Source organism: Pseudomonas sp. NPDC098740 (assembly GCF_044760065.1).
In the GTDB taxonomy this organism is placed as follows: domain Bacteria; phylum Pseudomonadota; class Gammaproteobacteria; order Pseudomonadales; family Pseudomonadaceae; genus Aquipseudomonas; species Aquipseudomonas rossensis.
In genome coordinates, this window is sequence record NZ_JBIWAM010000024.1 from 1 (window position 1) to 83,459 (window position 83,459).

Genomic DNA, 83,459 nt, shown 5'->3' on the forward strand with positions numbered 1-83,459 from the left:
GAGAACAGACTGAATAACAAAATCATCATAGCACTCGAAGCAGAGCAGATGACCAAAGAGATCCCTACCTTTGCCCCGGGCGACACCATTGTCGTTCAGGTGAAAGTGAAGGAAGGCGACCGTTCGCGTCTGCAAGCGTTCGAAGGTGTTGTTATCGCCAAGCGTAACCGCGGCGTAAACAGTGCTTTCACCGTTCGTAAAATCTCCAACGGTGTTGGCGTAGAGCGTACTTTCCAGACCTACAGCCCGCAAATCGACAGCATGGCCGTTAAACGTCGCGGTGACGTACGTAAAGCCAAGCTGTACTACCTGCGTGACCTGTCCGGTAAAGCAGCTCGCATCAAGGAAAAACTGGCTTAAGTCCAGCTTCCGATGCAGAAAAAAGCAGCCTACGGGCTGCTTTTTTGTTGCCTGCGATTTATCTTCCCTGACCGTACTGTCGGTCTTGCCTGAGCCTTTATGCCCGCCATCGATCATCCTTTGATAGACCAGTTTCTCGACGCTCTGTGGCTGGAGAAAGGTCTTTCCGATAACACCCGCGATGCCTATCGCAGCGACCTGGCCCTGTTCAACGGCTGGCTGCAGGAGAAGGGGCTGGATTTGATCAACGCCGGCCGCGAATTGATCCTCGATCACTTGGCCTGGCGTCTGGAGCAAAACTACAAACCCCGCTCGACGGCGCGATTTCTCTCCGGCGTGCGTGGCTTCTATCGCTATTTGCTGCGGGAAAAGCTGATTGCAGTCGATCCGACCTTGCGTGTCGATATGCCGCAGCTGGGTCGACCACTGCCTAAATCCTTGTCGGAAGCGGATGTGGAGGCCTTGTTAAAAGCACCTGACCTGAGCGAAGCCATCGGCCAACGTGACCGCGCCATGCTCGAAGTGCTTTATGCCTGCGGCTTGCGTGTGACGGAACTGATCAGCCTGACGCTGGAGCAGGTCAATCTGCGCCAAGGCGTGCTGCGAGTGATGGGCAAGGGCAGCAAGGAGCGGCTGGTGCCGATGGGCGAGGAGGCGATTGTCTGGGTCGAGCGTTACATGCGCGATGGCCGCCAGGAGCTGCTTGGCGGGCGTCCCAGTGATGTCATGTTCCCCAGCCAGCGCGGCGAGCAGATGACTCGGCAGACCTTCTGGCATCGCATCAAGCACCAGGCCAAGGTTGCCGGGATCGGCAAGTCGCTGTCGCCGCATACCCTGCGTCATGCCTTTGCCACCCACTTGCTCAACCACGGCGCCGACCTGCGGGTAGTGCAAATGCTGCTCGGCCACAGCGATCTGTCGACCACGCAGATCTACACCCATGTCGCCCGCGCACGTTTGCAGGACCTGCATGCCAAACACCATCCACGCGGCTGAACACAACCTTGTAGCAGCTGGCGAAGCCTGCGTTCGGCTGCGCAGCAGTCGTGAGATCAGGCACTGCGGTGTTTCAGTTAAACCGCGAGCTCAGAATTTACGACTGCTGCGCAGCCGAACGCAGGCTTCGCCAGCTGCTACACAGGTTCTGTGGCGTCTGGTCCTGCGTCACCCGCATTCGGCCACAGGGGCCTTATGTGGTAGGCTTTGCCGGTTTGCACGATGGGCGTTTATGACCCGGTGTTTCGGCACGGGCGTTCTGATCGTCCCATTTGTCCGCCTTCAGGAGTTCTCATGCGTCTGACCCAGATTTTCGCCGCCGCAGCCATTGCGTTGGTCAGCACCTTTGCCGTCGCCGATGACGCGGCCGACAAAGCCATTCGTAAAAGCCTGGAAAACCTCCAGCTCGAGGTGCCGGTAGAAAGCATCACCGCCAGCCCGCTGCCAGGTCTGTACGAAGTCAAACTCAAGGGCAGCCGCGTACTCTACGCCAGCGCCGACGGCCAGTACGTCGTTCAGGGTTACATGTTCCAGCTCAAGGACGGCAAACCGGTCAACCTGACCGAGAAGACCGAACGCCTGGGCGTTTCCAAACTGGTCAACGCAATCCCGGTCGCGGAAACTGTGGTTTACCCGGCGATCGGCGAAACCAAATCGCACATCACCGTGTTCACCGACACCACCTGCCCGTACTGCCACAAACTGCACGCCGAAGTGCCTGAGCTGAACAAGCGCGGCATCGAAGTGCGTTACGTCGCCTTCCCGCGCCAGGGCCTGGGCTCGCCGGGTGATGAACAGCTGCAAGCGGTCTGGTGCTCGAAAGACAAGAAAGCCGCCATGGACAAAATGGTCGACGGCAAGGAAATCAAGGCCGCCAAGTGCGATAACCCGGTTTCCAAGCAGTTCGCCCTCGGTCAGTCGATCGGCGTGAACGGTACACCGGCCATCGTTTTGGCCGACGGCCAGGTCATTCCGGGCTACCAGCCTGCGCCACAAGTCGCCAAACTGGCGCTGGACGCGAAATAAATTCACATCGTCACGGTCAGCCATTGACGATCATGGTTCGGCGGCAGCGTTCGCCGAGCCATTAATAGAGAACCGCGAGTATGCGGTTGTTTTCACGGCCGGCCTTGAGTCGGCCGTTTTATGGGGAGTTCACAGTGAAACCGGTCAAAGTAGGCATCTGTGGGTTAGGGACCGTCGGTGGCGGTACCTTCAACGTACTTCAGCGTAACGCCGAGGAAATTGCTCGTCGTGCCGGGCGTGGAATCGAAGTGGCACAAATTGCCACACGCACGCCAAAGCCTCAGTTCCAAACGACCGGTATTGCGATTACCGACGATGTCTTCGAAGTGGCCACGAACCCTGAGATTGACATCGTAATAGAGCTGGTGGGCGGCTACACCGTTGCCCGAGAGCTGGTACTCAAGGCCATCGAGAATGGCAAGCATGTGGTCACCGCGAACAAGGCACTGATTGCCGTTCACGGTAATGAAATTTTCGCCAAGGCCCGGGAGAAGGGCGTGATTGTGGCGTTCGAAGCCGCCGTGGCCGGTGGCATTCCGGTGATCAAGGCGATCCGTGAAGGCTTGTCGGCCAATCGCATCAACTGGGTCGCCGGCATCATCAACGGCACCGGCAACTTCATCCTCACCGAAATGCGTGAGAAGGGCCGCACCTTCGAAGACGTACTCGCCGAGGCGCAAGCCCTGGGTTACGCCGAAGCCGATCCGACCTTCGACGTTGAAGGCATCGACGCGGCCCACAAGCTGACGATCCTGGCGTCCATCGCGTTCGGTATTCCGCTGCAGTTCGACAAGGCCTACACCGAAGGCATCACCAAGCTGACCACCGCTGACGTGAACTACGCCGAAGCGCTGGGCTATCGCATCAAGCACCTGGGCGTGGCGCGCAGCACCGCGGCCGGCATCGAACTGCGCGTGCACCCGACGCTGATCCCGGCCGATCGCCTGATCGCCAACGTCAACGGCGTGATGAACGCGGTGATGGTCAACGGTGATGCCGCCGGTTCGACCCTGTTCTACGGCGCTGGTGCCGGCATGGAGCCGACCGCTTCGTCGGTGATCGCCGACCTGGTGGACGTGGTTCGCGCCATGACTTCCGACCCGGAAAACCGCGTACCGCACCTGGCGTTCCAGCCGGATTCGCTGTCGGCCCACCCGATCCTGCCGATCGAGGCCTGCGAAAGCTCCTACTACCTGCGCATCCAGGCCAAGGACCATCCGGGCGTGTTGGCGCAGGTGGCGAGCATCCTGTCGGAGCGTGGCATCAACATCGAATCGATCATGCAGAAGGAAGTCGAAGAACACGACGGCCTGGTGCCGATGATCCTGCTGACTCACCGCGTGCTGGAACAGCACATGAACGACGCGATCGCCGCCCTGGAAGCCTTGGCGGGCGTCGTCGGTCCGGTCGTACGGATCCGCGTCGAGCACCTGAACTAAGCCGTTATCGTTCACCGGGCTCGCCTGCGAGCCCGGGTTTGCGAACACTGTCTATTGGAGCCAGTCATGCGTTATATCAGTACCCGCGGCCAGGCACCGGCCCTGAATTTCGAAGACGTCCTGCTGGCCGGTCTGGCCACGGACGGTGGTCTGTACGTCCCGGAAAACCTGCCACGTTTCACCCAGGAAGAAATCGCTTCCTGGGCCGGCCTGCCGTATCACGAGTTGGCCTTCCGGGTGATGCGCCCGTTCGTCACTGGCAGCATTCCCGATGCCGATTTCAAAAAGATTCTTGAAGAAACGTATGGCGTGTTCTCGCACAACGCCGTGGCACCACTGCGTCAGCTGAACGGTAACGAATGGGTGCTGGAGCTGTTCCACGGCCCGACCCTCGCGTTCAAAGACTTCGCCTTGCAGCTGCTTGGTCGTCTGCTCGACTACGTGCTGGAAAAACGTGGTGAGCGCGTAGTGATTGTCGGCGCCACCTCCGGCGACACCGGTTCGGCCGCCATCGAAGGCTGCAAGCACTGCGAAAACGTCGACATCTTCATCCTGCACCCGCACAACCGCGTGTCCGAAGTGCAGCGTCGGCAGATGACCACCATTTTCGGCGAGAACATTCACAACATCGCCATCGAAGGCAACTTCGATGACTGCCAGGAAATGGTCAAGGCCAGCTTCGCCGACCAGAGCTTCCTCAAAGGCACGCGTCTGGTCGCCGTGAACTCGATCAACTGGGCGCGAATCATGGCCCAGATCGTTTACTACTTCCATGCAGCCCTGCAGTTGGGCGGCCCGGCACGTTCGGTATCGTTCTCGGTGCCGACCGGCAACTTTGGCGACATTTTCGCCGGTTACCTGGCGCGCAACATGGGCCTGCCGATCAACCAGTTGATCGTCGCCACCAACCGCAACGACATCCTGCACCGCTTCATGAGCGGCAATCAGTACGTCAAGGACACCCTGCACGCCACGCTGTCGCCGTCGATGGACATCATGGTGTCGTCGAACTTCGAACGCCTGCTGTTCGACCTGCACGGTCGCAACGGCGCAGCGATTGCCGGTCTGATGGACACCTTCAAGCAGGGTGGCGGTTTCAGCGTCGAAGAGGAGCGCTGGACCGAAGCCCGCAAACTGTTCGATTCGCTGGCCGTGGATGACGCTCAAACCTGCGAAACCATCGCCGAAGTCTTCGAGCAAACCGGCGAGCTGCTTGATCCGCACACCGCCATCGGCGTGAAGGCTGCGCGCGAGTGCCGTCGCAGCCTGGATATCCCGATGGTGATCCTCGGTACGGCGCATCCGGTCAAATTCCCGGACGCCGTGGAAAAAGCAGGCGTAGGAAAAGCGCTCGAACTGCCTGCACATCTTTCTGATTTGTTTGAAAGAGATGAGCGCTGCACCGTGCTGCCAAATGACCTGAAAGCCGTCCAGGCCTTTGTCAGCAAGCATGGCAACCGCGGCAAGCCTCTGTAACCAATTAAAACTGTCACATTTTGAAGCCCGTCTCCTGACGGGCTTTCTCATTTCTGCATGCCACACTTGTCGGGTTTCGTAAATGAAGAGCCGCCCATGAAGGGCGGGCGAGACGATTACCAAGGAAGTGGCAATGCTGTTTTTCAGAGGGTTAAAACCAGCTGCGTGCTGGATGTTTTTTTTAGTCGGCACCCTGGGCTTTGCTCAATGGGGGAGCGCGTCGCAATTGGCTGCGCCCGATTCCAAAGGATCGGTTGCTGGCCTAATGATCGAGCTGGATGCTCAGGAGTTGAAATGGATTGCCGAGCATTCAAAAGTCATCGTCGCCTCGGTGCAATATCCGTTGTACCTGTTCAAGGATGAGCACGGCCAATGGAGCGGCTTGAACAATGATCTGCTCAACCGCATCAGCGCGATGACGGGATTGCAGTTTGTTCACGAAGAATCGTTTTCCACCGATCAGTTGCTCGGGCGACTGGAAAGTGGCGCAGCGGACATGAGCACGACGCTGGCGATGAATGACGAACGCAAGACGTTTCTGGATTTCAGTCATGCGTTCGGTGGCGCTGGCTGGGTGTTCGTCGGGCGGGCCGGGGCGCCAGAGGTGCAATCCCTGGAGCAACTGTCGGGAAGGGTTCTGGTGTTGCCGACCCGGCATGCGCTGGAGGCCACGATTCACCGCGACTATCCGGACATCGAGCTGCGCTCGGTTAAAACCTACGCGGAGGCCCGGGCGCTGGTCGAGAGCGGTGAGGCCTACGCCACCATCGAGAACGAAACCGGAGCACAACTCTATCCGTCCGGGCAGCTCAAGGTCGGGTATACGGTGGAGGGCAAATGGGAGGCGGACCACTTGGCCGTACGCAAGGGTCAGCCTCAGCTGTCGAGCATCCTCAACAAGGCGCTTGAGGCGCTTGATCCTGCCGAATTGCGCGCCATTCGCCTGAAATGGCTCAATGGGATTGCCCCCATTAAGGTGCCCGGCGCCTGGCACCGACTCGCCGAGTGGGGCTGCTGGGGAATGTTTATCGTCAGTCTGTTCGGCCTGATGTCCCTGCTCTGGAACCGACGGCTCACGGTATTGATCCAGCAGCGCCTGGATGCCGAGAAGAGTCTGAGTGATCAGCTTGCCTTCCAGCATGCGTTGATGGACGCCATGCCCGATCCGATGTTTGTTCGTGATCTGGAAGGGCGTTTGATCATGTGCAACAAAAGTTATGAGGAGGGCTTGTCGACCCGTTTTGACCAGGTTCAGGGACGACAGCTGATTGAACTGGACGTGTTGCCCAAAGAGACTGCCGAACTGCTGCATGCAGAGTTCATGGCCCAGCTCGGTACGCGCAAGACGCGCTTCAGTGAGCGTCAATTGATGTTCAACAACGGCATCAGGCATGTCTATCAGTGGACGGTGCCTTTTTACGGTGCCGACGGACAATTGCGGGGCCTGCTGGGAGGATGGACCGATATTGGCAAGCGTAAGCAGCAGGCGTGAGGCGGCTGTTTTTTCTCTGTCATCTTGGCCGTGCATGCTCTATTGACCCGCGGCGCAGTTTCACCAGCAGTCGGTATCCAGAACTTTCTTCTCGAGCCAGTGGTCATTTACTGTAGGCACGCCCCAGGCACTTTGTTTTCGGACTATTGAGTGGTGATCGAGATGGAAAGTATCAGTCTATTGCTCGGTGAAGCTCTGAGCCCGTATCAGGTAACGTTGACCCCGTCGGGGACCCATGGCGAATGCCTGGTGACACTTAAGAATGCGACCGGTGCGATCGTGGTCGAGCGGGCGTTCAATCAGGCCCAGTTGACCAGCAAACGTCTGTTGACGGATGTCGTCGACGGTTTGCATCGCGACGTGCTGATCGCCGAAGGTCGGCTGGAGCCCTGCGTTATCGCGGCGTTGCGTAATGCTGCTCAGGACAAGATCCTGGCCAACCGAAATTGAATTGTTTTTTGTGGGAACCTTCCTGCGCTTAGGTCAGTCAGACCTTGTAACAGCAGGATCAAGCATTGTGCTCCGGTGCTTGTAGCCTGCTGTTACTGGTCTTTATGTAGACCACGTTTAACCCCGAGTCGTCTCCCCACTTCTCGGGGTTTCTTTTTGCCTGCGATTTGTCATTGCTCGGCCTGCTGTATGAAAAATGCCCGGCTGGCTTCCAGGTAGTCACTGCGACTTTCGGGGTCCAGCCAGGCGGCGTATGCCTCGCTCAAGTGATCGTGGGGCAGGGTGCGCAGCAGTTGGTTGATCTCGATGATCGCCTGCCGGCCCTGGGGGGTGTCGGTACAGCCGATGTAACCGGACAGGTATTTGCCCGTGCTGCGAATCGGGTAGAACTGCAATTCATCTTCCGCTATCCCTTGCTGCTGGGCCTGGTAGCGGATCTCCGAGCGGTACCCCAACAGCATCCGCAAGCGCCCCAGGCGTTGCATTTGCAACAGGCTGCCCAAGGCATCGTTACCGTAGTGGAGGGTCAGTGAGTTGGCTGGCGCTTGTTTGAGCAGCGCGTCGAGATATTCGCCGTAGTTGCGCTCGGCAATAATGCCCAGTTTCTCGCGGCCACTGGCCAGCAGGGCCGCCAGGTCCACTTCGCCGTCCTTGATAAAGGGCGCCAGCACCTCCCGATCAACGCGGCGCACTGCCAGGCCATTACTCATGGCCCGAAAGACCGGAATGGAAAACGCGATCCAGCCATCGCGCTCCTTGCTCCAGTTCAGCGCTGCATCGCACGTGAGGAATGGTTCGTGAAGCATTTGCAAGCCGCGGGCGCGATTGACTCGCATCAGGGTGTGTTCGTATTGCGGCATGCGGGCGATCAGCAGTGGCAACAGTTGATCGATGACTCCCTGGCCCTTTTTTGATCCTTCGAAAATCATCAGCGGTGGAAGGTCGCGCAACAGCCAGACCAGGGTTTCCTTCGGTTGCGCCAACGTTGACTGAGCCTGGCCGGCGAGCAACAGGAAAAACGCGAACGCGCACAATGCTCGACCGCCTCGCGTCAGGCAGTGGTTGATGGGCCGCGCAAGCAGGCGCCTCAGCTTAGATGGCCCCGTCTTCACGCAGCTTTGCGATCTGTTCCTTGTCGTAACCAAGATCGTTGAGTACCTGCGCATTGTGTTCGCCCAACTGCGGCCCGACCCATTCCGAAGTGCCGGGTGTCTCAGAGAGTTTCGGCACGATTCCCGGCATCTTGAAATCTTTGCCGTCCGGCAACTTGGCTTTCAGGAACATTTCCCGGGCCAGGTACTGTGGATCACTGAACATATCTGCCGCACTGAAGATCCGGCTGGCCGGTACATCGGCCTGATTCAACTGCTCGATGATGGTGTCCAGCGGCAGCGAGTTGACCCAGCGATCAATCACCCCATAAATCTCGTCGCGACGGCTATCGCGTCCGTCGTTGCTCGCCAGCGCAGGGTCATTGGCCAGGTCCTCGCGACCAATGATCAGCATGAAGCGTTTGAAGATCGCATCGCCATTGGCGCCGATCTGCACATGTTTGCCGTCGGCACTGGTGTGGATCGAGGAGGGCGTGATGCCCGGCATGATGTTGCCGGTGCGCTCGCGGATGAAGCCGAACACGTCGAACTCCGGGACCATGCTTTCCATCATGGCGAAGATCGCTTCATACAGCGCCACATCCACCACTTGGCCAAGGCCACCGTTGACCTCGCGATGACGCAGGGCCATCAATGCGCCGATCACGCCCCAGAGCGCGGCAATAGAGTCGCCGATGGAAATCCCGGTGCGCACCGGTGGACGGTCTTCGAACCCGGTGATGTAGCGCAAGCCGCCCATGGACTCACCGACGGCGCCAAAGCCTGGCTGATCCTTCATCGGCCCGGTCTGACCGAAACCCGAGAGACGCACCATCACCAGTTTCGGGTTCAGTGCGTGCAAGACTTCCCAGCTCAGGCCGAGCTTTTCCAGCACGCCAGGGCGAAAGTTCTCGATCAGGATGTCCGCCTCACTGAGCAGTTTTTTCAGGATCGCCAGGCCGTCGGGGTGTTTGAGGTTCAGGGTCAGGGATTTCTTGTTGCGCGCCTGGACGAACCACCACAGCGAGGTGCCTTCATACAGTTTTCGCCATTTGCGCAACGGATCGCCGCCATCGGGGGACTCGATTTTGATCACCTCGGCACCGAACTCGCCGCAAATGCGCGAGGCAAACGGCCCGGCGATCAGCGTACCCAATTCAATGACTTTCAGACCTGAGAGCGGTTTTCCGGTGAGCGGCATGCTGGATCCTGTAGGACAAAGGTTGAGCGAATACAGGGTTTTAACATAGCCGAACGTCAGACGACCAAGGTTGATCGCCTTCAATTCGTGGATTGCCTACCGCATCGGTTAGACTTGCCGCCTTTCCCCGTATCAAGAAGCCCGTTCATGGCCCAGCCGTCCACGACCTACAAGTTTGAACTGAACCTTACCGACCTCGATCGCAGCGTGTACGAGAGCGTGAAGCAGACCATCGCCCGTCACCCTTCGGAAACCGAAGAGCGCATGACCGTGCGGCTGCTGGCCTACGCCTTTTGGTACAACGAGCAGTTGTCGTTCGGTCGCGGTCTGTCAGACGTGGACGAACCTGCCCTGTGGGAAAAGAGCCTGGACGACCGCGTTCTGCACTGGATCGAAGTCGGCCAGCCAGACGCCGATCGCCTGACCTGGTGCTCGCGTCGCACCGAGCGCACCAGCCTGCTGGCTTACGGCAGCCTGCGCGTCTGGGAGACCAAAGTGATCCCGGCGATCAAGAACCTGAAAAACGTGCACATCGCTGCTGTTCCGCAGGAAGTGCTGGAAACCCTGGCCAAAGACATGCCCCGGGTTATCAAGTGGGACGTGATGATCAGCGAAGGGACGATTTTCGTCACCGACGACCGTGGTCAACATGAAGTTCAGTTGCAGTGGCTGAGCGGCGAACGCGGCTGATTATTCGCAGCTGATCCGCGTCATCCGGTTTTATCCTACGTATCCAAGAGAAGCACCTGTCACCCCATGCGCATCGAACCTCGCCTGTTGCCCGACACCCTGCCATTCCTCGGTGATCTGCCGCCGCTGCTGACCCGTCTGTACGCGGCGCGGGGCGTGCTGTCCGAGGCTGAACTGGACAAGAGCCTGGCGCGGTTGATCCCGTTCCAGCAACTCAAAGGCATCGATGCGGCGGTGGACTTGCTGGTGACGGCGCTCGAGCAGCGTCAGCGGATTCTGATCGTCGGTGACTTCGACGCCGATGGCGCGACGGCAAGTACCGTGGGCATGTTGGGCTTGCGCCTGCTGGGCGCTGCGCACGTCGACTATTTGGTGCCGAACCGATTCGAGTATGGCTATGGCCTGACGCCGGAAATCGTCGAAGTGGCGCTGACCCGTACACCACAGTTGCTGATCACTGTGGACAACGGTATCTCCAGCGTTGAAGGCGTGGCAGCGGCGAAAAAGGCCGGGCTCCAGGTGCTGGTCACCGACCACCACTTGCCCGGTGACGAGTTGCCGTTGGCCGATGCCATCGTCAATCCGAACCAGCCGGGTTGCGAGTTTCCGAGCAAGGCGCTGGCCGGCGTCGGGGTGATTTTCTATGTGCTGATGGCCCTGCGTGCGCGTTTGCGCAGCCTCGGTTGGTACGAGAGCAAGCCGCAGCCGAACATCGGCGAGTTGCTGGACCTTGTGGCCCTGGGCAGCGTCGCCGACGTGGTACCGCTGGATGCCAACAACCGGATTCTGGTGCACCAAGGCCTGGAACGGATTCGCGCCGGGCGTGCTCGGCCGGGCATCAAGGCGATCCTCGAAGTCGCCAAGCGTGACCACACGCGCATTACCTCTACCGACCTGGGTTTCATTGTTGGCCCGCGTCTGAACGCGGCGGGGCGTCTGGATGACATGAGCCTGGGCATCGAATGCCTGCTCACCGAAGACGCTGGTCTGGCGCGTGAAATGGCCGCTCAACTCGACGGCATGAACCAGGACCGTAAATCCATTGAACAGGGCATGCAGCGTGAAGCGCTGGCTCAACTGAAGGATTTGCCGGTCGAGTCGATGCCGTTCGGCTTGTGCCTGTTCGATCCCGAGTGGCACCAGGGTGTCATCGGAATCCTCGCATCGCGTATGAAAGAACGCTATTTCCGTCCGACCATTGCCTTTGCCGATGCTGGAGATGGCCTGCTCAAGGGCTCGGGGCGTTCGGTTCAGGGTTTTCATATTCGCGACGCGTTGAGCGTGGTGGCGGCGCAGCATCCGAACCTGATCAGCAAATACGGCGGCCATGCGATGGCCGCCGGCCTGACGCTGCCGGAAGCGAATTTTCCGTTATTCGCCGAAGCCTTTGACGCTGAAGTGCGTAGGCAATTGCGCGAAGAAGACCTGACCGGACGATTGCTGTCGGACGGCACGCTGGCGGTCGAGGAATTCCACCTGGAACTGGCCCGCGCCCTGCGCCATGCCGGTCCTTGGGGGCAACATTTCCCGGAGCCGTTGTTCCACGGCGTGTTCCAGTTGGTCGAGCAGCGAGTGGTCGGCGAGCGGCACCTCAAAGTGGTGCTGAAAAGCGAATGCGGCTCGGTGAAGCTGGATGGCATTGCCTTCGGAATCGACCGCGACATCTGGCCGAATCCGACCATCAAGTGGGTGGAATTGGCCTACAAACTCGACCTCAACGAGTTTCGTGGCAACGAGACGGTGCAGTTGATGATTGCCCACATCGAACCGCGTTGACCCCATCGCGAGCAAGCTCGCTCCCACATTGGTTTTGTGAACAACGCAGATCCACTGTGGGAGCGAGCTTGCTCGCGATCTCCCAGGCGCCAAATCTCCCCGGAACCCTCCACCTTCCCCCGTTGTCGACTAGGCTCTAAGCACTGCTTGATTATCCTTGTGACGTCTTGTCGATTTTTTTGCCCGCGGGGGCGGGTGCTGCACCTTTTTCCTGTCACTCGTCGACTTTTCAAACAGAACCCTGGAGCCTGCCCACTGATTCGAGAGGTGCCCCATGAGTCTGCTGCTTGAACCCTATACCCTTCGCCAATTGACCCTGCTCAACCGCATTGCGGTGTCGCCGATGTGCCAGTACTCCAGCGTTGATGGAATGGCCAATGACTGGCACCTGGTCCACCTCGGCAGCCGCGCTGTCGGTGGGGCCGGCCTGGTGTTTACCGAAGCCACGGCGGTGACCGCCGACGGACGCATCACCGCCGAGGACCTCGGCCTGTGGAACGATGAACAGATCGAACCGTTGCAACGCATCACGCGCTTCATTGCGGCTCAAGGCGCTGTGGCCGGCATTCAGTTAGCTCACGCCGGGCGTAAGGCCAGCACCCATCGGCCGTGGATCGGTAAACATGGCAGCGTCAAACCCGAAGACGGAGGCTGGATCCCGGTGGGCCCATCGCCGATTGCTTTCGACCCGCAGCACACACACCCCAAGCAGCTCGATGATGGCGAGATCGCTGAAGTCATTCAGGCCTTTGTCGCTTCGGCCAAGCGAGCACTGACCGCCGGTTTCAAAGTGGTGGAAATACACGCCGCCCACGGTTACCTGTTGCATCAGTTTCTTTCGCCCCTGAGCAATCAGCGGCGCGATCAATATGGTGGTTCGTTCGAGAATCGCATCCGGCTGGTGCTGCAAGTCACCGAAGCAGTGCGTGCGGTGTGGCCTGAAGAGCTACCGCTGTTCGTGCGGGTGTCGGCCACCGATTGGGTGGAAGACGGCTGGAACCCGGATGAAACCGTGGAGCTGGCGCGACGCCTCCACGCGTTGGGCGTAGACCTGATTGACGTCTCGTCCGGCGGTACGGCGGCGAATGCCGAGATTCCTACAGGTCCCGGTTATCAGACCCGCTTTGCTGAACGTGTGCGCAAAGAGTCAGGTATTGCCACCGGCACGGTAGGAATGATCACCGAACCGGCACAGGCCGAGCACATTCTGCGCACCTGCCAGGCTGACATCATCTTCCTTGCCCGTGAGCTGTTGCGTGATCCGTACTGGCCGCTGCATGCCGATGATGACCTGGGGGGACGCAAGGCCATCTGGCCGGCGCAGTATCAGCGGGCCACCCATCGTGAACAGCCGATTCATGAGTCGGATTTGCGCGACTGATTGATGCTGTAAAACCAAAAAGCCCCGATCAATAGATCGGGGCTTTTTAACATCAAACGATCGCAGCCTTTGGCAGCTCCTACAAAGGAATGCAATCCCATGTAGGAGCTGGCGCAGCCTGCGATCTTTTGATCTTGTCTTCAGGTGTACTTGCGCTTCTCAGGCGCAGGCGGGAAGTACTGGTACAACCAGGTTTCACTCAACGTGCGGTCATGGGTGCGAATGAACAACCGCAGTTCAACCGGCGCCACACTGTCATTGGTTGGGTACCAGTCAAAGGTAATGCGGTAACCCTTAATGTCATCCAGCACCAGCACGTTGAAATCCTTGACCTGCCCATTCGAGCACGTGACCACCGGCTCGATCCCCGCGCCTTCAGGCAAGCGGTCCAGACCGCCGCCCGTGAAGTCCACGGCAAACCGTCGAGCCCAGACTTCCGGATAATGTTCGCCAGGCGCCCAGCCTTCGATGAAGCCGCCCATGCCCGAACGAGTGGCGTTGACCCGCGCCAACGGCGTGCTGACCGGTGGCAGTGCGCTCCAGTACAGCTTGTAGCCGTAGTTCAGGGAGTCGCCGGCCGCGACCGGTTTTTTCGGTGTCCAGAATGCGACGATGTTATCCAGGGTTTCGCCAGTCGTAGGAATTTCCAACAGATCGATAGAGCCTTCGCCCCACGCGGTCGTAGGTTCTACCCACAGGCTCGGACGCTTGCTGTACCAGTCGACGGTGTCTTGATAGCTGTCGAACTCATGATCGGTCTGCACCAGGCCGAAACCTTTCGGGTCGGTGTCGGCGAAGGCATTGAATTGCAGGGTGGCCGGGTTGTTCAGCGGGCGGCAGATCCACTCGCCGTTGCCGCGCCACATGGCCAGGCGATCAGAGTCGTGGATTTGCGGGTGAATCGTGTCGCACATGCGCCGTTCATGGGTGCCGCAGCTGAACATGCTGGTCATTGGCGCAATGCCCAGTTGTTCGATGGCGGTGCGCGCGTTGATGTGGGCATCGATGCCCATGACGACCTGGCTGGCCTGACAGTCGATGTCGAAACGGTAAGCGCCGGTAGCGCTCGGCGAGTCCAGCAGGGCGTAGACCACGAAGCGGGTGCTGTCCTTGTCCGGAGTCTCGAACCAGAACTTGGTGAAGTCCGGGAACTCTTCACGCTTCTTGGCATACGTATCAATCGCCAGACCGCGAGCCGACAGACCGTACTGGCCTGAGGCATCTACCGCACGGAAATAGCTGGCGCCGAGGAAGGACAGCACGTCGTGCTGGTCCAGCTCCGGCGCCTTGAACAGCTTGAACCCGGAAAACCCCAGGTCGCCCGTGAGCTGTTTGGTGTCGACCGTGGTTTTTTCATAGTTGAACAGGGACGGGCGGAAATGCACCTCTCGCGCCTGACGCGTCTTGGGATCGACGCTGTACATGCGCACCGGTTGTTTGAAACCCATGCCGACGTGGAAAAACTGCACATCCAGCTGACCGTTCAAGTCATTCCACAGCGAATGGTTGCCGTCGTAGCGGATCGCATTGAAGTTTTGCGGCGTCATGGTCGCCAGGGTCGGCGGCAGCACCTGCTTGGTGTCCTGATAGCGATTGCCAGCGAGCTGCTTGGCCTGGATCTTCAGTGCTTCGAAGTCGAACGCCTGAGCCTCGCCATCTGCTGCGCTGGTACCGGCCCAGGCCCGGGCAGCCAGCAGGCCGGTGGCTGATAATCCGGTATAGGCAGCGATGGCCATGGATGCTTTGAGCAAATTCCTGCGGTGCATAAGTTCAACCTGTCGTGAACAATCCCGCGCCGTTCCTGGCACGTGCTGGATCAAAAATAAAGGTTCGGACATGCCTTCGGCCAAACGCAACGGACATTAAACAGATAACAAATAGCTTAAACCGTTCGGTTGTGTAGAAAAAATGATTGGTAGCACTTTGGCTTCGTGGCAATGAAACAAGAAATGTCGGTTAAGTTTTCTGACAGTACTTTCTGATTTATAGGGCATTTCTGCTTTTTTTGACTAATTACTCTAAAAATCGCTTTTCACCGCCACGATAGTTCCTATTCTGTGTTCATGACCGACCTCTGCCCTTCAGGCCGGCGACTACAAAAAGGAGAGGGCGATGCGGTTTTTGAAGTTTTCTCGGGCTTATAGAAGGACATCGTCCATGACGAAAGTACAAGGCATCACCCAGTTGCTGGGAATCTTTCCTTGCCTGACCACAGTGCGCCGAAGGCGTCGGGTCAGTTCGGATGAGATGAAGTTGTTGGAGCGCTATCGGGAGCTGTCGGAAAGCGACCAGATTGCGATGCGGTATCTGGTGGAGGCGATGAGGAGTGTTTCGCGGTTTTGACCGAGGATGGTTACCGTGAAAGCCATTTGGCTTTTACGGTGGCCAGGCAGGTCAGCTTGCCAGCATCGGCGTCGATGATGCCTTCGTGGATTGCTTGGCGGCGAGCCGCGATATTTTTTAGCTCGATGGTTTGTTGCAGATACTTTTCTGAAAAGGCGATATCACTTGGAATCACTTCAGTGACGCTTTGGCTGGTGATGCGCGGCTTGCTCATGGCTGCGGATTGCTCTTGCGAGAGATTGAACAGGCGTATTCAAACCAAAGGGGCGGACTGTGAAGTCTGCCCCTTTTTCATTTTTTCACTCTACCTTCAACTGCAAGTGCCCACTATCGTGAACGGACGTTGTGCCTGCATCAGATCAGGCATGTCCCGCCACTTGATCCACGCTTGATGCTGCCAATGCAACAGCGGCACCGAGATGCCTGCCCACTGCAATGAACTCAGGCTTTGAATGTTATCCACAGATGTCGCTTTCGACTCACGCAGCGAAGGTATGACTTCGTTGCTCAGCCATTGGCGCAGGTTTCGGTTTTCCGGGACAAAATGGTGAATCAATAGGGCGTACATCCCTGATTCGCTGACCATCAGCGATTCGACCGTTTTGCCGTTCTTGAGCAGCCAGACGTATCGACGCTGGTCCGGATCGAGTTTCAGGGTGAGGCGTTGGTCCATCGGGCGGCCCATCAAGCGACCGAGATCCTGGGCGCAGAACCAGGCTTGATTGTCCTGCATGAAAGCGTGGAGGAAACGGTTGTGGCGGGTGAAGACGGTTGGGGTGAAATGAGGATGGGTTTCAGACGGATTTAGCGTGTGCTCAAGCATTTTTCGACTCCAAGTTGAAAAGGGAGCCGCCACTCAGAGGAGCGCGGTTGCGCCATATTGATTGTGTTCCGGATTCGACCCCGGGTCGCTGATTTGGCAGCGACGAGGTAAAGCCTATCGTTCAGGCACTCGCGGCGCCAAGTCTGCTCTGGCGACGCTTGTCGTAGGAATGGAAGTCTTTGCTAGAAGGCATGGTCTGTAGGATTTTCCTGTTTTTGCACCGCATGCAGGAAACCGGCACCGGAGACGCAGTTTTTCCTTTATTTATTCAAATCCATGGAATCAGCGGCATAGGCTTCACGGTTTGACGAGGATTGGATTTGGTCATGGTCGCTGTGCCACGTCCATTTAGTCTGCGCACAAGGAACAGATCTATGACTGACGGTAGCAACGCGAAACCTGAGGCTTATGTCCAAGATCGCTTCGAAGCGGTACGTGGGAAAGCTGATATCAAAGGGCGTACGGATGAATTGATGGCTGAGCTGAGGGAGGACGACAGGTGCTGTTTGACGGGCAGGACTTGCCCCGGGAACTCACTGGATCCCGGGGCAATCAGCCTTATCGACCAACCTTCCAAGCATCCCCCGCAGGCGCCGTCCCATGGTCATACGGCTTGGCAAGCCACATGTAAATCAGCCCCAACCCAATCACGATCGCAGTACTCAACACCATCGCGTAGTTGATGTACCACGCCGCGTCCGGCGTGCGTGGCCAGGCCATGTTGATGATGGCGCCGACGCCATACACCAGCGCGCCAATGTTCACTGCCCAACCCCAGGCACCGAGGGTGAATTTGCCGCTCGGTTTCCAGCCCTTCATGCGCGCATACAACGCGGCGAGCACGATCATCTGGAATGCCAGGTAGATACCGATGGCCGCGAAGCTGACGATGGTTGCCACGGCATCCTGCAGGAAGAAGCCCAGCACAATGATCAGCGCCGGCAGGACACCGGACACGAACAGCGCCGCAACCGGAACCTGAGTCGTTGGGGAAATCTTCTTCAGCAGTGAGCTGCCGATGACCATTTGATCCCGAGCGTAGGAATACAGCAGACGGCTCGCCGCGGCTTGCAGGCTGATGACGCAGGAGATGAAGGAAATCATCACCACGCCCATCACCACTTTCGAGCCGACCGGGCCGAAGGCGTTGTTGAGGATGGTGGTGACCGGGTCCTTGTCGGTGCCGTTGATCACCGCTTGCATGTCTGGCACGGCGAGGATCAGCGCCAGGCAGGCGAACATCGCTGCGATGCCGCCGATGTAGATGGTCATGCGCATGGCCACCGGGATCTGCTTGCTCGGGTTCGGGGTTTCTTCGGCCACGTCGCCGCAGGCCTCGAAACCGTAGTACAGGAACATCCCCGCCAGCGAGGCGGTGAGGAACGCTGGCAGGTAGGAGCCATCAACGCTGATATCGAAGGTGTTGAACAACACACTGATCGATTGATGACGCTCAAAGATCAGCAGGTATAGGCCGACGATCACCGCACCGACCAGTTCACAGAGGAAGCCGAACATGGCGATCCGCGCCAGCACTTTGGTGCCGCTGAGGTTGACCAGGGTAGCGAACAACGTCAGGAACAGTGCGATGACGATGTTGGTGTTGTTGCTTGGTTCAAAGCCCATCATGGCGGCCAGGTACGGACCGGCACCCACCGCAACGGCGGCGATGGTGACGCACAAGGCGATGGAGTAGATCCAGCCGACCATCCACGCCCAGCGCTTGCCCACCAAGCGGCGAGCCCACGGGTACACGCCACCGGAAATCGGGAACTGCGAGACCACTTCACCGAAGATCAGGCACACCAGCAACTGGCCGCATCCGACCAGTAAATAAGCCCAGAACATCGGTGGGCCACCGGCTGCGAGGCACAGGCCGAACAGGGTATAAACCCCTACGACCGGAGAGAGATAAGTGAAGCCCAGGGCGAAGTTTTCCCACAGGCTCATGCTGCGATTGAAGTTCGAGGTGTAACCCAGCTTGCGCAGTTGCTCGGCATCGCTGTCGGCAACGGCTGCAGAGAGTTCGGGTGATGCACTCATGGTGTGTTAGCTCCGGAAAATCGCCAGATTTCGGATGTCCGAAACCGTGACAGGGCCATGACGGCGCTGCCCGGATCGGTAGTTATTGTTTTGTATTGCGGTGAGGCCATCGCGAGCAAGCTCGCTCCCACAGGTTCAGTGCAATCCATGTGAGAGCGAGCCTGCTCGCGAAGCTTTTAGTGCTTAAACATCACATGCCGAACGACGGTGTAGTCCTCCAGCCCGTACATGGACATGTCCTTGCCATAACCAGACAGTTTCTGACCGCCGTGCGGCATTTCGCTGACCAGCATGAAGTGTGTATTCACCCAGGTGCAGCCGTACTGCAAGCGTGCGGACAATCGATGCGCACGACCGACGTCCGAGGTCCAGACCGACGACGCCAGGCCGTAGTTCGAATCGTTGGCCCAGCCCAGCACCTGTGTTTCATCGGTGAACTTGGTCACCGACACCACCGGCCCGAACACTTCACGACGGACGATTTCGTCGTCCTGTTGCGCGTCGGCCAATACCGTTGGTTCGAAGAAGAAGCCATTGCCTTCAACCGCTTTGCCGCCAGTGATCAATCGGATATGCGGTTGCGCCACAGCACGCTCGACAAACCCGGCCACGCGGTCGCGATGTTGCGCAGTGATCAACGGGCCCAGTTCGGTCGACGGATCATCCTGCACACCGTACTTGATGCTGCTGACCGCTTCGCCGAGCTTCTCGACGAACTGGTCGTAGATGCCTTCCTGCGCGTAGATGCGGCAGGCAGCGGTGCAGTCCTGACCGGCGTTATAGAAACCGAAGGTGCGGATGCCTTCCACAGCGGCGTCGATGTCGGCGTCGTCGAAGATGATCACCGGGGCCTTGCCGCCCAGTTCCATGTGCATGCGTTTGACGCTGTCGGCGGTGCTGGAAATGATGTTCGAGCCGGTGGCGATCGAACCGGTCAACGAGACCATGCGCACTTTTGGGTGTGTGACCAGTGGACTGCCAACTGTAGAACCACGACCGAACACCAGGTTAAGCACGCCGGCCGGGAAAATCTCCGACGCCAGTTCCGCCAGACGCAGCGCGGTCAGCGGGGTTTGCTCCGACGGCTTGAGCACCACGGTATTACCGGCGGCCAGGGCCGGAGCGATTTTCCAGGCGACCATCATCAGCGGGTAGTTCCACGGTGCGATGGAGGCAATCACCCCCACCGGATCGCGGCGGATCATCGAGGTGTGGCCGTGCAGGTATTCACCGCCCGCCGAACCGCTCATGCAACGGCTGGCGCCGGCGAAGAAACGGAACACGTCGGCAATCGCCGGGATCTCGTCGTTCAGCGCGGCGTTGTAAGGCTTGCCGCAGTTGTCCGACTCCAGTTTGGCCAGCTCTTCACCGTGCGCTTCGATGGCGTCGGCGAGTTTGAGCAGCAGCAGCGAACGTTCTTTCGGCGTGGTTTGCGACCAGCCTTCAAAGGCGCTGTCGGCAGCACGCACGGCGGCATCGACCTGGGCTTCACTGGCTTCGTTGATTTCGACCAACACACGACCGAGGGCCGGGTTGAACACCGGTTGGGCGGGGCCTTCGCCGTCGATCAGTTGGCCATTGATCAAGAGTTTGGTTTGCATGGCTTTGTCCTCTTCAAAACTATTGTTGTTCTTCTGTGGAAACCGTCCCCTGTGGGAGCGGGCTTGCCCGCGATGAGGCCATCAAATCCGACATTGATGTTGGATGACACACCGCTATCGCGGGCAAGCCCGCTCCCACAGGATCCGGTTCACATTGGGATATGAGTTGTCAGTTATTTCCCGCCACTGCCCGCAACGCTTTCTCCGCCCCGGGTCAGGTAATAAGCGCCGAGGATCGGCAGCATGGTCACCATCATCACCAGCATCGCGACGACGTTTGTCACCGGCACGTCCCGTGGGCGGCTGAGCTGGTTGAGCAGCCACAGCGGCAGGGTGCGTTCATGGCCGGCGGTGAAGGTGGTGACGATGATTTCGTCGAACGACAGGGCAAACGCCAACATGCCGCCGGCCAGCAACGCCGAGCCGAGGTTCGGCAGGACGATGTAGCGGAAGGTCTGCCAGCCGTCGGCGCCGAGGTCCATCGAAGCCTCGATCAAACTGTGAGAAGTGCGACGCAAGCGGGCGATGACGTTGTTGTAGACGATCACCACACAGAAGGTCGCGTGGCCGACGATGATGGTGAACATCCCCGGTTCGATCCCCAGCGTCTTGAATGTCGCCAGCAACGCGATGCCGGTGATGATCCCCGGCAAGGCAATCGGCAGGATCAGCATCAGCGAAATGCCTTGCTTGCCGAAGAAATCCCGGCGGTACAACGCCGCCGATGCCAGCGTGCCGAGGACCAGCGCAATCAACGTTGCGACGGAGGCGATTTGCAGCGACAGCTTGATCGCTTCCAGCACGTCGGGACGCGAGAACGCCACGCCGATCCACTTCAGGGTGAAGCCCTTGGGCGGAAAGCTGAACGCCGCGTCTTCGGTGTTGAAGGCGTACAGGAAGATGATCAGGATCGGGAAGTGCAAAAACACCAACCCGCCCCAGGCTGCGATGCGCAGGCCGAGCGAAGCTTTCTCCCCGTGCGTTTCTGGCCTTTGTTTTTTTGCATCAGAGCGCATCGAAGGCCCCCAGTCGTTTCACGATAGTCAGGTAAATGGCGATCAACACAATCGGCACCAACGTGAAGGCCGCGGCCATCGGCATGTTGCCGATCGCGCCTTGCTGGGCGTACACCATGCTGCCGACGAAGTAGCCCGGCGGGCCTACCAGTTGCGGCACGATGAAGTCGCCCAGGGTCAGCGAAAAGGTGAAGATCGAACCGGCCGCGATGCCCGGAATCGAAAGCGGCAGCGTCACTTGCATAAAGGTCTGGCGTGGCTTGGCACCGAGGTCGGCCGAGGCTTGCAGCAAGGACGGCGGCAGACGCTCCAGCGAGGCCTGGATCGGCAGGATCATGAACGGCAGCCAGATGTAGACGAACACCATGAAGCGCCCCAGGTGCGAGGTCGACAAGGTGCTGCCGCCCACCCCCGGAATGCCCAAAACGAACTGCAAAACCGGCTCAAGCCCCAGGTGTTGAACGAACCATTGCGCCACGCCGCCCTTGGCTAGCAGCAACGTCCAGGCATACGCCTTGACGATGTAGCTGGCCCACATCGGCATCATCACGGCGATGTAGAAAAACGCCTTGGTTTTGCCGGTGGTGTAGCGCGCCATGTAGTAGGCAATCGGGAACGCGACCACGGCGCTGGCGATCGACACGACGACGGCCATGCTCAGGGTGCGCAGGATGATGTCGAAGTTCGACGGCTGGAACAGGGCAGCGAAGTTCGCCAGAGTCAGGTCAGGCGTGACCGCCATGGTGAAGTCATCGAAGGTGTAGAAACCTTGCCACAGCAGGACCAGCAGCGAGCCGAGGTAGATCGCGCCAAACCACAGCAGCGGCGGCACCAGCAGCAGCGACAGGTAAAAATTCGGCCGGCGATACAGCAGGTTGGAAAACCTGCGCAACGGCGAGCCGCCGGTCGGGGTTTGAGGGATAGCCACGCTGTTCATCTCACACCCCGCCGACAACGTTGTCGTGCAGAGGGATCATCGCTTCCCGTGCCCAGCGTGCGCTGATGCGTTGTCCGGTCTGATGTTGCGCGCTGACGTCCAGCCACTGGACGTTGGCCTGGCTGATGTTCAGGGTCTGGCCGTTTTCCAGTTTCAATTCATAGCGCGTGGCGCTGCCCTGGTACTGAATGTCATGGAGCAAACCGCTGACTTCGATTTCATGGCTGGCCAGCGGACCTTCGGCGAAACGCACGTGTTCCGGGCGAATCGAAAACGGCTGTGGATTGCCGCTCAATTGTTTCGCCAGATCGCCGCGAATCACGTTGGAGGTGCCGACGAATTCGGCGACAAAGGTTGTAGCCGGTTTCATGTACAGATTGCGCGGGGTGTCGACCTGCTCGATGCGCCCCTTGTTGAACACAGCCACACGATCCGACATCGACAGCGCTTCGGTCTGGTCGTGGGTGACGAAGATGAAGGTTATGCCGAGCTGGCGTTGCAGCTTCTTCAGTTCACCCTGCATTTGCTCGCGCAGCTTCAAATCGAGGGCGCCCAACGGTTCATCGAGCAGCAGCACGCGCGGGCGATTGACCAGGGCGCGGGCCAGGGCGACACGCTGGCGCTGACCGCCGGAAAGCTGCACCGGTTTACGCTCGCCGTAGCCGCCGAGGGCGACCATGTCGAGGGCTTCTTCGGCGCGTTTCTGGCGTTCGGACTTGCCGACGCCTTTGACTTTCAAACCGTAGGCGACGTTGTCGAGTACGTTCATGTGCGGGAACAGCGCGTAATCCTGGAACACGGTGTTCACGTCACGCTGATACGGCGGCAGCCCGGCGGCTTCTTCGCCGTGAATACGGATAGAGCCTGCACTCGGTTGTTCGAAACCGGCGATCAGGCGCAGGCAGGTAGTTTTGCCCGAGCCGGAAGGGCCCAGCATGGAAAAGAACTCGCCGTCCTGGATGTCGATGGAAACCCGGTCAACGGCCTTCACTTCGCCGAACTGACGGGAAACGTTGGTGAACTGGACTGCAAGCGTCATGGTGCGCAACTCCAAAAATCTGAATCTTTAAAAGCATCGCGAGCAAGCTCGCTCCCACAGGTTTTGCGGTGCTCTTGTGGGAGCGATCTGTAGCAGCTGCCGAGGGCGGTCCTGCGGACACGCAACGCAGCCTCGTTCCTCGGCAGCTGCTACAGGGGTGTTAGCGACCGCCCATGATCGCGATGTAGTCCTGGGTCCAGCGGCTGTACGGCACGAACTTGCCGCCTTCAGCCTGCGGGGTTTTCCAGAAGGCGATTTTCTCGAACTGGTCGAAGCCGTTGGTTTTGCAGCCCTCGGCGCCTAGCAACTCGCTCTCCTTGCATCCCGCCGGAACCGCCGGCAACGAACCGAACCATGCCGCCAGGTCACCCTGGACTTTCGGTTGCAGCGACCAGTCCATCCACTTGTAGGCGCAGTTCGGGTGCTTGGCTTCGGCGTGCAACATGGTGGTGTCGGCCCAACCCGTTGCACCTTCTTTTGGAATGACCGAGGCAACCGGCTGCTTGTCCGCCACCAGGCCGTTGACCATGTAGCCCCAACTGCTGGACGCCGCCACGCCTTCGTTTTTGACGTCACTCATCTGGACCGTTGCGTCATGCCAGTAGCGGTGGATCAAGGGCTGTTGCTTGCGAAGCAGGTCCAGCGCCGCTTTGTATTGCGCTTCGTTGAGCTGGTACGGGTCCTTGATGCCCAGCTCCGGCTGTTTCGATTTGAGATAAAGCGCCGCATCGGCGATATAGATCGGGCCGTCGTAGGCCTGGACCCGACCCTTGTTGGACTTGCCGTCCGGCAGGGTTTGCTCTTCGAACACCACACTCCAGCTGTCTGGTGCCGTTTTGAAGATATTGGTGTTGTACATCATCACGTTCGGGCCCCATTGGTACGGGGTGCCGTAGGTTTGCTGATTGACGACATACCAAGGGCCGTCCTTGAGGCGAGGGTCAATGTTCTTCCAGTTCGGGATCAACGCCGTGTTGATCGGCTGCACACGCTGGCCGGCGATCAACCGCAGGGAGGCGTCGCCGGATGCAGTCACCAGGTCGTAACCACCCTTGGCCATCAGGCTGACCATCTCATCGGAAGTGGCGGCTGTCTTGACGTTGACCTTGCAGCCGGTTTCCTTTTCGAAACCGGTGACCCAGTCGTAGGCCTTGTCGCTTTCGCCACGTTCGATGTAGCCAGGCCAGGCCACAATATCCAGCTGACCTTCGCCGGCACCGACGGCTTTCAGCGGTTCGGCGGCCTGGATACTGGCACTGGCCAGCAGCGCGGTGGTGATTGCACTGATCAGTGCGGTCTTGTGCACGAACATGGGGTTTCCCTCTTCTTTAATTATGGTCGGGGCAGTTTTGAACGTGGTGAAGCCGATGCCTTTACGGCTAATTGTTAGCGTAGTGCGCTTTTACAAATGCTGTCCGTGACGGGCCATGATGTGCCGCACCACGCTGTAGTCCTGAAGCGAATCGCTGGATAAGTCTTTGCCGTAGCCCGAACGCTTGAGGCCGCCGTGGGGCATTTCGCTGACCAGCATGAAATGGCTGTTGATCCAGGTGCAGCCGTACTGCAAGCGCGCCGCGACCTGCATTGCCTTGTCCAGGTTCTGGGTCCAGACCGAGGAGGCGAGGCCGTATTCCGAGTCGTTGGCCCAGTCCACGGCTTGTTCGAGCTGATCGAAACGGGTCACGGTGACCACCGGCCCGAAGACTTCGCGCTGGACGATTTCATCGCTCTGCTTGCAACCGGCCAGCAGGGTCGGCTGGTAATAGAAGCCGGCACCGGAATGCACCGCCGCGCCAGTCACTCGTTCGATGTGCGGCTGGCCGAGGGCGCGCTCGACGAAACTGGCCACGCGGTCGCGTTGGCGGGTGCTGATCAGCGGGCCGATCTCGTTGTCGGCGTCGCGCTTGCCGGCGAAGCGCAGGCTGCTGACCGCCGCGCCAAGTTCGGCCACCAAGCGGTCATGAATCCCGGCCTGTGCATAAATTCGGCACGCTGCGGTGCAGTCCTGGCCGGCGTTGTAATAGCCATAAGTGCGCACGCCTTCGACCACGGCTTGAATGTCCGCATCGTTGCAGACGATCACCGGGGCCTTGCCGCCGAGTTCGAGGTGAGTGCGCTTCAGGGTTTTCGCCGCGGCTTGGAGGATTTTTTGCCCCGTGACGATATCGCCGGTCAGTGACACCATGCGCACTTTAGGATGACTGACCAAGTGGCTGCCGACGCCTTCACCGCCACCGCAAATGATGTTGATCACACCGCGCGGCAGGATCTCGGCCAGCGCGGGCGCCAGGGCCAGAATCGACAGTGGCGTGTGTTCGGAGGGCTTGAATACCAGCGTGTTGCCAGCGGCCAGGGCCGGGGCGATTTTCCACGCGGCCATCATGATCGGGTAGTTCCACGGCGCAATCGAGGCGACCACGCCAATCGGATCGCGACGGACCATGCTGGTGTAGCCCGGCAGGTATTCGCCGCTGAGCTGACCCGTCTGACAGCGCACGGCGCCGGCGAAAAAACGGAACACATCGACCGTGGCGCTCAAGTCATCCTGACGGGCCAGGTGCAAGGGCTTGCCACAGTTAAGGGATTCGAGGCGGGCGAGGAGGTCGGCTTGTTTTTCGATGGCGTTGGCGATGTCCAGCAGCAGGTTCGAGCGTTGTTGCGGTGTAGTCCGCGACCAGCCGGCAAAGGCGCGGTGGGCGGCGAGAATGGCGGCTTCGACTTGCTCGGTACTGGCTTCGGCGATGTGCGTCAGTACTTCCCCGGTGGCCGGGTTGAGGATCGGTTCGACAAAGCCTTGGCCCGCGACTAGTTCGCCATCGATCAACAACGCGGTGAACAACGGGGTCTGCGCGCCAGCCATTTTTCGGGTTCTCTTTTCTTGTGTGGCCATGCTGCTCCCTGTGACTGGGGCCCGGCCGTCTTATAGATGTAGCAAGACTAGTGCTCAGGCCCGAGGTCGACAAATTCTAAATACTGAAGGTGGCGTTCGATTAAATAGATGGCTTGCGCCCGCCGTGGGGCTGCTCGCGGGCGACGGTCAGGAATGGGTCCACCAGCGCTGGGCGCGCGGTGCCACGACGCCAGGCCAGGCCGACGTCGAGGGTCTGGCTCAGGTCGGCAATCGGTCGCGCTTCGATGATGTCGCCCTCCAGTGACCACGGGCGGTAAGTCATGTCGGGCTGGATCGACACGCCCAAACCCGCTGCCACCAGGCTTCGGACCGCTTCGGTCGACGCCGTTCTTAAGGTGATGCGCGGTTGTAGCGAAGCCGCCGCCCACATGCGTTGCGCATTGCGGTCCATTTCATCGACGTTCAGTTGAATCAGCGGTTCGCGGGCCACGTCGGCGAGGTTGATGCTGTCGTGTTCCAGCAGCGGATGCTGGGCCGGCAGCCATAACCGATGGGGTGAGTGGGTCAGCACTTCCGTCTGCAAGGCGTGGCGGTCTTCGAGGTTGGAGAGGATCAGCACGCCGACATCGATCTCGCCACTGACCAGCAAATGCTCGATGTATGGCCGCTCATCCTCCATCACCCGGATCTCGACGTTGGGGTAGGCGCGCTGGAAACGGGTGAGTAGATCCGCAAGGTAGTAACCGGCCACCAGGCTGGTCACGCCGATGATCAACTGCCCGGCGACCTGATCGGTGCTCTGTTGCAGGCTGCGTTTGGCGTTGTCCACCGTCGCCAGAATCAGGTGCGCCTGACGTAGGAATTGGTGGCCCTGGTGAGTCAGCGTCATGCCCTTGGCGTGACGATTGAACAGGCCGACGCCGATTTCCTGCTCCAGTTGCTGGATCGCCAGGGTCAGGGTGGACTGGGAAATGAATGCGGTTTGCGCGGCGGCGGAGATTGAACCGGTCTCAGCCACGGCGATGAAATGGCGGATCTGACGCAGGGTCATCATGGGGAAGTACCCGGTGGGCGGTTTTATCGATTTTTCTGAGTGTATATCTTTTTTTCTGAATGGCAGCGGTCAGCTAAAGAGCGCTGCGCAACATCTCGAAGCACTCTCGCTTCCGGACACCGGGCACTTTCGATCTAGGCTGGTGGCCTTAAAGATCTGGTTAACCCGAATGCGTGGAGGCAGCAAATGAACACCCGTGGATTGCTCGATCAGCTACTCAAGTCCGGTCAGGACATGTTGCAGAACAAGGCCGGCGGCTCACAAAACAAGACCTCCGGCGGTGGTTTGGGCGGATTGCTTGGCGGCAGCGGCGGTTCGGGCGGCCTCGGCAGTTTGCTTTCGGGCGCAGGCGGCGGGGCGTTGGCGGCGGGTGCCATGGGCTTGCTGCTGGGCAGCAAGAAAGGGCGCAGTGTCGGCGGCAAGGTCCTGACTTACGGCGGCCTGGCTGCGTTGGGCGTGATTGCCTACAAGGCGTATGGCAACTGGCAGGCCCAGCAGGGCACCGCGCCGAAGACTGAACCGCAAACCATCGACCGCTTACCGGCGGCGCAAGTTGAACAGCATAGCCAGGCGATTCTCCAAGCGTTAGTGGCTGCGGCTAAAGCTGATGGCCATGTCGATGAGCGTGAGCGTGCGCTGATCGAGGGCGAATTCACCAAGCTCGATAACGATCAGGAGTTGCAGCACTGGCTGCACGCCGAACTCAACAAGCCGCTGGACCCGGCCGACGTTGCCCGCGCTGCCAGTACGCCGGAAATGGCCGCTGAGATGTACATCGCCAGCGTGATGCTGGTGGATGAGGAGAGCTTCATGGAGAAGTCCTACCTCGATGAACTGGCGCGGCAACTGAAGCTTGAGCCGGGGTTGAAGGCTGAGTTGGAGAAGCAGGTGCGTCAGGCTTCTATCTAAGCGTTGTCCTAAAAAAATCGCAGGTTTCGCCAATGCCTACATCGACCGTAGGCACTGGCGGAGCCTGCGATTTTTTTTGCATCACAACAGCGCGTTCCGAAACGACACAAGCCCCTCGCCACACAGGTTTTTCAGCGATTTGCACCGAGATGAGACGTGGTGCGCACCCGTCTTACAAATGAAACACCGCCCTCAGCTATACTCCGCAACATTTCAACTGCACCCCGAGGACTGACTGTGAAGAACTGGACGTTGCGCCAACGCATTTTGGCGAGCTTTGCGGTGATTATCGCCATCATGTTGCTAATGGTCGTCGTCTCGTATTCGCGGCTGTTGAAGATCGAGGTCAGCGAAGACAGCGTCCGTGAAGACGCGCTTCCCGGGGTCTATTACAGTTCGATGATTCGTGGCGCTTGGGTCGACAGCTTCCTCCACATTGAGGAGATGCTGGGTCTGAAGGAAGGGCAGGGTATCAGTGCCGAAGATCTCGCCGACCTCAAGAACTATGAAGCGCAAGTGCAGGAAGCGATCAACAACTATCGCGGCACTGTGACTACCGAAGAAGACAGAGCTGAGTTCGCGGTTTTCCAAAAAATCCATCAGGATTACGGCAAGATGCTGGCCGCGGTGTTCGACTTGCATCAGCGCAACCAGCGAGCCGACGCCATCAAGTTGTTCAACGAACAGCTGACCCCGACGTGGACCGCGGGGCGTCTGAAACTAAATGACATTCTTGAGTACAACAAAGCCAGGGCAGATCAGGCCATGGCGGACATCCATGACGCCGTGCTCACCGCTGAAGTCATCATGGGCATTTCCCTGCTGGTGGCGGTTTTGGCCGCTGGTCTCTGCGGCCTGTTGCTGATGCGCGCGATCATGGCGCCCATGAACCGTATCGTGCAGATCCTCGAAATCATGCGCACGGGTGATTTGAGCGGCCGCTTGAACCTTGCGCGCAAGGACGAATTTGGCGCGGTGGAAACCGGCTTCAACGACATGATGGCCGAGCTCACCTCGCTGGTGTCCCAGGCCCAACGCTCCTCGGTGCAGGTCACCACGTCGGTGACCGAGATCGCCGCCACCTCCAAGCAACAGCAGGCGACCGCCACCGAAACCGCCGCCACCACCACCGAAATCGGCGCAACGTCCCGTGAGATTGCCGCCACTTCCCGTGATCTGGTGCGCACCATGACCGAAGTCTCCACCGCCGCCGATCAGGCCTCGGTGCTCGCCGGCTCCGGGCAGCAAGGCCTGGCGCGGATGGAAGAGACCATGCACTCGGTGATGGGCGCGGCTGATCTGGTCAACGCCAAACTGGCGATCCTCAATGAGAAGGCCGGCAACATCAATCAAGTGGTGGTGACCATCGTCAAGGTCGCCGACCAGACCAATCTCCTGTCGCTCAACGCTGCCATCGAGGCCGAAAAAGCCGGTGAATACGGCCGCGGTTTTGCCGTGGTCGCCACCGAAGTGCGGCGTCTGGCGGACCAGACCGCCGTCGCCACGTACGACATCGAGCAGATGGTGCGCGAGATCCAGTCGGCGGTGTCGGCCGGGGTCATGGGCATGGACAAGTTCTCCGAAGAGGTGCGCCGCGGCATGTCTGAGGTGCAGCAGGTCGGCGAGCAGTTGTCGCAGATCATTCATCAGGTTCAGGCGCTGGCGCCACGGGTGTTGATGGTCAACGAAGGCGTGCAGGCCCAGGCCACGGGCGCTGAACAGATCAACCATGCGTTGGTGCAGTTGGGCGATGCCAGCAGCCAGACCGTCGAGTCCCTGCGCCAGGCCAGTTTCGCTATCGATGAACTGAGCCAGGTAGCTGTAGGGCTACGTAGCGGCGTTTCGCGATTCAAAGTCTGATGAGCGAACTCACGGCCAAACGCATCGCCGTGAAGCCGGCGCTGCAATCATTGTTTCTGGTGTTCCGCATCGGCAACGAGCGCTTTGCCTTGCAGGCCATTGAGGTGGCGGAAGTGCTGCCGCGCCTGCCGTTGAAGCCGATTCCCCGCGCGCCGGACTGGGTCGCCGGGGTGTTCGCTTATCGCGGCGCGGTGGTGCCGGTGATCGACCTCAGTGCGCTGACCTTCGGCCAACCGGCCCAGGCCCGCACCAGCACGCGCTTGGTGCTGGTCAATTACCGCCCGGATGAAACCACTGAGGCGCAATTGCTCGGGCTGATTCTGGAGCAGGCCACCGATACCTTGCGCTGCAACCCGGCGGATTTTCAGCCTTATGGCTTGGACAATCGCCAGGCGCCGTACCTCGGGCCGGTGCGCGAAGATGCCCAAGGTTTGCTGCAATGGGTGCGGGTCGCCGACTTGCTCGATGAGCAGGTTCGCGCGCTGCTGTTTCCGTCGACGCCACTGGACTTGGCGCTGCTTGAGGAGCGGCCATGAGCAGCGATCAGCGGTTTTTCGATTTCCTCAAAGAGCGCATCGGTCTCGACGTGACCTCGGTGGGGCCGGCGATCATCGAGCGTGCGGTGCGTCAGCGCAGCACGGCGTCCAACGCGCTGACGGCCGATGAGTATTGGTACACCTTGCAGGGTTCGCGGGACGAGCAGCAGGCGCTGATCGAAGCGGTGATCGTCCCCGAGACCTGGTTTTTCCGTTACCCGGAATCCTTCGCCACCCTGGCGAAACTGGCTGCCAAACGTCTGAGCGACATCAACAACATGCGCGCGCTGCGGATTCTCAGCCTGCCGTGTTCCACCGGTGAAGAACCGTATTCCATCGCCATGGCGTTGCTTGATGCCGGGTTCCAGCCGCACCAGTTCAAGGTCGAAGGCATGGACGTCAGCCTGTTGTCGGTGGAAAAAGCCCGGCACGCGCTGTACGGCAAGAATTCGTTTCGTGGTCAGGACATCGCGTTTCGCGATCGACATTTCACCGCCGAAGGCGAGGGCTATCGCCTCAGCGGGCGAGTGCTCGAACAAGTGCGTTTGCAGGTCGGCAATCTGCTGGATCCGACGTTGCTGGCCAACGAGCCGCCTTATGACTTTGTGTTTTGCCGCAACCTGCTGATCTATTTCGATCAGCCGACCCAGCAGCAAGTGTTCGAAGTGCTCAAGCGTTTGACCCATGTGGATGGCGTGCTGTTTATCGGCCCGTCCGAGGGCAGTTTGCTCGGCCGTTTCGGCATGCGTTCGATCGGCATCCCGCAGTCCTTTGCGTTCAGTCGTCAAAGCGCTCCTGAGCCGGAGCATTTTGCGACGTTCGTGCCGACGCCTCTGCCCGTGCGCCAACCGGTGGGCAGCGTGACACCGCCGCCCGTTCTCAGTCGGCCCTTCGCAACGGTAGCGCCGCTACCTGTCGTGACGAAAGTCGCCAACCCGGACACCGCCGCGCTGCTGGCGAACATCGCCGCGCTGGCCAACGAAGGCAAAAGTGCCGAGGCCCGCGCCGCGTGCGATAGCTATTTGCGCAGTCATGAACCAGTGGCCCAGGTCTTCTACTGGCTGGGCTTGCTCAGCGATGTCGCCGGCAGAGTCCTTGAGGCTCAGGGTTTTTATCGCAAGGCGTTGTACCTCGACCCGCAACATCCCGAAGCGTTGATGCACCTGGCGGCGTTGCTGCAATCCTTGGGCGACACGGCGGGAGCCAGACGATTGCAGGACCGCGCCGCCCGCAGTGAGCGCGCCGCTGACAGTGAGCGTAAACGATGAACGCCGCCGACACCTTTAGCCTCACCCATGTAGATGCCCAGGCCATCGACGACTGCTGGAACCGCATCGGTATCCACGGCGACAAGTCCTGCCCGCTGCTGAGCGATCACATTCACTGCCGCAATTGCGCGGTGTATTCGGCCGCGGCGACACGCTTGCTCGACCGCTATGCGCTGCAGCAGGAAGACCGCGGGCAAGTCACCACGGCGGTCGAGAGCGAGGTGAAAACCCGTTCGCTGTTGATGTTCCGCCTGGGCGAGGAATGGCTGGCCCTGGCCACCCGCAGTCTGGTGGAAGTGGCGCCGCTGCAAGCGATTCACTCGTTGCCGCACCAACGCTCCCGGGCCTTGCTCGGCGTGGCGAATGTGCGCGGCGCGTTGGTGGCGTGCCTGTCGCTGGTGGAACTGCTCGGGCTCGACGGCGCCAGCAGCGTGGCGTCCGGCGCGCGGGTCATGCCGCGAATGCTGATCATCGCCGCCCACGGCGGACCGGTGGTGGTACCGGTGGATGAAGTGGACGGGATTCACGCCATCGACGCACGTGTCCTCGAGGCGGCGTCCCGTTCTGGCACTCAGGCCAGCGCCAAATACACCCGTGGCGTGTTGCAATTCAAAGGTCGCAGCCTGCGGTGGCTGGATGAAGAACAGCTGTTGTACGCCGTGACCCGGAGCCTTACATGACCCCCGAGCAAATGCGCGACGCCTCTTTGCTGGAACTGTTCAGTCTGGAAGCCGAGGCCCAGACGCTGGTGCTGAGCGCAGGTCTTTTGGCGCTGGAGCGCGACCCGACCCAGGCCGATCACCTCGAATCGTGCATGCGCGCGGCGCACTCGCTGAAGGGCGCGGCGCGGATCGTCGGTGTCGATGCCGGGGTCAGCGTCGCGCATGTGATGGAAGATTGCCTGGTCAGTGCCCAGGAAGGGCGCCTGTACCTGCGGCCCGAGCACATCGATGCGTTGTTGCAAGGCACCGATTTGCTGATGCGCATTGCAACGCCGGACAACAACCCTGAACCTGCGGAAATCGAGGCCTATGTGGTCTTGATGGCGCGGTTGCTTGATCCGATGGCGGCGCCCGCGCCGGTCACTGCGTCTGTCGCCCCAGTGATGGCGGAACTTCAGCTCGAACCACCGACGCCCAAGGTCGAGGTGCCAATCCCGATCGCCGAACTGCAACCCGCAGAGCCACCGCGCAAGGCCAAACGCGGCACCGAAAACGGCGAGCGGGTGTTGCGGGTCACGGCCGAGCGCCTGAACAGCCTGCTCGATCTGTCGAGCAAATCCCTGGTGGAAACCCTGCGGCTCAAACCGCACCTGGCCACCATGCAGCGCCTCAAGCGTATGCAGAACAACGGCCTGCGGGCCCTGGAAAACCTCAACGTCCACCTCAAGGGACATGCCTTGAGTCTGGAAGCACAAGAAGCCCTCGAAGACGCTCGTCGGCTACTGGCTGAGTCTCAGCAATTGCTGGTGGAAAAGAACGCCGAACTGGATGAGTTCGCCTGGCAGGCCAGTCAACGGGCGCAAGTGTTGTACGACACCGCGCTGGCCTGCCGCATGCGGCCGTTTGCCGATGTGTTGGCGGGGCAAGAGCGCATGGTCCGCGACCTCAGTCGCAGCCTCGGCAAACAGGTGCGACTGGAGATCGAAGGCGAGAAAACCCAGGTCGATCGCGACGTGTTGGAGAAGCTTGAAGCGCCGCTGACCCACCTGCTGCGCAATGCCGTGGATCACGGCATCGAATCCCCGGAGCTGCGGCTATTGGCGGGCAAGCCCGCTGAAGGCCTGATCCGTTTGCGCGCGTCCCATCAGGCTGGCCTGTTGGTGCTGGAGTTGAGCGATGACGGCAATGGCGTCGATCTGGAAAAGGTCCGCCGCAGTATCATCGAGCGCCAATTGTCCCCGGCCGAAACCGCCGCGCAATTGAGTGAAGAAGAGCTGCTGACGTTCCTGTTTCTACCGGGTTTCAGCCTGCGCGACACGGTCACCGAAGTCTCCGGGCGCGGCGTCGGACTGGATGCGGTCCAGCACATGGTCCGCCAGGTGCGCGGCGCGGTCGTGTTGGAGCAGGCGGCGGGCGAGGGCAGTCGCTTCCATCTCGAAGTGCCGCTGACCCTGTCGGTAGTGCGCAGTCTGGTGGTGGAAGTCGGTGACGAGGCGTATGCCTTTCCGCTGGCGCACATCGAACGGATGTGCGATCTGGAGCCGGCGGACATTGTCCAGGTCGAAGGCCGTCAGCATTTCTGGCACGAAGGCCGGCATGTCGGACTGGTCGCGGCCAGTCAGCTATTGCAGCGCCCGACGAGCCAGAACAGTCAGCAAACTCTCAAAGTGGTGGTGATTCGCGAGCGCGAGGCGATTTACGGCGTGGCGGTCGAGCGTTTTATCGGCGAGCGGACGTTGGTCGTACTACCGCTGGACGAGCGTCTGGGCAAGGTGCAGGACATTTCCGCCGGGGCCTTGCTCGACGACGGTTCGGTGGTGCTGATCGTCGACGTCGAAGACATGCTGCGTTCGGTGGACAAACTGCTCAATACCGGGCGTCTTGAGCGCATTGCCCGTCAGGGCAGCCAGGCGGTTGAAGCCGCTCGCAAGCGGATTTTGGTGGTCGACGATTCGCTGACCGTGCGCGAGCTGCAACGCAAGTTGTTACTCAATCGCGGCTACGACGTGGCGGTGGCGGTGGACGGTATGGATGGCTGGAACGCCTTGCGTTCCGAGGATTTCGATCTGCTGATCACCGACATTGATATGCCTCGCATGGATGGCATCGAACTGGTGTCTTTATTGCGCCGGGACAATCGCCTCCAATCCCTTCCGGTTATGGTGGTGTCTTACAAAGATCGTGAAGAGGACCGTCGTCGTGGACTGGACGCTGGAGCGGACTATTATCTAGCCAAAGCCAGTTTTCATGACGACGCCCTGCTTGACGCGGTGGTTGAGCTCATTGGAGGAGCGCGGGCATGAAAATCGCAATCGTCAACGACATGCCCATGGCGGTGGAGGCCCTGCGCCGCGCCCTGGCGTTCGAGCCGGCGCACGTGGTGGTTTGGGTTGCCAGCAATGGGGCCGAAGCGGTGCAACGTTGTGCCGAAAACACGCCAGACCTGATCCTGATGGACCTGATCATGCCGGTAATGGATGGCGTGGAGGCGACCCGGCGGATCATGGCTGATACGCCGTGCGCGATCGTCATCGTTACGGTCGATCGCGAGCAAAACGTGCATCGGGTGTTCGAGGCCATGGGCCACGGAGCGCTGGATGTGGTCGATACGCCGGCCCTCGGTGCCGGCAATGCCCAAGAGGCGGCGGCCCCGTTACTGCGCAAGATCGTGAACATCGGGTGGCTGATCGGAGACAAGGGCAATCGGGAGCGATCGGCTCCGAGCCCGCTACGCAGTTCGGTCTCGCGCCAGTGTCTGGTAGCGATCGGCTCATCGGCAGGTGGGCCGGCCGCGTTGGAAGTCTTGCTCAAGGGGCTGCCGCGAGAATTTTCGGCGGCCATCGTGCTGGTGCAGCATGTTGACCAGGTATTCGCCGCTGGTATGGCCGAATGGCTCAGCAGCGCCAGCGGCCTGAACGTGCGCCTGGCCCAGGAAGGCGAGCCGCCGCAAAGCGGCACGGTGCTGCTGGCGGGTACTAACCACCATATACGCTTGTTGAAAAACGGTTCGCTGGCCTACACCGCCGATCCGGTCAACGAGATCTACCGGCCCTCGATCGATGTGTTTTTCGAGAGCGTGGCCAATTACTGGAACGGCGATGCCGTGGGTGTTTTGCTCACCGGCATGGGACGCGATGGCGCGCAGGGGCTTAAACTCATGCGCCAACAGGGCTACCTGACCATCGCTCAGGATCAGAACAGCAGTGCGGTGTACGGAATGCCGAAGGCGGCAGCGGCCATCGACGCCGCTGTGGAGATTCGCCCACTGGAAAAGATAGCGCCACGATTGCTGGAGATTTTCCCAAAATGAAGGCTTTTCACAGCAATCTGGCCCAAGTAGTACTCAGGTGACTGCCCATGAATGATTTACAGCTCGACGGCTTCAAAACCGACGAAAACGCCGCCATGGTGTTGTTGGTGGACGATCAGGCAATGATCGGCGAGGCGGTGCGCCGCGGGTTGGCGAACGAAGATAACATCGACTTCCACTTCTGCTCTGACCCGCACCAGGCCATCGCCCAGGCGATTCGCATCAATCCGACAGTGATCCTCCAGGATCTGGTGATGCCCGGTCTTGACGGCTTGAGCCTGGTGCGCGAGTACCGCAATCATCCGGCGACCAAGGACATCCCGATCATTGTTCTGTCGACCAAGGAAGACCCGCTGATCAAGAGCGCGGCGTTTGCGGCCGGGGCCAATGATTACCTGGTCAAGTTGCCGGACAACATCGAACTGGTGGCGCGCATCCGCTATCACTCGCGCTCCTACATGACGTTGCTGCAGCGTGACGCAGCGTATCGCGCGTTGCGGGTCAGCCAGCAGCAGTTGCTCGACACCAACCTGGTGCTGCAACGCTTGATGAACTCAGACGGTCTGACCGGGCTGTCGAACCGCCGGCACTTCGACGAATACCTGGCGCTTGAGTGGCGCCGCTCGCTGCGTGACCAGACCCAACTGTCGCTGCTGATGATCGATGTCGACTACTTCAAGTCCTTCAACGACAGCTTCGGCCACCTTGAAGGCGATGAAGCCTTGCGCAAAGTGGCCACGGCGATTCGTGATGCCGGTGCGCGGCCTTCTGACCTGCCGGCCCGTTACGGCGGCGAAGAATTCGTTCTGGTGCTACCCAATACTTCGCCGGGCGGCGCGCGACTGGTCGCGGAAAAGCTCCGCCAGACCGTTGCGGCGCTGAAAATTCCGCACATTTTCCCGGCCGAAGGTTCGAGTTTGACCATCAGCATCGGTTTGTCGACCATGACCCCGCAACCGGGCGGCGATTGCCGGCAATTGATCTCGGCAGCGGACAAGGGGCTGTATCTGGCGAAGAACAATGGGCGTAATCAGGTGGGCATTGAGTAACCCGCTGAAACACGATGCCCTGTAGGAGCTGCCGAAGGCTGCGATCTTTTGATGTTGCCTTAAAGGCGAAAATCAAAAGATCGCAGCCTTCGGCAGCTCCTACAGTTCGGAACGCGGGCTCGGCAGCTGCCACAAGCCTCATCCCCCCCGCCCTTCAGCCAAAACCATTCGCCCCTAAAGCCGCCAGGCGGGCTGCCGTGACAGCCTGATTACGTTATACTCGCCGGCTTTCAAAAGTTCGCCAACGAGTGCTGCCCGCCATGGAAATCAACCCGATCCTTAACAGTATCAAGGACCTGTCCGAGCGCTCCGAAACTATTCGGGGGTATCTTTGACTACGATCAAAAGCATGAGCGTCTGACTGAAGTCAATCGCGAGCTTGAAGATCCGAATGTCTGGAACAACCCGACGTACGCTCAGGAGCTGGGCCGCGAGCGGTCCCTGCTGGCTCAGATCGTCGAAACCCTCGACGAAATGCACACCGGCCTGGCCGACGCCAAAGACCTGCTGCTGATGTCCGCCGAAGAAGAAGACCAGGCTGCCGTCGATGACGTCGCTGCCGAAGTCGAGCGTCTGCGCGAGTCCCTGGAAAAACTCGAATTCCGTCGCATGTTCAGCGGTGAGATGGACGCCAACAACGCTTACCTGGACATCCAGGCCGGCTCCGGCGGTACCGAGGCCCAGGACTGGGCCAACATCCTGCTGCGCATGTACCTGCGCTGGGCTGACAAACGCGGTTTCGACGCGACCATCATGGAGCTGTCGGCCGGTGAAGTCGCCGGGATCAAGGGCGCCACAATCCACATCAAGGGCGAATACGCCTTTGGCTGGTTGCGTACCGAAATCGGCGTGCACCGTCTGGTGCGCAAGAGCCCGTACGACTCCGGTAACCGTCGCCACACCTCGTTCTCGGCCGTGTTCGTGTCGCCGGAAATCGATGACAACATCGAAATCGACATCAACCCGTCGGACCTGCGCATCGATACCTACCGCTCCTCCGGTGCCGGTGGTCAGCACGTAAACACCACTGACTCGGCCGTCCGTATTACGCACGTACCGACCAACACCGTGGTCAGCTGCCAGAACGAACGCTCCCAGCACGCCAACAAAGACACCGCGATGAAAATGTTGCGGGCGCGCTTGTACGAGCAGGAAGTGCAGAAACGCAACGCCGCCTCCCAGGCCCTGGAAGACACCAAGTCGGACATCGGCTGGGGTCACCAGATTCGCTCTTACGTGCTCGACCAGTCGCGAATCAAGGATTTGCGTACTAACGTCGAACGCAGTGACTGCGACAAGGTGCTCGACGGCGACATCGACGAATACCTGGTGGCGAGCCTGAAGCAAGGCCTGTAAACCGCCAGTCAAGACCTCAAGTCCCCCGCCATCGGTGGGGGCAACGAACCTGTGATGGAATTTTTAAAGACATGAGCGACCTAGAACTCGACCCGCAAGCCCTGCAACAGGAAGAAAACTCCCTGATCGCCCTGCGCAAGGAAAAGCTGGCTGCCGAGCGCGCCAAGGGCAATGCCTTCCCGAACGACTTCCGCCGCGACAACTACTGCGAAGACTTGCAGAAACAGTACGCGGACAAGACCAAGGAAGAGCTGGCAGAAGCTGCAATCCCGGTCAAGGTTGCCGGTCGTCTCATGCTCAACCGTGGCTCGTTCATGGTGATCCAGGACATGTCCGGGCGCATCCAGGTTTACGTCAACCGTAAAACCCTGTCCGAAGAAACCCTGGCTGCGGTGAAAACCTGGGACCTGGGCGACATCATCGCCGCCGAAGGCACCCTGGCGCGTTCCGGCAAGGGCGACCTGTACGTCGAAATGACCAGCGTGCGCCTGCTGACCAAATCCCTGCGCCCGCTGCCGGACAAGCACCACGGCCTGACCGACACCGAATCCCGTTATCGTCAGCGTTACGTTGACCTGATCGTCAACGAAGACGTGCGCCAGACTTTCCGCGTTCGTTCGCAAGTCATCGCGCACATCCGCAGCTTCCTGATGAAACGAGACTTCCTGGAAGTCGAAACACCGATGCTGCAAACCATTCCAGGTGGTGCAGCGGCCAAGCCGTTCGAAACACACCACAACGCTCTGGACATGGACATGTACCTGCGCATCGCGCCGGAGCTGTACCTCAAGCGTCTGGTGGTCGGTGGTTTTGAAAAGGTGTTCGAGATCAACCGCAACTTCCGTAACGAAGGCGTTTCGACTCGTCACAACCCTGAATTCACCATGTTGGAGTTCTACCAGGCGTACGCCGACTACGAAGACAACATGGACCTGACCGAAGAACTGTTCCGCGAACTGGCTCAGCTGGTTCTGGGCAGCACCGACGTGCCGTATGGTGACAAGGTGTTCCACTTCGGCGAACCGTTCGTGCGTCTGTCGGTGTTCGACTCGATCCTCAAGTACAACCCTGAGCTGACCGCTGACGACCTGACCGACATCGACAAGGCCCGCGCCATCGCCAAGAAGGCCGGCGCCAAGGTGCTGGGCTTCGAAGGTCTGGGCAAATTGCAGGTGATGATTTTCGAAGAGCTGGTAGAGCATAAGCTGGAGCAGCCGCACTTCATCACTCAATACCCGTTCGAAGTGTCGCCGCTGGCCCGTCGTAACGACGACAACCCGAACGTCACCGACCGTTTCGAACTGTTCATCGGTGGTCGCGAAATCGCCAACGCCTATTCCGAGTTGAACGACGCGGAAGACCAGGCCGAGCGCTTCATGGCTCAGGTGGCCGACAAGGACGCCGGTGACGATGAAGCCATGCACTACGACGCCGACTTCGTTCGCGCGCTGGAGTACGGCATGCCGCCAACCGCCGGTGAAGGTATCGGCATCGACCGTCTGGTGATGCTGCTGACCAACTCCCCGTCGATCCGCGACGTGATCCTGTTCCCGCACATGCGGCCACAAGCGTAAGTGTTTCAATAAAAAAGCCGCCTAAAACAGGCGGCTTTTTATTGCCTGTCTGGTACAAACGTATCAATTGGTTACTTTTGAAGTAAGAGAGGAATACCTGTCGTGAACCGTGCAATTGCTCAAGAGGGTGCAGCGGACGTCGCCACTGCGGTCGCTGAAAGTGTTCAGTACCAGGGCCGCAAGGCCAGCCGACAGGGCAGTGAACAGCGTCGACAGGACATTCTCGATGCGGCGATGCGCATTGTCGTGCGCGATGGCGTGCGGGCCGTGCGTCACCGCGCGGTGGCCGCCGAGGCTGGTGTGCCGCTGTCGGCCACCACTTACTATTTCAAGGATATCGATGACCTGCTCACCGATACCTTTGCCCAATACGTGGAACGCAGCGCGGCGTTCATGGCCAAGTTGTGGGCCAGCAACGAAGGCCTGCTGCGTGAGATGGTTGCCTATGGCGATGGCAGTCCCGAGTCCCGTTCACAGCTGGCCGACGATATCGCACGCCTGACCGCCGATTATGTGCAGCGCCAATTGCACAACCGTCGGGAACACTTGATGGCCGAGCAGGCGTTCCGTCAGGAGGCCCTGTTGAACCCGCGTCTGGCGGAGTTGGTGCGCTCGCATCAGCAAATTCTTCTGCAAGGCACCTGCCATTTTTTCGAGGTATTGGGTTCCCGCGAGCCACAACAGGATGCCAAAGTGTTGACGGCGATTATCGGACGGATGGAATATCAGGGCCTGCTCAACGACGCCGAGCCTGTCGCCGAAGCCGAAATGCTCGGCATCCTGACTCGCTACATGCATTTGGTGTTGGCGTCGGTGTGACCCGATCCCCCTGTAGGAGCTGCCGCAGGCTGCGATCTTTTGATCTTGCTTTGCAGCAGTGTCGAGAGGATCAAGATCAAAAGATCGCAGCCATCGGCAGCTCCTACGGTCCGCGTGTGTTCAAAGGGAGTGTTGAATGAAAGCCTGGCGTGTCGTTGTGATCGCCTTGTCGTTCCTGCTGCTCAGCGGCTGTCTGGTGACCTTCAAGGAGCCGCTGCCCTCGAGCGAGCCCGCGCCTAAAGGGTTGCTCGGCAAATGGACCAGCACCAACGCCTGGGGCGAACCGCTGAATCTGGAGCTGACGCGCCTGGGCGACAATCACTATCAGGCGGTCAGCTACTTCAAGACGAAACCCAAGGAGCGTGAAGCCTATCCCTTCACGGTGACCCGCCATGGCAGTCGCTGGTACCTGTCGGCCAAGGTGCCGGCGCAATTCGGTGGGCATTCCACTCTCTTCGGTTTCGAGCTCACCGATAAGCATGAGCTGGTGGTCTATAACCTCGACCTCGAGCAGATCAACCAGGCCCTGAGGCAAAAAGTCCTCAGCGGCGAAGGCTTCCAGACCGACGACGGCGACGGCGTGTTGATCAACAACAATCTGGACCAGGTCTTCGCCTACCTTGACGACCCGGCCAATTCCGATGTGTTCGTCGAGGCCGTGCGCTATCAGCGCCTGGCCAAAGCCAAATAAACCCAGCACGTAAACGGTTTTTCTACAGGAGTTTCGGGTGGACGATTACCAGCAGTCGATACGCATTTTGTCCGATCGCATTGTGCTGGCGCAGACGCCGATTCGCGTCCTCGATGCAGTCAAGTGGGACGACAGCATCCGCAAGGGTTTCCTCAAGGCCAAGGGCAAGGAAATGCCGGCGGTGGACCGCGATTACTACCTGAACCGGCCGCTGGCGTTCGACTCCAGCAAGGTGAAACTGGAATTCCAGAACATCGAACGCGACATCACCCGTCAGCTTGGTCAGTTCAACCCGGTCGGCCAGATCATGCGCCGCATGTGCAAGGAATACCGGATGGTGGTGCGCATGCTCGAAGCGCGCGGCACTGAGGATTTCGGGCTGATTTCACAGGAGCTTTACGGTGCCGCTTCCGACGCGTTCCACGCCGGCGATCCGACCCTTTCCGACCTGGGCCTGATGCTCTCGGATTACCTGAACAATATCGATGGCCGTGGCGACCTGAAGGACGAACCGAAAATCCTCACCGCCAAGGAAGCCGTCCACCTGCTGCAAACCCGCTTGAACAAGGTATTCGGCGAGGCCGAGGAAACCATTCGCGTATTCGAGTCCGACGGGATCGTCGCCGATGCGGCGGCTGGCGCCGACTACATCAAGATCCGCACCGACGCGATGTTCAACGACCGTGACGTGCGCGCTCTGGAAGTGCACGAAGGGCTGGTGCATGTGGGGACCACGCTCAATGGTCTGAACCAGCCGATCTGCACCTTCCTCTCCAAAGGTCCGCCGTCGTCGACGGTGACTCAGGAAGGCCTGGCGATCCTGATGGAAATCATCACCTTTGCCTCCTACCCGAGTCGCCTGCGCAAACTGACCAACCGCACCCGCGCCATTCACATGGTGGAAGAGGGTGCGGACTTCCTGCAGATCTTCGAGTTCTTCCGCGAGCAAGGTTTTGAAATGGCGGAAAGCTACGGCAACGCCAGCCGGGTTTTCCGTGGCTCGGTGCCGACAGGTCTGCCATTTACCAAAGACTTGTCCTACCTCAAGGGCTTTATCATGGTTTACAACTACATTCAGTTGGCCGTGCGTAAAGGCAAGCTTGAGCAGATACCACTGCTGTTTTGCGGCAAGACCACGCTGGAAGACATGCGGACCTTGCGCCAGTTGGTGGATGAAGGGCTGGTGGTGCCACCGAAGTATCTGCCGGATCAGTTCCGTGACCTGAACGCGTTGTCGGCGTGGATGTGCTTCTCCAACTTCCTCAATCACCTGAGCCTGGACCGGATCGAAGCGGATTACTCCAACATCCTGTGAGCAGTAAAATCCCCTGTGGGAGCGAGCTTGCTCGCGATAGCGGTGTAACAGTCGATGAAAATGTTGAATGTTAAGCCGCCATCGCGAGCAAGCTCGCTCCCACAGTGTTTTGTGTTCCAACCCCTATTTTCGCGAGGTTTCAACGGATGAGAATCCTCGGCTTCTTCTGCCTTCTCCTGACCTTGAGCGGCTGCAGCTCACTGCTGTTCTACCCCGAGCCCGGCCAGCTGTTTACCCCGGAAAAAGCCAAACTTGAATACCGCAACATCACCCTGACCACCGCCGACGGCCTCAAGCTGCACGGCTGGTGGTTGCCGGCCAAACAAGGTGTCGAGGTCAAAGGCACGGTGCTGCATTTGCACGGTAACGGCGGCAACCTGCCCATGCATCTTGGGGGGAGCTGGTGGTTACCGAAAGAAGGGTATCAAGTGCTGCTGCTGGACTATCGCGGTTATGGATTGTCCGAGGGGGAACCGACGCTGCCGGAGATTTATCAGGACATCGACGCCGCGTTCAAATGGCTCGATCAGGCGCCGGAGGTCAAGGGCAAGCCGCTGATCCTCCTGGGCCAAAGCCTTGGCGGTTCGATGGCCGTGCATTATCTGGTTCAGCACCCCGAACGCCAGAAACAACTCAAGGCCTTCGTCCTCGACGGCGTGCCCGCCAGTTACCGCAGTATCGGTCAATTTGCCCTGAGCCATTCCTGGCTGACCTGGCTGGTTCAGGTGCCACTGTCCTTGCTGGTGCCGGACGGCGACAGCGCGATCCATTCCATGACGCAGCTCAATGGCGTGCCGAAACTGATCTACCACAGCATCGACGATCCGATCGTGCCCCTTTCCAACGGCATCCGTCTGTATCAAGCTGCGCCGCCGCCGCGGGTGCTGCAACTGACCCGTGGCGGTCATGTGCAGACGTTCGCCGACCCGGTCTGGCGCAAAGTCATGCTGCGTTTTCTCGATGACCCGCAGCATTTCAACGGTCTGCGCCGCCTGGGTGAAGTCCCGAATTACCCGGCGCCGAAAAATTCTGAAGATGAACCACCAGAGAGTCCGCAATGAGTGAAGAACGTAACGCCATCCCGCTGATCATCACCGGTATCTGCAGCATCCTCGGCACTGTCGCAGCCCTGTGGTTCTACGGCTACCTGCACTTCGCCAAACCCGAAGATGCGCTGCTGCTCAGCGACTTCACCATGCTCAAGACTGTGCCGGGCGAAGACTACAAAGTCTCGCTGGAGCCGGCCCCGCAAGTCGCGCAATGCATCGATGGCGTGCTGGTGATGTTCGACACCGAACAGAAAGGCTTGAGCGGCGTGTTGGTCAACAACAAGAAAAAAGCGGTGCGTTGCATGGGCGAGGAAACCCCACAGAAGCTGCAACCGTAACGCTCCCGAAAAGATCGCAGCCTCGTTTCACTCGACAGCTCCTACATAGTCCGCGTGCTTCTGTAGGAGCTGTCGAGTGAAACGAGGCTGCGATCTTTTGATCTTAAAAACAAAAGCCCCGCCTGATCAGATCAGGCGGGGCTTTTGCGTTACAGCAGGTTCAACTCAGTTCGAGCTGACCGCCGAACGCGGGATCACCGGCTGGTTGTCGTTGGAAATGGTCACTTCCACCCGACGGTTCATCGCACGGCCCGAGACGCTGCTGTTCTCGGCCACCGGGTATTCCTTGCCGTAACCCTGCGCCACGATACGCGCTGGATCAACGCCCATTTTCACCAGCGCCGTGCGCACGGAACCGGCACGATGCTCGGACAGCGACTGGTTGTGGTTCGCGGTGCCCGTGCTGTCGGTGTAGCCCTCGACGATCACTTTGCGATCAGGGTTTTCCGAGAGGAACTGCGCCAGTTTGTTGATGTTTACCAGACCGCTGGACTTCAGATCAGCCCTGTCAGTGGCAAACAACACATCACCGAACGTCACCAAGGTGCCGCGATCGGTCTGCTTGGCGTTCAGGCTGTCCTGCAATTGCTTGATCTGCGCGTCGCGGGCATCCAGACGAGCCTGGGCACGCTGCGCAGAAGCATTTTTCAGATTGGCTTCGGCGTTGCGCAGGGCGATGGTCTGCTTCGCCACTTCAACACGTTGATTGGTCAGGTAAGCCAGTTGGTCGACCTTGGCCTGGTCCTCTTTGTCCTGGTAAGCCTTGTCGGTCTTGTCCAGGTAATCGCTGGCTTCCTTGGTTTCCAGCGCCGCGACTTTGCTGGCTTGCGGGTTGGTTTGCAGGCCGGTGTAGTTGCTACGGGCCTGTTCCAGGTTCGCGTTCGGCGGCGTGGAGCAGGCAGCCAGTGCAACGCTTGCGGCCAGCAGGGCAGGGATCATCAATTGTTTACGCATGGTGGTTTCGTCCTTTTAGTCGAGTAAGAAGTACGTCGTGCCGCGCCGCTTATTGCACGGTGCGCTGGCTTTCCTGACGCAGTTCTTGAACACCTTTCTGAGAGTCCTTCACAGCCTGTTCAGCTTTGATAGCCTGGGCTTTGCGCTCAGCCACGCGAGCGTCCCACTCGGCCTGTTCGGCCAGGACTTTGGCTTCGTCATACTTTTTGTCGTGCATGGCGATTTCGGCTTGTTTGAGCTTGTCCTGCGCGGACTTCATTTCCACTGCCGCGAATTCGGTACCGCCGGCACTGACGGCGCTGTTGACCGCCGATTCCGTCACGGCGAATTGCTCGCTTGGCGGGTTGCCGGCACAACCGGCCAGAACGAAGCTGCTGCCGATTGCCAGTGCAGCCAGTTTCAGGCTACGCAGAGGGGGGAACGAGGATTTGGCAGTTCGGGTCTTCATGGTCTTCAACTCCATTGGAATAACTCCTGAAAAACTTAAAAATCCATCCTGGGCAAGGAGCCGCAACCTTCAATTTCCGGGGGTGTTATGAAACGGCCGTCCCAGGCGTGGTTAATGGGTGTGACCCGAGGCGTTTTTCAAAAGTTCAGAGAATATGGCCCATTGCCCGAAAAAACTTTGACCGAACGGACAAGGCTCTAAATCGGGACTTACCTTCATACGCAGCAGTACTCCCGGCCCTGAACGAGCCCGGGAATATGCATTTTGGAGGGGAAAAGAAGCGCGGTAATCAGTGTTTCTGTTTGGCGTCAACGGCCGACAAATCGTGCAAATGACGACGGGACAATGCGAGAAAACGCGGAGTCGGACCGACGTCTTCGTACAGCGGATCACCTTCTTCGTCGGTGGCCACGACGGTCGAGCCCTTTACATATGGAAAGCTCTTTTCGAGCTCTTCCAGGGCGGCGCCGATCAGCTCGCCGAGCAGTTCTTCGGGCTGCCGTTTGGGGTACATTTCGATAATGGCCGCCAGCCGTGCGGCGGCCTCTACATCCAGATGAATCGAGTATCCGGTGTCGGTCAGGCGACCCTTGGCGTTTTCTTCCCAGTGATGGGCAAGCTCGCGGATTTTCATAGTGACCTCAATGCGCACCTGCTCGTGGCAGGCAGTGTCAGTGTCCGGCAAAGGCCGGCGGCAGCCGTTGTAAGGCTTACTCTTCAGACTAGCTTTAACGCCCAAGGTTTAAAGTCCCTTCGTCGTCTAATGGCGCGGGGGTTCATTGGGGGGGATTGGGTGTATATCCGTTTTTGCGGTGATGGCGGCTATCGGTTTCGCTTTTACAGCGAGTCACTTTGAAAAGCGCAAAGTAACCAAACGCTTTTGCCCCTTTCGTTCGGTGCCTCGCCTAGGCTCGGCATGCCCGCGCTCCGGTCCTGCTCCGTGGGCCCGCCGCCATCGGCCATCCATGGCCGGGGGCGGCTAACCCGGCATCCTTGCCGGGTTGCCCACTGCGCAGAACCTCCACTCGGCCTCTCGAGGGGGCGGTGCATCAAGATAAAAAGCTGCAGGCGAGCTAACGCTCGACCTGTTGAGTGGTGAGGAGCGTGCGTACACCCCCTCCCCCCGGTAGGAGCTGTCGAGTGAAACGAGGCTGCGATCTTTTGATCTACTGCCCCTTTCCCAGAGGCCGAACGCAGGCGTTGCGCAGGGGGCACCGCGGCAAGGATGCCGCGGTAGCCGCCCCCGGCCATGGATGGCCGATGGCGGCGGGCCCCGGAGCAATGCCGGAGTGAGGGCATGCCGAGCCCAGGCGAGGCACCGAATGGAGGGGCAAAGCCTTTTGCTTACTTTTCGGCGTTTGGAAAAGTGAGTCGCTGTAAAAGCGAAACCGTAATCAGCCATCACCGCAGAAACGGATATGTACCCCACCAATCCCAACCCCAATCCCCAATCCCCAATCCCCAATCCCCAATCCCCAATCCCCAATCCCAAAACTTTCTCAGGCGAACAGCATTCCCGTCGTCGTCCGCTTGTAAGAACCGCTTTACAGCGGCACTCTCTAACGACAAAGCACCCCGGATTTTCGCTGGAGAACTGCTGATGACCGATATTGATGCACGCTTGCGCGAGGATGTTCACCTGTTGGGTGAGCTGTTGGGCAACACCATTCGTGAACAGTACGGGGACGGCTTTCTCGACAAGATCGAGCAGATCCGCAAGGGCGCCAAGGCCGACCGTCGCGGTTCAATGGACGCTGAACTGAGCGCCAGCCTCAACCAATTGAGCGAAGAAGAGTTGCTGCCGGTGGCGCGGGCGTTCAACCAGTTTCTCAACCTGGCCAATATCGCCGAGCAATATCAGCTGATTCACCGTCGCGAAGAGTCACAGCCTGCGTCGTTCGAAGCGCGGGTACTGCCGGAACTGCTCGCCCGCCTGAGTGCTGAAGGTCATGGCGCCGAATCCCTGGCCCGGCAACTGGGACGGCTGGAGATTGAGCTGGTCCTCACCGCGCACCCGACCGAAGTGGCGCGCCGCACGCTGATCCAGAAATACGACGCCATCGCTGCGCAACTGGCTGCCCAGGACCATCGCGACCTGACCACTGCCGAACGCGAGCAGATCCACACGAAGTTGCAGCGCCTGATCGCCGAAGCCTGGCACACGGAAGAAATCCGTCGCACCCGCCCGACGCCAGTGGACGAAGCCAAGTGGGGCTTCGCGGTGATCGAGCATTCGCTGTGGCAGGCGATCCCCAACTATTTGCGCAAGGCCGACAAAGCCCTGTATGACGCCACTGGCCTGCACCTCCCACTGGAGGCAGCGCCGATTCGCTTTGCCTCGTGGATGGGCGGTGACCGCGATGGCAACCCCAACGTGACCGCTGCCGTGACCCGTGAAGTCTTGCTGCTGGCGCGGTGGATGGCCGCGGACTTGTACCTGCGCGATGTCGATCACCTGGCGGCCGAGTTGTCGATGCAGCAGGCCAGCGACGACTTGAAGGCCAAGGCCGGGGACAGCGCCGAACCTTACCGCGCGGTGCTGAAACAGCTGCGTGAACGCCTGCGCGCGACGCGTAACTGGGCTCACGCCTCCTTGACGAAGACCACGCCCGCACCCGCCGATGTGTTGCAAAACAACCGCGAACTGCTCGATCCGCTGGAGCTGTGCTTCCACTCGCTGCATGAGTGCGGCATGGGCGTGATCGCTGATGGGCCGCTGCTCGATTGCCTGCGCCGGGCGGTGACGTTCGGGTTGTTCCTGGTGCGGCTCGATGTGCGTCAGGACTCGACGCGACATACCGCGGCCATGAACGAGATCACCGATTACCTGGGCCTGGGGCGCTACGAGGACTGGAGCGAGGAAGAGCGCATCGCTTTCCTGATACGCGAACTGAAAAACCGCCGGCCGTTGTTGCCGGCGTACTTCAAGCCATCGGCCGACACCGCCGAAGTGTTGGCGACCTGCCGGGAAATCGCTGCCGCACCGGGCGCATCGCTCGGTTCTTATGTGATCTCCATGGCCGGCGCCGCTTCCGACGTGCTGGCCGTGCAACTGCTGCTCAAAGAGTCTGGCGTGTTGCGGCCGATGCGCGTGGTGCCGCTGTTCGAAACCCTTGCCGACCTCGACAACGCCGGCCCGGTAATCGAAAAACTGTTGCTGCTGCCCGGTTATCGCTCGCGCCTGCAAGGGCCGCAGGAAGTGATGATTGGCTACTCCGACTCGGCCAAGGACGCCGGCACGACAGCAGCGGCCTGGGCGCAATATCGGGCGCAGGAGCGCTTGGTCGACATCTGCCGCGAGCAGCAAGTGGAACTGCTGTTGTTCCACGGTCGCGGTGGCACCGTGGGACGCGGCGGCGGTCCGGCACACGCGGCGATTCTGTCGCAGCCGCCGGGTTCGGTGGCGGGGCGTTTCCGTACCACCGAGCAGGGGGAAATGATTCGTTTCAAATTCGGCCTGCCGGACATCGCCGAGCAGAACCTCAATCTGTACCTGGCAGCGGTATTGGAAGCGACCTTGCTGCCGCCGCCTCCACCGGAACCTGCCTGGCGCCATTTGATGGACGAATTGGCCGCTGACGGTGTCAGCGCTTATCGCGCCGTGGTGCGGGAAAATCCACAGTTCGTCGAGTATTTCCGCCAGTCCACCCCGGAGCAGGAACTGGGACGCTTGCCGCTGGGCAGTCGCCCGGCCAAGCGCCGCGCCGGCGGGATTGAAAGCCTGCGGGCGATCCCGTGGATCTTCGGCTGGACCCAGACGCGTCTGATGTTGCCGGCGTGGCTCGGCTGGGAAGCGGCGCTGAGCAAGGCGCTGGAGCGCGGCGAAGGTGAGCTGCTGGGGCAGATGCGCGAACAGTGGCCGTTCTTCCGCACGCGCATCGATATGCTGGAAATGGTGTTGGCCAAGGCCGATGCCGATATCGCCCGGTCTTACGATGAGCGCCTGGTCGAGCCGGATCTGCTCCCTTTGGGTGCGCATTTACGCGACCTATTGTCGCAGGCCTGCTCGGTGGTCCTGGGGCTGACCGGTCAGTCGCAGCTACTGGCACATAGCCCAGCCACGCTTGAATTCATCCGCTTGCGCAACACTTACCTCGACCCTCTTCATCTATTGCAGGCTGAGTTGTTGGCGCGTTCGCGACAACAGGATGTGGCGCAGGGCAGCCCGGTAGAACAGGCGCTGCTAGTGTCTGTGGCGGGGATTGCCGCCGGTTTGCGTAATACCGGCTAAGGTTTTCGTCGTGGGGCAAGGCACTCGGCGCGAGCGTCGAGTTGCCTGTGGGCGATGGGTTCAAAAGTACTGCCAGGCGACAGTTAGTGATGGGGTTGCGACTAGGGGTACCCCGACGAAAGGCCACATCAGGCGCGGGTTTCTCCGACTTTCGGCGGCTTGTGTGGTCCGGGCCTGCTGTGTATCTTGATCAGCCTTTGACCGTTTTGGCGGTCACGACCCTTTTATTGAGATTGGCCCCACGAGGCGAATCTGACGTTATCTATATAAAAAATTGAGGAGCACATCGATGCGCGTCATTCTGCTGGGAGCTCCCGGGGCCGGTAAAGGTACTCAGGCTAAGTTCATTACCGAGAAATTCGGCATTCCGCAAATCTCCACCGGCGACATGCTGCGTGCCGCAGTCAAGGCTGGCACCGAGCTGGGCCTGATCGCCAAGAGCGTCATGGACAGCGGTGGTCTGGTTTCCGATGACCTGATCATCAACCTGGTCAAGGAACGCATCAGCCAGGCTGATTGCGAGAACGGTTTTCTGTTCGACGGTTTCCCGCGCACCATTCCTCAGGCTGAAGCCCTGGTGAAAGCCGGCGTAGAGCTGGATCACGTGGTCGAAATCGCCGTTGACGACGAAGAGATCGTTCAACGTATCGCCGGTCGTCGTGTTCACGAGGCCAGCGGCCGCGTGTACCACACCGTCTACAACCCGCCGAAAATCACCGGCAAGGACGACATCACCGGTGAAGCACTGGTGCAGCGCAAGGACGACACTGAAGAAACCGTGCGTCATCGCCTGTCGGTCTATCACTCCCAGACCAAGCCACTGGTAGCGTTTTACCAGAACCTGGCGGCTGATCAGGGCAAACCGAAGTACAGCCACATCGTTGGCGTCGGCTCGGTTGAAGTGATCACCGGCAAGGTGCTTGAAGCACTGAGCTGAAAAGTCTGAATCGCTTCATCTTCTACGGCCCGCTTGCGGGCCGTAGTTGTTTATACTGGCGCACTTTTTCTGACCTCTCTTACGGAAACATCGATGAGCACCTTGCTGGCCCTGGACACCGCGACTGAAGCTTGCTCCGTTGCCTTGCTGCATGACGGCAAAGTCACGAGCCATTACGAGGTGATCCCGCGTCTGCATGCGCAGAAGCTGCTGCCGATGATTCAGCAGTTGCTGGCGGATGCCGGGACCACCCTGCAAGCGGTCGATGCAATCGCTTTCGGACGTGGTCCGGGTGCGTTCACCGGCGTGCGGATCGCCATCGGTGTGGTGCAGGGGCTGGCGTTTGCGCTGGATCGTCCGGTGTTGCCAGTATCGAACCTGGCCGTGCTGGCGCAGCGGGCCTATCGCGAACATGGCGTGAGTCAGGTTGCGGCCGCCATCGATGCGCGGATGGATGAGGTGTATTGGGGTTGCTACCGCGAAACGGCGGGGGAGATGCGGCTGGTCGGCAATGAAGCGGTGCTGCCACCGGAAGTGGCCGCGTTGCCGGTTGACGCCAGCGGTGAGTGGTTTGGCGCCGGCACTGGCTGGGGTTATGCCGAGCGAATCGCCGTCAGCCTGACCGGGCAGGATGCGGGCATGTTGCCTCACGCTGAGGATCTACTGACCCTGGCGCGTTTCGCCTGGGCGCGTGGCGAGGCGATCGTGGCTGATGAGGCTCAGCCGGTTTATTTGCGGGATAAGGTTGCGACCCCGAAGGCGCGTTAATTCATTGCAGCGAGTTGGCCCCATCGCGAGCAAGCTCGCTCCCACAGGGTTTACGCTAACCCCTGTGGGAGCGGGCTTGCCCGCGATGGCGGACTGCGCAACGCAGCCAATCGTCACTTTATGCCCCAGCTTTTAAACCTTTTCGCTTTTATGTGTTCTAGTTATCACTCGGCAGTTTGCGAAGCGGGCTATGCGCCACTAAACTGCCACCATTGATCCCGGACATGTACTCATGCGTATAGACGGTGTTCCCTCTCAGTCCTACCCCATCAAACGCAAGCCTCGCAAAGGCCCTGTGGCGGATGACGACTACGTCGATATCGACGGCGAGCTGGAAATTCCATCCGAAGAGCAAATGGCCGCCCGCGCTGCCAAAGCCTCTGCGCAACGCTTGAGTAATCTCCCCGCCCGTCAACAAGACATGCTTTATCACCGTGCCATGAGCAGCAGTGTCGCGAAGGCCCTGGCTAGCTACCTGAGCACTGCCGGTTTTGTCGATTGGGATTCGGATGTGCTGGGCCTCGACCTGTACATCTGATGCTGCCTTACTACCTGGGCTGTCCGTCCTGGAGTGAAAACGCCTGGCGCGACTACCTGTATCCGCAAGACGCAAAACCCGCCGAATTTCTGAATCTCTATTCCCAGGTTTTCAACGCCGTGGAAGGCAATACGACCTTCTACGCGAGCCCGGCTGCGACCACCGTGCAGCGTTGGGCCGAGACCATGCCCGAACACTTTCGCTTCACGGCCAAGTTCCCCGGTGACATCAGCCACAGCGGTGACCTGCGCGAACAATTGACCGCTGCCGACACCTTCCTGCAATTGCTCAGTCCCCTGGGTGAACGGGTTTCACCGCTGTGGCTGCAACTGTCCAAAAGCTTTACGCCGCAGCGACTGTCGGAGCTTGCCGGTTTTATTGATGCTGTGGACCGGCCTCTGGCGGTTGAAGTGCGGCATGACGCCTTCTTCGCCAAGGGCGATGCCGAGAGAATGCTCAATCGCCTGCTACTGGATCGCGGTGTCGAGCGTATCTGCCTCGATCCCCGCGCGCTGTTCAGTTGCACATCGACTGATCCCTCGGTACTTCACGCCCAATCGAAAAAACCCAGGGTGCCGCCCCGTCCGGCCGCCTTCACGCAATGTCCGCAGGTACGCTTCATCGGCCATCCGCAACTTGAGGCCAACGACCCGTTCCTGCTGCCGTGGGTCGAGAAAATCGCCGTGTGGATCGAAGAGGGCCGCACGCCTTATATCTTCCTGCACACCGCCGACAACCTGCTGGCCGCCAAACTGGCGCAACGTTTTCACGCACAACTGATGCTGCGTTTGCCTGGCCTGCCGCCGCTGCCTGAGCTATACAGAGAGCCCGCTGCCGAGCAACTTGGCCTGCTCTGAAGCGGATTCCCTGCCTTTTTCTGGAGCCTGCCAATGGATGCGCAAACCCTTCGAGCCCAAGCGTTCAAAGCACTGCACGAACGCAAGGGTGCTTTTGTCATTCCCAACCCGTGGGACGCCGGCTCGGCGAAAATGCTCGCCAGCCTTGGTTTCGAAGCGCTGGCGACCACCAGTGCCGGTTACGCCTTTTCCAGCGCCCGCCCCGATGGCGGGCTGACGCTGGACGACACCCTGGCAAACGTTCGGGCGATTGTTGCGGCCACTGATCTGCCCGTCGCCGTCGACCTGGAAAACGGCTTCGCTGACGATCCAGCCGAATGTGCCCAGAGTATTTTGCGTGCGGCAGAGGCCGGTGCGGTCGGCGGCTCGATCGAAGATGCCACGGGTCGTGAAGAAGCGCCGATCTACTGCTTCGAACATGCCGTCGCGCGCATTGAGGCTGCCGTGGCAGCCGCTCGCAGCTTGCCGTTTCCCTTTATGTTGACCGCGCGCGCGGAGAACTTTCTGCACGGCAATCCTGATCTCGCCGATACCATTCGCCGCTTGCAGGCGTTTGCCGAGGCGGGTGCCGACGTACTTTATGCACCGGGTCTGCGCAGTGCTGAAGATGTGTTGGCGGTGGTCCGTGCCGTTGCGCCGAAACCGGTCAATGTGTTGATGTCTGGCGGACTGAAATTGACGGTCGAGCAGTTGAGCGAAATGGGCGTCAAACGGATTAGCGTCGGATCGGCTCTGGCGCTGGCGGCGTATGGCGAGTTTTTCCGCGCTGCCGAAGAGATCAAGACGTCGGGCACGTTCGGGTTCACGTCGCGATCCATGCCGTACACCCAGGCCAATCAATTGTTCAAAGGCTGACGATGCGGTGTCGGTGGTGGCTGCTGTTGATGCTGTTGATCATTGGTGCGGCGGCCGTGAGCGTCTGGCGCGGCTGGATCTCACTGCCACCCCAGTGGAATCCTTGGGCGCCGCTGGACGTGAAAGCCGCGCCCAATTTTCTGACGCGCTACAAGCTGATGCGCCTGCGCGATGATCCGCAGTTGTGCGATCAAGCCCTGAGCAGCTCTGGATTGCGTGTAACCCATCAGGCCGATAGCCCCGATGCGAAGTGCCCGTTGATCAACACCTTGCGTGTGCAAGGCGGCGAGGTGGCGCTGAGCAGCAGTTTCCTCGCCAGTTGCCGCCTGGCGGTGTCGTTCGCTCTGTTCGAACACCACGCCCTGCAACCCGCGGCGCAAGCGGTCTACGGTCAAGCGGTAACGCGTGTCGACCATCTCGGCAGCTTTGCCTGTCGCAACGTCTACAGCCGCGAAAATGGCAGACGCAGCCAGCATGCCAGCGCCGATGCGCTGGATATCGCCGGTTTTCGCTTGGCCGATGGCCGCTCCATCAACGTGCTCAAGGATTGGCCGAAGGATAATCAGGACGCACGGTTTTTACGTCAGCTCCGCGATGGCGCCTGCGACATGTTCAGTGTGGTATTGAGTCCGGATTACAACGCCGCCCATCGCAATCACTTTCATGTGGATGTCGGGCCGTGGTGGGTGTGTCGCTGAGGGCCTGTTATTGAAGGTCAGGCCGCGATACGCAGGTTTTGCAGGACGATCGGGCGAGCCCAACCGTTATCGAAATCGAGTTGTTTCTGTTGCTCCACCAGCTCTTCGGGCGAGAACGGCGGGAATGGCTTGTCCAGCAGATCGAGTTCGAACTCGGCGATTGGCAGGTGCAGCGGACGCGGTTGCGGCGCCGGACCTGCTTCCGGCACAGGCTGACCTGCGGTGAGCACGATCGGGCGGACCCAGTGGCTTTCGAAGTCCTGTTGCTTCTGTTGAGCGACGATTTCTTGTGCCGGGAACGGTGGGAAAGGTTTGTCGGCCAGGTCCATTTCGAACTCGGCAATCGGCAGGAACAGTGGCTCGGGCGGGCGGACCTCGGTTTCTTTCACATCGCATTCGCGCTGGGAAATGATGTGAGCCAGCAGTTCGCTGCCAACGGTGGGTTCGACCGGGCTGTCGAGATCGACCGGTGGAAAGTTGAGAGAAGCCGGTACGACATCGCCCGACTGATCGGCCAGGGCCTGGGCAAAGAAATCCTGCCACAGGTGACTGACGCCGCTCAGTGCTTGGGAGTTTCGTAGGCCAAAATCGCCGTGGGGCGAGATGTAGCCTATCGATGTGCGTTGAATGTCTGACATTTCTCTCGGTCGACGCTCAGCTCTGGCAAAATGCTCGATAGTTTTGTTATCGGCCGTTTTTGCCGATCATTAATTTTTTGAGCGTGTTTTCTCATGATTGAGCAACCTGCGGCCTGCCGCATCCATGTCGAGGCCTTGGCCGCGACTTTTCAGCCACAGGCCGAACAATGGGCCGAGCGCCTGGGTTTGCCGATGCAGGTGGATGACGGTGAGTTTGCCTTGCAGGTCGGCGAGCAGGGTTTGCAGCTGCAGCAACTGGGTCCGGACGCGCCGGGGCCGGTGCGGGTGGACTTTGTCGAGGGCGGTGCGGCCCATCGCCGCTTGTACGGCGGCGGCAGCGGTCAGATGATCGCCAAGGCTGTCGGGGTTGCCCAAGGCGTGCGTCCGCGCGTGCTGGATGCCACGGCGGGGCTGGGTAAAGATGCGTTCGTGCTGGCGAGCCTGGGCTGCGAGATGAGCCTGATCGAGCGTCAGCCGCTGATTGGCGCGTTGCTTGAAGATGGCCTGGCACGCGGCGCGGAAGACTTTGACGTGGCGCCGATTGTGGCGCGGATGCGCTTGCTCAAGGGTAATTCGATCGAGGTGATGCGCAATTGGGAAGGCGAGCCGCCGCAGGTGATCTACCTCGACCCGATGTTTCCCCATCGTGAGAAAACGGCCTTGGTGAAGAAGGAAATGCGCCTGTTCCGGCCGCTGGTGGGCGATGACCCGGATGCGCCTGCACTGCTCGAAGCGGCGTTGGCGTTGGCCAGCCATCGAGTGGTGGTCAAGCGCCCACGCAAGGCGCCATGCATCGAAGGGCCGAAGCCGAGTCATGCGCTGGATGGTAAATCGAGCCGGTATGACATTTACCCGAAGAAAGCGCTCAAGCCTTAAGACCGCGACGCGCCCACACTGGATCTATGCAACACCGTAGATCCCCTGTGGGAGCGAGCCTGCTCGCGAAGGGGCCAGATCGGACAACCGAAACCTATCAGGCTGACTCAGGCCGATACGCCCGCATAAACAACTCCACCACTTCCTGCACATGGCTCTCGGCCGCATCCCCGGTCAGCGGCTCGCCGCAGCCATAAAGCAGCCTGAAATTCCCCGCACCCTTGAGCAAGCAGAAGAAATGCTCGGCCGCATTGCGCGGTTTGTCGATGCTCAACGCGCCGCTTTGATCAACCTTGGTCAGCAACCGCTCCATGCCATGCAGCATGCGCTCAGGCCCGGCCTCGAAGAAGATCAGCGAGAGTTTCGGGTCCTGGCTGCCCAGCGTCATCATCAGCCGATGCAGGTTGACCGATTCGTCGCTGTTGATCAGTTGATGAAAGCCACGCGCGATGTTTAACAGCACCGTTTCTACGGCAGTGCCGTCCGGCAATTCGAAAAACAGCGTCGGCAATTGCTCTTCGCACTTGGCCATCACGGCGGCGGAGAACAGCGTCTCCTTGTCGTTGAAATGGCTGTAGACCGTCAACTTCGACACACCGGCCTCGGCCGCCACGGCGTCCATGCTGGTATTCGCATAACCCTTGCTCAGAAACAGAATTTTCGCCGCATCGAGGATCGCCTGGCGCTTGGCCAGATCCTTGGGACGGCCCGGGCCGTTGGGTACTGAAAGATTGTTAGGCATATGCGCTTTTATTACTGGACTGGTGAGTTTGCTATTAATAACATACCGCTCAGTATAATTATTCCAAGCACCATTAGCGAAAGGTCCTTCACCATGTTCCGCTATGCCTTGCCCCTCGCGTTGCCAGTCAGTCTGGCGTTTTTATTGTCTGCGTGTGGTCACGAAGAGGCGCCTCAAGTCACCGTTCGCCCGGCCATGGTCGTGCAGCCAGAGCCGTCGTCCCAGGCGATGGAAAGTTTTCCCGGTGAAGTCCGCGCTCGCTATGAGCCGGAGCTGGCGTTTCGCATTGGCGGTAAAGTCAGTCGACGACTGGTCGAAGAGGGGCAGCGGGTCAAGGCTGACCAACCTTTGGCGGAGCTCGATCCCCAAGACGTGCGCCTGCAACTGGAAGCCACCCGGGCCCAGGTCGCCGCTGCCGAGGCCAACCTGAGCCTGGTGCGCGCCGAACGTGATCGCTACAAGACCCTGATGGACCGTCAGATGGTCAGCCGTTCGCAGTACGACAATTCCGAAAACCTTTACCGATCCGGTGAAGCACGCCTCAAGCAAATCAAAGCCGAATTCAACGTTTCGACCAATCAGGCCAGTTACGCCGTGTTGCGTGCCCCTCAGGATGGGGTTGTGGCTAAACGCGCGGTTGAAGTCGGGCAAGTGGTGGCGGCTGGGCAAACCGTATTTACCCTTGCCACCGATGGCGAGCGCGAAGTGTTGATCAGCGTGCCGGAGCAGAGCTTTGGCCGCTTCAAGGTCGGTCAGCCAGTGTCAGTCGAACTCTGGACCCAACCCGACCAACGTTTCGCCGGGCGCATCCGTGAGCTGTCGCCCGCTGCCGACCCAAAATCGCGCACCTTTGCCGCCCGCATCGCCTTCACCGCCGGCAAGGTTCCCGCTGAACTCGGCCAGAGTGCCCGGGTGTTCGTTCAGACCTCCGATGTGGTGCCGCTATCGGTGCCGCTTTCCGCGCTGACAGCGGAAAACGGCGCGACCTACGTCTGGGTCGTCAATGCCAACAATACCCTGAAGAAAACCCCGGTCCGGGTGGGAGCCTTCGGCGAGAAAACCGTACCGGTACTTGAAGGACTGAACGCCAGCGATTGGGTGGTGGCCGCTGGCGTCCATGTGCTGCTTGAAGGGCAGCAGGTGCGTCCGGTGGATCGCTCCAACCGCGTGGTCAATCTGGCGGACAAGGAGTAATCCCCGATGGGTTTCAATCTTTCCGCATGGGCACTGCGTAATCGCCAGATCGTACTGTTCCTGATGCTCTTGCTGGCCATTGTCGGCGCACTGTCCTACACCAAACTCGGCCAAAGTGAAGACCCGCCGTTCACCTTCAAGGCCATGGTAATTCGTACCAACTGGCCGGGGGCCACGGCGCAGGAAGTGTCGCGCCAGGTCACCGAGCGTATTGAAAAGAAACTGATGGAAACCGGCGAGTACGAACGCATCGTTTCGTTCTCCCGTCCGGGCGAGTCCCAAGTGACGTTCGTTGCCCGTGATTCCATGCACTCGGTGGAAATCCCGGACCTCTGGTACCAGGTTCGCAAAAAAATCAGCGACATTCGTCATACCCTGCCACCGGGCATCCAGGGGCCATTCTTCAATGATGAGTTCGGCACAACGTTTGGCAATATCTACGCGCTGACCGGCGAAGGTTTTGATTACGCGGTGCTCAAGGACTACGCCGACCGCGTGCAGATTCAGCTGCAACGGGTCAAGGATGTGGGCAAGGTCGATCTGCTCGGGTTACAGGACGAGAAGATCTGGATCGAACTCTCCAACGTCAAACTCGCCACCCTGGGTCTACCTTTGTCGGCGGTGCAGCAGGCCCTTGAAGAGCAGAACGCGGTGTCTACCGCCGGGTTCTTCGAGACCTCCAGCGAGCGATTGCAGCTACGCGTCTCGGGGAATTTTCAGACGGTCGAAGAGATCAAGAGCTTCCCGATCCGCGTCGGTGATCGTACGTTCCGCATCGCCGATGTGGCGGATGTGCGTCGGGGTTTCAACGATCCGCCAGCGCCGAGCATGCGCTTCATGGCGGAAAACGCCATCGGTCTGGCCGTGGCCATGAAGGATGGTGGCGACATTCTGGTGCTGGGCAAGGCGTTGGAAATCGAGTTCGACCGGATCCAGAAAAATCTTCCTGCCGGTATGCAGATGCGCAAGGTCTCCGACCAGCCCGCCGCCGTGAAAAGCAGTGTCGGTGAATTTGTTCAGGTGCTGGTGGAAGCGCTGGCAATCGTCCTGCTGGTGAGCTTCTTCTCCCTCGGCGTGCGCACCGGCATGGTGGTAGCGCTGGCGATTCCATTGGTATTGGCGATGACATTCGCCTGCATGTATTACCTGGGAATCGGCCTGCACAAGATTTCCCTCGGGGCGTTGGTACTGGCGCTGGGTTTGTTGGTGGACGACGCGATCATCGCCGTGGAAATGATGGCGATCAAAATGGAGCAGGGCTTCGACCGGATCAAGGCGGCCAGTTACGCCTGGACCAGCACCGCATTCCCGATGCTCACCGGTACGCTGATCACCGCGGCCGGCTTCCTGCCGATTGCCACTGCGCAATCGGGTACCGGCGAATACACCCGTTCGATCTTCCAGGTGGTGACCATCGCGTTGCTGGCCTCGTGGGTTGCCGCTGTTGTGTTTGTGCCTTATCTGGGGGAAAAACTCCTGCCGGATCTGGCGAAGATTCATGCAGCCAAACATGGCGTCGGCGACGGCCAGCCCGACCCTTACGGCACGCCGTTCTATCAGCGGGTCAGACGCCTGGTGGAGTGGTGCGTACGGCGGCGCAAGACGGTCATTGTCCTGACGGCCGTGATGTTTATCGGTTCTGTCATCCTGTTTCGCTTTGTTCCGCAACAGTTCTTCCCGGCATCGGGTCGTCTGGAGTTGATGGTCGATCTGAAACTGGCGGAAGGCGCCTCGTTGAGCAACACCCGCGATGAGGTCAAACGCCTCGAAGCACTGCTCAAGGATCACGCCGGTATCGACAACTATGTCGCTTACGTTGGCACCGGTTCGCCACGTTTTTACCTGCCGCTGGATCAACAACTTCCTGCAGCAAGCTTCGCGCAGTTTGTCGTCCTGGCCAAAACCATCGAGGAGCGCGAAGTCCTGCGCACTTGGCTGATCGAAGCCCTCAAGGAACAATTCCCGGCCCTGCGCGCGCGGGTGACACGTCTGGAGAACGGGCCACCGGTTGGCTATCCGATGCAGTTCCGGGTCACCGGTGAGCACATCGAGGAAGTCCGCGCGCTGGCCCGTAAAGTCGCGGCCAAGGTTCGCGAGAACCCGCACGTGGTCAACGTCCATCTGGATTGGGAAGAACCGAGCAAAGTCGTTTATCTGAACGTCGATCAGGACCGCGCCCGGGCGCTTGGCGTGAGCACCGCGAACCTGTCGAAGTTCCTGCAAAGCTCTCTGACCGGTTCCAGTGTCAGCCAGTACCGTGAAGACAACGAGTTGATCGAGATTCTGTTGCGCGGCACATTGCACGAGCGCACCGAACTGTCATTGCTGCCAAGCCTGGCGGTGCCGACTGACAACGGTCGCAGCGTGGCGCTGTCGCAAATCGCGACGCTGGAATACGGCTTCGAAGAAGGCATCACCTGGCACCGCAACCGCTTGCCGAACGTGACGGTCCGCGCCGACATCTACGGCAAGGAACAACCGGCGACGCTGGTGAAGCAGATCATGCCGACCCTCGATCCGATTCGCGCCGAATTGCCGGACGGGTATTTGCTGGAGGTCGGTGGCACGGTGGAGGACTCGGCTCGCGGGCAGAATTCGGTGAAGGCCGGTGTACCGCTTTTCATCGTGGTGGTGCTGACGTTACTGATGCTGCAACTGCGCAGTTTCTCACGCACGGTAATGGTGTTTCTGACGGCGCCTTTGGGTTTGATCGGTGTGACCTTGTTCCTGATAGTGTTCCGTCAGCCGTTCGGTTTCGTCGCCATGCTCGGCACCATCGCGCTGTCCGGGATGATCATGCGTAACTCGGTGATTCTGGTGGACCAGATCGAGCAGGACATTGCTTCCGGGCTCAAGCCTTGGCAGGCGATTATTGAAGCCACGGTGCGGCGCTTCCGGCCGATTGTGTTGACTGCACTCGCGGCGGTGCTGGCGATGATTCCGCTGTCGCGCAGCGTGTTTTTCGGGCCGATGGCGGTGGCGATCATGGGCGGGTTGATTGTGGCAACGGCGCTGACGTTGCTGTTTTTGCCGGCGCTGTATGCGGCGTGGTTCCGGATCAAAAAGGACCCAGCCTAACCTCTGTAGGAGCAAGCTTTGCTCCTACAGTTGTTTCAGAACCTTCTGATATTGAGTCAGAGAGGTCTGAGTGCTGTACTCAAAACTCAGTTCTACGAGTTTTTGAGACAGCAATAATGAAAAAGCCGCCCATTTTGAGGGGAAGGACCGACCCGGTATTCGATCTGTTGGGGACGTCGCCCCACAAGGAACGCCTCTCGGACTACCTTGCCTTGCTCAAGCCGCTGGACGATCAGGGGCGTTATCTGCCTTTCGATGAGTTGCGCTACCGCTGGGCGCAAGGGCTGGATTCGAATCTGTGCTGGGCGCTGGTGAAGAAAGCCCGGACTGCGCAGTACTCAAGTCTTTTGCCTCTGGGCGAGCCGCTTCAATGGGGCAGTTTCGTGCTCACGCCGCTGGCGCAGAAAGCTATTTCCGCCGTCGATCGACAAGCCACAACGGCCGCGCTGGAGTACATGACCAGTCAGATCGGTGAACACGCGCATTTCAGTTATCTGTTGAATGACTTGATCGAAGACGAAGCCATCAGCAGCAGCCAGCTCGAAGGCGCGGCGACCACGACGCGGGTGGCCAAGGACATGCTCAAGCGTAACCGCCTGCCGCGCACGCCGGATGAGCGAATGGTGATCGGCAACTACAAGATGATGAATTTCGCCTGGGAAAAGCGTTATGACGCCCTGAGTGTCGAACTGATTTCAGCCATGCACCGGGTGGGTGTCGAGGGCATTGATGACACGCAATATTCGCCGGGGGAGTTCAGGGGCAACGATGATGTGGTGGTGCAGGACGGCGAGGGCAACACCGTGCATACACCGCCGCCCGCAGCAGGGCTGGTGTCACGATTGCGGGTGCTGTCGACGTGGATCAACCAGCCCCACAACGATCCCGATCAAGTGGATTACGTTCATCCACTGATCAAAGGCATCGGGCTGCATTTTGCGTTGGGTTATGAGCATCCTTTTCGCGATGGCAACGGTCGGGTGGCGCGCGCGCTATTTTACTGGTTCATGTTCAAGAATGACTTCTCTGCCTTTCGCTACATTGCGATCAGCATCTTGCTGCGCAGTGCGCCGGTGAAATACGGGCGGTCTTATCTGAACACTGAGGCCGATGACCTCGATCTGACTTATTTCATCGATTTCCAGTGTTCGGTCATCCTGCGGGCTGTCAGCGGTTTCACCGAGGCATATCGGAAAAGTCTGGCGTATGCCGAAAGCTTTGATCGCTGGTTGTTGGAGTCCGGCTTTTTTGACCGTTTGACCGAGAAGCAGCGAGCCGTATTCCAGGTAGCCAAGAGCGGGATGGCCAAGGAGTTTACGGCGGTCAATGTGAAGGAGAATCTGGACTGTTCGTACAACACTGCGTCGGCCACATTGAATGGGCTGGTCGAATTGGAGGTGTTTGAGAAAAGGAAGATGGGGCGCGAGTGGGTGTTCTTTCTGCGGGCTCAAAACACAACCCCGTTCTGACCGTTCCCACGCAGAGCGCGGGAACGGTCACCGGGAGAGAGTATTAGAGGGTGCCAAACACCTTCTTCGCCAAACTGGTCGCTGCCGCCGCAGGATTCTGGCGAATGGTTTCTTCCTGTTTACCAATCATCTCGAACAGACCGTTCAACGCCTGCTCGGTCACGTAGCTTTCGATGTTGGCGTTCTTCGCGTCCACCACGCCCAGCGTCGCGGCTTGTCCGGCGAACGAGTTGTACTGCTTGGCCAGGCCCACCTGGTCGGTGGCTTGCTTGACGATTGGCAGGAACTTGACGCGGATCTGTTCGCGGCTGGTTTTGCTCAGGTACTGAGTGGCCGAGTCCTTGCCACCGCTGAGAATGCCCTTGGCATCCTCCACGCTCATCTTCTTCACCGCGTCCACCAGGATCGGCTGGGCCTGGGTCACGGCGGTTTCAGCCGCTTTGTTCATGCTGGTCTCCAGCTGATCGACCTGGTCGCCCATGCCGAACTGTTTCATCTTGCTGGCGACTTTGCCCAGTTTGCCCGGCAGTTCGATTTTCACGTCCGGGTTGTTGCTGAAGCCGCCCGGCGTGCCGAGTTGTTTCACGGCCAGTTGCGCGCCTTGAGTCAGGGCATCTTTGAGGCCGCCGGTGGCGTCCTTTTGCGACAGGTCGCTGAGTGACAGCGCCAGGGCGCTGGCGGAGATCATCAAGCCTGCGCACAGGCCGGCGAAGCGAAGGGTAGGGCGGAGCATGGCAGCTTCCTTGTTCAAAATAGAGAATTAGCGGGCGGCGTCGACGCGGATTTTCAGTGGCTGCGGATCGCTGCCATCCAGCTGCACGGCGTGATGTTCGGTGGTGATGAACATCAGTTCGCCATTCACTTCGATCCGTGCGCTGACCGAGTAACGATGGCCCGGTTTGACCTGCGTTGGATCGTAACTCAGATGAAAGGGCAGCGGCACCTGGCCTTTGACCGGACCTTTCTGTTCGCCAAGGACCACGGCGGGCGCGTCGGCCAGGGAAACGTCCTGCAAGCTGACGCTTAAGGTAGCGCTGGGCGGCAGGGCAATTCGTTGCAGGTAGAAGACTTCGCCATCGAGGGAGTTTTTAGCGGCGGGTTGCATCGACTGACAGGCGCCCAGCAGGGTGGTCATGGCCAATAAAGAGAGTTTTTTCATCGGAGATCTCCAGTAAATATGGGAGCGGGCGTGCTCGCGAAGGCGGTGTGTCAGACAACAGAGGTGTTGAAAGTTAAACCGCTTTCGCGAGCAAGTCGAAACGTCGCACCGCCGCTCCCACAGGTATTGCATTAAGCCTCGGGCTTTGTGGCGACCTGATCCGCCGCATCTTCACTGCGATGCAACGCGACCTGACGGATCGACAAGCGAATCTCCGCCGGCAACACCCGCTTGGCCGCACCTTCGGCCAGTTCGCCGAGCAGTTCGTGATAGCTCAGCTTGCCGGCCTCATCGCGCTTGAGCACGTCGAGGTCGAGCATGGTCTGGATGAAGTGGCGGAACAGGCTCTTGTCGAAGAACTCCGGGGCGTTGAGGCCATGCAGAATCGACAGGCGCTGGGCCATGACCGTGCACAGGTCTTCCAGCTCTTCGGCGCTGATGCTGTTCTGACCGCTGTTGAGCAGCAGGGAAACGGTCATGTAGAAACGTTGCAGGGTCTGGGCGATGCTTTTCGACAGCAGCGTCAGCAGTACGAAATGCCGCGAGCTCGGCGCCGGACGCAGGTAAACGTCCTTCTCAAAACGCAGCAGACCTTGCTCGACGAAGGCTTCGAGCCATTGGTCGATCACCGCATCCAGTTCCTCCAGCGACCAGCGAATGAACAGCTCCGATTGCAGGTACGGGTACAGCGCGCGGGTGTAGCGCAGGATCTGTTCGCGGCTCATGCGCGAGGCGCTCTGGAAGAAGCTCGCCAGCAACGCAGGCAAGGCGAAGATGTGCAAAACGTTATTGCGGTAGTAGGTCATCAGGACGGCGTTCTGCTCGTCCAGATACAGAATCTTGCCCAGGGCATCGCTCTGCTCGGACAGCAGATCCATGTCCTTCACATGCTCGATCAGCGCCCGGCCGTCACCTTGCGGCAGGGTGGTGTGCGGCGAATACGGGACCTTGCGCAACAGCGCCAGATACAGATCAAGCACCCGCGCCATAGCGCGGTCGTCCAGGGCCAGACGGCTGGTGGACAGCAGTGCCAGAGCCACCAGGTTGACCGGGTTGATCGCCGCGGCTTCGTTGAGATGCTGCGCGACTTTCTCGCCCAAACGGTTGGTGGTTTCGTTGAGCCAGGCCGGTTTGAATTGCGGACCGAGTTCCTGTTTACGCCAGTCTGGCTGTTCGCTGTCGAGGAATTCCGCCAGTTTGATCGGTTCGCCGAAGTTCACCGCCACCTGACCGAAACGCTGCTTGAGCGCGCCGATGACTTTGAAGATGTCGAAGATCGATTCTTTCTTCTTGCTCGCGCCACGCAGTTCGCCGAGGTAGGTTCGGCCTTCCAGCACGCGCTCGTAGCCGATGTAGACCGGGATGAACACGATGGGCATCCGCGACGAACGCAGGAAGCTGCGCAGGGTGATCGCGAGCATCCCGGTTTTCGGTTGCAGCATGCGCCCGGTGCGCGAGCGGCCGCCCTCGACGAAGTATTCGACCGGGAAACCTTTGGTGAACAGAGTGTGCAGGTATTCGTTGAACACCGAGGTGTAGAGCGGGTTGCCCTTGAAGGTGCGGCGCATGAAGAACGCACCGCCACGGCGCAGCAGGCTGCCGATCACCGGCATGTTGAGGTTGATCCCGGCGGCGATGTGCGGCGGGGTCAGGCCGTTGCGAAACAGCAAGTAGGACAGCAGCAGATAGTCGATGTGGCTGCGATGGCACGGCACGTAGATCACTTCGTGACCCTGAGCGACCTTCTGCACGCCTTCGATGTGGTTGACCTTGATCCCGTCGTAGATCTTGTTCCAGAACCAGCTCAACACCACTTCCAGAAAGCGGATCGCGGTGTAGGTGTAGTCGGAGGCGATCTCGTTGCCATAGCGCAGGGCCTGGGCCTTGGCTTTCTCCGGAGAGATGTTTTCACGCTCGGCTTCGTCGAGGATCGCTTGCTTGACCAGCGGCTGATTGAGCAGGCCTTTGACCAGATTGCGACGGTGGGAAATGTCCGGGCCGATCACCGCCGCTTTCAGGTTGCGGAAGTGCACCCGCAGAATTCGTTGGGCCATGCGCACGGTGCGCTCGTGGCCTTTGTTGTGGTCGATCAGTTCGCGCAAATGGATCGGCGCCGAGAACTGCACCCGGGTTTTGCGCCCCAGCACGATGATGCTCAACAACCGACGCAGGCGCCCGGTGACTGCCCAGCTGTCGGCGAAGAGCAGTTTCCACGGGCTCGATTCGCTGTCCGGCGATTGGCCCCAGAACACGCTGACCGGAATGATCTGCGCGTCTTCGGCAGCATTCTGGCTCAGGGCGCTGACCAGGCGAGTCAAGGTCGGCGGTGCACCACGCTTGTCCTGACGGCCCAACCAATCAGGCTCCGGCGTGAGGTAAAAGAACGCCGCAGGTTCCTCCAGCGTACCTACCGAGACCGGCAACACCGGGCGGGGCAAACCCGCCTTGCTGCACTCGGTATCGACCACGGCCAGGTCGGTCCGCGAAGGGTTTTGCAGGACGTAGAACACCGGACGGCTGCGGTCGAGGTTGAGGGTGAACGACGACTGATTGATCGTCTCCGAGCGAACCCAGAGGTAGAGCAGTCGGCGCAGGGTGCCAAACACAAGACGGCGGAACGGGGAACGGGTCATACGGCTTCTACGTGAATGGATAAAACCGAGCGTTTGCTTGGGCGGTCGATAGTGTGCCGTATTCGCCGAAAATCGGCAAAAAAGCGCCTAAGTAAACTTGAGTTGAGAGTTTTGCCGGCTGTCATATACTCGGCCGTTCAAAATAAAAACAAGGGGGTACTGACATGGCTACGCGCGAGACCGGCAATGTGAAGTGGTTCAACGACGCCAAGGGCTACGGCTTCATTCAGCGCGAGGACGGGGTGGACGTGTTCGTGCACTACCGCGCGATTCGCGGCGAAGGGCATCGCTCCCTGGCTGAAGGTCAGCAGGTGGAATACGGCGTGGTGACTGGCGAGAAAGGCTTGCAGGCTGAGGATGTGGTGGGGTTGTAAACCCGATCCCCGGATCACCTAAAACCACTGTGGGAGCGAGCTTGATCGCGATATCGGACTGACATTCAACATTGATGTTGACTGAAAGGGCCTCATCGCGAGCAAGCTCGCTCCCACAGGTTTTGTGTACAGCTTTTAGGTGGTTTTCCAGGTGATTTCTTCTTCACCATCCGCGCTGATGCGCATCCAGCGATCCGCTGTCTCTTCACCTTCTTCCTCGACCCAGCTACCCGGCGCGCAACGCACTTCGACGTTCAGCGCGGCAAAGGCTGCGCGGGCGCAGGCGATGTCGTCTTCCCACGGGGTCTGGTCGCTGTCCAGGAACAGGCTGTTCCATTTGCCCACGGCTTTCGGCAGCCAGGTGACCGACACGTTGCCGGCCTTGCACTTGTAGGTCTGGCCTTTCTGGACCCAGTCGGTGCATGGGCCCAAAGCAGTGCCGAGCCAGGCCGCGACGGCTTTGTAGTCGACGTCGGCGTCTTTCAGGTAAATCTCGATATCGGGTTGGCGCATGGATGTCCTCACTGCGGGTCTGAAAAATCCATTCGCGGATTTAGCCGGCCTCAAGCTGTTTGCTCAAGACCAAAATTTAAGAGTTTATTGAAGAACAAAATAATCGTAGCGCATCGACACGGTGACCTCGAACGGCTCGATCTGTTCGATGACCGCCGCCCGACGTTCAGCACTGGCGCGCCAGCCGTGGGGCGTCATGGCCAACAGGTTCGCCCGGTCCTGACCACTTTCCAGCGTCAGTTTGAACTCCAGGGTTTCACTGTGCTGCAGCGCCATGCCTTCCGGCACCAGGGCCAGATGCTTGTCGTCGGTGTACTCACGGACTTCGTCGTACAAACGTTCGCGCAATTCCATCAGATGGCCGCTGGTCGGCCCGACTTTCATCAAGCCACCACCGGGGCTGAGCAGGCGCTTGGCTTCCTCCCAATCCAGCGGGCTGAAGACGCTGGCGAGAAACTGGCAGCTGCCAGAGGCCAACGGTACCCGCGCCATGCTGGCGATCAACCAGGTCAGCTGTGGGTTGCGTTTGCAGGCGCTTTTGACGGCTTCCCGGGAGATGTCCAACGCGTAACCGTCGGCGTTCGGCAAGGCCTCGGCGATTTGCGCGGTGTAGTAACCCTCGCCACAACCGATGTCCAGCCAGCGCTGGGGCGCGTATTGCGCCGCCAGTTCGGCCAGACGCTTGGCCACCGGCGCGTAATGGCCGGCGTTCAAGAAGTCGCGACGGGCTTCGACCATCGCCAGGTTATCCCCAGGGTCGCGGCTGTTCTTGTGCTGCACCGGCAACAGGTTCAGGTAACCCTGACGCGCACGGTCGAAACGATGCCCGGCGGGGCAGGCCACGCCGTTGTCCACCGCGTTCAGCGGTTCGCTGCAGATCGGGCAGGCGAGCATCAGGCGAGCAACTTGATCAGGGTCTGGTAATAGATTTCAGTCAGCACATCGAGATCGGCAGCCAGCACACGCTCGTTGACCTGGTGGATCGTCGCGTTGACCGGGCCAAGTTCAACCACTTGTGTGCCCATGGTCGCGATGAAGCGTCCGTCGGAGGTGCCGCCGCTGGTGGACGCTTTGGTTTCACGACCGGTGATGTCCTTGATGCTCGACGCGACAGCATCCAGCAGGGCGCCCGGTTCGGTGAGGAACGGCAGGCCGGACAGCGCCCAGTCGATGTGCCAGTCCAGGCCATGCTTGTCGAGGATGTCAGCGACGCGCTTTTGCAGGCCTTCCACGGTCGATTCGGTAGAGAAGCGGAAGTTGAACACCGCCACCAGATCACCCGGGATCACGTTGGTCGCGCCAGTGCCGGAGTTCACGTTGGAGATCTGGAAGCTGGTCGGCGGGAAGAAATCGTTGCCGTGGTCCCAGTGCTCGGCGGCCAGTTCGGCCAGTGCTGGGGCAGCAAGGTGAATCGGGTTTTTCGCCAGGTGCGGATAGGCCACGTGACCTTGCACGCCGCGCACGGTCAGCTTGGCGCCGAGGGAGCCGCGACGGCCGTTCTTGACCACGTCACCCACCAGGGTGGTGCTCGACGGTTCGCCGACGATGCACCAGTCCAGACGCTCCTTACGGGCGGCAAGGCGTTCGATCACAGCTTTGGTGCCGTGGTGCGCTGGGCCTTCTTCGTCGCTGGTGATCAGGAAAGCGACCTTGCCCTTGTGATCCGGGTAGTCGGTGACGAAACGCTCGGCCGCCACGGTCATGGAAGCGAGGCTGCCTTTCATGTCTGCTGCGCCACGGCCGCAGAGCATGCCGTGTTCGTCGATCAGCGCGTTGAACGGGTCGATCTGCCAAGCGGTCACCGGGCCGGTCGGGACCACGTCGGTGTGACCGGCAAAGCACAGCACCGGGCCGTCGTGTTTACCGTGGGTGGCCCAGAAGTTATCCACATCTTCGATGCGCATTGGCTCCAGCGCAAAACCGGCATCGCCCAGGCGCTGCATCATCTGCTTCTGGCAATCGGCGTCGACCGGCGTCACGGACGGACGGCGGATCAGGTCGATGGCGAGTTGAAGGGTCGGCGAAAGGTCGGCGTGGGCCGTCATGGGGAACTCCGAAAGCTGGGGGGCAAGGCGCGCAAAATGGCAGTTATCTTAAAGCAAAACGGCGGCCATTGGCCGCCGTTTAGTGCATCTGGAACGATTTAGACCGCCGGTGCCGGTTCGGCCTCGACCGAAGGTTTCGGCAGCGAAGACAAGAACGCCATGATCAGCGCCGCCAGGTATGGCAACGATTGCACCAGCAACATGGTCACCCAGAAACGCATGTCGTTGCTCGGCATGCCGTTCACCAGATATATCCCCAGCGCCGCGCCCCACAACAGCAGCATGATGAACACTTCTTCACGAGCCTCCGAAATCGCCACCCAGAAGCCGTGGTTATCGGCGTTCTTCGGTGTACGGAAAAACGGAATGCTGCTGGTGAAGAAGCCGTACAACACCGCTTTGGCGATGGTGTGCGACAACGCCAACCCTGCCAGTGCCGCGCAGAATGCGTCCTTGAGGTTGACCCCGACCGCACGACGGTAGAGGAAGATGATCTTGCCCACCTTGAACACGAACAGCGCCAGCGGCGGGATCGCGAAAATCAACAACGGCGGGTCGACTCGCTGCGGCACGATGATCATCGCCGCCGACCACAACAAGGCGCCCACGGTGAAGAAGATGTTCATACCGTCCGCCACCCACGGCAACCAGCCCGCGAGGAAGTGATAACGCTGGCCACGGGTCAGCTCGGTGTCCTTGCCGCGCAACAGACTGGCGGTGTGACGCTTGATGATCTGAATCGCACCGTAAGCCCAGCGGAAACGCTGTTTCTTGAAGTCGATAAAGGTATCGGGCATCAGGCCTTTGCCGTAGCTGGTGTGGTAATACGCCGCTGACAGGCCTTTCTCGAACACGCGCAGACCCAACTCGGCATCTTCACAGATGCACCAGTCAGCCCAGCCCAGTTCCTCGAGCACCGAGCGCCGGGTCATGGTCATGGTGCCGTGCTGGATAATCGCGTCACGGTCGTTACGGGTGACCATGCCGATGTGGAAGAAACCTTTGTATTCCGCGTAGCAGAGCTTCTTGAAGGTGCTTTCGTTCTGGTCGCGGTAATCCTGCGGTGACTGCACCACGGCGATTTTCGGATCGGCGAAGTGCGGCACCATGTGCTTGAGCCAGTTCGGGTCGACGCAGTAGTCCGAGTCGATCACCGCAATCACTTCGGCATCCTTGGCGGTGTGCGGAATCAGGTAATTCAGCGCGCCACCCTTGAAGCCGGCCAATGGCGCGACGTGGAAGAACTTGAAGCGCGGGCCGAGGGTTTCGCAATAATCGCGCACCGGCTCCCAGACCGCCGGGTCCTTGGTGTTGTTGTCGATGATCAGGACTTCGAAGTCCGGATAGTCGAGGTTGGCCAGGGCGTTGAGGGTCTGTTTGACCATCTCCGGCGGCTCGTTGTAGCAAGGCACGTGAATCGAGACTTTCGGTCGGTAGTCCGAATCGCCCACCACCGGCAGGAATTCACGCCGGCGTTTGTGGGTCCAGACCGCTTCGGCCAGTTCGTGGGCCTCGGTCAGCAGCACGATAAACACCCCGAGCGCGCCGAGGGCAAGGAGGAAGCCCACCGTCAGGCTGAACCAGGTGCTGTATTGCAGGCTGTAGTCGTAACCGATCCACACCAGCACCGAACCGCAAAGGAACGCGATGAAGGTCAGGAAGGTGCGGCCGCGTTGACGCAGGGCCGAACCGTCGATCATCAGCAAGGTCAGGGAGAGCAGGGCCAACACCACCGAACCGACAGCGAGCACGCGCCATTGCGGAATGGCGACGACCGGGCCTTCGAAGTTGAATTTCTGCTGACGCGCGGCGTTGAAAACGCCCCAGTAAGCGCCCACGGAACCTTCGTCACTGGCCTTCCACGGTTGGTCAAAGGCTTCGATCACAAAGTAGTTGAAGCCCTGGCGATTGAGCTTGTTGACCAAGGTCCGCAGATAAATCGCCTGGTCTGCCGGCGACGCGTCGGCGCCACCGCGCATACGGCCGTTGCTCGGCCAGCCGACTTCCGACAGCAGCAGCGGTTTTTTCGGGAACATCTTTTTCAGGTCACGGGCCCGGTCGAGCACGAACTGCCCGGACTGCTCCATCGGAACATGTTCCCAGTACGGCAGGACGTGGGCGGCGATCAGGTCGACGTGCTTGGCCAGGCTCGGGTTTTCTTCCCAGACGTGCCATTGCTCGGAGGTCGTCACCGGTACTTTCACTGCCGCGCGGACGCGATCAAGGATCACGCTCAGTTCGGCGGCGGTAATTTCCTTACGGAAGATCGCCTCGTTGCCCACCACCACGCGAACCACGCTGCGGGAGGTATTGGCCAGGTCAATGGCGCGCAGGATTTCACGCTCGTTGCGCGCAAGATCCGGGCTGATCCAGATACCCAGCGTCACGCGCAAACCGAATTCTTCGGCGAGCTTGGGAATATCCCCCAGGCTGCCATCGACCGAGTAAGTACGGATGTTGTCCGTCAGCTTGCTCATGATCTCCAGATCGCGACGCATTTCATCGTCGGTCGGATATTGCTCTTTTTGCGGGTACTGCCCTTGCTGGAACGGCGAGTACGAAAAGCCGGAGATCTGTTCAGGCCAGTTGGGGGCGGTGACCGGGCGATTGATCAGCGCCCAGAAGCCGGTAAACAAGGCTGCGATGGCGAGCACCACGACCAGGTTGAGTCCAAATTTACGCGATGACATAGCTATTTCAGGTTCCAGGGGCTGCAGAACGAAGGAACGGTCGGCGGCTGGTTGCCAAGAGGCCGGGGGCGCGCATCCTACACCGTGCTTTCACTTACCGTACAGCAGGCAAGGAAAAGCTTGACGTTGGGCAATCCGGTTTCATTAAAGTTCTTTCACTTTGTCGCGTGTAACTTAAAACTTGTCGCTGTGTAGCCCTTATAATGCGCGCCGGTTTTTGGGGTAATGGTTATGAGTACAGAAGATCCGCGGTTTGCAGGCATCGCCCGTTTGTATGGCATCGACGGCCTGGAGCGTTTGCGCGCGGCCCACGTGGCGATCGTCGGCGTCGGTGGCGTCGGTTCCTGGGCGGCGGAAGCCGTCGCCCGTTGTGGCGTGGGCGAGATTTCGCTGTTCGACCTGGATGACGTCTGCGTCAGCAACGCCAACCGTCAGTTGCACGCGCTGGACAGCACCGTCGGCAAACCCAAGGTTGACGTGATGGCCGAGCGCCTTCGCGGTATCAACCCGGACTGCACCGTGCACGCGGTGGCGGACTTCGTCACCCGCGAGACCATGGCCGAGTACATCACGCCGAACATCGACTGCGTCATTGATTGCATCGACAGCGTGAATGCCAAGGCGGCGCTGATCGCCTGGTGCAAGCGCCGCAAGATTCAGATCATCACCACCGGCGGTGCGGGCGGGCAGATTGATCCGACGCTGATTCAGGTATGCGACCTGAACCGGACCTTCAACGATCCGTTGGCTTCGAAAGTGCGCTCGACCTTGCGCCGGGATTACAACTTCTCACGCACCGTGACCCGCCATTACAGCGTGCCGTGCGTGTTTTCCACCGAACAACTGCGCTACCCGAAACCGGATGGCAGCATTTGCTTGCAGAAGAGTTTTGTCGGTGATGGTGTGAAGCTCGACTGCGCCGGAGGGTTTGGCGCGGTGATGATGGTGACGGCGACGTTTGGCATGGTCGCGGCGACCAAGGCTGTGGATAAGATTGTGGCCGGGGTACGGCGCCCCGCGGATCGCATTAAATCTCAAGCTGAAACGTAAACCCTTGTAGGAGCTGCCGAAGGCTGCGATCCTTTGATCTTTAGCGTGACCACTGGCGCCGAAGATCAAAAGATCGCAGCCTTCGGCAGCTCCTACACGTCGCTCAGGCTCTGCATTCGCTGTAACACGGCATTAAGGCCATTACTGCGCGACGGAGATAACTGACGGCCCAGTCCAAGCTGGTTAAACCACTCGGGCAAATCCACCTGCTGCAACTCAACCGCCGACAATCCGTTAACCCGCGCCAGCAGCAACGCCACCAACCCGCGAATCAACCGCGCATCGCTGCTCGCGGCAAACTGCCAGTGACCATCCTGCAACTTGCCCACCAGCCACACCTGGCTTTCACAGCCATGAACGCGGTTGGCGTCGACCTTATCCACATCGCTCAACCCAGGCAGACGGTCGCCCCATTGCATCAACAGCCGCGCCCGTTGTTCCCAGCCTGCGGCCTTCTGAAAGGTCTCCAGCGCGGTGACGGCATCGGCAGGCAAGCTCATCGCAACACCTCCAGCGCCTGATCCAGCGCTTCAAAGAACCGCTCCAAGTCATCGGAATCGTTGTACAGCGCCAACGACACCCGAATCGCCCCGGCCAATTCAAAGCTTTTCAGCAACGGCATGGCGCAGTGATGACCGGCGCGCACCGCGATCCCCTGTTCGGTCAGCAAATGCGCCAAATCAGCGTTATGCACACCCTCGACGACAAAACTGGCCAGCGCCAGTTGCGGCTTGCCCAACAACCGAATGCCGTTGCGCGCTTCAAGGCCTTTGAGCAAATAGTCATGCAGCGCCGCTTCGTGGGCGCAAACCGCATCCTGGTCAAGCCCGGCCAGATAATCCAGCGTCGCCCCCAGACCAATCACACCGGCAATCGGCGGCGTACCCGCCTCGAAACCCAGTGGCGCCGGGCGGAACCGTGCGCTGTGGTAATCCGCATCCAGCACCATTTCGCCGCCGAATTGCCAGTGGCGCAGTTGCTCAAGCGCTTCATTGCGACCGAACAGCACGCCCAGACCATCGGGGCCATAGAGCTTGTGGCTGGAAAACACATAGAAGTCGCAACCCAGCGCCTGCACGTCGTGCCGGCCATGAACCACGCCTTGAGCGCCATCGACCACGGTCAGCGCGTTATGCGCCTTGGCCATCGCCAAGAGGGCGGGCAGCGGTTGCCAGGCACCGAGTACGTTGGACAGCTGACTGACCGCCAGCAAGCGGGTTCGAGGACCGATGAGCTGCGTGGCAGCATCAAGGTCAATCAAACCGTCGGCGTCCAGTGGCAGGATCACCAGCTTCAGGTCGCGACGGTGGGCCAATTGCTGCCACGGCAACAGGTTGGCGTGATGCTCCAGGGCGCTGATGACAACTTCATCGCCCGGATTGAAAAGATGTTCCAGGCCGTAAGCCAGGAGGTTCAGCGCAGACGTTGCGCCGTGGGTAAAGATGATCTGCCCGCAATCGCCGGCATTGAGCCAGTGGGCGACTTTGCTGCGGCTGGCCTCGAACGCCTGGGTGGCGTGGGCGCCGGGCAGGTGTTGCGCCCGATGCACGTTGGCCGCGCCGTTGGCGTAGTAATGCGCCAGGGCATCCAGCAGGGCTTGAGGTTTTTGCGTGGTGGCGGCGTTGTCCAGATACGTCTGGTCTTGCCGTTGCAATGCGGCGATGGCCGGAAAATCGGCGCGCCAGGGAGAGGGAATCATCATGCTGTCGGGCCCTGTGAACTTGGGCGGGTGTACACCGGACCTTGTGGGAGCGAGCCTGCTCGCGATGGCGTCCGTAAAACCGCCAAAAGCATCGCGAGCAGGCTCGCTCCCACAGGTGCCTGCGGCACTTAGTTGTGAGCGTGCAGCGCTTCGTTCAGTTCGATCGCCGATTTGTGGGTTTTGCATTCCACGGCACCGGTTTCCGAATTACGGCGGAACAGCAGGTCAGGTTGACCGGCCAGTTCACGCGCCTTCACGACTTTGACCAGTTTGTTGTTTTCGTCCAGCAGCGCCACTTTGGTACCAGCGGTCACGTACAGGCCCGATTCAACGGTGTTGCGATCGCCCAATGGAATGCCGATTCCGGCGTTCGCGCCGATCAGGCAGCCTTCGCCAACCTTGATCACGATGTTACCGCCGCCCGACAGGGTGCCCATGGTCGAGCAACCGCCGCCCAGGTCCGAACCCTTGCCGACGAATACGCCAGCGGAAACGCGGCCTTCGATCATGCCCGGGCCTTCGGTACCGGCGTTGAAGTTGACGAAACCTTCGTGCATCACGGTGGTGCCTTCGCCGACATAGGCGCCCAGACGAATGCGTGCCGCGTCAGCGATACGCACGCCGGCCGGAACCACGTAGTCAGTCATTTTCGGGAATTTGTCCACCGAGAACACTTCCAGCAGCTCGCCACGCAGACGGGCTTCCAGTTGATGTTCGGCCAGTTCGGCCAGGTCGATTGCGCCCTGGCTGGTCCATGCCACATTCGGCAGCAGCGGGAACACACCGGCCAGGTTCAGGCCGTGCGGCTTGACCAGGCGATGGGACAGCAGGTGCAGCTTGAGGTAAGCCTCTGGGGTGGAGGTCAACTGAGCGTCTTCGGCCAGAAGGGTCGCGACCAGCGGCTTGTGGCTCTCGGCCAGACGGGTCAGCAAGGCAGCCTGGGCAGCGTCGACGCTTTTCAGGGCTTCAGCCAGTTGCGACGCCTGGGCGGTGCTGAACGCGATGGCCTGATTGCCCTCGGTGTAGCCCAGAACAGGCGCAATGGCAGCGACCAGTTCGGCCGACGGGTTGAGCAGTGGCTGCGCGTAAAACACTTCCAGCCATGCGCCTTGACGGTTTTGAGTGCCGACACCAAAGGCCAGGCTGAACAGGGTAGTGGACATATTGATACCTCTAAAAAATGGAACGGGCTGCCTTACTTGAGCGCTGCCGCGTAGATATCTGGCTTGAAGCCAATCAGGGTTCGGTCACCGAGATCAAGCACCGGGCGCTTGATCATCGAGGGTTGTGCGAGCATCAGTTCGATGGCTTTCGGCTGGTCGAGATCGGCTTTGCGTTCGTCGTCGAGCTTGCGGAAGGTCGTGCCTGCACGGTTCAACACCACTTGCCAGCCGTGCTCGTCGCACCATTGGCTCAGGTGTTCACGGTCGATTCCGGCCGCTTTGTAATCATGGAAGTTATAGCTGACAGCGTGTTCATCGAGCCAGGTGCGCGCCTTTTTCATGGTGTCGCAGGCTTTGATGCCGAAAAGGTGCAACGTTTTGCTTGAAACGGTCAAGGAATTGCCCCCTTTGCAGGTGCTGGAAATTAATGGTGACGGATTATGCCATGACCGGACGGTTTCGCGTCGGCCGTGGTCGGGTTTGTCCGTTTGTCGTGGCGATCAGCTGTCGCATGCGACATTAGCGCCACGGCCCGCTCGCAGTGTAAGCGGCTAATATGGCACTTCAATGCTGTCGATTGTCTTGAAAACCACGCTTTATGCAAACGGCCAATGCGGCCGCTTGCGTTGAGGGCGCAGGGTTTGAGTGAGACCAACCTGGGCCTGGTCAAATAGCCTGTAGCGAATTAATCGCGACTCTCGGTTGTGTGTTCAGGATAGGGATAGGCCTCGGCCATGAACGCCTTGTCCTTTTCGCTGAGGTCAAAGTTCAGGTAAATCTGGAAGTCACCGTGCGTCCAGGCCTGGTGGATTTCATAGTGCATGATCGACTTTGGGTCATAAGGCGAGTAGTTGACTTCGCTGGTGTCGAGAAGATTGAAATAGCGCTCGTCAACCTCTTTTCGCCTGAAGTCATCCTCACCAGCGTCTTCAGGTACCCAATGATCACTGTAAACCGCTGGCTTGTTCCAGGGAATGTTTGCCTCAGGGTGCAGGTGTTCATGCTCGGCTCCCAATGCATGACCGAACTCGTGCATCACATAGTGGGCGAAGAGCTTAGGTATAAGCATCCAGTCCGAAATCTCCATGGTTGGACCTTCTTCATCAAGTAGCGCGTCGGTACCGATGCTGGACCAGTAGAGTCCTGTACCGGTGCGAATTCGGATATCACCTACTTCGCCTTCGACGAAGTCGAACTTCAGATTGATATGGGGCAACCAGTTACTTGCAGCAGCCTTGACGCCGTCCTTGAAAGCTTGGCTGCCATTTAAAAACGCGATACGCAACGTGCGGCCGGGAGCCCAGAATTTCGTATGTCTGGCGACTGCCCGTTTCTGGCGACCGGAGCTGGAAGTCGGGCGGTTTGCAGGATTCTCGGCGATGGCAGCTTCATAGGAAGCCTGATCATCTTCCGGTTTTCTGGTGAGGCAAGTTGTTGCAGGGTTCATGATTAAGTATCCGTACTTGTATCGGCTGGAATTAATGAGTGTTTGTTTGGGGCGGTAAACCTGGAATATCGAGCGCGTCGGGTTGCGTAGTTGCTCGGGTAGATTAATGAGCTTTGTGGGTTGGGAGAAGTGCGGCAGTTATTAGTTGTATTGCTTGATGTTGAGAGTTCCCAGGGCGTTGCACCCTGCGAACTTTTTTGTATTTGGGTGGTTATTGTTTATTTTGGATAAAGCAGTTTCATCAGTCGTTTGTCTTTTTTGCTGAGCCTGCGATTGATCGGGACTTCCCAGTTGCCCACTGTCAACGTGTTGGGTACGGGGTGGTGCATGATCGATTTTTTATCATAAGAGGTGTAAATCGCATCCAGGGTATTGAAGGGGGCGAACAGGTTTCTGTCCACATCTTCCCGGGACAGCGGATTCATCTCGCGGTTCTGGTAGAACTCATACACCTTCGGTTTGTCCCAGGGAATGTTCGCCTCTGGATGTTGGTGTTCATGCATCGCCCCCAGTGCATGACCGAATTCATGAATCACAATCACCTCGAAGTCTTCATGTTCGGGCTTGACGCCCAGGTTCATGGTTGGCCAGTCGGGATGAATCAACAGCGCGTCGGTGCCCAGCATCGAGCTGTTATCGTTGTTCTTGGTAGCGATCCGAATCTCGCCCTGCAAATCATCGACGAACTCAAACTTGAGATTGATATACGGCAGCCATTGGCTGGCGGCGTCGATGATTTTCTGTTTGTGCTCATCGTTGGGGCCATCGATAAAAGCGATTTTGAGCGTGCGTCCGTTTGCCCAGAGTTTCGAATAATTGATCAGCGAGCGCTTGCGCCGAGTGCCAGTTGCGGAACCTGCGTTTTCAGGGTTCTCGTTAACAGCAACGTCGTAGGATTGTTGATCGTCGGGCCATTGGATGAGGTTGCAGTCTTCGATATTGTTCATTGGCTACTTCTTCCTTGAAGTGAGGTTGTGTGAATGCGCAAGCTAATGCGCTGCATGAGAGTAAGGGGGGACTCTGCAGTTCGGTGAACTTTAATTTCGGCTGAAGTGTTACCGGTTATAAAGTGTGCCCGCACTGCGTTGCACAGTGCGGGCGGGAGACTACTTGTTGCGGGTAATAAACGCGCGAATGCGTTCTGCGGCTTCAATGCATTCGGCCAGCGGAGCCACAAGTGCCATACGCACTCGGCCTGCGCCGGGGTTTGAACCGTTCACTTCGCGAGACAGATAAGACCCAGGAACGACCGTCACATGTTCTTCAACGAACAGATCACGGCAAAACGCTTCATCATCACCGTCAACGTTCGGCCACAGGTAGAAACCGCCGTCCGGGCGTTGTACATCCATGACTGGGCTGAGGATTTCCAGCACCGCATCGTATTTCTCGCGATAAAGCGCGCGGTTGGCCCGCACATGCACTTCGTCATTCCAGGCAGCGACGCTGGCGAGTTGGGTCTGAACCGGCATCGCGCAACCGTGGTAGGTGCGATATAGCAGGAAACCCTTGAGGATTTCTGCATCGCCCGCGACGAAACCCGAGCGCAGGCCCGGCAGGTTGGAGCGCTTGGACAGGCTGTGGAACACCACGCAGCGCTTGAAGTCCTTGCGGCCCAGTTCCACGCAGGCGCTGAGCAGGCCGGCCGGCGGGGTTTGTTCGTCGAAATACAGTTCGCTGTAGCACTCATCGGCGGCGATCACGAAGTCGTATTCGTCCGCCAGGGCAATCAGCTTCTTCAGGGTTTCGACCGGGATCAGTGCGCCGGTCGGGTTGCCCGGCGAGCACAGGAACAGGATCTGGCAGCGTTTCCAGATGTCCGGTGAGACGGCGTCGAAATCCGGGTTGAAGCCGTTTTCATCCAGGCATGGCAGGTAATGCGGCTTGGCACCGGCCAGGAACGCCGCGCCTTCGTAGATCTGGTAGAACGGGTTCGGGCTTATCACCAGTGCATCGTCGCCACGGTTGACCACGGTCTGGGTGAAGGCGAACAGCGCTTCACGAGTGCCGTTGACCGGCAGCACATTGCGCGCCGGGTCGAGCCAGCCGTTTGGAACGCTGAAACGACGTTCGCACCACGCGGCGATGGCTTCACGAAGGGCCGGGATGCCGAGGGTGGTCGGGTAAACGGCCATCTGATCCAGATTGCTTGCCAGGGCTTCGGCGACAAAGCTTGGCGAACGGTGTTTCGGCTCGCCGATGGACAGCGCGATGGCGCGCTTGTCCGGGTTTGGCGTGACGCTGCCGAGCAGGGCGCGGAGCTTCTCGAACGGGTAGGGCTGCAACTGGTTCAGAGCGTTGTTCATCGGTACGGGGTCTCTTTGAATGTGGGAGCGAGCCTGCTCGCGAAAGCGATGCGTCAGTCAACGTTGATGTTGAAGCTGGCGGCCTCTTCGCGAGCAGGCTCGCTCCCACAGGGAAAGTTGGTTAATTCAGATACTCAGTCGTGACAGTTTGATATCGGGTTCTTGGCTGACACTCAGCTGTTCGACGATTGCATCCTGCAAGCGGCTGCACAGCAATGGGTCGGACAACGGCTGGTTGTTCGCGTCGGTGATGAAGAACACGTCTTCCACGCGCTCGCCCAAGGTGGCGATCTTGGCGTTCTGCAGCGACAGATCGAATTCGAGGAAAATCGTGCCGATTCGCGCCAGCAAGCCAGGGCGATCCGGAGCGCTGAGTTCCAGCACGGTCACCGGACGCTGGGCGTCGTTGTGGATCGTCACCTGTGGTGCAAACGCGAAATGCTTGAGCTGGCGCGGTACCCGACGCTGAATGATGGTCGGGTAGTCGTCCGGGTTGCGCAGGGCTTCGGTCAGACCGTCGCGGATTTGTTTGACCCGCGCCGGGTTATCGCCAATCGAGTCGCCGTCGGTGTCGAGCACGATGTAGGTGTCGAGGGTGAACTGGCTGCTGGAGGTGATGACCCGGGCGTCGTGAATGTTCAGGTTGAGCTGGTCCATCGCGGCCACGGTCACGGCGAAGAAGTCGTGTTGATCCGGCGCATAGATAAAGATCTGCGTGCCGCCTTCGAACTCGCGCTGGGTGGTTTCCTTGATCAGCACCAACGGCCCGCCGTCGGCCGGCTGCTGGAGGATCGCGTCGCTGTGCCAGGCCACGTCGCCGGCGGTGTGGCGCAGGAAGTAGTCATCGCCCAATTGCGCCCACAGCTGCTCGACGTCGTCCGGATCGGTGCCGCCGCGCACCAGAATGTCCAGTGCTGCGCTCTGGGTCTGGCGGATCTGTTCTTCGCGATCGACCGGGTTTTCCAGGCCGCGGCGCAAGGCACGCTTGGTCTCGGTGTAGAGCTGGCGCAGCAGGCTGGCGCGCCAGGAATTCCACAGCGTCGGGTTGGTGGCGTTGATGTCGGCGACGGTCAGCACGTACAGATAATCGAGATGGGTTTCGTCGCCGACGATTTGCGCGAAATCGTGGATGACTTGCGGGTCGGACAAGTCCTTGCGCTGGGCGGTGGTCGACATCACCAGATGGTTCTGCACCAGCCAGACGATCAGGCGGCTATCCCACACTGGCAACTGGTGGCGCTGGCAAAAGGCTTCGGCATCCACCGCGCCAATTTCCGAGTGATCGCCGTGCCGGCCCTTGCCGATGTCGTGGTACAGACCGGCCAGGTAGATCAGCTCGGGTTTGGGCAGTTTGCCCATGAGCTTGCTGGCCAGCGGGAATTTTTCCGACACCTGGGTGTACTGCAACTTACGCAGATGTTTGATCAGGTTCAGGGTGTGAGCATCGACCGTATAGATGTGAAACAGGTCGTGCTGCATCTGCCCGACGATGAAGCCGAACTCCGGCAAGTAGCGCCCGAGGATGCCGTAACGGTTCATCCGTCGCAGGTTGCGGTGGATGCCGATCTTGCACTTGAACAGTTCGATAAACAGGCTGGTATTGCGGATGTCGTTGCGGAAATCGTCGTCGATCAGGTGGCGATTTTCTCGCAGCAGACGAATGGTGTCGGCGCGCACGCCTTTGATTTCCGGCTGCTGGGCCATCAGTACGAAGATTTCCAGCATGGCGAACGGGGTTCGGCGGAACACGTTGTCGTTGCGCGCCTCGATGTAACCGTCGTGCAGCTGGAATCGCGAGTTGATCGGCTGCGGCGGCGCTTCGTCTTCCGGCGCGAGAATGACTTCCTCGAAGTGCTGGATGATCAGGTCGCTGAGCTGGGCAATGCTCATGACCACCCGGTAATACTGCTGCATGAAGTTTTCGATGGCTTGCTTGGCGTCATCGCCTTTGAAGCCCAGCAGCCCGGCGATAGTGCGCTGGTGATCAAACAGCAAGCGGTCTTCGGAACGGCCGGCGAGCATGTGCAGGGCGTAACGAACCTTCCACAGGAATTCCTGGGAGGAGGCCAGCAGCGCGTTTTCGCTCTCGACCAGGAAACCTTCGCCGGCCAGGGCCCGCAGGTTCAGGGTGCCGTACTCGCGACGGGCCACCCACAGAATCGTCTGAATATCCCGTAGGCCGCCGGGAGAGCCTTTGACGTTGGGTTCCAGGTTGTATTCGGTGTCGTTGTATTTGTGGTGACGGGCCTTCTGCTCGGCGCGTTTGGCCAGGAAGAAGTCCTTGCTCGGCCACATGTGCGCGGTGCTGGTGACGTCCAGCATGCGCTGGCGCAAGCGCTCGGGGCCGCAGATGGTACGGCTTTCCATCAGGTTGGTGACGACCGTCAGGTCGGCGCGGGCCTCCTGGACGCATTCGTCCACCGAGCGAACGCTCTGGCCCACTTCAAGGCCGATGTCCCACAACAGCGTCAGAAAACGCTCGATGGAATCTCGGAAAACTTCGTGATCGGCGCTGTCCAGCAGGATCAGCAAATCGATGTCGGAATAAGGGTGCAGCTCACCGCGACCGTAGCCGCCGACCGCCACCAGCGCGATGTCGGCTTCGGAACTCAAGCTGAACTGCTCCCAGGCCTTTTGCAGGATGTTATCGACGAACCAGGCGCGATCCTCAATCAACCGGCGAATGTCGCGGCCGCTGCGAAAGCGCTCGTCGAGCACCTCGCGGGCCTGGCGAATCGCCTTCTTGAAGGCCGCGATCGGGCTTGCCTTCAGGGCCAGTTCAGCCTGGAACTGGCCACGGTCGAAGAGTTCGGGATCCACCTGCGGCATCGATTGGCTTTCCTGTCTATAAGGCTGAGGAGCTGCGCGCCCGGATCAGGCCGAAACGCGCGCGATGGTGTCGTCGGCGCGCAGGGTGAAGATCTCGTAACCGGTTTCGGTTACCAGCAGGGTGTGTTCCCACTGTGCCGACAGCTTGCGGTCCTTGGTGATCGCGGTCCAGCCGTCGCCCAGTACCTTGGTGTCGGCTTTGCCCTGGTTGATCATCGGCTCGATGGTGAAGGTCATGCCGGCTTTCAGTTCCATGCCGGTGCCAGCGCGGCCGTAGTGCAAGATCTGCGGCTCTTCGTGGAACACCTTGCCGATGCCGTGACCACAGAATTCGCGAACCACGGAAAAACCGTTCTTTTCAGCGTGCTTCTGGATGACTTCACCGATGTCGCCCAAGTGGCAGCCGGGTTTGACGATTTCGATGGCCTTGTACATGCATTCCTGGGTGATTTGCGACAGGCGCTCGGCCCAGACCGGCACAGTGCCGACGTGGAACATGCGACTGGTGTCGCCGTGGTAGCCGTCCTTGATGACGGTGACGTCGATGTTCAGCGTATCGCCATCCTTCAATGGCTTCTCGTTCGGAATGCCGTGGCAGACCACGTGATTGATCGAGGTGCAGATCGACTTCGGGAAACCCTTGTAGTTGAGCGGGGCAGGGATGGCTTTCTGCTCGTTGACGATGTAGTCGTGGCAGATGCGGTCCAGTTCTTCAGTGGTAATGCCCGGCTTGACATGTTCGGCAATCATTTCCAGCACATCGGCGGCCAGTTTGCCGGCGATGCGCATTTTTGCGATGTCCTCTGGGGTTTTGAGGGTGACGGTCATACAGGCTCTCTCTGCGCTCGATGGCGCCTTCTAAAACGGAATGGGCGTTGCGCGGTCGATCTTCGCGGCCCTGAAAAACGCGATTCTAACAGACGAGCAGCGCAAATCTGAGCCTCTGTGCATCGCTTCTCCTTATAGAATGGCGCATTCTTGGAGGATTCCAAGGGGCGGAACCAAAGCACGCGCCAGGATTTAACAATCCTGGTTCCGTTTTTTTCAGCCTTGTGATATAAAATGCGCCGCTTTCCGGGGATCCCCTGAAAAGCCTAAATCCACACACGTGTCGACACGATGACCTGGGTGCCTTCAGCTGATGCTGCTGGTTGGTCATTGGGATACGTGGAGGCCAAACCCGACTTATTAAGGAACTATCATGTCCCAAGTCAACATGCGCGATATGCTGAAGGCCGGTGTGCACTTCGGTCACCAGACCCGTTACTGGAACCCGAAAATGGGTAAATACATTTTCGGCGCGCGTAACAAGATCCACATCATCAACCTTGAAAAAACCCTGCCAATGTTCAACGAAGCTCTGACTTTCGTAGAGCGTCTGGCACAGGGCAAAAACAAGATTCTGTTCGTCGGCACCAAGCGTTCCGCTGGCAAGATCGTTGAT

General features: G+C 59.6%; 74 protein-coding genes. 40 read left to right on the top strand and 34 right to left on the bottom strand.

The window, feature by feature from the left end:
- Positions 1 to 9 precede the first annotated feature (9 nt).
- From rplS to ACIQU2_RS23385, 7 genes are all read left to right on the top strand, one after another.
- Positions 10 to 360 (top strand): 50S ribosomal protein L19, encoded by a 351-nt coding sequence (gene rplS / locus ACIQU2_RS23355; protein WP_403144296.1) that lies wholly within the window; start codon positions 10 to 12, stop codon positions 358 to 360.
- Positions 361 to 459: 99 nt separating this feature from the next.
- Positions 460 to 1,356 (top strand): site-specific tyrosine recombinase XerD, encoded by an 897-nt coding sequence (xerD, locus tag ACIQU2_RS23360; protein ID WP_403144209.1) that lies wholly within the window; start codon positions 460 to 462, stop codon positions 1,354 to 1,356.
- 294 nt (positions 1,357 to 1,650) lie between these two features.
- On the top strand, positions 1,651 to 2,382 hold the full coding sequence (dsbC, locus tag ACIQU2_RS23365; protein WP_403144210.1) for a bifunctional protein-disulfide isomerase/oxidoreductase DsbC: 732 nt from the start codon (positions 1,651 to 1,653) through the stop codon (positions 2,380 to 2,382).
- Between the two features lie 134 nt (positions 2,383 to 2,516).
- Complete coding sequence (locus tag ACIQU2_RS23370; protein ID WP_403144212.1) at positions 2,517 to 3,821, top strand: homoserine dehydrogenase; 1,305 nt, start codon at positions 2,517 to 2,519, stop codon at positions 3,819 to 3,821.
- A gap of 66 nt (positions 3,822 to 3,887) precedes the next feature.
- Positions 3,888 to 5,297 carry a threonine synthase gene (gene thrC, locus ACIQU2_RS23375; RefSeq protein ID WP_347805195.1) on the top strand — a complete coding sequence of 470 codons (1,410 nt, stop codon included), beginning with the start codon at positions 3,888 to 3,890 and terminating at the stop codon, positions 5,295 to 5,297.
- A 133-nt stretch (positions 5,298 to 5,430) separates the two neighbouring features.
- Complete coding sequence (locus ACIQU2_RS23380; RefSeq protein WP_403144215.1) at positions 5,431 to 6,789, top strand: transporter substrate-binding domain-containing protein; 1,359 nt, start codon at positions 5,431 to 5,433, stop codon at positions 6,787 to 6,789.
- Between the two features lie 162 nt (positions 6,790 to 6,951).
- Positions 6,952 to 7,239, top strand: a complete 288-nt coding sequence (locus ACIQU2_RS23385) for a DUF3509 domain-containing protein (protein WP_033056390.1) — start codon at positions 6,952 to 6,954, stop codon at positions 7,237 to 7,239.
- A 170-nt stretch (positions 7,240 to 7,409) separates the two neighbouring features.
- Here ACIQU2_RS23385 and ACIQU2_RS23390 read toward each other — a convergent pair whose 3' ends face one another.
- Entirely contained in the window at positions 7,410 to 8,273 is an 864-nt protein-coding gene (locus ACIQU2_RS23390) for a TIGR02285 family protein (RefSeq protein ID WP_403144217.1), read from the bottom strand.
- A 58-nt stretch (positions 8,274 to 8,331) separates the two neighbouring features.
- Positions 8,332 to 9,531, bottom strand: a complete 1,200-nt coding sequence (locus tag ACIQU2_RS23395) for a CaiB/BaiF CoA transferase family protein (RefSeq protein WP_403144219.1) — start codon at positions 9,529 to 9,531, stop codon at positions 8,332 to 8,334.
- 147 nt (positions 9,532 to 9,678) lie between these two features.
- Here ACIQU2_RS23395 and ACIQU2_RS23400 point away from each other — a divergent pair, with 147 nt between their 5' ends.
- The 3 genes from ACIQU2_RS23400 (at position 9,679) to ACIQU2_RS23410 (ending at position 13,378) form a co-directional block, all read left to right on the top strand.
- A complete protein-coding gene (locus ACIQU2_RS23400; protein WP_007897614.1) occupies positions 9,679 to 10,221 on the top strand; it encodes a YaeQ family protein in 543 nt (180 codons plus the stop codon).
- Positions 10,222 to 10,287: 66 nt separating this feature from the next.
- Positions 10,288 to 11,997: a single-stranded-DNA-specific exonuclease RecJ gene (recJ, locus tag ACIQU2_RS23405; RefSeq protein ID WP_134101866.1), complete on the top strand. Its 1,710-nt coding sequence runs from the start codon at positions 10,288 to 10,290 to the stop codon at positions 11,995 to 11,997.
- A 274-nt stretch (positions 11,998 to 12,271) separates the two neighbouring features.
- On the top strand, positions 12,272 to 13,378 hold the full coding sequence (locus ACIQU2_RS23410; protein ID WP_403144221.1) for an NADH:flavin oxidoreductase/NADH oxidase: 1,107 nt from the start codon (positions 12,272 to 12,274) through the stop codon (positions 13,376 to 13,378).
- Between the two features lie 140 nt (positions 13,379 to 13,518).
- Here ACIQU2_RS23410 and ACIQU2_RS23415 read toward each other — a convergent pair whose 3' ends face one another.
- Positions 13,519 to 15,144 (bottom strand): glucan biosynthesis protein D, encoded by a 1,626-nt coding sequence (locus tag ACIQU2_RS23415; protein WP_403144223.1) that lies wholly within the window; start codon positions 15,142 to 15,144, stop codon positions 13,519 to 13,521.
- A 391-nt stretch (positions 15,145 to 15,535) separates the two neighbouring features.
- On the opposite strand from ACIQU2_RS23415, the gene ACIQU2_RS23420 reads away from it, so the two are divergent.
- Positions 15,536 to 15,721, top strand: a complete 186-nt coding sequence (locus ACIQU2_RS23420) for a hypothetical protein (RefSeq protein ID WP_347805191.1) — start codon at positions 15,536 to 15,538, stop codon at positions 15,719 to 15,721.
- Between the two features lie 10 nt (positions 15,722 to 15,731).
- Here the strand turns inward: ACIQU2_RS23420 and ACIQU2_RS23425 are convergent, their stop codons facing one another.
- The 10 genes from ACIQU2_RS23425 to ACIQU2_RS23470 all read right to left on the bottom strand — a co-directional run bounded on the left by ACIQU2_RS23425 (position 15,732) and on the right by ACIQU2_RS23470 (position 27,085).
- Positions 15,732 to 15,935, bottom strand: a complete 204-nt coding sequence (locus tag ACIQU2_RS23425; RefSeq protein WP_403144224.1) for a hypothetical protein — start codon at positions 15,933 to 15,935, stop codon at positions 15,732 to 15,734.
- Between the two features lie 96 nt (positions 15,936 to 16,031).
- The gene (locus ACIQU2_RS23430; RefSeq protein ID WP_403144225.1) at positions 16,032 to 16,544 is read right to left on the bottom strand and encodes a Bro-N domain-containing protein; all 513 of its coding nucleotides are present in this window, start codon (positions 16,542 to 16,544) and stop codon (positions 16,032 to 16,034) included.
- A 558-nt stretch (positions 16,545 to 17,102) separates the two neighbouring features.
- On the bottom strand, positions 17,103 to 18,587 hold the full coding sequence (locus ACIQU2_RS23435) for an APC family permease (RefSeq protein ID WP_403144226.1): 1,485 nt from the start codon (positions 18,585 to 18,587) through the stop codon (positions 17,103 to 17,105).
- A gap of 176 nt (positions 18,588 to 18,763) precedes the next feature.
- Positions 18,764 to 20,188 (bottom strand): gamma-aminobutyraldehyde dehydrogenase, encoded by a 1,425-nt coding sequence (locus ACIQU2_RS23440; protein ID WP_403144227.1) that lies wholly within the window; start codon positions 20,186 to 20,188, stop codon positions 18,764 to 18,766.
- Between the two features lie 173 nt (positions 20,189 to 20,361).
- Positions 20,362 to 21,204: an ABC transporter permease gene (locus ACIQU2_RS23445; RefSeq protein ID WP_046048179.1), complete on the bottom strand. Its 843-nt coding sequence runs from the start codon at positions 21,202 to 21,204 to the stop codon at positions 20,362 to 20,364.
- Positions 21,194 to 22,141, bottom strand: coding sequence for an ABC transporter permease (locus ACIQU2_RS23450; protein WP_403144228.1), 948 nt, complete (start codon positions 22,139 to 22,141; stop codon positions 21,194 to 21,196). The genes ACIQU2_RS23445 and ACIQU2_RS23450 overlap by 11 nt, the downstream gene beginning before the upstream one ends.
- A gap of 1 nt (position 22,142) precedes the next feature.
- Positions 22,143 to 23,180 (bottom strand): ABC transporter ATP-binding protein, encoded by a 1,038-nt coding sequence (locus ACIQU2_RS23455; RefSeq protein ID WP_347805602.1) that lies wholly within the window; start codon positions 23,178 to 23,180, stop codon positions 22,143 to 22,145.
- Positions 23,181 to 23,340: 160 nt separating this feature from the next.
- Positions 23,341 to 24,492 (bottom strand): putative ABC transporter substrate-binding protein YdcS, encoded by a 1,152-nt coding sequence (gene ydcS / locus ACIQU2_RS23460; RefSeq protein ID WP_403144230.1) that lies wholly within the window; start codon positions 24,490 to 24,492, stop codon positions 23,341 to 23,343.
- A gap of 90 nt (positions 24,493 to 24,582) precedes the next feature.
- Positions 24,583 to 26,040, bottom strand: a complete 1,458-nt coding sequence (locus tag ACIQU2_RS23465) for a gamma-aminobutyraldehyde dehydrogenase (protein WP_150655387.1) — start codon at positions 26,038 to 26,040, stop codon at positions 24,583 to 24,585.
- Positions 26,041 to 26,170: 130 nt separating this feature from the next.
- Positions 26,171 to 27,085: a LysR family transcriptional regulator gene (locus ACIQU2_RS23470; protein ID WP_046048338.1), complete on the bottom strand. Its 915-nt coding sequence runs from the start codon at positions 27,083 to 27,085 to the stop codon at positions 26,171 to 26,173.
- 186 nt (positions 27,086 to 27,271) lie between these two features.
- Here ACIQU2_RS23470 and ACIQU2_RS23475 point away from each other — a divergent pair, with 186 nt between their 5' ends.
- The 15 genes from ACIQU2_RS23475 to ACIQU2_RS23545 all read left to right on the top strand — a co-directional run bounded on the left by ACIQU2_RS23475 (position 27,272) and on the right by ACIQU2_RS23545 (position 43,821).
- A complete protein-coding gene (locus tag ACIQU2_RS23475; protein ID WP_403144232.1) occupies positions 27,272 to 27,994 on the top strand; it encodes a tellurite resistance TerB family protein in 723 nt (240 codons plus the stop codon).
- Positions 27,995 to 28,231: 237 nt separating this feature from the next.
- Positions 28,232 to 29,854, top strand: coding sequence for a methyl-accepting chemotaxis protein (locus ACIQU2_RS23480; protein ID WP_403144233.1), 1,623 nt, complete (start codon positions 28,232 to 28,234; stop codon positions 29,852 to 29,854).
- On the top strand, positions 29,854 to 30,390 hold the full coding sequence (locus tag ACIQU2_RS23485) for a chemotaxis protein CheW (protein WP_403144235.1): 537 nt from the start codon (positions 29,854 to 29,856) through the stop codon (positions 30,388 to 30,390). Before ACIQU2_RS23480 ends, ACIQU2_RS23485 begins: the two co-directional genes overlap by 1 nt.
- A complete protein-coding gene (locus ACIQU2_RS23490; RefSeq protein WP_403144236.1) occupies positions 30,387 to 31,658 on the top strand; it encodes a CheR family methyltransferase in 1,272 nt (423 codons plus the stop codon). Before ACIQU2_RS23485 ends, ACIQU2_RS23490 begins: the two co-directional genes overlap by 4 nt.
- Complete coding sequence (locus tag ACIQU2_RS23495; RefSeq protein WP_403144238.1) at positions 31,655 to 32,338, top strand: chemotaxis protein CheW; 684 nt, start codon at positions 31,655 to 31,657, stop codon at positions 32,336 to 32,338. The genes ACIQU2_RS23490 and ACIQU2_RS23495 overlap by 4 nt, the downstream gene beginning before the upstream one ends.
- Positions 32,335 to 34,623 (top strand): hybrid sensor histidine kinase/response regulator, encoded by a 2,289-nt coding sequence (locus ACIQU2_RS23500; RefSeq protein ID WP_403144240.1) that lies wholly within the window; start codon positions 32,335 to 32,337, stop codon positions 34,621 to 34,623. The genes ACIQU2_RS23495 and ACIQU2_RS23500 overlap by 4 nt, the downstream gene beginning before the upstream one ends.
- Positions 34,620 to 35,630, top strand: a complete 1,011-nt coding sequence (locus ACIQU2_RS23505) for a chemotaxis response regulator protein-glutamate methylesterase (RefSeq protein ID WP_403144242.1) — start codon at positions 34,620 to 34,622, stop codon at positions 35,628 to 35,630. Before ACIQU2_RS23500 ends, ACIQU2_RS23505 begins: the two co-directional genes overlap by 4 nt.
- A 47-nt stretch (positions 35,631 to 35,677) precedes the next feature.
- Positions 35,678 to 36,679, top strand: a complete 1,002-nt coding sequence (locus ACIQU2_RS23510; RefSeq protein WP_347805593.1) for a PleD family two-component system response regulator — start codon at positions 35,678 to 35,680, stop codon at positions 36,677 to 36,679.
- A 260-nt stretch (positions 36,680 to 36,939) separates the two neighbouring features.
- Positions 36,940 to 38,035 (top strand): peptide chain release factor 2 gene (gene prfB / locus ACIQU2_RS23515; RefSeq protein ID WP_140677704.1). Its coding sequence is split into 2 segments (ribosomal slippage): positions 36,940 to 37,011 and positions 37,013 to 38,035, totalling 1,095 coding nucleotides; the frame shifts between segments, so codons are not numbered across the junction.
- Between the two features lie 71 nt (positions 38,036 to 38,106).
- Positions 38,107 to 39,609: a lysine--tRNA ligase gene (gene lysS, locus ACIQU2_RS23520; RefSeq protein ID WP_283183170.1), complete on the top strand. Its 1,503-nt coding sequence runs from the start codon at positions 38,107 to 38,109 to the stop codon at positions 39,607 to 39,609.
- Between the two features lie 102 nt (positions 39,610 to 39,711).
- On the top strand, positions 39,712 to 40,428 hold the full coding sequence (locus tag ACIQU2_RS23525) for a TetR/AcrR family transcriptional regulator (RefSeq protein WP_046048164.1): 717 nt from the start codon (positions 39,712 to 39,714) through the stop codon (positions 40,426 to 40,428).
- Between the two features lie 136 nt (positions 40,429 to 40,564).
- Entirely contained in the window at positions 40,565 to 41,119 is a 555-nt protein-coding gene (locus ACIQU2_RS23530; RefSeq protein WP_403144244.1) for a hypothetical protein, read from the top strand.
- Positions 41,120 to 41,156: 37 nt separating this feature from the next.
- Positions 41,157 to 42,434, top strand: coding sequence for a flavohemoglobin expression-modulating QEGLA motif protein (locus ACIQU2_RS23535; RefSeq protein WP_309674589.1), 1,278 nt, complete (start codon positions 41,157 to 41,159; stop codon positions 42,432 to 42,434).
- A 146-nt stretch (positions 42,435 to 42,580) separates the two neighbouring features.
- Positions 42,581 to 43,495, top strand: coding sequence for an alpha/beta hydrolase (locus tag ACIQU2_RS23540; RefSeq protein WP_403144247.1), 915 nt, complete (start codon positions 42,581 to 42,583; stop codon positions 43,493 to 43,495).
- A complete protein-coding gene (locus ACIQU2_RS23545; RefSeq protein ID WP_046053310.1) occupies positions 43,492 to 43,821 on the top strand; it encodes a hypothetical protein in 330 nt (109 codons plus the stop codon). The genes ACIQU2_RS23540 and ACIQU2_RS23545 overlap by 4 nt, the downstream gene beginning before the upstream one ends.
- A gap of 165 nt (positions 43,822 to 43,986) precedes the next feature.
- On the opposite strand, the gene ACIQU2_RS23550 is transcribed toward ACIQU2_RS23545, so the two are convergent.
- From ACIQU2_RS23550 to ACIQU2_RS23560, 3 genes are all read right to left on the bottom strand, one after another.
- Complete coding sequence (locus ACIQU2_RS23550; RefSeq protein WP_403144248.1) at positions 43,987 to 44,775, bottom strand: OmpA family protein; 789 nt, start codon at positions 44,773 to 44,775, stop codon at positions 43,987 to 43,989.
- A 49-nt stretch (positions 44,776 to 44,824) separates the two neighbouring features.
- Positions 44,825 to 45,238, bottom strand: coding sequence for a DUF4398 domain-containing protein (locus tag ACIQU2_RS23555; protein ID WP_403144250.1), 414 nt, complete (start codon positions 45,236 to 45,238; stop codon positions 44,825 to 44,827).
- 274 nt (positions 45,239 to 45,512) lie between these two features.
- Positions 45,513 to 45,857, bottom strand: a complete 345-nt coding sequence (locus ACIQU2_RS23560) for a pilin assembly protein (RefSeq protein ID WP_403144252.1) — start codon at positions 45,855 to 45,857, stop codon at positions 45,513 to 45,515.
- Positions 45,858 to 46,823: 966 nt separating this feature from the next.
- Between ACIQU2_RS23560 and ppc the strand changes: the two genes are divergently transcribed.
- From ppc to ACIQU2_RS23595, 7 genes are all read left to right on the top strand, one after another.
- Positions 46,824 to 49,454 (top strand): phosphoenolpyruvate carboxylase, encoded by a 2,631-nt coding sequence (ppc, locus tag ACIQU2_RS23565; protein WP_403144253.1) that lies wholly within the window; start codon positions 46,824 to 46,826, stop codon positions 49,452 to 49,454.
- Positions 49,455 to 49,743: 289 nt separating this feature from the next.
- Positions 49,744 to 50,391, top strand: a complete 648-nt coding sequence (gene adk, locus ACIQU2_RS23570) for an adenylate kinase (protein ID WP_403144254.1) — start codon at positions 49,744 to 49,746, stop codon at positions 50,389 to 50,391.
- A gap of 93 nt (positions 50,392 to 50,484) precedes the next feature.
- On the top strand, positions 50,485 to 51,159 hold the full coding sequence (gene tsaB / locus ACIQU2_RS23575) for a tRNA (adenosine(37)-N6)-threonylcarbamoyltransferase complex dimerization subunit type 1 TsaB (RefSeq protein ID WP_403144256.1): 675 nt from the start codon (positions 50,485 to 50,487) through the stop codon (positions 51,157 to 51,159).
- Between the two features lie 232 nt (positions 51,160 to 51,391).
- A complete protein-coding gene (locus ACIQU2_RS23580; protein ID WP_008156859.1) occupies positions 51,392 to 51,697 on the top strand; it encodes a hypothetical protein in 306 nt (101 codons plus the stop codon).
- On the top strand, positions 51,694 to 52,554 hold the full coding sequence (locus ACIQU2_RS23585; RefSeq protein WP_403144297.1) for a DUF72 domain-containing protein: 861 nt from the start codon (positions 51,694 to 51,696) through the stop codon (positions 52,552 to 52,554). The genes ACIQU2_RS23580 and ACIQU2_RS23585 overlap by 4 nt, the downstream gene beginning before the upstream one ends.
- Before the next feature lie 33 nt (positions 52,555 to 52,587).
- Entirely contained in the window at positions 52,588 to 53,409 is an 822-nt protein-coding gene (locus ACIQU2_RS23590; protein WP_403144258.1) for an oxaloacetate decarboxylase, read from the top strand.
- A 2-nt stretch (positions 53,410 to 53,411) separates the two neighbouring features.
- Positions 53,412 to 54,107, top strand: a complete 696-nt coding sequence (locus ACIQU2_RS23595) for an extensin family protein (protein WP_403144260.1) — start codon at positions 53,412 to 53,414, stop codon at positions 54,105 to 54,107.
- 17 nt (positions 54,108 to 54,124) lie between these two features.
- On the opposite strand, the gene ACIQU2_RS23600 is transcribed toward ACIQU2_RS23595, so the two are convergent.
- Entirely contained in the window at positions 54,125 to 54,745 is a 621-nt protein-coding gene (locus ACIQU2_RS23600) for an energy transducer TonB (protein WP_403144262.1), read from the bottom strand.
- A 93-nt stretch (positions 54,746 to 54,838) separates the two neighbouring features.
- On the opposite strand from ACIQU2_RS23600, the gene ACIQU2_RS23605 reads away from it, so the two are divergent.
- Positions 54,839 to 55,621: a class I SAM-dependent methyltransferase gene (locus ACIQU2_RS23605; protein WP_403144264.1), complete on the top strand. Its 783-nt coding sequence runs from the start codon at positions 54,839 to 54,841 to the stop codon at positions 55,619 to 55,621.
- Between the two features lie 97 nt (positions 55,622 to 55,718).
- Here the strand turns inward: ACIQU2_RS23605 and ACIQU2_RS23610 are convergent, their stop codons facing one another.
- Entirely contained in the window at positions 55,719 to 56,363 is a 645-nt protein-coding gene (locus ACIQU2_RS23610) for a TetR/AcrR family transcriptional regulator (RefSeq protein WP_347804801.1), read from the bottom strand.
- A gap of 93 nt (positions 56,364 to 56,456) precedes the next feature.
- Between ACIQU2_RS23610 and ACIQU2_RS23615 the strand changes: the two genes are divergently transcribed.
- The 3 genes from ACIQU2_RS23615 (at position 56,457) to ACIQU2_RS23625 (ending at position 62,104) form a co-directional block, all read left to right on the top strand.
- Positions 56,457 to 57,557: an efflux RND transporter periplasmic adaptor subunit gene (locus tag ACIQU2_RS23615; protein ID WP_403144266.1), complete on the top strand. Its 1,101-nt coding sequence runs from the start codon at positions 56,457 to 56,459 to the stop codon at positions 57,555 to 57,557.
- A gap of 6 nt (positions 57,558 to 57,563) precedes the next feature.
- A complete protein-coding gene (locus ACIQU2_RS23620) occupies positions 57,564 to 60,635 on the top strand; it encodes an efflux RND transporter permease subunit (RefSeq protein WP_403144267.1) in 3,072 nt (1,023 codons plus the stop codon).
- 116 nt (positions 60,636 to 60,751) lie between these two features.
- Positions 60,752 to 62,104 (top strand): Fic family protein, encoded by a 1,353-nt coding sequence (locus ACIQU2_RS23625; RefSeq protein WP_403144269.1) that lies wholly within the window; start codon positions 60,752 to 60,754, stop codon positions 62,102 to 62,104.
- A 43-nt stretch (positions 62,105 to 62,147) separates the two neighbouring features.
- Here ACIQU2_RS23625 and ACIQU2_RS23630 read toward each other — a convergent pair whose 3' ends face one another.
- From ACIQU2_RS23630 to plsB, 3 genes are all read right to left on the bottom strand, one after another.
- Positions 62,148 to 62,837, bottom strand: a complete 690-nt coding sequence (locus ACIQU2_RS23630) for a DUF4197 domain-containing protein (protein ID WP_403144270.1) — start codon at positions 62,835 to 62,837, stop codon at positions 62,148 to 62,150.
- 27 nt (positions 62,838 to 62,864) lie between these two features.
- A complete protein-coding gene (locus tag ACIQU2_RS23635) occupies positions 62,865 to 63,263 on the bottom strand; it encodes a YbaY family lipoprotein (RefSeq protein ID WP_403144272.1) in 399 nt (132 codons plus the stop codon).
- 131 nt (positions 63,264 to 63,394) lie between these two features.
- Positions 63,395 to 65,896 carry a glycerol-3-phosphate 1-O-acyltransferase PlsB gene (plsB, locus tag ACIQU2_RS23640; protein WP_403144274.1) on the bottom strand — a complete coding sequence of 834 codons (2,502 nt, stop codon included), beginning with the start codon at positions 65,894 to 65,896 and terminating at the stop codon, positions 63,395 to 63,397.
- Positions 65,897 to 66,060: 164 nt separating this feature from the next.
- Between plsB and ACIQU2_RS23645 the strand changes: the two genes are divergently transcribed.
- Complete coding sequence (locus ACIQU2_RS23645; RefSeq protein WP_008146705.1) at positions 66,061 to 66,270, top strand: cold-shock protein; 210 nt, start codon at positions 66,061 to 66,063, stop codon at positions 66,268 to 66,270.
- Between the two features lie 135 nt (positions 66,271 to 66,405).
- Here ACIQU2_RS23645 and ACIQU2_RS23650 read toward each other — a convergent pair whose 3' ends face one another.
- The 4 genes from ACIQU2_RS23650 to ACIQU2_RS23665 all read right to left on the bottom strand — a co-directional run bounded on the left by ACIQU2_RS23650 (position 66,406) and on the right by ACIQU2_RS23665 (position 71,518).
- A complete protein-coding gene (locus ACIQU2_RS23650) occupies positions 66,406 to 66,783 on the bottom strand; it encodes a hypothetical protein (protein WP_403144277.1) in 378 nt (125 codons plus the stop codon).
- A gap of 84 nt (positions 66,784 to 66,867) precedes the next feature.
- Complete coding sequence (locus ACIQU2_RS23655; protein WP_403144278.1) at positions 66,868 to 67,677, bottom strand: putative RNA methyltransferase; 810 nt, start codon at positions 67,675 to 67,677, stop codon at positions 66,868 to 66,870.
- Positions 67,677 to 68,828 (bottom strand): succinyl-diaminopimelate desuccinylase, encoded by a 1,152-nt coding sequence (gene dapE, locus ACIQU2_RS23660; RefSeq protein ID WP_403144280.1) that lies wholly within the window; start codon positions 68,826 to 68,828, stop codon positions 67,677 to 67,679. The genes ACIQU2_RS23655 and dapE overlap by 1 nt, the downstream gene beginning before the upstream one ends.
- Positions 68,829 to 68,926: 98 nt before the next feature.
- Positions 68,927 to 71,518 (bottom strand): glycosyltransferase, encoded by a 2,592-nt coding sequence (locus ACIQU2_RS23665; protein ID WP_347804811.1) that lies wholly within the window; start codon positions 71,516 to 71,518, stop codon positions 68,927 to 68,929.
- 225 nt (positions 71,519 to 71,743) lie between these two features.
- Here ACIQU2_RS23665 and tcdA point away from each other — a divergent pair, with 225 nt between their 5' ends.
- The gene (gene tcdA, locus ACIQU2_RS23670; RefSeq protein WP_403144281.1) at positions 71,744 to 72,568 is read left to right on the top strand and encodes a tRNA cyclic N6-threonylcarbamoyladenosine(37) synthase TcdA; all 825 of its coding nucleotides are present in this window, start codon (positions 71,744 to 71,746) and stop codon (positions 72,566 to 72,568) included.
- A gap of 92 nt (positions 72,569 to 72,660) precedes the next feature.
- On the opposite strand, the gene ACIQU2_RS23675 is transcribed toward tcdA, so the two are convergent.
- The 9 genes from ACIQU2_RS23675 to map form a co-directional block, all read right to left on the bottom strand.
- The gene (locus tag ACIQU2_RS23675; protein WP_403144283.1) at positions 72,661 to 73,068 is read right to left on the bottom strand and encodes a SufE family protein; all 408 of its coding nucleotides are present in this window, start codon (positions 73,066 to 73,068) and stop codon (positions 72,661 to 72,663) included.
- A complete protein-coding gene (locus ACIQU2_RS23680) occupies positions 73,065 to 74,270 on the bottom strand; it encodes an aminotransferase class V-fold PLP-dependent enzyme (protein ID WP_403144284.1) in 1,206 nt (401 codons plus the stop codon). Before ACIQU2_RS23680 ends, ACIQU2_RS23675 begins: the two co-directional genes overlap by 4 nt.
- 128 nt (positions 74,271 to 74,398) lie before the next feature.
- On the bottom strand, positions 74,399 to 75,433 hold the full coding sequence (dapD, locus tag ACIQU2_RS23685; protein ID WP_403144286.1) for a 2,3,4,5-tetrahydropyridine-2,6-dicarboxylate N-succinyltransferase: 1,035 nt from the start codon (positions 75,431 to 75,433) through the stop codon (positions 74,399 to 74,401).
- A 32-nt stretch (positions 75,434 to 75,465) separates the two neighbouring features.
- Positions 75,466 to 75,828, bottom strand: a complete 363-nt coding sequence (locus ACIQU2_RS23690; protein ID WP_403144287.1) for an ArsC family reductase — start codon at positions 75,826 to 75,828, stop codon at positions 75,466 to 75,468.
- Positions 75,829 to 76,118: 290 nt separating this feature from the next.
- Positions 76,119 to 76,880 carry a hypothetical protein gene (locus ACIQU2_RS23695; RefSeq protein ID WP_347804982.1) on the bottom strand — a complete coding sequence of 254 codons (762 nt, stop codon included), beginning with the start codon at positions 76,878 to 76,880 and terminating at the stop codon, positions 76,119 to 76,121.
- Between the two features lie 218 nt (positions 76,881 to 77,098).
- Positions 77,099 to 77,827 (bottom strand): M12 family metallopeptidase, encoded by a 729-nt coding sequence (locus tag ACIQU2_RS23700; RefSeq protein WP_347804983.1) that lies wholly within the window; start codon positions 77,825 to 77,827, stop codon positions 77,099 to 77,101.
- Between the two features lie 159 nt (positions 77,828 to 77,986).
- Positions 77,987 to 79,186 carry a succinyldiaminopimelate transaminase gene (gene dapC / locus ACIQU2_RS23705; RefSeq protein WP_403144288.1) on the bottom strand — a complete coding sequence of 400 codons (1,200 nt, stop codon included), beginning with the start codon at positions 79,184 to 79,186 and terminating at the stop codon, positions 77,987 to 77,989.
- Positions 79,187 to 79,312: 126 nt separating this feature from the next.
- Entirely contained in the window at positions 79,313 to 82,015 is a 2,703-nt protein-coding gene (locus tag ACIQU2_RS23710) for a [protein-PII] uridylyltransferase (RefSeq protein WP_403144290.1), read from the bottom strand.
- Between the two features lie 45 nt (positions 82,016 to 82,060).
- Complete coding sequence (gene map / locus ACIQU2_RS23715) at positions 82,061 to 82,843, bottom strand: type I methionyl aminopeptidase (protein WP_403144292.1); 783 nt, start codon at positions 82,841 to 82,843, stop codon at positions 82,061 to 82,063.
- Positions 82,844 to 83,216: 373 nt separating this feature from the next.
- Here map and rpsB point away from each other — a divergent pair.
- A partial coding sequence (gene rpsB / locus ACIQU2_RS23720; RefSeq protein WP_403144293.1) for a 30S ribosomal protein S2 occupies positions 83,217 to 83,459 on the top strand: 243 nt, incomplete at its 3' end.

Coding starts and splice junctions, on each gene's coding strand:
- ACIQU2_RS23630 (WP_403144270.1), bottom strand. CDS start 62,837: ATGCTCCGCCCTACCCTTCGCTTCGCCGGCCTGTGCGCAGGCTTGATG.
- adk (WP_403144254.1), top strand. CDS start 49,744: ATGCGCGTCATTCTGCTGGGAGCTCCCGGGGCCGGTAAAGGTACTCAG.
- ACIQU2_RS23625 (WP_403144269.1), top strand. CDS start 60,752: ATGAAAAAGCCGCCCATTTTGAGGGGAAGGACCGACCCGGTATTCGAT.
- tcdA (WP_403144281.1), top strand. CDS start 71,744: ATGGTTATGAGTACAGAAGATCCGCGGTTTGCAGGCATCGCCCGTTTG.
- ACIQU2_RS23650 (WP_403144277.1), bottom strand. CDS start 66,783: ATGCGCCAACCCGATATCGAGATTTACCTGAAAGACGCCGACGTCGAC.
- ACIQU2_RS23380 (WP_403144215.1), top strand. CDS start 5,431: ATGCTGTTTTTCAGAGGGTTAAAACCAGCTGCGTGCTGGATGTTTTTT.
- ACIQU2_RS23620 (WP_403144267.1), top strand. CDS start 57,564: ATGGGTTTCAATCTTTCCGCATGGGCACTGCGTAATCGCCAGATCGTA.
- ACIQU2_RS23470 (WP_046048338.1), bottom strand. CDS start 27,085: ATGATGACCCTGCGTCAGATCCGCCATTTCATCGCCGTGGCTGAGACC.
- ACIQU2_RS23490 (WP_403144236.1), top strand. CDS start 30,387: ATGAGCAGCGATCAGCGGTTTTTCGATTTCCTCAAAGAGCGCATCGGT.
- lysS (WP_283183170.1), top strand. CDS start 38,107: ATGAGCGACCTAGAACTCGACCCGCAAGCCCTGCAACAGGAAGAAAAC.
- ACIQU2_RS23440 (WP_403144227.1), bottom strand. CDS start 20,188: ATGCAAACCAAACTCTTGATCAATGGCCAACTGATCGACGGCGAAGGC.
- ACIQU2_RS23450 (WP_403144228.1), bottom strand. CDS start 22,141: ATGAACAGCGTGGCTATCCCTCAAACCCCGACCGGCGGCTCGCCGTTG.
- ACIQU2_RS23510 (WP_347805593.1), top strand. CDS start 35,678: ATGAATGATTTACAGCTCGACGGCTTCAAAACCGACGAAAACGCCGCC.
- ACIQU2_RS23610 (WP_347804801.1), bottom strand. CDS start 56,363: ATGCCTAACAATCTTTCAGTACCCAACGGCCCGGGCCGTCCCAAGGAT.
- plsB (WP_403144274.1), bottom strand. CDS start 65,896: ATGACCCGTTCCCCGTTCCGCCGTCTTGTGTTTGGCACCCTGCGCCGA.
- ACIQU2_RS23435 (WP_403144226.1), bottom strand. CDS start 18,587: ATGAGTGCATCACCCGAACTCTCTGCAGCCGTTGCCGACAGCGATGCC.
- ACIQU2_RS23445 (WP_046048179.1), bottom strand. CDS start 21,204: ATGCGCTCTGATGCAAAAAAACAAAGGCCAGAAACGCACGGGGAGAAA.
- ACIQU2_RS23465 (WP_150655387.1), bottom strand. CDS start 26,040: ATGGCTGGCGCGCAGACCCCGTTGTTCACCGCGTTGTTGATCGATGGC.
- ACIQU2_RS23410 (WP_403144221.1), top strand. CDS start 12,272: ATGAGTCTGCTGCTTGAACCCTATACCCTTCGCCAATTGACCCTGCTC.
- ACIQU2_RS23695 (WP_347804982.1), bottom strand. CDS start 76,880: ATGAACCCTGCAACAACTTGCCTCACCAGAAAACCGGAAGATGATCAG.
- tsaB (WP_403144256.1), top strand. CDS start 50,485: ATGAGCACCTTGCTGGCCCTGGACACCGCGACTGAAGCTTGCTCCGTT.
- ACIQU2_RS23485 (WP_403144235.1), top strand. CDS start 29,854: ATGAGCGAACTCACGGCCAAACGCATCGCCGTGAAGCCGGCGCTGCAA.
- dapE (WP_403144280.1), bottom strand. CDS start 68,828: ATGACGGCCCACGCCGACCTTTCGCCGACCCTTCAACTCGCCATCGAC.
- ACIQU2_RS23555 (WP_403144250.1), bottom strand. CDS start 45,238: ATGGAGTTGAAGACCATGAAGACCCGAACTGCCAAATCCTCGTTCCCC.
- ppc (WP_403144253.1), top strand. CDS start 46,824: ATGACCGATATTGATGCACGCTTGCGCGAGGATGTTCACCTGTTGGGT.
- dapD (WP_403144286.1), bottom strand. CDS start 75,433: ATGTCCACTACCCTGTTCAGCCTGGCCTTTGGTGTCGGCACTCAAAAC.
- ACIQU2_RS23385 (WP_033056390.1), top strand. CDS start 6,952: ATGGAAAGTATCAGTCTATTGCTCGGTGAAGCTCTGAGCCCGTATCAG.
- recJ (WP_134101866.1), top strand. CDS start 10,288: ATGCGCATCGAACCTCGCCTGTTGCCCGACACCCTGCCATTCCTCGGT.
- xerD (WP_403144209.1), top strand. CDS start 460: ATGCCCGCCATCGATCATCCTTTGATAGACCAGTTTCTCGACGCTCTG.
- ACIQU2_RS23545 (WP_046053310.1), top strand. CDS start 43,492: ATGAGTGAAGAACGTAACGCCATCCCGCTGATCATCACCGGTATCTGC.
- ACIQU2_RS23395 (WP_403144219.1), bottom strand. CDS start 9,531: ATGCCGCTCACCGGAAAACCGCTCTCAGGTCTGAAAGTCATTGAATTG.
- ACIQU2_RS23560 (WP_403144252.1), bottom strand. CDS start 45,857: ATGAAAATCCGCGAGCTTGCCCATCACTGGGAAGAAAACGCCAAGGGT.
- dapC (WP_403144288.1), bottom strand. CDS start 79,186: ATGAACAACGCTCTGAACCAGTTGCAGCCCTACCCGTTCGAGAAGCTC.
- ACIQU2_RS23430 (WP_403144225.1), bottom strand. CDS start 16,544: ATGCTTGAGCACACGCTAAATCCGTCTGAAACCCATCCTCATTTCACC.
- ACIQU2_RS23590 (WP_403144258.1), top strand. CDS start 52,588: ATGGATGCGCAAACCCTTCGAGCCCAAGCGTTCAAAGCACTGCACGAA.
- ACIQU2_RS23540 (WP_403144247.1), top strand. CDS start 42,581: ATGAGAATCCTCGGCTTCTTCTGCCTTCTCCTGACCTTGAGCGGCTGC.
- ACIQU2_RS23710 (WP_403144290.1), bottom strand. CDS start 82,015: ATGCCGCAGGTGGATCCCGAACTCTTCGACCGTGGCCAGTTCCAGGCT.
- ACIQU2_RS23425 (WP_403144224.1), bottom strand. CDS start 15,935: ATGAGCAAGCCGCGCATCACCAGCCAAAGCGTCACTGAAGTGATTCCA.
- dsbC (WP_403144210.1), top strand. CDS start 1,651: ATGCGTCTGACCCAGATTTTCGCCGCCGCAGCCATTGCGTTGGTCAGC.
- ACIQU2_RS23600 (WP_403144262.1), bottom strand. CDS start 54,745: ATGTCAGACATTCAACGCACATCGATAGGCTACATCTCGCCCCACGGC.
- ACIQU2_RS23665 (WP_347804811.1), bottom strand. CDS start 71,518: ATGTCATCGCGTAAATTTGGACTCAACCTGGTCGTGGTGCTCGCCATC.
- ACIQU2_RS23615 (WP_403144266.1), top strand. CDS start 56,457: ATGTTCCGCTATGCCTTGCCCCTCGCGTTGCCAGTCAGTCTGGCGTTT.
- thrC (WP_347805195.1), top strand. CDS start 3,888: ATGCGTTATATCAGTACCCGCGGCCAGGCACCGGCCCTGAATTTCGAA.
- ACIQU2_RS23700 (WP_347804983.1), bottom strand. CDS start 77,827: ATGAACAATATCGAAGACTGCAACCTCATCCAATGGCCCGACGATCAA.
- ACIQU2_RS23645 (WP_008146705.1), top strand. CDS start 66,061: ATGGCTACGCGCGAGACCGGCAATGTGAAGTGGTTCAACGACGCCAAG.
- ACIQU2_RS23500 (WP_403144240.1), top strand. CDS start 32,335: ATGACCCCCGAGCAAATGCGCGACGCCTCTTTGCTGGAACTGTTCAGT.
- ACIQU2_RS23550 (WP_403144248.1), bottom strand. CDS start 44,775: ATGCGTAAACAATTGATGATCCCTGCCCTGCTGGCCGCAAGCGTTGCA.
- ACIQU2_RS23680 (WP_403144284.1), bottom strand. CDS start 74,270: ATGATGATTCCCTCTCCCTGGCGCGCCGATTTTCCGGCCATCGCCGCA.
- ACIQU2_RS23580 (WP_008156859.1), top strand. CDS start 51,392: ATGCGTATAGACGGTGTTCCCTCTCAGTCCTACCCCATCAAACGCAAG.
- ACIQU2_RS23475 (WP_403144232.1), top strand. CDS start 27,272: ATGAACACCCGTGGATTGCTCGATCAGCTACTCAAGTCCGGTCAGGAC.
- ACIQU2_RS23595 (WP_403144260.1), top strand. CDS start 53,412: ATGCGGTGTCGGTGGTGGCTGCTGTTGATGCTGTTGATCATTGGTGCG.
- ACIQU2_RS23455 (WP_347805602.1), bottom strand. CDS start 23,180: ATGACGCTTGCAGTCCAGTTCACCAACGTTTCCCGTCAGTTCGGCGAA.
- ACIQU2_RS23505 (WP_403144242.1), top strand. CDS start 34,620: ATGAAAATCGCAATCGTCAACGACATGCCCATGGCGGTGGAGGCCCTG.
- ACIQU2_RS23655 (WP_403144278.1), bottom strand. CDS start 67,677: ATGCTCGCCTGCCCGATCTGCAGCGAACCGCTGAACGCGGTGGACAAC.
- ACIQU2_RS23530 (WP_403144244.1), top strand. CDS start 40,565: ATGAAAGCCTGGCGTGTCGTTGTGATCGCCTTGTCGTTCCTGCTGCTC.
- ACIQU2_RS23675 (WP_403144283.1), bottom strand. CDS start 73,068: ATGAGCTTGCCTGCCGATGCCGTCACCGCGCTGGAGACCTTTCAGAAG.
- ACIQU2_RS23635 (WP_403144272.1), bottom strand. CDS start 63,263: ATGAAAAAACTCTCTTTATTGGCCATGACCACCCTGCTGGGCGCCTGT.
- map (WP_403144292.1), bottom strand. CDS start 82,843: ATGACCGTCACCCTCAAAACCCCAGAGGACATCGCAAAAATGCGCATC.
- ACIQU2_RS23420 (WP_347805191.1), top strand. CDS start 15,536: ATGACGAAAGTACAAGGCATCACCCAGTTGCTGGGAATCTTTCCTTGC.
- ACIQU2_RS23605 (WP_403144264.1), top strand. CDS start 54,839: ATGATTGAGCAACCTGCGGCCTGCCGCATCCATGTCGAGGCCTTGGCC.
- ACIQU2_RS23400 (WP_007897614.1), top strand. CDS start 9,679: ATGGCCCAGCCGTCCACGACCTACAAGTTTGAACTGAACCTTACCGAC.
- ACIQU2_RS23415 (WP_403144223.1), bottom strand. CDS start 15,144: ATGCACCGCAGGAATTTGCTCAAAGCATCCATGGCCATCGCTGCCTAT.
- ydcS (WP_403144230.1), bottom strand. CDS start 24,492: ATGTTCGTGCACAAGACCGCACTGATCAGTGCAATCACCACCGCGCTG.
- ACIQU2_RS23495 (WP_403144238.1), top strand. CDS start 31,655: ATGAACGCCGCCGACACCTTTAGCCTCACCCATGTAGATGCCCAGGCC.